Below are 84,792 nucleotides of genomic sequence, written 5' to 3' on the forward strand. Positions count from 1 at the left end.
GAAGCCGCCGCCGGAATGATCTCCGAGGAACCCGAGTACTCCCGGCTGGCCGCGCGGCTGCTCACCCTCGCCATCGCGGAGGAGGCGGCCGGCCAGGGCGCGGTGTCCTTCTCCGCCTCGGTCGAGACCGGCCACCGCGAGGGCCTGATCTCCGACGCCACCCTCGCCTTCGTCCGGGCGCACGCCGACCGCCTCGACACCCTGGTCGACAAGACCGTGGCCGACGGCGCCGACGACCGCTTCGGCTACTTCGGCCTGCGCACCCTGCACAGCCGCTACCTGCTGCGCCACCCCACGACCCGTCAGGTGATCGAGACCCCGCAGCACTTCCTGCTGCGGGTGGCCTGCGGCCTCGCCGAGAACCTCTCGGAGCGGGCCCTGGCGGAGGTGTCCGAGCTGTACCGGCTGACCAGCTCGCTGTCCTACCTGCCCAGCTCCCCCACCCTGTTCAACTCCGGCACCCGCCACCCGCAGATGTCGTCCTGCTACCTGCTGGACTCGCCGCTGGACGAGCTGGACTCGATCTACGACCGCTACCACCAGGTGGCCCGGCTGTCGAAGCACGCCGGCGGCATCGGCCTGTCCTACTCCCGTATCCGGGCCCGGGGTTCGCTGATCCGCGGCACCAACGGCCACTCCAACGGCATCGTGCCGTTCCTGCGCACCCTGGACGCCTCGGTCGCCGCCGTCAACCAGGGCGGTCGTCGCAAGGGGGCGGCCTGCGTCTACCTGGAGACCTGGCACGCGGACATCGAGGAGTTCCTGGAGCTGCGCGACAACACCGGTGAGGAGGCCCGCCGCACGCACAACCTCAACCTCGCGCACTGGATCCCGGACGAGTTCATGCGCCGGGTGGAGGCGGACGCCGAGTGGTCGCTGTTCTCCCCGTCCGACGTCCCGGAACTGGTCGACCTGTGGGGCGAGGAGTTCGACACCGCCTACCGGCGCGCCGAAGCGGCGGGCAAGGCGGTGCGGACCATCCCGGCCCGGGTGCTGTACGCGCGGATGATGCGCACCCTGGCGCAGACCGGCAACGGCTGGATGACCTTCAAGGACGCCGCCAACCGCACCGCCAACCAGACCGCCGAGCCGGGCAAGGTGGTGCACTCCTCCAACCTCTGCACGGAGATCCTGGAGGTCACCGACGACGGTGAGACGGCGGTGTGCAACCTGGGCTCGGTCAACCTCGCCGCGCATCTCGGCCCGGACACCGGGGACGGCGTCCCGGGCATGGACTGGGAGCGGCTGGACGCCACCGTCCGCACCGCCGTCACCTTCCTCGACCGCGTGGTGGACATCAACTTCTACCCGACCGAGCAGGCGGGCGCCTCCAACTCGCGCTGGCGGCCGGTGGGCCTGGGCCTGATGGGCCTGCAGGACGTCTTCTTCCGGCTGCGGCTGCCCTTCGACTCCCCCGAGGCCAAGGCGCTGTCCACCCGGATCTCCGAGCGGATCATGCTCGCCGCGTACGAGGCGTCCTGCGACCTCGCCGAGCGGCACGGCCCGCACCCGGGCTGGTCCGCCACCCGTACCGCGCGCGGCGTGCTCCACCCCGACCACTACGCCGGCGCCCAGGTGACCTGGCCGGAGCGGTGGACCGCGCTGCGCGAGCGGATGGCGGTCACCGGCATGCGCAACTCGCTGCTGCTGGCCATCGCGCCGACCGCGACCATCGCCTCCATCGCGGGCGTCTACGAGTGCATCGAGCCGCAGGTCTCCAACCTCTTCAAGCGCGAGACGCTCAGCGGGGAGTTCCTCCAGGTCAACTCCTACCTGGTGGAGGACCTCAAGCGGCTCGGGGTGTGGGACGCGCAGACCCGTGAGGCGCTGCGCGAGTCCAACGGCTCGGTGCAGGACTTCTCCTGGGTGCCGCGGGAGCTGCGGGACCTGTACCGCACGGCCTGGGAGGTCCCGCAGCGCGCGCTGATCGACATGGCCGCCGCCCGCACCCCGTACCTCGACCAGAGCCAGTCGCTCAACCTGTTCATGGCCTCGCCCACCATCGGCAAGCTCAGCTCGATGTACGCGTACGCCTGGAAGCAGGGCATCAAGACCACCTACTACCTGCGGTCGCGTCCGGCGACCCGGATCGCCCAGTCGGCCCGTGCGGCCGGCGCCGCGGCCACCGTCCCGGTGCCGCAGGCCGCCCCCGACGCCGAGGCGATCGCCTGCTCCCTGGAAAACCCCGAGTCCTGCGAGGCCTGCCAGTAATGCCCGACAACAGCCCCACCAGCACGGCGCTCTCCTCCGGCGCCGCCGCCCCGGCGGTGAAGAACCTGCTCGACCCGGGCTTCGAACTCACCCTGCGGCCGATGCGGTACCCGGCCTTCTACGAGCACTACCGCAACGCCATCAAGAACACCTGGACCGTGGAGGAGGTCGACCTCCACTCCGACGTGGCCGACCTCGCCAAGCTCTCCCCCGGCGAGCAGCACCTGATCGGGCGGCTGGTGGCGTTCTTCGCGACCGGCGACTCGATCGTGGCGAACAACCTGGTGCTCACCCTCTACAAGCACATCAACTCCCCCGAAGCGCGGCTGTATCTGTCGCGGCAGCTCTTCGAGGAGGCGGTGCACGTCCAGTTCTACCTGACGCTGCTGGACACCTACCTGCCCGATCCGGACGACCGTGCCGCCGCCTTCGACGCGGTGGAGAACATCCCGTCCATCCGCGAGAAGGCGCAGTTCTGCTTCCGGTGGATCAACGAGGTGGAGAAGCTGGACCGGTTGGAGTCCAGGGCCGACCGCCGCCGCTTCCTGCTCAACCTGATCTGCTTCGCCGCGTGCATCGAGGGCCTGTTCTTCTACGGTGCCTTCGCCTACGTGTACTGGTTCCGCTCCCGGGGCCTGCTGCACGGTCTGGCCACCGGGACCAACTGGGTGTTCCGCGACGAGTCCATGCACATGGACTTCGCCTTCCAGGTGGTGGACACCGTCCGCGAGGAGGAGCCTGATCTCTTCGACGAGGAGATGGGCAAGCAGGTCACCGCGATGCTGGAGGAGGCCGTGGAGGCGGAACTGCAGTTCGCCCGCGACCTGTGCGGCGACGGGCTGCCGGGGATGAACACCGCGTCGATGCGCGAGTACCTGCAGTGCGTGGCCGACCAGCGGCTGGTCCGGCTCGGTCTGCCGGCCCGGTACGGCTCGGAGAACCCGTTCTCCTTCATGGAGTTGCAGAACGTCCAGGAGCTCACCAACTTCTTCGAGCGCCGCGCCTCGGCGTACCAGGTGGCGGTGGAGGGGTCGGTCTCCTTCGACGACGACTTCTGACGGACGCCGGCCCGCCCCGGGCCCAAGTCCCTTCGGGGGCGCACCCGCTCACCCGCGGGTGCGCCCCCGTGGTGTCTCCCGGTGCACCGGTGTCCGCGCCAACCAGCGCAACCACACGCACAGAAGCGCCGCAACCGCAGCAGACCGCCCGGATGAGGAATCGCCCACTAAAGACGGATTACATCCGGAATGATGCGGTCAGCGCCATGATGAGGGACCGCCCTTGCTCCATCCACCCAGGGGTCCTCATGAGCTCTGACACCGCCACTGCCCGGAAAACCCTCTCCCTCGACCCCGATCCCGGACCCGAGGAGCAGGCGCGGGTGGAGGAGCCAGCCTTCGCCTTCCAGGGCTTCTCCTACCGCTGCCGCGTCGTCCGCCAGGACGCCCCGCACACGGAGCCGCTGCTGATCCTCGGCGGCTCCTCGCAGAACCGGCACGCGTGGATCCGCCACGAGAAGTGGCTGACCCCGTGGAGCACACTGGTCACCGTGGACCTCCCCGGCTACGGCGAGGCCGACTTCCTCCCCTCCCGCTACGGACTGGACTTCCTGGCCGGAGCCGTGGACCACCTGCTCACCACGCTGGGCATGGACCGGGTCAACCTGCTCGGCGCCTGCTTCGGCGGCGGCATCGCCCTGCGCTTCGCCCAGGCCCGCCCCGACCGGGTGGCCAGGCTGGCCTTCGCGGGGATGGCCGCGTCCGTACCGGACGAGTACGCCAGGTCGGTGCCCCGCTGGCTGGGGATGCTGGAGCGCGGCGAGCGGGCGGAGTTCGCCACCGAGCTGATCGAGCGCTTCATGTCCCCGCTGGGCTCCGGCCGGGTGCGCAAGCACTCGGTGGTCTCCCGCCTCCTCTACCAGCAGTTCATGGGGCAGTCGGCGCAGGCGGACCGGATGTCGGTGGAGCACATCGTGCGGCTGATGAACCACGAGTGGATGCGGCACTCGCCGGTGCCCGCGGTGCCCGCCCTGGTGATGACCGGCGAGCACGACTCGCTGTGCACGCCCGCCATGGGGCGCGAGTTCGCCGCCGCGCTGCCGGGGGCCTCCTTCTTCACCACCATCAAGGAGACCGACCACCTGGTCTCGGTGGAGCGGATGGCGGAGTTCTCCGACCTGCTGGCGCGCTTCTGCACCGACCGGCCGATCACCGGTCTGCCCTACTGCACGCCGGTGGAGCGCATGGGCCGCGCCACGGGACCACTCGCCGCTCCGCCGCGGCCCGCCCCGGGGCGGACCGGGGCGCAGGCACCGGCGCGGGCCGCCGCCTCCGGGTCCCTGGGCGCCCCCGCCGGACCGGGGTCCGCCCGCCTCTGACGGCCCGGCGGGCCCCGGTGCCCACCGGGGCCCGGAAACGACGGATGGCCGGGCTCCGGAGTCGTCCTCCGGAGCCCGGCCATCCGCCTGCCGAGGGTCGCGGGCCCCGCGCCCGGCGGGCGGTGGGCGAGCGTCAGCGGGCCCCGCCGGCGCTCGGCGCCACGTTGGAGCAGTTCATGTTGCCGGCAGCCGGCGACTGCTTCCGCCATTCCCCGAGGCGGTAGGTGTAGTTGTCGCTGACCGACGTGCACTCCCGCTTCTGCTGCACGTGGACGGTCCCGTCCTCGCTGGTGTACTCGGTCGTCTGGGCGCACGTGATCTGCCCACTGGCGTCCCGCGTACAACCGCCGTACCCGGCACTTCCCTCCGCGTGGGCGACCCCGAGGCCGGCCAGGGCGAGGCCGCCCAGGACTCCCGAGGCCATTGCGATCTTCTTCCAGTCGAACATCTGTCTCCCTGGTGTGCGGTCCCCGGACGCCGGGGCGGGACCGGCGGCGGAGGGCCGGGCCCGTCCGCGGCGTCCGGTTCGGTGACGGACATCGGCGATGGGCCCCGGTTCCGAGTTCGTGGCTCGGACACCGGGGCCCACCGTCACCTAACTACGCGACTGAACGGCTGCCGCGATCAGAAGGCGTGGTTGCTGCAGTCCTGGCGCGCACCGGCGTCCTGGTCCGTGCCGTGGTCGCCCTCACCGAAGATGGTGTTGGTCAGGATCTTGGTCAGGACCTCGACGTTCACGTTCAGGTTGAGGTCGTGCGACTTGCAGGACGAGTTCTGCGAGACGTTGACCTTCGGGCCGTCGTCCTTGCCACCGGCGGCCGCGGTGCCGGCGCCCATGAAGCCGATGCTGCCCAGCATGGCGGCGACCACTGCGGCCTTGTGAAGCTTGCGCATTTCTTCTCCGTTGGTTCGTCACGTGTGTGGTCCGTTATGGACTCACTTCGTACAGTTACGGAGATTAATCGATGCATGTCCGGTTTCGCTCGTGACGCGCCTGAGATGTCCCGATTTGGGCGTATAGCCCGGTTCGTCAACTCGTCCACCCCGCAGACGACTTGACTTCACCGAAGGCGCCCACCGGGCCGCCGGAATACACCCGTACGGCGGCTATCCGCATGGGTGCGGACCCCCGGAGAACGGGCGGGACGACGAACGGGTCCCCGGGGGAGAACCCCCCGGGGACCCGTGACATCGGCTGATGTGATCCAGCGGCCGATCAGAAGGCGTGGTTGCTGCAGTCCTGCTTCGCGCCGGCCTCCTGCTCGGTACCGTGGTCGCCCTCACCGAAGAGCAGGTTGGTGAGGAGCTTGGTCAGCACCTCGACGTTGACGTTCACGTTGAGGTCATGCGACTTGCAGACGGAGTTCTGCTTCACGTTGATGTCCGGGGAACCGCCCTTGCCGTGAGCGGCAGCGGTGCCCGCACCGACGAAGCCGACGCTGCCGAGCAGGGCAGCCACCACAGCGGCCTTCTGAAGCTTGCGCATTTCTTCTCCGATGTTTCGAACGAGACCGAAGTGATCCGAGATGGATCGACTTCCTTCGTTTTGGGACATTAGTAGAGGTATGTCCGGTTTGACGCGAAGACACACGGAGAACCCGCGGATCTCCACGACGTCACCCGGGCGCCACCGCCCCACCGTCCGACGCGAACTGACGAAGGGTCATCCGCGGTCGGCCGAGACGGCCCGAGTGGAGCCCCCGGAACCGCGGCGGATCCGCCCGGCGACACGGGAACGGGCCCCCGGGATCGCTCCCAGGGGCCCGCCATGAGCTCGGTCGAGAGGGTGAGCTCAGTCCTCGTACCGGTTGAACGCGACGTTCTCCTGGGCGCAGCTCACACCCTTGGTCTCGGCCTGCGACAGCACGCCGATCGGGGCGTTGAGCTGGACGACCGTCTGCGGGCTGCACTCCTGCTCGGGGTGGAAGACGTTGGTGTACTGGATGTTGGGCTCCGAGCCCTTCTCCTTCTGGTGGGCCGAGTGGTGCTGGCCCTTGCCACCGTGCTGGCCCTTGTCGCCGTGCTGACCCTTGTCACCGTGCTGGCCCTTGTCACCGTGCTGCGCACCCGACTGCGGGGCGGCCTGGGGCATGGCGGCCGGCTGGGCCTGCGGGGCGGCGGCCTGGGGAGCGGCAGCCTGCGGGGCCGCGGCCTGGGGGGCGGCGGCCTGCGGGGAGGCGGCCTGCGGCTGGGCGGCCGGCTGAGCCTGCGGGGCCGCGGTGTACGACGCGATGGCCTGCGGCTGGACGGCCGGCTGGGCCTGCGGGGCCGCCTGCGGCTGGGCGGCGGGCTGAGCCTGCGGCTGACCGGCGCCGGCGTACCCGGCGCTCGGGGCGTCGGCGGCGCTGACGCCGGCGCCGATGGTGACGAGGCTGCCGACTGCCGCGACGACGATCGCGACCTGCTGGAGCTTGCGCATGAAACCTTGGCCCTTCTTAACATTCAAGCGGATGGACGGTCACTCACTGCAAGTGAGCGCACACTAGCAGTAGCACGAAGTCCGGTTCATCCCGCTGTGCACCACGCATTGACACACCATTCCCGCCATATCTCCCACCTCATGGGCAGTTACCTGCGTCTGCCCCGATATAGCCCGGGCCCGCAGGGATCACCCGGTCGAGGTCGTCCCCCGGACCGGGATTGCCGGAACGCCGCGGAATGCCGCGGAACGCGGCGGAACGCCGGACAGCGCGGCGGGGCACCCCCGGGAGGGTGCCCCGCCGTACCGGCGCGTCCGCCGGGCGTTCACGTGCGCCCGGCGGGACCGTCAGATGCCGCAGCTCGGTGCCGACCAGTACCGGCTCGCCCGGTGGTCCACATGCGTGTGGTCGTCGTGGCCGGGGTAGCCGGGGCCGAGGATGCCCTGGAAGCCGTGGTTCCGGGCCTGCTTGGCGAGGGTGCACAGCGAGTGCGGACCCGCCCCGAGGTCCGCGGCGTCCCCGTACAGATGACGGCTGCCGGACGCCCCGCCGACCGCGTCGTTGCAGGCGTGGCTGCGGAACCCGCTGGTCACCACGATGGGCCGGTCGCCGAGCGCATGCCGCAGGGCCTCCAGCTTCCACATCGTCCGCCGGGCGTTCGCCTTGGCGGTCGCGGCGCTCACCGCGCCGCCCGACCAGTCACCGTTGCACCGGTTGAGTTCGGCGTAGTCGAAGTGGACCGGGGTGCAGTCCGGGTCCTGGAGCGCGTAGATCCTGGCGAACGTGGCCGGACCGGCCACACCGTCGGCGGACAGCCCGTAGGCCGACTGGAAGCGCTTCACCGCGGCGGCGGTGGCGGGACCGTACGCGCCGTCGACGGAGAGCACCGCGCCGGTACCCGGGTATCCGGCGACCCGGATCTGCAGCTGGGTGACGTCGGAGCCGGACATGCCCTGGGAGAGCGTGCGGTTCCAGGTGTAGCACTCGTCGGCGTGCGCGGGACCGGCGGTGGCCACCGCCCCGACGAACAAACCTGCCGTGAGCATGACAATACTGGTGAAGACACCGAGGACGCGCCGAAGCATGGGACCTCCGGGGATGGGAGCCAGGGAATCCGTCACCGCTGAGCGTGGCCCGGCGGTCAACGCGCGTCAACCCTGCTACGGCGGACGGGGCATGAACGCCCCGTCCGCCGCCGGTGAACGCCGGCTCAGTCGTTCGGCACCGTCTCGTAGCGCGGCGTGCCCTCGGCCATCTGCCGCAGCACGTCCTTCCGGTCCCGCTTGGAGAGCCGGTCGATGTACAGCCGCCCGTACAGGTGGTCCGTCTCGTGCTGCAGGCAGCGCGCGAAGTAGCCGGTGCCCCGGACCACGATCGGCTTGCCGGCCGCGTCCTGGCCGCGCACCACCGCGTAGTCCGGGCGGGCCAGCGGGGCGTAGGCGCCGGGCACCGACAGGCAGCCCTCGTTGGAGTCGTCCAGCAGACGCCGGTCGGCCGGCACCTCCTCCAGCACCGGGTTGCAGACCACACCGACGTGCCGGACACCCTCGTCGTCCATGCAGTCGTAGACGAAGACCTTCAGGTCCACGCCGATCTGATTGGCGGCCAGCCCCACGCCCTCGGCCGCCCGCTGGCTGGCGAACATGTCGTCGATCAGCGACGCGAGCGAGTCGTCGAAGTCGGTGACGTCCCGGCACTCCTGGTGGAGCACCGGGTTGCCGACGACGGTGATGGGCCGGGCGGTGCCGCGCTCCCGGTACGCCCGCTCACGCTCCTCCGTGTCCACCGTGTCGTCGATGAACTCGTCGTTCACCTGCTGATCCGTGTCCTGCTGCGCCATGGTCCGCCGCACGCCTTCCTGAAACCGTCGGTCGTCGCCCTACAGGGTACGGCGCCCGCCCCGGGGGCCTGCCCCGGCGGACCCCCGGCCCGGGACGGCGCGATCCGCCGCGTGCCTCAGCAGACCTCTTCCAGGTCCCGCCACTCCCGGGTGTCCGGACTGTCGGCCACCCAGCCGTCCAGCAGCCCGCGCACCAGACCGGCCGGCGCCGCGATCCCGCACTCCCGCTCGGGCACCCACAGCGAACCCGACCCGGCGGTCCGGTGCCCCAGCGGGCCGGGGTGGCCCGGCTCACTGTGATCGTGCGGATCCAGGTGCTCCCCGTCCCCCTCGTCGCTCGGCATCCGGCTCTCCGAGCAGGAACGGCAGAGCAGCCGCACCGACGACGACCAGTCCTCGGCGGCGAAACCGGCGTCCGCCGCCAGCTTCTCCAGCGCGTCGCGGTCCGCCTCGGTGGCCGCCTCCAGCAGCACCACCCAGGTCGGCACCGGGGACGGCGCCCACAGCTCGATCTCGTCGAAGACCGGGTACGCCCGGGTGGGGCCGTCGCCGGAGGAAATGGTGCGCTCACCGTGCGGCACGCCGTCGTGCAGCACCACCTCGCCCCAGCGCCGCCCGGACGACGGCAGCGGGATGCTCAGCACCTCGATCCGCGCCGGATCCAGCCTGCGGCCCCACACCACCTCGGCCTCGCCCTCCGGCGACAGCCGCACCGCGGCGCTGCCCAGTTCCATGCCCAGCGGCTCGCCGGACCCTCCGCCCGGCTGCCGGTCGCCGGGCACCTTGAGCCCGTACGCCTGCCAGGCGCGGCGGGCCAGCGGCCAGTCCTGCAGGGCGGTCGCGGCGATCCCGACGTTCCACCAGTCGGGGGCGCCGGTCGCCCGGTCCAGCAGCGCCACCGCGCGCAGCCCGGCGGCGCGCGCCTGCTCCCAGTCGTGCCGGAACTTGTGCAGCAACGCGAGGTTGAACCACGATTCCGACAGCCAGGGCTCCATGTCGGCGGCGCGGGTCAGAAGCGCGCCCGCGTCCTCGTACCGGCCGTCGCCGATGAGCGTGAACGCACGGTCGGTCGCCTGCCGCCACGAGGCGGAGGGCCGGTGCCGTACCTTGCCGAAGATCTTCACGATTCCCGCCTGCCGGTTTCTCCGTTGTCCCGCACCCGATGTCTGAGCGGACGGCGACGCCCTCCCCCGACGACAACCTGCCACACATTCGCCGACATCTCAGCCCGGCCTCCCGGATTCGCCCGGGGAACGGCGCCCACCACACTTCTTGCCGCTGGTGAGCAGCCCGACACCCCTCACTTCGCATCCAACCATGCCGCTTCGGGCGCCCGCTCCTTACCCATGGGTTCCGTCGGTACCGGCCCCCGGTACCCGGTGGCCGGGCCCGGGGCGCCAGGGCTCCGGCGGTCGCCCGGTCCGGCCGGGGCGCGGGCCGGGCGGCGGGGGCCGGGGCGGCCCGGCGGCGCGCGACCGGCGCGGTCAGCGGCCGCCGGCGGGGCCGGTGAGCACCCTGCTCAGGGCGGCCACCACGGCCGGATCGAGCTCGCGGGCCGTGGCCAGCCGGAGGCGTTCCAGAGCGCGCAGCATCCCGGCGGGCCCCGCCCCGGAGCCGAGGTCGGGACCGGGGCGGGAGCCCGGGCCGGAGCCCGGGCCTGGGCTGGAGTCGGAGCGGAGGTCGGGACCGGGACCGGGGCCGGAGCCTGACCCCGAGCCGGGACCCGAGCCCGACCCCGAGCCGGGACCCGAGCCCGACCCCGAGCCGGGACCCGAGCCCGACCCCGAGCCGGGGCCCGAGCCGGGACCCGAGCCCGGGCCGATCGGGGCCGCCGCCAGTTCCGCGTAGGCGTTGGCCACCCGTACGATCCGGGCGGCCAGCGGGGCCTCACGGTACGGCCGGGCCTGCCGCTCCACGATCACCGCCACCAGGGCGGGGGCCCCGGTCTGCCGCGCCACCGTCCCGCCGAGCCGCGCGATGCGGTACCGCTCGACGTCCGGCAGCCGCTCGGTGGCCCCGCCCGGCACCGGGTCGAGCAGCGACAACTGCCCGATGTCGTGCATCAGGGCGGCGTCCTCCAGCGCGGTCAGCTCGCGGGCGGTGAGTCCCAGTTCCCGGCCCACCGCGCCGCTCAGCGCGGCGACCCGGCGGGCGTGGCCGGCCGGCGTGTACCCGGCGATCTCGGTGGCCCGGGCCAGCGCGGCGACGGTCTGGCGGTAGGCGGCGCGGACCGCGGTGTGGCGGTGGCAGGAGTACTGGGCCAGCAGCGGCGGCACACAGACCGGCGGCAGCGCCCACAGGCCGGCCACCGTGACCGCGAGGGCGGTGGCCAGGGCGGTCGCACAGACCACCGCACCGGCGCAGGGCAGCGCGCGCACCTCTTCGCGCAGCAGCGGGGCGAACGGCCGGCCGGTGCGGGCGCGGGCCAGCGCGGCGGCGAGCACCGTGTCGAACAACGCGGTGACCGCCAGCAGGGCGAACAAACTCCCGACGTGGTACGCGCCGTGCTCCCCGGCACCTACCAAACCCCCTGGGAAGTAAAGGGGTTGGGCGCAGCTGACGGCGAAGGCGACGGTCAGCACCCGACGGGCGAGATGGTCAGCGGCCGCCGGGCGGCCCGGTCCCGCGGTCCGGGCGAGCAGCAGCCGGGGCACACCGCCGGCCAGCCCGGCCGCGGCCACCACCGCCACGGCCTGCGGACCCCCGGCGGTGAGCGTCGTCCCGTGCAGCCGCTCCAGCAGCACATAGGCGAGCGCCCCGGCGGCGGCCAGCGGTGCGGGATCCCGGCCGGCCGGTCCGGGAGCCGGCGCGGGGCCCGGTCCGGCGCCGCCCTTCCTCGCCCGGGGGACCTCCTGACGTACCGCCTCCCCGACCGCGATCAGCGCTCCGAAGGCGAGCGCCGCGCCGGGCCGGTGCAGTCCCTGCCAGCGGGTCCAGCCGAGGGCGAGCAGGGTGAGCGCGCCGGCGGCGCCGTAGACGACGCCCAGCGTGAGCGCGCCGGGGTACGCGGGGCGTGCGGCGCGCGGGTGGCGGCGGGCGCGGTGCGGTCCGTCGAGGCCGGTGCGGGGGCCGGGGGCCCGCGGACCTGCCCCGGCCGGCGTGCCGACGGCGTCCGCCCCGGTCCGGCCGCTGCTCACCGGGTTCCTCCGGGGCTCGCGCGCCGGGGCCGGCGGGGCAGTACCCGGAGGGCGCGGGCGGGGACCGGGAGGAACCCTGCCGCGAACCCGGCCGCCGCGCCCACCGAGCCGGGCAGCACACAGGTCCTGGCCATTCCGGGCACGCCGACCGGGCGGGCGGCGGCAGGTGGCGCGGCCGAACCGGCCGGCGCGGACGCGGACGGCTCACGGGTGGGGGCGGGCCCCGGCGGCCCGGCAGGCGCCGGAGCCGCCGGCGGTCCGGGGGCGCCCGGAGTTGGCGGGACGTTTCCGCTACCGTGCGTGGCGTTCTCGGCACCGCCGCGCCGCGGCGGGTCCGCGGGCGGCACGGCGGTGGGCCAGCCCTCCCGGTCCAGTGCGGCGGCCAGGGCCCGCACCATCTCCGGGTCGAACTGGGTGCCCGCGCACCGCCGCAGTTCCTCTACCGCCCGGGGCACCGGTTTGGCCCGGCGGTAGCTGCGGTCGGACGTCATCGCGTCGAACGCGTCCGCCACCGCCACCACCCGGGCGCACTCCGGGATCTCCCGCCCCGTGAGCCCGTAGGGATAGCCGCTGCCGTCCAGCCGCTCGTGGTGGTGGAGGATCGCCGCCCTGGCCTCGTCCAGGAAGCCGATGCCGCGCACCGTCTCGTGCCCGTACTCGGGGTGGAGCTGGATCACCCGGCGCTCGTCCGGGGTGAGCGGCCCGTCCTTCCGCAGCAGCCCGGTGGGCACACCGATCTTGCCGACGTCGTGCAGGGTGCCGGCGATCCGCAGCACCTCCTGCCGGTCGCCGCTCATGCCCAGTTGCCGGGCGATCATCATCGAGGCCCGGCCGACGCGCTCGCTGTGGCCCCGGGTGTAGCGGTCCTTGAGTTCGATCGCCTGGACCAGGGCCCGCACGGCCGCCCGGCGACCGGCCCGCTCGCGGTGGCAGAGCGCCAGCACCGAGGCCGAGACGGCCATCGGCACCAGCACCGGCACCGCCGCCGCCGGGCCGTACGGGCTGCGCCACAGCAGTGCCATGGTCAGCGCGGCCGGGGCGTACAGCAGGCACGGGGCCAGGCAGCGGGCCGCGCCGCCCGCGGCGCGCGGCGGGTACCGCTCCGCGGTGACCAGCACGCCGCCTTCCAGCGCCGTCCTGGTACCGCCGAAGGCGAGCGCGGCGGCAGCGGCGGGCAGCGCCGCGAACGGCAGGTCCGCGCAGGCGAGAGCGGTCCGTCCGCCGGCGGCGCCGAACACGGCGGAGGCCGCCGCGGTGGCGAGCGCGAGCTGGGCGGCGCGCCAGCAGCGGCGTGCCCCGGTCGGCGGACGCTCGGCCGGTGCGGCCAGGCCACCGGGCAGCGCGATCAGCGCGGCGGCGGGCGGGGGCAGCAGCATGGCTCCGGTCAGCAGCACCGGTCCGGCGCAGTCGGCCGCCGGTCCGGCGCACACCAGGGCGCACAGCGCGGCGAGCGGCACGACGGTGGACCAAGCGGTGTCCGCGCCGGGGGCCAGCGCGGGAGTGACACAGACCGCCGCGGCCAGTGAGGTGCCCAGGATGTAGACGCGCGCCCCGGGAGGCAGTGACCGCATGGCCCTCTCCTCCCGCCTGCTCGTTCACACCGTCAGGTTGGGGAGGATATTGCGGTGGGCGGGACAAGGCGGGCGCATCGGGGGTTTAGGCCGGATGAGCCCGCGCAATGCACACTTTCGGGTGAGTCGAGGCTCAATCCTGAGCGGCGGCCGGCAGATCGGCCTCCGCGCGCGCCGTCTCACCGCGCACCGCGGTCCCGCCGTGGAGGGGGGCGCCGAGGTCCACCTCGGGCGCCGCCTCGCCGGAGCGGATCAGCTCGATCCGGCCCATCACCTTGGACCGGAGGTCGCTGGGCACGTCGTCGTGCCCGCAGCAGCGCTTGACGAGCTTCTTCACGGCCTGCTCCAGGCCGTACTTCTCCAGGCAGGGAGAACACTCGTCGATGTGCACCTCGAACTTGGCGCAGTCACCCTCGGGCATCTCCTGGTCGAGGAACTCGTAGAGGTGGTCGAGAACCTCGGAGCAGTCCGTCTCGTGCGGCTCTCCGCAGCTCATGAGTCCGAGCCTTTCCGATCGTGCGACTCGTCGGCCGCGGCGCCCGCGCCCGCCGGGACGAGCCCGCGCCCACGGGCGTAGTCCTCCAGCAGACCGCGGAGCTGGCGGCGCCCACGGTGCAGACGGGACATCACGGTACCGATGGGTGTCCCCATGATGTCCGCGATCTCCTTGTACGCAAACCCCTCGACGTCCGCGAGATAGACCGCGATACGGAATTCCTCGGGGATGGCCTGAAGTGCTTCCTTGACGTCGGAGTCCGGCAGGTGGTCGAGCGCCTGCGACTCGGCGGACCGCAGACCGGTCGACATGTGCGACTCGGCTCGCGCCAGCTGCCAGTCCTCGATCTCCTCGGCGGCACTGCGCTGGGGCTCGCGCTGCTTCTTGCGGTACGAGTTGATGAAGGTGTTGGTCAGGATGCGGTACAGCCAGGCCTTGAGGTTGGTGCCCTCGCGGAACTGGTGGAAGGACGCGTACGCCTTGGCGTACGTCTCCTGCACCAGGTCCTCGGCGTCCGCCGGGTTACGCGTCATGCGCAGCGCGGCGGAGTACATCTGGTCGAGGAAGGTCAGGGCGTCCCGCTCGAAGCGCGCGTTGCGCTCGGTGGACGTCTCCTGCGCGTGCTCGTCCAGGCGCCCCACACCCGTGCTGTCGGCCCCCGCGTCGGTGCCAGCGACCTGACCCACCTCCTCCAAGACCGTGGTGGTTCCGGATCCGGAACCACTTGAATCGGAGAATAGACGACCATCCGGTCCGCTCGCCCCTTCTATCCGGGCGGCAGGCGCCACCTGCAGCTGCGCCCAGTCGAAGCCGGCGGACTGCGGGCGGGCCGGGCAGGCAAGCGAACCCATGCGGGGACTCCTCACTCCTCGTGTGGTGGCCTCTGCGTACTGCTGCATCTTCGTTCCGATGCCTGCACAACACCCGGGGCGGGCCGCGCATTCCCGGAGCCGGGAACGGATCCGATCAAGGGACGACCCGCTCCAGCCAGGCGGCGACCGCCGGCACCAGCCCGGCCGACACCTGCTGCTCGGTGAGGCCGGCGCTCCGGGGCACCGCGAAGCCGTGGTCGGCGTGGTCCACCGCCACCAGCTCGGTACCGGCCGGGAACTCCCCGGGCCGGCCGAACGGGTCCCGGCCGCCCTGGACGACCAGCACCGGCACCCCGGCCCCGGCCAGTTCCGCGGCCCGGGACTTCTCCGGCTTGCCCGGTGGGTGCAGCGGGAAGGCCAGCGCCAGCACGGCGGGCGCGCCCAGCCCGGCGGCCGTCCGGCAGGCGACCCGGGCGCCGGCGCTCCGGCCGCCCGCCACCACCGGCAGACCGGGCGCCGCCAGCGCGGGCCACAGGGCGGTCCAGGCGGCGTCCAGGGTCCGGGGCGCGGGGGCGACCTTCTTGCCCGCGACCCGCCAGGGCTGCTCGACCAGGGCGACGGTGATGCCGCGCGGCGGCAGCCCGGCGGCGAGTGCGCGCAGGTCGCGTGTATCGATGCCGCCGCCGGCGCCGTGGCCCAGCGCCAGTACGGCCCGGGCGGCGGGGGCCCGGTGCCAGGTGATCCGGGCGTCGCCCGAGGGGGTGGGGACGGTCTCGGTCGCGTTCTCGCTCATGACAGTGCCTCGCTCGGTTCGCTGCGTCGTCGTCGGGGCGCCGGCCGCCGCCGGGTCCGCCCCCGGCAGCCCGGCGCGCGCCGTCAGAAGAGGGTGCCCACCTCGGGCTCGTCCAGTTCGGCCGGCAGCTCCGGCCCGTTGTTCCGCACGTCGCTGACCGCGGTGCCGACCGGGAAGGCGCGCAGCAGGTCCGGCGGCGGCGGGGTCAGCAACTCCCGCAGGTCGGCCGGGTCGGTACGGGACGGATCCAGCCACGCCGCCCAGCGGTCGGGGGTGAGGACCAGCGGCATCCGCGGGTGGATGTCGGCCAGCGACCGCGGGCCCGGTCCGTCCCCGGCCCCGGCCAGCGGCTCCCGCTCGGCCTCGGTGGTTATCACGGTGCACGTCACCCACCAGGCGCGCGGGTGGTCGCCCGGCAGGGTCCGGTCCCGCCAGAACTCGTAGAGCCCGGCCAGCGCCATCACCGAGCCGTCGGCGGGGGTGACGAAGTACGGCTGCTTGCGGGCCCGCTTCCGCTTGCCCTGCTCCTCCAGCTGCCGCTCGCCCGCGCCGGTGACCCACTCGTAGTAGCCGTCGGCGGGCAGCAGGCAGCGGCGCTGTGCGAAGGGCCCGCGGTAGGAGGCCTTCTCGTGCACCGTCTCGGCCCGCGCGTTGATCATCTTCACCCCGACGTCCGGTGACGTGGCCCACGACGGCACCAGCCCCCAGGTCAGCGGGCGCAGCTGACGGACCGGGCCGGCGGGGTCGCCCGCCGGGCCGCCGGGTCCGGAGGCCCGGGCCGCGGCGCCCTTGAGGGGGCGTTCGAGGACCGCGTGCACCCGCTTCGTCGGAGCCACGTTCCAGTCCGGCGCCAGGGCCTCCTCCGGCTCCCACTTCCGCACACCGAAGAGCCCGACGAGTTCCTCGGGCCGCCGGCTCGCTGCGTATCGACCGCACATAGGTGCCACACTGCCACGACGCCCGGACCCCGTGACGCGGGGTCGCCGAAGACCGGGACCCGGAACCGAGGAGCCGTCCGCAGATGCACACAACGAACGCCGCCGAGCTGTGGGACCGGGTGGTCGGCACCCAGCCGGAACCGTCGCAGTGGCTGATCGCCGCCACCGGCCTGCTGGCGCTCTCCCTGGTCGTCTACCGGACCGCCTGGCTGGTGGCCCGGAACGCGATCACCATCGCGCACGAGGGGGGCCACGGTCTGGTGGCGCTGCTCAGCGGGCGGCGGCTGGACGGCATACGGCTGCACTCCGACACCTCGGGACTGACCGTTTCGCGCGGCAGGCCGACCGGTCCGGGCATGATCCTGACCGCGGCCGCGGGCTACACCGCCCCGTCCCTGCTGGGGCTGGGCGGTGCGTGGCTGCTGGCCGCGGACCACATCACGGCGCTGCTGTGGGGGGCCACCGGGCTGCTGCTGGCGATGCTGGTGATGATCCGCAACGCGTACGGCGTGCTGACCGTGGTGATCACCGGGGCGGCGTTCCTGCTCGTCTCCTGGCTCACCGACGCCGAGGTGCAGGCGGCCTTCGCCTACGGCGTGGTCTGGTTCCTTCTCCTGGGTGGCGTGCGTCCCCCCTTCGAGCTCCAGCGCAAGCGCCGCCACCGGCACGCCGGCGACTCCGACCCGGACCAGCTGGCCCGGCTCACCGGGGTCCCGGCCACCGTCTGGCTGCTGTTCTTCCACGTCGTCACGCTCACCTCGCTCATCGGCGGCGGGAGCTGGCTGCTCGGGGTCTGACCGCGGCCGGCTCCTTAGCAGTGCTGTGTTTCGACTGAGTTTCGCCGCTTTTGATCAGGATTCACTCGCTCGGCGAACCACTAAAGTGAAGGCCATGACCGGCACTGAGTCTTCCCCGGGCGCTGACAACGCCCTCTGGCCCGCTCCGCTCGCCCAGGGAGCGGTCGACGCGACCGTCACCGTGCCCGGCTCGAAGTCGGTCACCAACCGGGCACTGGTCCTGGCCTCCCTCGCCTCCGAGCCCGGCTGGGTGCGCCGGCCGCTGCGGTCCCGCGACACCCTGCTGATGGCCGACGCCCTCCGCGCGCTGGGCGTGGGCATCGAGGAGACGGTGTCCTCCGGCTCCGGCGCGGACGGCCCCGGCGAGGCCTGGCGGGTCATCCCGGCCGGACCGCACGGCCCGGCCACCGTCGACGTCGGCAACGCCGGCACCGTGATGCGGTTCCTGCCCCCGGTCGCGGCGCTCGCCGACGGACCGGTCCGCTTCGACGGCGACCCGCGCTCGCACGAGCGCCCGCTGCACGGGGTGATCGACGCGCTGCGCGCCCTGGGCGTCCGGATCGACGACGAGGGCCGCGGCTGCCTGCCGATGACCGTGCACGGCAGCGGCGCGGTGGCGGGCGGCCCGGTGCGGATCGACGCCTCCTCGTCCTCGCAGTTCGTGAGCGCGCTGCTGCTGTCCGCCCCGCGGTTCAACCAGGGCGTGGAGGTGCGCCACGTGGGCTCCACGCTGCCCTCGCTGCCGCACATCCGGATGACCGTGGACATGCTGCGGGCGGCCGGCGCCGCGGTGGACACCCCCGAGTCCGGTGGCGAGCCCGACGTCTGGCGGGTCGCGCCGAGCGCCCTGCTCGGCCGGGACCTGGTCGTGGAGCCCGACCTGTCGAACGCCGCGCCGTTCCTGGCCGCCGCGCTGGTCACCGGCGGCCGGGTGACCATCCCGGACTGGCCCGAGCGCACCACCCAGCCGGGTGACGAACTGCGCCGGATCTTCACCGACATGGGTGGCTCCTGCGAGCTGACCGACTCCGGGCTGGTCTTCACCGGCACCGGCCGGATCACCGGCATCGACGCCGATCTGCACGAGGTCGGCGAGCTGACCCCGGTGATCGCGGCCGTGGCCGCCCTCGCCGACTCCGAGTCCGTCCTGCGCGGCATCGCCCATCTGCGACTGCACGAGACCGACCGGCTGGCCGCCCTCGCCAAGGAGATCAACGAGCTCGGCGGGGACGTGACCGAGACCGAGGACGGGCTGCGCATCCGGCCGCGGGCCCTGCACGGCGGGGTCTTCCACACCTACGAGGACCACCGGCTGGCGACCGCCGCCGCGGTCCTGGGCCTGGTGGTGGACGGGATCCGGGTGGAGAACGTGGCCACCACCGGCAAGACCCTGCCGGACTTCCCCGGTCTGTGGACGTCGATGCTCGGCGCCGGGGAGACCCCGGCCGCCACGGCCACGGCGTCGAGAAGCTGAGAGCCGGTCGTCATCATGCGCCGCTACGGCAAGCACACCGACGAGGACGACGTACGGGTCCGTCCCGGCCGCCGCGGCAGCCGCCCGCGCACCAGCATCCGGCCCAAGCACGAGGACGCGGCCTCCGGTTTCGTCCTGACCGTCGACCGCGGGCGGCTGACCGTGCTGGTGGAGGACCGCACGGTCACCGCCATGAAGGCCCGTGAGCTGGGCCGCAAGGCCGTCGTGGTCGGCGACCGGGTCGCGGTGGTCGGCGATCTCTCCGGCGACAAGGACACCCTCGCGCGCATCGTGCGGGTGGAGGAGCGCTCCTCGGTGCTGCGCCGCACCGCCGACGACGACGACCCGTTCGAGCGGGTGGTGGTGGCCAACGCCGACCAGCTGGCCATCGTGACCGCGCTCGCCGACCCCGAGCCGCGGCCCCGGCTGATCGACCGGTGTCTGGTCGCCGCCTATGACGCGGGCCTCGAACCGCTGCTGGTCCTCACCAAGTCCGATCTCGCCCCGGCCGGCCCGGTCCTGGAGACCTACCGGCCGCTCGGCGTGCCGTACGTGGTGACCAGCCGCACCGAACTGGCCGACGGCGAGACCGCGGACCGGGTACGGGAGCGGCTGTCGGACCGGGTCACCGCGTTCGTCGGGCACTCCGGGGTGGGCAAGACCACCCTGGTCAACGCGCTGGTCCCGGACCGGAAGCGGGCCACCGGGCACGTCAACGCGGTGACCGGACGCGGTCGGCACACCACCACCTCGGCGCTGGCGCTGCCGCTGCCGGACCACACCGGATGGGTGATCGACACCCCCGGCGTGCGGTCCTTCGGGCTCAACCACATCGACCCCTCGCGGGTCATCCACGCCTTCCCCGACCTGGAGCCGGGGACCGTGGAGTGCCCGCGGGCCTGCAGCCACGACGAGCAGGACTGCGCGCTGGACCGGTGGGTGGCGGACGGGCACGCCGAACCGGCCCGGCTGTACTCGCTGCGCCGGCTGCTGGCCACCCGCGAGCGGCGCGAGGGCGACTGAGCCGGCGCGCTGGGCCCCGGAACCGGGCCCGGCGCCCGGGTGTCTCCCGCCGGGGCCGTTCGCGCGCGGCCCGGTGCGGCGGCGGTGCCCGGTGCGCCGCCCCGCGGACCGTCCACGTCCGCGTTCGGCCGATCGGCCACGTTTGCGACCGGTCAGGTGCGGTAAAGGCATAAGCGCACCGGCTCAGGCGGTCAGCCGGCGCACATCACCGAGCGGCACGGGAGGCGACCGGATGGCGATGGCCTGGCTGCTCGTCGTGGTCGCCGGACTGCTGGAGACCGGCTTCGCCGTCTGCCTCAAACTCTCGCACGGCTTCAGCAGGCTCTGGCCGACGATCGCGTTCTGCGCCTTCGCGCTCGGCAGCTTCGGGCTGCTGACCCTGTCGCTGAAGAAGCTCGACGTGGGCCCGGCGTACGCGGTGTGGACCGGCATCGGCGCGGCCGGCACCGCCCTCTACGGCATGGTGTTCCTGGGCGACGTGGTCTCCGCCCTCAAGATCGTCTCGATCTCGCTCGTCATCGTCGGCGTCATCGGTCTCCAGCTCTCCGGCTCCGCCCAGTGAGGGCGCGCGCCCTCCCGCGCCCCCGTGGTGCGGGGGACGGCAGCGCCTCCCGCACCAGATCCGCGACCCGGTCCGGACCGGCCGGCGCCACCACGCAGGACAGCGCCAGCCGGGTCACCGCCTCGCACGCGCGGCCCAGGTCCGCCGCGTCACCCTCCGGCCAGTCGTTCGCCAGCGCGCTCACCGCCCGGTCCCGGGCCTGACCGAGCAGTTCCCCGGGGGACGGCAGCGGCTCGGCACCGGCCCGGCGCCGGCGCGGTACCCGCCCGATCCGCCGCGGCGCCCGGGGCACCGGGAGCCGGTCGCTCCAGCAGCCGGTGAGCGCGGCGTGGACCAGCGGGTCGGCGGCCGCGACCGCCACCGTCCACTGCGCGGCGGCGGTCAGCCGCTCGCGGGGGTCGGCACCGTCCCGACCCGAGGTCAGGACATGTTCGACGCCGTCGAGATAGCGGTCCGCGGCCCGCCGGACGAGGGCGTGGGCGAGCCCGTCCTTGTCGCCGAACTCGTTGTAGAGGGTCTGCCGGGAGACCCCCGCGGCGGCGGCGACCTCGACCATGCGGACCACCGGCCACGGCCGGCGGGTGAGCTCCGTGCGGGCCGCGTCCAGCAGGGCTTCCCGAGCTGCGGGCATCATCGCCTCCGGGCCGTCGCCCCCGCGGTCTGGCTTCGCCCAGAATTGAGGGACCGGCAGCGGGTGTCAATAGTCCCCGCGGGCGACCGGCACACCGGCACCGGCGGTGGTCGGGTGGCTCCGGGGTATACCTGTCGATACTGTTCGCCCATGCCCGACTACCACGATGACCTGCGCCTCGCCCATGTGCTGGCCGACTCCGCCGACGCGACCACCATGGAGCGGTTCAAGGCGCTCGACCTCAAGGTGGAGACCAAACCCGACATGACGCCGGTGAGCGAGGCCGACAAGGCCGCCGAGGAGCTCATCCGCGCCTCGCTGCAGCGGGCCCGGCCCCGCGACGCGGTGCTCGGGGAGGAGTTCGGCAGCGAGGGCACCGGCCCCCGCCGCTGGGTCGTCGACCCGATCGACGGGACCAAGAACTACGTGCGCGGGGTGCCGGTGTGGGCCACGCTGATCGCCCTGATGGAGCGTGGTGAGGGCGGTGACCGGCCGGTCGTCGGCGTGGTGTCGGCCCCGGCGCTGGGACGCCGGTGGTGGGCGGCGGAGGGCCTCGGCGCGTACACCGGCCGCAGCCTGTCCTCGGCGAGCCGGCTCCAGGTGTCCCGGGTGGGCTCGCTGCGCGACGCCTCGTTCGCGTACTCCTCGCTGAGCGGCTGGGAGGAGCGGGGGAAGCTGGGCGGTTTCCTCGACCTGACGCGGGCCTGCTGGCGCACCCGCGGCTACGGCGACTTCTGGTCGTACATGATGGTCGCCGAGGGGTCGGTGGACATCTGCGCCGAACCGGAGCTGTCGCTGTGGGACATGGCGGCCTGCGCGGTCGTCGTCCAGGAGGCCGGCGGCCGGTTCACCGGGCTGGACGGGGTGCCCGGCCCGCACAGCGGGGACGCCGCCGCGTCCAACGGGCTGCTCCACGACGAGTTGCTCGAACACCTGCGCTGAGCCCGGCGGTTGCCGGCCGGCACCCGTCCGGGTCCGGCCGGCAACCGCGGTCCGCGCCGGGCGGGTGCGGCCCGGTGGCCCGTACTCGATTTCCGGTGGTGCGGGCATCGTGGGCCCGCGCACCCCCTTGTCGACCCGTCATACGCATGTGAACATGAGAAAACCCACGCTTGTGAAGTTGTGAATCCTTTCACGGGGTGTCTCCCCAGCGCGTCGGCCCCACCGACCGGGCACCCGGTGAAGGCTCACGAGGAGGTGGCTCCACTCCATGTCCATGCTTGTCAGCGACGCCATGAGCTCGGTGATCCTCACCATCGGCCCGGCCCACACACTCCGCCAGGCGGCCCGGTTGATGGCCGCCCGCCGGGTCGGCGCCGCCATCGTCTTCGACCCCGACACCAGCGTGCTCGGCATCCTCACCGAACGCGACATCCTCAACTCCGTGGGCGCGGGCCAGGACCCCGACCAGGAGACCGCGCACGCCCACACCACCACCGACGTGGTCTTCGCGGCCCCGGGATGGACGCTGGACAAGGCGGCCGCGGCGATGTCCCGCGGCGGCTTCCGCCATCTGGTCGTCATCGACGAGCGGGAGCCGGTGGGGGTGGTGTCCGTCCGGGACCTCATCCGCTGCTGGCTGCCCCTCCCCCGAACCGCGCAGCAGCCGGTCGGCGCGGGCGCGGGCTGATCCTTCGGATGCGCCGGCACACGCCCTCACCCCTGTGCCGGAGAACGGCCCGGGGCACGGGGACGACCGGGCCGGCGGGCGGGCACGCGAAGAGGCCGGAGCCCATTGGCGTCCGGCCTCTCCGGTGTTACGGCAAGCGGCGGGTGAGCGGCCCCCGCCGGCGCGCCCCGGACTCCTGTCGACCGGGACCCACCGACGGGGACGGGCTCAGCCGCGCAGGGCCTGGACCGCGGTCTCCAGCCGCTTGCCGTAGTCGGCGTCCGCCTTGCGGAAGTTGTCGATCGCCCGCTGCGCGATGTCGTCGCGGGAGACCTTCGCGATGAAGCCGGCCAGGTTGGCGACAAGGCGCTCCTTCTCCTCCTCCGACATCAGCCGGTAGAGGTTGCCGGCCTGGACGAAGTCGTCGTCCTCGGCGTGCGAGGGGGCGGCCTGGTCACCGGTGGCGCCGGTGACCGGGACCGGCTCCCACAGCGGCCGGCCGGTCTGCGCCGGACCGCCGAAGCTGTTGGGCTCGTAGTTCTTGGCGCCGCCGTGGCGACCGTCGTACAGGAAGCCGTCCCGGCCGTGGGTGCGGGCCTCGGTGGCGTGCGGCCGGTTCACCGGCAGGTGGTCGGCGTTGATGCCGACGCGGTAGCGGTGGGCGTCGCCGTACGCGAACAGCCGGCCCTGCAGCATCTTGTCCGGGGACGGGCCGATGCCCGGCACGAAGTGCGCCGGCGAGAACACCGACTGCTCCACCTCGGCGAAGATGTTGCGCGGGTTGCGGTTGAGCTCCAGCTTGCCGATCTCGATCCGCGGGTAGTCGGCGTGCGGCCACACCTTGGTGAGGTCGAACGGGTTGAAGCGGTAGTTCGCCGCCTCGGCGGCCGGCATCACCTGGACGTACACGGTCCAGCTGGGGAACTCGCCGCGCTCGATGGCCTCGCGCAGGTCGCGCTGGTGGCTGTCGGGGTCCTTGCCCGCCAGCGCCTCGGCCTCCTCGGCGGTAAGGTTCTCGATCCCCTGGTCGGTCTTGAAGTGGTACTTCACCCAGAAGACCTCGCCGGCCTCGTTGCTCCACTGGAAGGTGTGCGAGCCGAAGCCGTCCATGTGACGGTAGGACGCGGGGATGCCGCGGTCACCGAAGAGCCAGGTCACCTGGTGCGTGGACTCCGGCGACAGGCCCCAGAAGTCCCAGACGTTGTCCGCCTCCTGCGAGCCGGTGTACGGGTCGCGCTTCTGGGTGTGGATGAAGTCGGGGAACTTGATGGCGTCCTTGATGAAGAACACCGGGGTGTTGTTGCCGACGAGGTCGTAGTTGCCCTCCTCGGTGTAGAACTTCACCGCGAAGCCGCGCGGGTCGCGTACCGCGTCGGCCGAGCCCAGGTTGCCCGCCACCGTGGAGAAGCGCAGGAAGACCTCGGTCTGCTTGCCGATCTCGGACAGGAAGTCCGCCCGGGTGTAGCGGGTCAGGTCCGCGGTCACCGTGAAGGTGCCGTACGCGCCGGCGCCCCGGGCGTGCACGATCCGCTCCGGGATCCGCTCCCGGTTGAAGTGCGCCAGCTTCTCCAGCAGGTGCTGGTCCTGGACCAGCACCGGGCCGCCGGCGCCCGCGGTCTCGCTGTTCTGGTTGTCCGCGACCGGGGCCCCGGACTCCGTGGTGAGCGGGCCCTGGGTGCCGATCTCGTCCGTTGCGGTCACGTGCGCCTCCTGCGTGTCGTCCTGTCCCTTGGCGTGAGCCGTACTCGATCCTACATTGGACATTGTCTAAGTCAAGAAGCGATGAAACTCCGTACCCGATCCGGCCATGGACGGCGCACTGGTACGCTTGTCCTTATCTGACTGATAGGTGAATGGCATGAGTGACCTGCTGGAACGGCTCAGGGGACGCGGCTGGAGGCTGACGGCCCAGCGCCGCGTCGTCGCCGAGGTCCTCGACGGCGACCACGTGCACTACACCGCCGACGAGGTGCATGCGCGGGCGGCCGAACGGCTGCCCGAGATCTCGCGCGCCACCGTGTACAACACGCTGGGCGAGCTGGTCTCGCTCGGCGAGGTGATCGAGGTCAGCACGGACGGCCGCGCCAAGCGGTACGACCCCAACGCCCACCACTCCCACCAGCACCTGGTGTGCTCGCGCTGCGGCACCATCCGGGACGTGCACCCCGCCGGGGACCTGCTCGCCGAGCTTCCGGCCGAGGAGCGCTTCGGGTTCGTCGTCTCCGAGGTCGAGGTCACCTACCGCGGCATCTGCCCGGGCTGCGCGGCCTGACGCACCCCCGCCGCCCGGCCGGTCCGCCGGACCGGGCGGCGACCGCGGCCCCGCCCCGCCGCCGATCCGGCACGACCCGCGCGGCCGCGCCTGCCCGGGCACCCCATGGCAGCCCGGAGTCCGGGCCCGTGGCGGACCCCGCCGGGCCCCGCCACGGGTCCCGGCGGCCCCAGCCGGCCCCTCCCCCGGCGGCCCCCGGCTCGTCCGACGGCCCCGGAGCACCTGATCGCCGCGCACCGCGCCGCCCGCCCGGCGGCCCCGGACGCGCCATGGCCACCGGGCACCCGAACGGATCAGGCCACCCGGCACCCGAACGCGGCTCCCGGCACCCGGATCCGGACATGACGAAGGGCCCGGATCCTTGAGGATCCGGGCCCTTCGTTCTCGTAGCGGGGACAGGATTTGAACCTGCGACCTCTGGGTTATGAGCCCAGCGAGCTACCGAGCTGCTCCACCCCGCGTCGGTGAAGTAACTCTAACCCGCGGCCGGATACCTCCGCAAATCGTTTGCGGAGCCCGCCTCCGCCCGCGTCCGGCACCCGCCCACGCCCGGCACCCGCCCGCGTCCGGCACCGGCACCCGCCCAGGCCCGGCACCCGTCCTCGCCGGGTCTCAGGCGGAGAGCTCCTGCTGCAGGGCGTCGCGGAGCCGGGCCGCCCGCTCGGCGACCTCCGCCGGACCGAACTCGACCGCCCGGGCGCACCACCGCTGGCCCTCCGCCAGCCGCCCCCGCCGGGCCGAGAGCAGCGCGAGCCGCAGCGCCGCCCGCCCGTGCCCGGCCTCCGCGGCACGCGTCCACCACAGCGCCGCCTCCGGCTCACTGCCCTCCCGGGCCAGCAGCAGCCCGAGGTTGAACGCCCCGTTGCTGCTGCCCGCCTCGGCGGCGGTGCGGTACCAGCGGGCGGCCGCCACCACGTCCCCACGGGCCGCCGCCAGCATGCCCAGTCGCACCTGGGCGCGCCGGTGGCCCTGCCGGGCGGCCCGCTCGTACCACTCCTCGCACTCCGGGCGCTCCTCCTCGGCGGCGCCTTCCTCCTCCGCGGACGCCCGGTCGAGCAGCGTGCCCAGCCGGAAGGCGGCCTCCACGCTGCCGCCCTTCGCCGCGCAGCGCAGGTGCCGCTCGGCGTCCGGGCCCTCGGCACCGTCCCGCAGCAGCGCGGTGGCGACCTGGAGGGCCGCCTCGGCGTGCCCGGCGGTGGCGGCCCGCTCGTACCACTGGTGGGCGACGGCCTCCTCGCCCCGGCCCGCGTACAGGATGCCGAGGTTGAAGGCGGCGTCCACGCTCCCCGCCTCGGCGGCCTTGGAGAACCACGGCTCGGCGCCCGCCGCGTCGCCGCGCTGCAGCAGCAGCACGGCCAGCGCGTTGGCGGCCTCCCGGTGGCCGGAGTAGGCGGCCCGGCGGTACCACTGCTCGGCCTGGACGGCGCGGCCCTGCTCGGCGCAGAGCAGCCCGAGGTTGTAGGCGCCGTTGTGGTCCCCGGCGTCCAGCGCTGCCCGGTACCACCGCTCGGCGGTCTGGGTCTCCCCGCGGTCGGCGTGGAGCGCGCCCAGCGCGTTGGCGGCGTTGCCGTCACCGTCCTGGGCGGCCCGGTGCCACCACACGGCCGCGCTCTCGCTGTCGCCCGCGTCCCGCAGCAGGAAGCCGAGGGCGCAGGCGGCGCGCGCCTCGCCGTCCTTGGCGGACATCAGGTACCAGCGGCCCGCCTCCTGGGTGTCGCCCCGCTCCTCCAGCAGCGTGCCGAGGTGCAGCGCGGCACGCCGGTGGCCGCGCGCGGCCGCCTGCCGGTACCACTGCTCCGCCTCGCTCTCGCCGCCCCGGCCGGCACCGGTGCGCCCGGTGCCGGTCCGTGGGCCGGTGGGGTGGCCGGCGGACCCGCCGCGCTCGGCCTCGCCCTCGCGCTGGTCCAGGATGCGGGCCAGCCGGTACGCGGCCTCCCGGTGCCCGCGCTCGGCGGAGGCCCGGAACCAGCGCTCGGCACCGATGTCGCTGCGGTGTTCCAGCAGGTCGGCGAGGGCGTAGGCGCCCAGCGCATGGCCGGATTCGGCCGACTGGCGCAGCCAGTACTCGGCGGCGGTCTCGTCTCCGCTCTCGCGGTGGTGGCGGCCGAGGGCGTGTGCCGCCGCGGCCGATCCGGCGACGGCGGCGGTCCGCCACCAGTTCGCCGCCTCCTCGGTCGCTCCGCGCTGGTGCAGCAGAACGCCCAGGTTGTTGGCGGCGGCGCGGTCTCCGGCGGCGGTCGCGGCCCGCAGCTGGGGCTCGGCTCCGTCCAGGTCACCACGGCGCAGCAGCAGGGAGCCGAGGATGCTCAGCGCGGCGGGGTCCCCGGCCTCGGCGGCACGGCGGTACCGCGCCTCCTCCTCGGCCTCGTCGTGCGAGTGCACAAACCGCCCTGTCTCCAACAGACTTGCCCTGTCCCCCATGAATTCCATCGTCGCACCACCCGCAACGTGCGTACACCTGGTATACCGCAGCCAGTAAGGTCACTTCGGCGTTTTGTCGACATGCCCACAGAGAGATAAGTCAAACGTGTGAATCCCACATTCCGGCGGAAGACACACCCGGACACACGACAAAGGCCCGGATCCTTGAGGATCCGGGCCTCGCCGCTGAGTAGCGGGGACAGGATTTGAACCTGCGACCTCTGGGTTATGAGCCCAGCGAGCTACCGAGCTGCTCCACCCCGCGCCGTTGTGTTTTCACCGTATCACGGCGCGGGGTGGCCCCTGGTCAGCTGTCCTCTCTCCGCCCCTTCTCCGGCTCGTCGGCGGACTTGCCGTCCCCCGGTTTCTTCTCGGCGGCCTTCTGCTCCGCCTTGACCGCGCGTTCGAGGGCGTCCTTGAGGTCCTGCTGGGCCTCGTCGTACGCCTGCCAGTCCGGGCCGTCCTCGTTCTGCATGGCCTTGTCACCGGCCTCGATGGCGTCCTGGGCGTCCTTCAGCGCCTCCTGCACCGTCGGGTCGCTGCTCGCCGGTGGCTCCTCGGTGTCGCCGTCGCCGTCACCCGGTGGCTGCTCGGTGTCGTCGCTGGGCGGCTTCTGGCCGAACGCCACGTCGAGCGCCTGTTCCAGCGTGTCCTCGAAGGCGATCCGGTCGCCGCCGTCGGAGACCAGCACCTTCTTCAGCAGCGGGTAGTCGGTGTCGGCGCCTCTCACGTAGACCGGTTCGACGTACAGCAGCCCGCCGTCCAGCGGCACCGTGAGCAGGTTCCCGTACTCCACCGTGGAGTCGCCGCGTTTCAGGAGGCTGATGCTTTCGGCGATCTTCGGATTGGAGTTGAACTGGCTCTGCACCAGCTGTGGTCCGGAAACCGGTGTGTTGGGTGGCAGTTTGAGCAGTCTGATGGTGCCGTAACTCTTGCTCTTGGCATCCGCGTCCACCGCCATGAAGGCGCCGAGGGTCTTGCGTTCGTTCGGCGTGAAGGTGGTGGTCAGCGAGAAGGTCTGCTCGTCCTGGTCGGGCATCCGCATGCTCAGGTAGTACGGCGGCACCGAGTTGCCCTTGTTGGTCGGGTCGTCCGGCACCTCCCACACCTCACTGCCGCTGTAGAACTGCACCGGGTCGGTGACGTGGTAGCGGGTGAGCAGCTCGCGCTGGACCTTGAACAGGTCCTGCGGGTAGCGGAAGTGCTCCATCAGCTTGTTGCTGATCTCGCTCTTCGGCTTGACGGTGCCGGGGAACGCCTTCCGCCAGGTCTTCAGGACCGGGTCCTCGGTGTCCCATTCGTACAGGTCCACCGAGCCGTCGTAGGCGTCGACGGTGGCCTTCACCGAGTTGCGGATGTAGTTGACCTTGTTCTCCTGCGCGACCACCTCGCGCTCCCCGTCGGTGAGGGAGTCGGCGGTGGTGTCGCCCAGCGTGGTCCGCGAGGCGTACGGATAGCCGTTGATCGTGGTGTAGGCGTCCACGATCCACTGGATCCGGCCGTTGATCACCGCCGGATAGGCGTCACCGTCGATGGTCAGCCAGGGGGCGACCGCCTCGACGCGTTCCTTGGGCGTGCGGTTGTAGAGGATCTTCGAACCGTCGCCGATCGCCCCGGAGTAGAGGATCTGCGGCTCGCCGAAGGTCAGCGCGTACGCGGCGCGGGTCAGCGGGTTGGACAGGCTCACCCCGCTGTCGCCCTTGTAGGTGTACGTCTTCTCGTCGCCGTTGTCGCCCGAGTAGTCGAGCTCCTTCTGCGGGCCGCCGACGATCGAGTACTGGGTGGTGCGCTCGCCGTAGTAGACGCGCTGCTCGTAGTCCCCGAACTCACCGGCCGAGGGCAGGTTCTTCTCGGTGAACTCCGGGTGGCCGTTGTCGGTCACCGCGGTGCCCTTGGCCGCGACCGCCCCGTACCCGTGGGTGTACTTGAAGTGCTTGTTGATCCAGTTGGGCTCGGGGATGCCCTCGATGTCCAGCTCCCGCAGACCGATGACGGTGTCCTGCTCCTTGCCGTCCTTGCTCGGGTAGCGGTCGATGTCCAGCGTGCTGGGGAAGCCGTAGTAGCCGCGGACCTGCTGGCGCTGCTGGAAGGTCGGCGAGACCACGTTCGGGTCGAGCAGGCGCAGGCTCGCCGCGTCGGCCGCGTCGGCCCGCAGTTGCTTGTTGCCGGCGGTGCTCTCCCCCTTGTAGTCCCGCACGTCGGCCTGGTCGATGCCGTACGCCTTGCGGGTGGCCTCGATGTTCTTCTTGATGTACGGCGCTTCCTTGGCCTGCTCGTTCGGCTGGACCTGGAACTTCTGCACGATGGCCGGGTACAGGCCGCCGATCAGCACCGCGGACAGGACCATCAGGCCGAAGCCGATCACCGGCAGCTGCCAGGTGCGCCGCCACAGCGTGGCGAAGAACAGCACCGCGCAGATCAGCGCGATGCAGAACAGGATCGTTTTGGCCGGTAGATAGGCGTTGGCGTCCACATACCGCAGACCGGTCCAGTTGCCGGTGGCCTTGAAGTCGCTGGACTTGACCGCCAGACCGTACCGGTCGAGCCAGTACGCGACCGCCTTGAGCAGCACGAAGACGCCCAGCAGCACCGACAGGTGACCGGTGGCGGCCGAGGTGGCGCGGGCCCCGGGGCTGGTGATCCGCAGCCCGCCGTAGAGGTAGTGCACCAGCACGGCGGCGATCAGCGAGAGCACCACGGCCGCGAAGCCGAAGCTCAGCAGGAACCGGTACCAGGGCAGGTCGAACGCGTAGAACTTGACGTCCTTGTGGAACTGCGGGTCCTTCTGGCCGAACTCCACCCCGTTGACCCACAGCAGCCAGGTACGCCACTGGCCGGTGGCCGAGGCGCCCGCGACCAGCCCGACCAGCGCGGTGACCGCGACCAGGATCCAGGTCTTGTACGGCGCGATGCTCATCCGGTAGCGGTCCAGGCTCTGCTGCTCCAGCGACATCGCGGAGAGCGGTGGCCGCAGCCGGTGCGCCAGCCAGATGTTGAACCCGACGGCCAGCGCCATCAGGACGCCGAACACGGCGAACAGGCCGACCTTCGTCCACAGGGTGGTGGTGAAGACCGAACCGTAATGAACCGAGCGATACCACAACCAATCGGTCCAGAACCCGGCGAACATGACGAAGAGCATGGCCAGCGCCGCCAGCACACCCAGGGTCATGAGCAGGGTCCGGACCCGCCGCGACGGTCTGCCGACTCTGATCCGTGGCCCCGTGGGGCCTCCGCCGCGGTCCGGCATCTGGAAAGCCAAGGTGCGCACTCCGAAGTTCGCTGTCGAATGAGCGGGCCCCGTGATCCTAGGACCCACTGATGCAACTTACTCAGGCTTTACCCAGTTCCCGATTTCGGGGCCGATCAGGGCACGATATTGTCCATGCCCAACCTTCCCGACCCCAACGAGCCCGCCCGGTCCTCCCGGCCGGCCGATCCGATGGCCGCCGACCCGCTGACCCGGGCCGTGCTGGAGATCGACGAATACGCCTCCGGCCTCGGCTGGGACCAGCCCGCCCGGCTCTTCGCGCTCGTCGACACCGCCCGGCTGCGCGAGCAGGAGCCCGGGCTCGCCGCCCAGCTCGGCCTCGACCAGGCAGCCGGCCCGGCCGCCCCCTCCTACACCCCCATCGAGCAGGACGAGCTGCCCGCGGGCGCCGCGCTCGACGAGTTCCTCGGCACCATCGCGTGGCCGGACGCGGTCATCGGCTGCGCGATGACCGTGGAGCGCCTGATGCTGCCGCCCTCCGCCGAGGCCTCGGTCCCGCAGGACATGGACGAGAAGGGCCTGGCGAAGTGGGTGGCCCGCCACCCGGACCGGCAGGAGGTGCGGATGACGGTCGCGGTGCTGCGCGACGGGTCCCGGGACGCGGCACTGCGGCTGCGCGAGAAGGACTCGCCGACCGAGGTGCTGACCGGCCCCGACCTGGTACCGGGACTGGCCGAGGCGCTGCTGGCGACCTTCGCGGACTGACCCGCGGCAGGGCCCGGCGGCCCTGCCGGCCGCGCGGCCCGTGCGGCGCCCGCCCGGGTGCCGCACGGGCCGCGCGCGGCCGGTCCGGACGCGGCGCAGGGCCGGCCCCGGGCCGGTGGCGTGCCGGGGCCCGGCTCAGCTCTTGCCGCAGGAGGGCAGTTCCGAGGTCCGGCCCGCCCGGATGTCCTCCAGGGCGTCGACCGCGTCGTCCAGGGTGGACACCTTCACCAGGGTGAGACCGCCGGGCACGTGCTCGGAGGCGGTGGCGCAGTTGTCCTCGGGGGTGAGGAAGTACTCGGCGCCCTTCTCCCGCGCGCCGATGGTCTTCATCGCGATGCCGCCGATCGGGCCGACCTCGCCCTGCTCGTCGATGGTCCCGGTGCCCGCGATGAACTTGCCGCCGGTGAGGTTGCCGGGCGTCAGCCGGTCGATCAGGCCGAGGGTGAACATCAGCCCCGCGCTGGGCCCGCCGACGTCCGCCAGCTTGATGTCGATCTGGAACGGGAACGAGTAGTCGAGCGCCGTCTCGATCCCCACCACGGCCCGGTCCTCCCCCGGCTGCTTCCGGGTGGTGATGGTCACCGGGACGGTCTCCCCGGGCTCCTTGCCGGCCTTCTCGGCCTTCTCGGCCTGCTTGGCCGGGACGACCGAGAAGACGACGCGCTCGCCCGGCCGGTGCTCGGTGACCAGCTTCCGGACGTCCTCCGGGTCGTCCACCGGCTTGCCGTCCACCTGCTTGATCACGTCTCCCGCGTGCAGCTTGCCCTGCGCCGCGCCGTCCTTCCGGACGGCACCGACGACCACGTGCGAGCCGACCGGGATCTTCAGGTGGCGGAGCGCCGCGACCTTGGCGCTCTCCTGGGACAGGCTGAATTCCTCGGCGTTCTCCTGGCTGACCTCTTCGGCGGTCTTGTCGTCCGGGTAGAGGGTCTCGTGCGGGACGACGATGTCGTCGTCCGACAGCCAGCCGTGCACCGCCTCGAAGAGGTTCATCTTGTAGTCGGAGCCGGTGACCCGGACCGTGGTCATGTTGAGGTGTCCGTCGGCCTCGTAGGTCTTGCGGCCCTTGATCTGGAGCACCTCTTCGCCGCGGTGCTCACCGAGCGTGTTGTACGTGGGCCCGGGGGACATCTCCGCGTAGGGCACCGGGATCAGCAGCCCCGCGCAGAGCAGCGCGATCAGCGTCAACAGAGAGGCGAGCATCGTCGCGGTGCGGCGTGGCATGGAACGACAGTACGGGACGGGTCTGCCAGTACACCGTTCGGGCCGCCCGTCCGAGGCATCGGACGGGCGGCCCGTTGGCGACCGTGTACATCCCGGAATCCGCTAGGCGGCACCGCTACCGGAATGCGACCGTTCCATCGCTTCGCGGAATCGGGCGTAGCCCGCCAGCTCGGCGCCGTCGCCGGTCTTGCGGTTGCGTGTGGCCCAGCCCGCGTACAGCGCAGCGGCCAACGCGGCGATCACCGGAATGAGCAACCAGAGAAGCGCACCCACCGTGGCCTCCGACCCTTTGCACAAGAGCAACTGACAGATGAGCAGATTAATCGTCTGCCCGATCAACGCTCACGTCAGGGTGCCGGTTACGCAACCGCGGATCGGCCGTGCGGGTGCCCGGTCTGTCCGCCGGGCGGGAGCCGGTGCCTCCGGCCCGCCCCGGCGGGCCGCCGTCACGCGCCCACCCAGTCCCGGGTGCCGTCCGTGTAGGTCTGGTGCTTCCAGATGGGGACCTCGCGCTTGAGGTCGTCGATCAGCCGGCGGCACGCTTCGAACGCCTCCGCCCGGTGCGCGCAGGAGACGGCCACCACGACCGCGAGGTCGCCGATCGCCAGGTCGCCGACGCGGTGGACCGCGGCGAGCGCCCGCACCGGGTAGTCGGCCGCCACCTTCTCGGCGACCCGGCGCAGCTCGGCCTCGGCGGTCGGGTGCGCGGAGTAGCCGAGCTCGGCGACGCCGGCGCCGCCGTCGTGGTCGCGGACCGTGCCGACGAAGAGCGCGGTGCCGCCCGCCGCGTCGTCGCCCACCGCCTGGAACACCTCGTCGACGGAGAGCCGGGTGTCCCGGATGGCGAGCAGGCGGATGGGGTCCGCTGCGGCGAGCTCGCCGGGGTGCTCCCGGCCTGCCTCGGTGGGATGGGCGTCGGTACGTGCCATGGGCCCATCGTGCCCCACCCGCCCCGCCAACGGAATACCGCCATACGGAATCGTGATTCCGCCGGACGAGTGCCCTGATCAGCGGGCGGACCGGCGGGCGGACCGGCCGCGTCCGCGGCGCGGTGGAGCGGGGCGGGGCTCGGGGCACCCGCGCCGCGGCCGGAGACCGGACCGGCCTCGGCGGCCCGTGGCGCCGGGACCGGCGGCGCACCGCCCCCGCGGCCGGCGGAACGCCGCCGGCCCGGGGTCAGATCCGGCGCCGCGCCTTGCGGGCCCGGCGCACCAGGGCGGCGGTGCCGAGCAGCGCCACGGTGGCTCCGGCGGCGCCCGCCGCGGTGGCGTCCTTGCGGCCCAGCCGCCGCCCGGCGACCGTGCGCCGGCCCGCGACCTCCTCCAGCAGCTCGGCCAGGACCTCCTCGTTCGTCCACTGCGGCCGCCAGCCCGCGTGCTGCAGCCGGCTGCCGCTCACCGCCCAGGGGTGCATGGTGTAGGCGAGGTCGCCGGCCGGCGAGGGGGTCAGTCCCAGCCGGTGCAGCCGGGAGGCGGCGCCGAGCGCCACGGCGGACGGCAGCTCCATCCGCCGGATGCCCGACAGCTCCTCCACCTCCTCCTGCTCCAGCCAGCCGTCGCAGCCGACCGCCAGCTCGCCCTCCACCTTCTCCAGCACCGCGTACTCCAGGGCGCTGACCAGGTCGTCCACATGGCAGAACTGCCAGGTCGGGCGGGAGCCCGCCACCACCAGCAGGCGCGGCGACTCGAAGTAGCGGGTCAGGGCGGTGTCGGTACCGCCGACCAGCACGGCCGGGCGCAGCACGGTCACGTTCAGCCCCGGGTGCGCGCGGGGCGCCCGGCGGGCCAGGTGCTCGATCTCCAGCAGGTCGCCGACGCCGGTCGCCTCCGCGGTGGCGCGCAGCTCGGCGTCCTCGGCGAGCGGAACATCGTTGTCGGGCAGCGCCCCGTAGACCATGGCGGAGGTGCACAGGATCACCCGGCGCACGCCCGCCGCCGCGGCGGCGGTCAGCACGGTCTGGGTGCCGCGCACGTTGTAGGCGGTGCGCGCGGCGGCGTCCGTCTCCAGGTCGAGGTCGACGGCGAGGTGCACCACCACGTCCGCGCCGCGCAGCTTCTCCGCGATGGCGGGGTCGCGGACGTCGAGCACGTGCCAGTGCGCCTCGGGGATCTCTCCGCGCCGCTCGTCGAGGGCCACGACCTGCTTGATCTCGTCGGACTCGGCGAGTCGGCGGGTCAGCAGCTCACCCACTCCGGACGCGGCACCGGTGACCGCCACGACGGGGCGTCGTGCGGTGCGGGCCGCGTCGTTTCGCGCTGCGCGAACTTCTGGCTCTGGGGAACTCACCGGGCGTCTCCAGCGGTTGTCATCAGTACGCACGTGTTCGACGCGTACGTACGAGGTGACGTCCATCCTGCCGCAGGCCATGGATCGGCGGAGCACCGAGCCCGGAAACCGGTGAGGTGTCTACGCTGGGTGGTGATTGAAGGCATTCGCCGCCGGTACACAGCCGGCGGCCCTACGAGCCGAGGAAACCCGTGAGTGACACCCCATTCGGATTCGGCCTTCCGCCGGAGGAGCCGGAGGACGGCGACAACGGCAAGCAGAAGGGCGGCGGCCAGGGCCCGGCCAATCCGTTCGGCTTCGGCGGTGGGGCGGGCGGTGCGGACAATCCGTTCGCCGCGATGTTCGGGTCGCTGAACCCGGGCGACCTGGGCGCCGCCTTCCAGCAGCTCGGCCAGATGCTCTCCTACGAGGGCGGCCCGGTGAACTGGGACATGGCCAAGGACATCGCCCGGCAGACCGTGGCCCAGGGCACCAAGGGCGCCGCGGGCGTGACCAAGGACGCCAGCGTCGGCGCGGCGGAGCGGGCCGCGGTGCAGGAGGCCCTGCGGCTGGCGGACCTGTGGCTGGACGGCGCCACCTCGCTGCCGTCCGGCGCCGGCACCGCGGTGGCCTGGAGCCGCGCGGAGTGGGTGGAGGCCACGCTGCCGGTCTGGAAGGACCTGGTGGACCCGGTGGCCGAGCGGGTCGGCGCGGCCATGGGCGACGTGCTCCCCGAGGAGATGCAGGCCATGGCCGGCCCGCTGCTCGGCATGATGCGGTCCATGGGCGGCGCGATGTTCGGCACCCAGATCGGGCAGGCGCTCGGCGTGCTCGCCGGCGAGGTCGTCGGTTCGACCGACGTCGGGCTGCCGCTCGGCCCGGCGGGCAAGGCGGCGCTGCTGCCGCTGAACATCGCCTCGTTCGGTTCGGGACTGGGCGTGCCGGAGGAGGAGGTGCGGCTCTACCTGGCCCTGCGCGAGGCCGCCCACCAGCGGCTCTTCGCCCACGTGCCGTGGCTGCGCTCGCATCTGTTCGGTGCCGTCGAGGGGTACGCGCGGGGCATCAAGGTGGACACCGCCAAGCTGGAGGACGCCGTCGGCCAGCTGGATCCGACGCACCCCGAGCAGCTGCAGGAAGCGCTGCAGCAGGGCATGTTCCAGCCGGAGGACACTCCCGAGCAGAAGGCCGCGCTGGCCCGTCTGGAGACCGCGCTGGCGCTGGTCGAGGGCTGGGTGGACGCGGTGGTGCACGCGGCCGCCGCCCCGCACCTGCCGTCCGCCGGCGCGCTGCGCGAGACGCTGCGGCGGCGCCGGGCCACCGGCGGGCCCGCGGAGCAGACCTTCGCCACCCTGATCGGCCTGGAGCTGCGGCCCCGGCGGCTGCGGGACGCCTCGCGGCTGTGGGCCTCGCTCACCGACGCCCGCGGCCTGGACGGGCGGGACGCGCTCTGGGAGCACCCGGACATGCTGCCGACCGCGGCCGACCTGGACGATCCGGACGGGTTCGTCCACCGCGAGCACCTGGACTTCTCCGAACTGGACAAGATGCTCGGGGAGGCGGCGGGCGGCGCGCCCAGGACCGGGGGCGCCCAGGAGGGGCCCGCCGACCGGCCGGACCTCACCAAGCGGGACGACGACGGCGGCGAGGACGCCGACGGCGACCGGTGAGTCTGCACGACGACGCGGCGCGGGTGCTGGCCGACTGGCCGGCACCCGACGACGATCAGGAGCGGCTGCGCCTCGCCTACGGCGAGCACCTGACCAGGTACGCCGACGGCGTGTGGCGGGAGTGCGCGGACGGGCACATCACGGCCAGCGCGCTGGTGATCGACCCGGAGCGCGAGCGGGTGCTGCTCACGCTCCACCGCAAGCTGCGGATGTGGCTGCAGATGGGCGGCCACTGCGAGCCGGGTGACGCCCGGCTCGCCGACGCGGCGCTGCGCGAGGCGGCCGAGGAGTCCGGGGTACCGGGCCTGGCCCTGCTGCCCGGCGGTCCGGTGCGGCTGGACCGCCACCTGACGCCGTGCGCCTGGCACCTGGACGTGCAGTACGCGGCGGTGGCCCCGGCGGGCGCCACCGCGGCGATCAGCGACGAGTCGCTGGACCTGCGCTGGTTCGGGTACGACGAGGTGGCGGAGGTGGCCGACGAGTCGGTCCGCCGCCTGGTGACCGCCACCCGCGCCCTGCTCTGAGCGCCTCCCGCCGAAACCGCCGGCGGCGCCGCGCGGCGGCCGCGCGCGTCCCCGGGGACGCGCGCCCCCGGCGGGAACGCCCGGCACGCGCACCCGGGAGCCCGGGCCGCCCGGCGGGCTGCCGGACGACCCGGGCCCGCCGGGCAGACGGTCGGGTCAGCTGCCGAAGTGGTTGCCCTGGTTCTGGCCCCGGGCGCCCTGCTGCCCCACGCCGAACTGGGCGGCCGCGCCCTGACCGATCACCGCGTTCTGCGGCGGCAGCTGCTCGCTCGGCTGGACCAGCGCGTAGCCCTGGCCGAGGAAGCTCAGCTCCCAGCCCTCGCCGGTGTTGCCGCGCCGCCGCCACACCCCCGACGAGTGGGTCTGCGCCTGCATCTGGACACGCAGCGAGGTCGACCAGGCGACGATCGCGTCAGCGTCGGCGTTGACGTACTTGTCCGGGCTGACCTGCAGAATCAGCGGCTGGCCGGAGGTCATCAGCGCGACCTTGCCCTGCCCGGTGATGTTGAGGTTGTACTTGCCGGAGCCGGAGATGCCGAACTGGCTGTCCACCGCGATGGCCTCCCAGTGCAGCGAGGAGTCCAGCGCGAGGACGTAGGCGCTGTCGACGGTCAGCCCCTCGTGGTCCACGTCCACGATGTGGATGTACTGGGCAAGGTTGGCGAGATAGACACTCCCCTGGCCCGAGCAGCGCATCAGGTCCAGGCCCTCGCCGGTGTTGGCGCGCTGGCGCCGCTGCCCGGGCGTCTGGTACTCGCCGTCGAACTCGATGAGTCCCTGGTAGGCGACCATCGCCCCCTTGCGGGCGAGGACGTCCTCGTGGCCGCTGAGGCTGACCTTCAGCAGCTGCGGGTTCTGGATCGCGTAGCGGTCCTGGCTCTGCGTCTCGGTGAGGCCGAAAAGCGGGCTCTGCATGGTTCTTCGCTCCCCCTCAGCCCCGGGCCCGGAGCCGGTCAGTGCTGTCCTCGCTGGGCTGGACGACGACGAAGCCCTGCCCGGAGAAGGCGAGCTGGTAGGCCTCGCCGCTGCCCCGGCCGATCATCGACGACGCCTTGAAGCTGCGCTTGCCCTTCATCTTGAGGTTCGTGGACCAGGCGACGAGCGCGTCCGGATCCACGGAGGTCTCGTCCTCGCCGCGCCCGCACTCGACGACGATCGGGGTGCCCCGGGAGGTCAGGGCGACCCAGCCGGTGCCGGAGATCCCGACGTTGAACAGGCCCTGCCCGGCGAACTTGGCCATCCCCTTGACGCGCTGCACCCCCCAGGTGAGGTGCGCGTCGAAGGCGAGCAGGTTGGTGCCGTTGACCGACAGCGAGTCGTCGTTGAGGTTGACGCAGACGACGTCGGCGCCGTAGTCGGCGAGGTAGAGCAGGCCGTCGCCGCTGCACTTCATCAGCGGCGCGCCTTCGCCGGTGATCCACTGCGAGGCCATCTGGCGCACCGCGGGCGGGTTGGGCTCGTACTGCACGAAGCCCTCGTAGGCCACCATCGAACCGGTGCGGGCGAACAGGTCCTGCCCGCTGGTCATGGCGACCTTGAGCATGCTGCTGCCGTGGTTCTCCATACGGGCCGCGACGGGGGTCGGGGCATAGCCCGCGATCAGTTGCTGGTCCATGACGGGCTCCCTCAGACCTCGTAGGGCTGGACGACGATGAAGTTGCCGGGGGCACCGCGGAACTGGAGGTTCACGGTCTCCCCGCTGTGGCCGGGGTAGGCGTTGCGGCGCAGCCGCACCTGGCTGGAGATGATCACCTGCGAGGCGGCGGACCAGGCGACGATGGCGTTGCTGTCCGCGAAGGTGGTGGGGGTGACCGGCAGCACCACGGGGGTGCCCTGGGTCTTCACCACGACGGTGCCGGTGCCCTGGAACTGCATGGTGAACAGCGCGCCGCCGGGGATGCCGTGGCCCTCGATCCGGCGCACCTCGTGCTGCAGCGACTCGTCGAAGGCGAGCACGTTCTCGGCGGAGACGCAGATCGCGTCGCCCTGCAGCTCGATCGGGTGCAGCTCGGCGCCGTTCTCGGCGAGGAAGACCTGGCCGTAGCCGGTGCAGCGCATCAGCTGCATCTCCTGGCCGGTGGCGTTGCCGACGATCCGGCCGCGGAAGCCCGCGCCCTTGTAACCGAAGTCCACCTTGCCCTGGTACAGCACCATGCTGCCCTGGCGGGCGAGTACCGGCTGGCCGCCGATGCTCAGGTCCACCCGGATGAGCTTGGGGTTCTGCGGGGTCCAGCGCTGGCCGGTGGGCGTCTCGCGGTACTTGGCCAGAGCCGCCTGCACACCGGGGGCGGTGACGCCGTGCGGCGCCATGCCCTGCGGCTGCCCGTACGGGCCGGCCGGCGGCGCGGGCTGGCCGGGGTACTGGCCGGGCTGCCCGTACGGCTGCTGCCCGGGAACGCCGGGCGGCGCGGGCGGGGCGCCCGGCGGGGAGGGGTGCCCACCGAACTGCGGCTGCTGGCCGGGGTAGCCGCCGGGCGGCGGCGTGGGCTGGCCGGGCGGCATGATCGGCGCGGCGATGGTCTGGGCCGCGTGCACCGGCGGCGCGGCCGGGGCCGGCGGCTGCGGGGCGCCGAAGCCCTGAGCGGCGGGCTGCGGGGCCGGCGGCGGAGCGCTGGGGGCGGGTGCGGGGGGCGGGGTGGCACCCTGCGGGCCGCCGAAGCCGGGCGCGGGCTGCGCGGCGGCCGGGGTGCCCGGCGGGGCGAAGCCGGGAGCGGCGTTCTGCGCGGCGGGCGGCGCGGGCGCGGGGTCGTCCTCGGCGACCTCGCCGCCGAAGTTCCGCAGCAGCGCTTCCAGACCGCCGTCGAAGCCCTGGCCGACGGCGGCGAACCGCCACACGTCCTTGAGGTAGAAGTCACCGAGCATCACGGCCCGCTCGGTGCTGAACTCCGCGCCGGTGAAGGCGTAGCGGACCACTTCCTCACCACCCGCGACGACCCGTATGTACCCCGGGCCGACCTGCGACATCTGCCCGTCGCCGTCGAGGGTGGCGGTGAAGGACAGCTTGTGGATGTGGGCGGGGATGCTGTCGAGCGTGATCCGGAACGACTCGGTGTCGCCGGCCTGCGGGCCCAGCTGCTGGATCGCCTCCTCCGGCGACTTCGGCTGGTTGAAGAAGATGAAGTAGCGGTCGTCCGACAGCCGCTCGTCGGCGTCGAGCCCGAAGCAGCTGATGTCGAAGGACAGGCCAGGTCCGGCGATCTGCACGCCGACGTACAGGTCCCTCCCGGCTGTCAGGTCACTGATCTTGGCCTTGTGGCCGCGCTGGAATTCCCTGGCCATACGTAACGACCGTCCCCCATCCCGATACCGGTGAGTGCATTGCGCGCCAGGCTAACCGCTGCCGCCGACTTTGAGCGACGCCGGGGCGTGCCTGCCCGGTTCCTCGGCGCCCGCGGGTCCTCGGCCTCCGCGGGTCGTCGGCATCCGCGGGTCCTAGGCTTCGCGGGTCCTAGGCTTCGCGGGCGCGGCCGGTGGGAGCGGGCCGGGCGCCCGCCGGGCGGCGGGCGGCATGCCGCGGAGTGCGGGGGATGGCTTGCGGGGCGCCGGGAGATGACGTGCGGGGCGTGCGGGCCTGTTGGGGGGCGCCGGGGGATGGCGTGCCGGGCGTGCGGGCCTGTTCGCGGGGCGCCAGGGGGGACGTGCCGCGGCGCGAGGGCCTGTTCGCGGTGCGCGGGGAGCTGACGTGCCGGGGTTCGAGGGCCGGCGGGCGAGGCGCGGGCCCGCCGGAGCCGCCGCGGCGCCTCGCCCGGGGCGCCGAACGGACGTCATCCGGGGCCGCGGTGGGTGGTGCGCGGTACGGCAGGCCGACCCGGGCGGCCCGGTACGGGTGGCCGGGCGAGCCGAGACGGGCGGGTCGGGTTGGGTTGGGTTGGGCGGGCCGGTACCGGTGGGTGGTGCCGGGCGGGCCGGTACGGGTGGGTGGGATCGGGTCGGCAGGGCCGGATCGGGGGGCCGGGTCGGCAGGGTCTCCGGCGCGGCCGTCACTCGGTGCGCGCGGTGGGCAGGTGCGGCAGCCGGCCGGCGGCGGCGACCCCCTCCAGATAGCCTCGCGCCCGCTCGGTCCTGGGGTACTCCTCCAGCAGGGCCCAGAAGCGCGGGCCGTGCCCGGGCACCAGCAGGTGCGCCAGCTCGTGCAGCAGTACGTAGTCCACGACGTACTCGGGCATGCCCTGGAGCCGGTGCGAGAGGCGGATACTGCCCTCCGCGGGGGTGCACGACCCCCAGCGGGTGTTCTGGTTGGTCACCCAGCGCACGGTGGCAGGCCTGGCCCGGCCGCCGAGGTACTGCTCCGACAGCCACTCGGCGCGGGCGGCCAGCTCGGGGTCGCCGAGCATCCGCTTGCTCTCCTGCGCCGCCAGCTTGTCCAGCATCACCCCCACCCAGCGCCGCTCCTCCGCCTCCGACATCCGCGCCGGGATCAGCACGATGGTCCGGTCCCCCTCGCGGTACGCGGAGACCGTTCTGCGCCGTCTGCTGCTCCGCCGGACCTCGACGGCGTCCGCCCGGGGGCTTCCGCTCTGCGGGCTCGGTGCGCCGCGCTGGGGCTTCGCGGCACTCTGCAAGGGGTCGACGGGCACGCCCCGACGTTACCGGCTGGGGCCTCGGGAAGTCCCGCCCCGCACGCCGGGACGTGCGAACCACCGCACGGTCCGCACACCGCTGCGGACGAACCACCGCACCGCCCACACACCCGCCCGCTGCCGGGGATCCACCCCACGGTCGGTGCAGCGTTGCCGGCGAACCACCGCACGGTCCACGACACCCGTTGCCGAGGGCTCCACCGCCCGGTCCGCGCACCACCCCGACGGCCGGTATGACTAATGCGCGCGCCTGTGGACAACTCTCGGCGGCGAACCGGCGGCCGCCCCATCCTGAGGACGGATCACGGTCTTGCGGACGCCTCCCCCGCCGGGGGGCGGAGGCCGGGAGGGGAGGGCGGAGCGATGCACCCGATGCTCAAGCCCGCGCTGCGGCGCGGCTGGCGGAGCGGCGACACCCTGCAGTTCGGGGTCGCCCCGGCGCACGCCACGGTGGTCGCGCCGGTGGACCTGGCGACCGGTGGCTTCCTGGAGCTGCTCGACGGCACCCGCGGTATGCCGCTGCTGCGCGACGAGGCGCGGCGGGTGGGGCTGCCGGACGGGCTGGCGGACGCCCTGGTGGAGCGGCTGGCGGCGGCCGGACTGCTGGACGATCCGACGGCGGGCGGCGAGCCGGCCGCCGGGCTGCGGGAGAGCGGCGGGCTGGACCGGCTCCGCCCCGATGTGGCCTCGCTGTCGCTGCTCCATCCCACGCCCGGCGCCGGGCTGCGGATGATGGGGGCGCGGCGGGCGATACGGGTGCAGGTCCGGGGCGCGGGGCGGGTCGGCGCGGCGGTGGCGGCGGTCCTGTCGGCGTCCGGGGTCGGGCGGGTCGACGTGCTGGACGGTGGCTGTGTCGAGCCCGCCGACGTGCTGCCCGGCGGGTTGGCGGCGGAGCAGATCGGTGAGCGCCGGGACACCGCGGCCCGCCGGCTGGTGCGGCGCGCCGCGCCCTGCGCGGGGCCCCGGCGGTCGGCGGGCGGGCCCCGTCGCGGGGAGACGGACCGGGCGCCGGGGGGCGAGCCCGGGCTGGCCCTGGTGGTCCTCGCCCCGCGCGACGGACTCGCCGCGTACGTGCCGGATCCGGCCGGTGCCGAGCCGCTGCTCGCCTCCGGCACGCCGCATCTCTACGCCGGGGTCATCGAGGGCACCGGGGTGGTCGGGCCACTGGTGCTGCCGGGGGTCACCCCGTGCGCGGGATGCCTGGCGGCGCACCGGGCCGACCGGGAGCCCTACTGGGGGCGGCTGCTCGCCCAGTGGCGCTCCGGCCGCCGGCCCGGCCCGGCGGCCTGTGACACGGCGCTGGCCACTCTGGTCGCCGGGATGGCGGCCGCGCACGCCCTGACGTTCCTCGGCGGGCAGCTTCCTGCCAGCGCCGGGGCCCGGCTGGAACCGGCTCTCCCGGCCCTGACCTGCGAACCCCGCCGCATCGAGGCCCATCCGGAATGCGGCTGCGGGGCGGCCGGATCCGCTAATGAGGGATATCCCTCGGCCCCGGAGACGGCGCACGTAACAATGGCCCGGTGACCGGCGTCCGCTGGGTGGGCGACGGGGGTCCGGGGGATTCGCCTCCGGTGGACGGCTCAGCTGTAGGAAGTTGGAGGGGCGCATGTCTGATCTTCCGCGCAAGGCGATCACACGAACCGCCAAGTTGGCCACGCTGCCGCTGGGGTTCGCCGGGCGGGCCACCCTGGGCCTGGGGAAGCGGCTCGGCGGACGGCCGGCGGAAATCGTCGCCCGGGAGCTGCAACAGCGCACGGCCGAGCAGCTCTTCAAGGTGCTCGGCGAGCTCAAGGGCGGCGCGATGAAGCTCGGCCAGGCCATGTCCGTCTTCGAGTCCGCCCTGCCGGAGGAGATCGCCAAGCCCTACCGGACCGCCCTGACCAAGCTCCAGGAGGCCGCGCCTCCGATGCCGACCCGCACGGTCCACTCGGTGCTGGCCGAGCGGCTGGGCGCGGACTGGCGGGAGCTGTTCGCGGAGTTCGACGACAAGCCCGCGGCGGCGGCGTCCATCGGCCAGGTGCACCGTGCGGTGTGGCATGACGGGCGGGATGTCGCGGTCAAGCTGCAGTACCCCGGCGCGGGTGAGGCGCTGCTGTCGGACCTGAACCAGCTGAGCCGGTTCTCCAAGGTGCTGGCGCCGCTGGCTCCGGGCATCGAGCTGAAGCCGCTCATCGCCGAGCTGCGCGAGCGGCTCACCGAGGAGCTGGACTACGAGCTGGAGGCGGAGACCCAGCAGGCGCACGCCGAGGAGTTCGCGGACGACCCGGACGTACTGGTGCCGGCCGTGGTGCACCACAGCGATCAGGTGCTGATCACCGAGTGGATGGAGGGCACCCCGCTGTCGGAGGTGATAGCGAAGGGGACGCCCGAGCAGCGGGACCGGGCCGGACAGTTGCTGACCCGCTTCCTGTTCTCCGGCCCGTACCGGACCGGGCTGCTCCACGGCGACCCGCACCCGGGCAATTTCCGGCTGCTGACCGACGACGCCCCGGACGGGCCGCCGGAGAAGTGGCGGCTGGGCGTGCTGGACTTCGGCACGGTGGACCGGCTGCCCGACGGCTTCCCGGAGGAGATCGGCGTGGCGCTGCGGATGGCGCTGGAGGGGGACGCCGAGGGGCTCTACACCATGATCCGCCAGGAGGGGTTCGTCAAGCCGAGCATCGAGATAGACCCCGAGGCGCTGATCGACTACCTGCTGCCGATGATCGAGCCCGCCCGGGAGGAGGAGTTCGTCTTCACCCGGAGCTGGATGCGCGGCCAGGCGGCGCGGGTGGCCGACCGCAAGTCGCCGCTGTACGAGCTGGGCAACCAGATCAACCTGCCGCCGGCGTACCTGCTGATCCACCGGGTGTGCCTGAGCACCATCGGGGTGCTCTGCCAGCTGGGGGCGACGGTGGGGCTCCGCGGTGAGCTGGAGGACTGGGTGCCCGGCTTCCTGCCGGAGGAGGACCCGGCGGAGGAGCCGGAGGAGGAGACCGGTCCCGCCGGTGCGGAGGTGTTCGACACGGTGGCGGGCGACGAGGGCGAGGAGGAGGCCGGGGCGTCCGCGCGGGGCCGCGCCGGAGGCGTCGGGCCGGGCGGCACCGGGGCGGACGAGGCCGCGCCGGAGCAGACCTCGGCCTGACCGGCCGCTCGCGGGCCGCTCCGGCACCGGGCCCACGGGGGACCCCGGGGTCCGGTGTCACCACCAGGACGAGTCGAGGCGGCTCTCGATCGCCCTGAGGTTGCCTCGCGCGCAGCGGTCGCAGAAGTAGCGGCGGGCGCCGTTCTCCACGGAGCAGGTCCAGGTCAGCGGCAGGCCGTCGGCGACGGCGCCGCAGCGGGCACAGGTGACGCTCTCGGACTCCAAATCCACGGCGTCATGCGTGTTTCGGTCCACCCGGTGACGATAGCTCCGTCAGCGGCCGGCGGGCAGCAGACAGGCCGAAGGGCCGGTCGTGGGAACCGGCCCCTCGGGCGTGCGGTGTCTGCAGCGGCTGTGGTGTACGTGCCGCGCGCGCTGGACGTCGTGTACTCACCGTGCGCGGCTGGTGTGCCGGCTGGGCTGTCAGTGCATGACCGCCATGGCCAGCGCGCGGCGGGCGCGGAGCGAGGCACGCTCCGCCCGGCGCTGCATCCGGCGGGCGGCGACCACCCGGGCGGCCGTGCGTTGGGACTCGGCCACGCGCATTTGATCGCGCATATGGGCACGGGCCAGGGCTTCTGGGATGAGTTGCATCTCTCGGGTCCTGTTCTGGCGCGATTCGGTCGCGCCGGCAGTGGTACGGGCGGCGGTGCGGACGGTGGGCTCGTCGGCGGGCGGTGTCATGGTCGGGTCCTGCTTCATGGGATCGTGCGTCGCTGGGCGGTCGATGGTGCCGGCGGTGATCATGCCGCGACCGGGTTCTTGCGCGGACGGCCACGGGGCCGCTTCCGGGCTACGACGACCCCCTGGACGAACAGTTCGCCACCCCAGACACCCCACGGCTCACGGCGGTCCTTGGCGCCGGCCAGGCAGGCCTCGCGCAGCGGGCAGGTCTGGCACAGCGACTTGGCGTACTCCACGTCGGCCGGCGACTCGGCGAAGAAGACCTCCGGGTCGTAGGCGCGGCACGGTACGGCCGTTCCGAGGCTCTCGATGGCGTCGTCGAGGTCGGACAGGGCGAGGGGCGAAGTCAAGGAGTCCTCCGAGGAGTCAGGCGGGGGGTTCAGGTCGGTCGACACGGACGGGGTGTGCGTCTTGAGTTGCACGGTGTGTGTTCCTCGTCTCTCGTTCCGGCTCGTGGCCGGGTTTTCGCAAATCAAAAGGGCCGCGGATCCCGGTGTGGGTTCCGCGGCCCCTGAAGGTGCCGACCTGATCTGAGATCAGGCTGGATGACTCCAGGGTTCGAGCCCACGGAAGGCCCACATCTTGGGGTGCTGCTTCGGGGATCCGGCACCATTGGCCGCCGCCGCAAAGGCATAGGCGTTCGCCTGTGCCGCTGCCGCTACCGCAGGTGCCTGGGTCGGTCGCTCGCTGACACGCGTTTCCACGACATGCGTTTCCACGGAACCGGACAGACCGGTGCCCTGAAGACGCAGCGAAGAGCCGAGCGGGCAGGCGGAGGCGACCGGACGATCGGTCATTTTGATCGTGGTGGTGATGATGCTGTTCACGGGAATCCGCCTCCTCTCGGCGTCTCGGGGGAACTGGTCGAGACCAGTCCACGGGTGTTCAGTACAACACGGATCGAGCGGATCTCGGAAGGCCCGTTGTCTCCGTGCTGGGAAGGCTATGGGTATGCGCTCCGCGTGCGCAAACTATTTTCCCGACGAGTTTTCCGAACCGTATCCGGGCCGCTCACCGGCACAGAGCGCAAGGATCTCGGCACCGAACGTGTCGAGCTTCCGCCGTCCCACACCTGAGATGCACGACAGCTCCGATTCGGTTCCCGGTACGGCCTCCGCGATGGCGAGCAGTGTCTTGTCGGTGAACACACAGAAGGCGGGCTGGCCCAGTTCCCGGGCCCGCTCCGCACGCCAGCCGTGCAGCCGCTCGTAGAGCGCCTCGTCGAGCTGCGCGGGGCAGTCCTCGCAGCGCATCAGTTTGATCTCGCCCGCGTCGGTCAGGGTGCGGCCGCACACCCGGCAGCGCACCGGGGTACGCCGCCGGCGCTCCCGGGCCGCGCCCCGCTCGACGCCGCCGCCCGGACCGGGACCGGTGGCGGCGGCGCCGGTCCGGCCGCCGGCCGCCACGGTGCCCGGCCGCAGCCCGCTGAGGAAGCGGCTCGGACGGCGTCCGGCACGGCCGCCCGGCGCCCGGGACAGCGACCAGGAGAGGCCGAGGTGCAGCCGGGCCCGGGTGACCCCGACGTACAGCAGCCGCCGTTCCTCCTCGACCTGCTCGTCGGTCCTGGCGTAGGTGATCGGCATCATCCCCTCGGTGAGCCCCACCAGGAACACCGCGTCCCACTCGAGGCCCTTGGCCGCGTGCAGGGACGCCAGGGTGACGCCTTCGACGGTGGGCGCGTGCTGGGCGGCGGCCCGCTCGTCCAGCTCCGCCACGAAGTCGGCGAGGGTGGCGTCCGGCCGGGCCCGGGCGAAGTCCTCCGCGAGCCGGACCAGGGCCGCCAGGGACTCCCAGCGGTCGCGCACCGCGCCCGACCCGGCGGGCGGCTCGGTGGTCCAGCCGCGGCCGGCGAGCACCGCCCGCACCTGGGAGGGGACGCCGGCGTCGTCCGCGGCCGGGTGGCCGCCCGCCGCGGCGCCCCCGCCGCCCGGCTCGGTCCCCACCCGGCTCGCCAGCGCGGCACCGCGCAGCAGCAGACCGGCCTCCCGCACCTCCGGCCGCTCGAAGAACCGTTCGGCGCCGCGCAGCTGGTAGGGCACCCCGGCGTCGGCGAGCGCCTGCTCGTACAGCTCGGACTGGGCGTTGACCCGGTACAGGACGGCGATCTCGCCCGCCCGCACGCCGGAGGCGAGCAGGTCCCGGATCCGCCGCGCGGTGCCCTCGGCCTCGGCGGGCTCGTCCCCGTACTCGGTGTAGACCGGTTCGGGCCCGGCCGGGCGCTGGGACACCAGTTCCAGCCGGTGGTCGGCGGCCCGGCCGCGGGCCTGCGAGAGCAGCCCGTTGGCCAGGTGCACGACCTGGGGGGTGGAGCGGTAGTCGCGGACCAGCCGGACCACGGTGGCCCCGGGGTGGCGGCCGCGGAAGTCCAGCAGATGGTCGGGGGTGGCACCGGTGAAGGAGTAGATGGTCTGGCTGGCGTCGCCGACCACGCACAGGCTGTCCCGGTCGCCGAGCCACAGCTCCAGCAGCCGCTGCTGCAGCGGGCTGACGTCCTGGTACTCGTCGACGACGAAGTGCTGGTACTGGCCGCGTACCTGGTCGGCGATGTCGGCGCGGTCCTGGAGCACCCCGACCGTCAGCAGCAGTACGTCCTCGAAGTCGATCACGCCGCGGTCGCGCTTGAGCTGCTCGTACCCCGCGTAGATCCGGGCGATCTCGGCGGCGTCGCGCGGGGGCTGCCGGCCGGCCAGGGCGGCCGCGGCCGGGTAGTCCTCGGGCACGGTCTGGGTGACCTTGGCCCACTCGACCTCGCCGGTGACGTCCCGCAGCTCGTTCCGGTCCAGCCGGACCCGGCAGCGCGTGGCGGCCTCGGCGACCAGCTGGACCTTCCGCTCCACCAGCCGCGGCACCTCGCCGCCGATCGCCCGGGGCCAGAAGTAATGCAGCTGCCGCAGCGCGGCGGAGTGGAAGGTGCGGGCCTGGACGCCCCCGGCGCCCAGCTGCCGCAGCCGGCCGCGCATCTCGCCCGCGGCGCGGTTGGTGAAGGTGACGGCGAGGACGCTGGCGGGCTGGAGGATGCCCGCGCGCACCCCGTAGGCGATCCGGTGGGTGATGGCCCGGGTCTTGCCGGTGCCCGCCCCGGCCAGCACGCACACCGGCCCGTGCAGCGCCAGGGCGACCTCGCGCTGCTCCGGGTCGAGCCCGTCGAGCACCGCGTCCGCGTCACGCGGCGGGTCCGCGTACTCACTCGGCGCGGATACCCGTGGGAACAGGGTGGGTGGGGTCGCTGCTGTCACCCGACCATGCTGCCAGGTCCGCGGCGCGGACCGTCCGGGTTGTCCACAGGGGCCGGGTGGCGCGGCTCACCGGCACCACTCCGCCGGGAAGGCACCCCACGGGAATGGTGGGGAACGGATGGACGTTGCAGGACTGGAACCAAGCCGCGAGGCACGCCGGACCTGAAGGAGCCGAAGACCATGTCGGGCACCGTGACGATGTACAGCACCACCTGGTGCGGCTACTGCCGCCGTCTGAAGAGCCAGATGGACCGCGAGGGAATCGCGTACGTCGAGGTCAACATCGAGCAGGACCCCGAGTCGGCGGCCTTCGTGGAGAAGGCCAACGGCGGCAACCAGACGGTGCCCACCGTGCTCTTCGCGGACGGCTCGACGCTGACGAACCCGTCGCTGGCCCAGGTCAAGGCGAAGATCGGGGTGGCCGGGGTCTGAACCCGGCCTCGGGCCGCTGCCTCGTGGGAGGCGGCGGCCCGAACCGCACGGCGGCTCGGCCCTGGGGCCGGCGGCTCGGCCGTGCGGCCGGCGGCTCAGCCCTGCGGCAGCGGCTCGCCGTACCAGCGCTCGATCAACCGGGCCGCGATCGAGATTCCGGTGGGGGGCAGGACCTCCCCGGACGCGAACGCGGCCCGCAGGTCGTCGCGGGAGAACCAGCGCGCCTCGTGGATCTCCTCGCCGTCGACGTGGATCTCCGAGGAGCCGGCCCGCGCCATGAAGCCCAGCATCAGGCTGGACGGGAACGGCCACGGCTGGCTCGCCACGTACTCCACCTCGTCGACCACCACCCCGGCCTCCTCCGCCACCTCGCGGACCACGGCCTGCTCGATCGACTCGCCCGGCTCGACGAACCCCGCCAGCGTGGAGAAACGGCCCTCCGGCCAGTGCACCTGGCGGCCGAGCAGGGCGCGGTCCTGGTCGTCGGTGACCAGCATGATCACCGCGGGGTCGGTGCGCGGGTAGTGCTCGGCTCCGCAGGCCGGGCAGCGCCGGATGTGTCCGGCCGCCGCGATCACGGTGCGCTCGCCGCACCGGGAGCAGAAGCGGTGCATCCGCTGCCAGTTCTCCAGTGCCACGGCGTGCACCATCAGCCCGGCGTCCCGCTCGGAGAGCAGCGCTCCGGCCTCCCGCAGCCCGGCCGGGCGCGCCGACTGGTCGATCCGGCCCGGCAGCGCGTCCTTCTGGAGCGCGAAGTAGCGCACACCGTCGGCGTCCGTGCCGAGGAAGTAGCGGTGCGTCTCGGTCGGCGGCGCCTCGAACGCCGGGGTCATGACGAGCTCGGTGCGGCCGTCCGGGGTGTCGTCGACCAGCACCTGGCCACCGGAGACCACGAAGACCCGGGTGGTGGGGTGGCTCCAGGCCGCGGCGAGCCACGCCTCGTCCAGGCGGTGGTGGGCGGCCCGGTCGATACCGCTCGCGCCGCTGAGGGTGATCGGACGGGCGGTGGTGGTGGTGCGATCGGTCCAGGTGGTCACGGCTGTTTCCAACTCCCCCACGGCAATGGCTCGGTCTTCGGTGCGGCGCGCGGGGCCGGTCCGGCTGCCGGTCGCGCGCGTGGCTGTCGGTGCGCCGGCGGTCCGGCGCTGCGTGTCAGGCACCCGGGGCGGCATCCGACGCTGCCGGACGCCAGTGCCGCGCGAGGTCGTCCCACAGGTAGGCGGCCGTCTCGACGCCCTTCATCAGCAGGTCCAGTTCGACCTTCTCGTTCGGGGCGTGCCAGCCGTCGGACGGCACCGAGATGCCGAGGAACAGCACCGGCACCCCGAGCACGTCCTGGAGGTCGGCGGCCGGTCCGGAGCCGCCCTCGCGGGTGAAGCGGATCGGCTTGTCGAAGGCGCGGCCCATGGCCCGGACGACCGACCGCAGCGCCGGGTGGTCGAGCGGGGTGAGGCAGGGGCGGGTGGCGCCCCAGAAGGTGATCTCGTGGCGGATGCCGGCCGGCAGGCGCTCGGCGACCCAGTCGCGCACCGACCTCTGGACCGCTTCCGCGTCCTGCCCGGCCACCAGCCGGAAGGAGAGCTTCAGCTGGGCGGTGGACGGGACGATGGTCTTGCCGCCGGGCCCCTGGTAGCCGCCGCCGATGCCGTTGACCTCGGCCGTCGGCCGGGCCCAGATGCGCTCCAGGGTGGACTGGCCCGCCTCGCCGTGGGTGGCGTGCGAGTGGGCCGTGCGCAGCCAGCCGTCCTCGTCGAAGGGCAGCTCGGCGAGCAGTTCACGCTCCCGGGCGGTGAGCTCGATCACCCCGTCGTAGAAGCCGGGGATGGTGACCCGCAGGTCCTCGTCGTGCAGTGCGGCGGCCAGCCGGGCGGCCTCCATGGCGGGGTTGGGCACCGCGCCGCCGAAGGAACCGGAGTGGATGTCCTGGTCCGGGCCGTGGAGATCGATCTGGCAGTCGGTGAGCCCGCGCATGCCGGTGCACACGGTCGGGGTGTCCTCGGACCACATACCGGTGTCCGAGACGATCACCGCGTCGCAGGCCAGGCGCTCGGCCCGGGCACGGACCAGCGCGGGGAAGTGGGGCGAGCCGGACTCCTCCTCGCCCTCGATCAGCAGCTTGAGGTTGACCGCGGGGGCGGTGCGGCCGGTCGCCGCCAGGTGCGCCCGCACGCCGAGGGTGTGGAAGAACACCTGGCCCTTGTCGTCGGCGGCACCGCGCGCGTACATCCGGCCACCGGATATCACCGGCTCGAACGGGTCGGTGTGCCAGCCGTCCTCGCGGGCCGCGGGCTGCACGTCGTGGTGCCCGTAGACCAGGACGGTCGGCGCCTCGGGGTCGCCGGAGGGCCATTCCGCGAAGACCGCCGGAGCGCCCGGGGTGTCCCAGACCTCGACGGTGGGGAAGCCGGTTCCGGCCAGCGCGTCCGCCAGCCACCGGGCGCTGCGCCGCACGTCGTCGGCCCGGTCCGGATCGGCCGACACGGAAGGGATGCGCAGCCACTGGGCGAGGTCGTCGAGGAAGGCTTCGCGATGGTCCTCGACAAAGGCGCGGACGGCGGTGTCCGGGGCGGTGCTCATGCATATGAGCCTATCCGGCCGGGGGTGACCGGTGTGCCGGGGTCCCGCGGACGCGGCGCCCGCGGGGCGGACCGGGGGCGCCGCCGCCGGGCGTCCCCTCCACCGGCCGCGGCCCGCTCACCGGCCGCGGCCCACTGCCCCCGGCTCACCGGTCGCGGCCCCGGCCGGCGTCGGGTCCGGGGTGGTGGGCGCGGGCGGAGCCGGGGTGGTGGGCAGGGTCGGCGGGCGCCCGGGCGTGGTCCGTCTCGTCCGTCACATCCGTCTCGTCCGTCAGGATGCGCTCCAGCTCGGCGCGGCCGGGCAGCCCGGCGGGGCGGACCACCTCACCGTCCCGGACGTAGAGGAAGCCCGCGGTCACCGCGGACAGCGGCACCCCGTACCGCTCCGCCCAGGCCAGCCGGTAGATGGCCAGCTGAAGGGGGTCGGCGTCCCTCGACCGGCCGGTCTTCCAGTCGACGATCTCGTAGCGGTGGCCGCCGTCGGGTCCGCGCTCCCGGTACACCGCGTCGATCCGGCCGCGGATGGTGCGGCCGGCCAGCACCACCTGGACCGGCGCCTCGACCCGGTAGGGCGTGCGCCGGGCGTACTCGGTGCGGGCGAAAGCCTCCTTGAGTTCGGCGAGGTCCTGCTCGTCGGCGATCTCCGGTGCGTCGTCCGGGCCGCCCGGCAGCTCGTCCGGGCCGAGCAGGGGCAGCGGCAGGGCCTCGAAACGGGACTCCACCCAGGCGTGGAACCGGGTGCCGCGGCGCGCGGCGGGCTGCGGCGGCCGGGGCATGGGCCGGGCCAGCTCCTGGGCGAAGCCGTCGGGGTCGTCGGCGAGCCGCAGCAGCTGGGAGGCGCTGAGCACGGCCGGCAGCGGTACCTCCCGGACCGACGCCCGGGCACGCCGCAACTCACCGGCGAGTGCGTCCAGGTCACGGTCCCAGGAGGCGGCCAGCCTGGCCTCCTCCGGCACCAGTCCCTCGTCGGGCACCAATCCCTCGTCCGGTCTCGGTCCCTCGTCGGGGACCGGTCCCTCGTCCGATGTCGGTCCCTCGTCCGGCCCCGGGTGCCCCTCCGGTACGAGGGCGCCATCCCACCCCAGGCCCGCGTCCGGCAGCGGTGCCGCCGCCGGGGCGGGAACGCCGTCGCCGCCCGCCGGGGGGTACGCGCGGTCCGACCCCGGCTCCGGGTCACGGTGCCCGCGCGGCGGATCGCCGAGCGGCCGCCGGGGGCCCGGCACACCGCCTCCGCGCTCCGGCGCGTCCGGGCCCGCCACACCCCCCGCGCCGTCCGGCAGGTCCCGGCCGGACGGCCCGGCCCCCTCAGTCGGCTCGGCCCCCTCCGCGGGTCCATCCCATTCCGCTGGCTCGTCCCATTCCGCTGGTTCAGCCCACGCCGCCGGCTCGCCCCAGTCGATCGGTTCGTCCGGTTCCGGGGGCCATTCGGGGTCGTAGCCCGGATCGCCGACGGGTCCGGGGCGGCGGCCGGCCTCCGGACCACCGGTGGTCCGGCCGCCGGGATCGTCATGGCCCGGCCCCGCGGCACCATCGATCGCCACGGGGTCACCGCCACCCGGCCGGTCGTGGCCGGCCGCGGGATCGAGGCCGGCCAGATGGGAGAGCACCAGGTCGGCCGCGCGGCGCCGCCGGGCCAGCGCGTCCGCGTCCAGCGGCAGCGGCCACGCCAGGTCGGTGTGCGAGGGGGTCAGGGCGGGGTTCTCCTCGCCCTCGGCCGGGGGTTCCGCCCACGCCTCGACCTCTCCGTACCCGGCACCGGCCGCGCAGTGCGTGCGCAGGGCCCGCAGGAAGTCGGACGGGCCGCGCGGCTTCTTCTGGGTGGGGCCCCACCAGTGGCCGGAGGCGAGCAGCAGGGAGCGGGGCCGGGTGAAGGTCACATAGCCCAGCCGCAGCTCCTCGATGCGCTGGTGGTCCTTGAGCTGCTCCCGGAACGCGGTCATGCCCTTGCTGTCCCAGGACGCGACGTCCGGCAGGGTGTCGGCGTCACCGCGCAGCGCGTGCGGCAGCACCCTGGCGTTCGCCGTCCACGACTCGCGGGCCTGCTCGCTGGGGAACTGCTTGGCGACCAGGCCGGGCACCGCGACGACGTCCCACTCCAGCCCCTTGGACTTGTGGGCGGTGAGCACCTTGACGGTGTTCTCGCCGCCGGGCAGCGCGTTGTCCAGGCCCTTCTCGTACTGGGCCGCGGTGCGCAGGAAGCCGAGGAAGGCCAGCAGGGTGGCCTCGCCGTCCAGCGCCGCGAAGCGTGCCGCGACGTCCAGGAAGTTGCCGAGGGTCTCCCGGCGGCGGGCGGCCAGCGCCTGGGGGGAGGCGGACAGTTCCACCTCCAGCCCGGTGACCGCCAGCACCCGGTGGAGTACGTCCATCAGCGGGTCGCCCAGGCTGCGGCGCAGTTCGCGGAGTTCGGCGGCCAGCCGGGCGAAGCGCACCCGCGCCTCGGCGGAGAAGGGCAGCCCGTCGTCGGCCGCCCCGGTGCCGGCGCCGGTGCCGAGGAAGGTGTCCAGGGCGTCGGCGAGGGATATCACCTCGGCCGGGTCGACACCCTCGACGGCCTCGGCCAGCCTGCGGTCCGGGTCGGTGTCACCGTCGGAGTCGTGGCGCACCAGCAGCCGGGCGCGACGGCCCAGCAGGGCCAGGTCGCGGGGCCCGATGCGCCACCGCGGGCCGGTCAGCAGCCGGACCAGCGCGGCGTTGGCCGAGGGGTCCTGGAGCACCTCGCAGACCGCCACCAGGTCGGCGACCTCCGGCAGGTGGAGCAGTCCGGACAGGCCGACCACCTCCACCGGGACCGCACGCTCCACCAGGGCGGCCTGGATCTGGGCGAAGTCCGTGGCGGTACGGCAGAGCACCGCGATCTCACCGGGCGGGGTGCCGGTGCGCACCAGGTGGGCGATGGAGTCGGCGAGCCAGGTCAGCTCCTCGGCCTGGGTGCGCAGCAGCGCGCAGCGCACCAGGCCGTCCTGGTCCGCGCCGGGCGCCGGGCGCAGCGCCTCCACACCCTCGTGACGGGCGCGCAACGGCTCGGCGAGCGTGTTGGCGAGGGCCAGCAGCCGGCCGCCGCTGCGCCGGTTCTCGCTCAGCGCGAAGCGCCGCGCCGGACGGGTGCCGACTCCGGTGCCGCCGCCCGGCCGGGGGCTGCCGCCGTCGCCCGGCGAGCCGCCGTCCCCCGTGGCGGTGCCGTCCTCCAGGGCGGCGCCGTCCTCCAGGGCGGCGCCGTCCTCGGTGGAACCGCCCGCGGCGGGATCGACCTGCGGGAAGTGTTCGGGGAAGTCGTCGAGGTTGGCCACCGAGGCGCCTCGCCAGCCGTAGATCGCCTGGCAGGGGTCGCCGACCGCGGTGACCGGATGGCCGGCGCCGCCGCCGAGGGCCCGGTGCGGGGCACCGGGGCCCGGCCGGTGGCCGTCCGCCGCCGGGCCGTCCGCCGGGCCGGCGCCGCCGAAGAGCCCGGACAGCAGCAGCCGCTGCGCCACCGAGGTGTCCTGGTACTCGTCGAGCAGGACGACGGAGAACTCCGCGCGCAGCGCCCGGCCGACCTCCGGGCGGGTGCCCGCCAGGGTGGCGGACAGCGCGATCTGGTCACCGAAGTCGAGCAGGTCCCGGGCGCGCTTCTCGGCACGGTACGCCTCGACCAGCCGGAGCAGCTCCAGCCGGGCCCGGGCGGTCTCCGGGACCTTGCGCAGCGCCTCGTTGGTGAGCTTCACCCCGTCCAGCACCCGGAGCAGCTCGGTGTCGTGCGCCCGCAGCCGCTCCACCGGCACCAGGTGCTCGGACAGCTCTCCGTCGAGCGCGAGCAGATCGGTGACGAGGTCGGCGAAGGGGCGGGTGAGGGACGGGTAGCTGCCGGGAGCGGTACGCAGCACCCGGGCCGCCAGCTGGTAGCGGGTGGCGTCGGCGAGCAACCGGGCGGTCGGCTCCAGCCCCGCCCGGAGGCCGTGGTCCTTCAGCAGCTGCCCGGCGAACGCATGGTACGTGGAGATCCGCGGTTCCCCCGGCGCCCGGTCCGGGTCCACCGGGTCGGGGTCGGTGACACCGGCCGCCACCAGGGCCTTCCGCACCCGCTCGGCCAGCTCTCCGGCGGCCTTGTTGGTGAAGGTCAGGCCCAGCACCTGCTCCGGGGCCACCTGCCCGGTGCCGACCAGCCAGACCACCCGGGCCGCCATCACCGTGGTCTTTCCGGAGCCGGCACCGGCCACGATCACCTGCGGCGCGAGCGGCGCGGTGATGCACGCCAGCTGCTCCGGGGTGAACGGGATGCCGAGGAGCTGCTTGAGCTGCTCGGGGTCGGTGATACGCGGTGCCACCCGCACGAGGCTAGCGCCGGCCACCGACAGCGGCGGCCGCCGCCCGCGGACTGCGGGCCCGGAACCGGCCGGAGCGGCGGTCCATGGCGGCGGGGCCCACGGGGCACCGGCGGGCCGGGGCACCGGCCGACCCGCCGGTCCGCGACGTCGGGCCGGGGGCACCGGCAGATCCGGGCCGGACGGCGGGCCACGGCGACGGGCCTGGGCGGGACGGCGGGCCACGGCGACGGGCCCGGGCCGGACGGCGGCGGGCGCGGGCCGTGCGGTGGCGGGCGCGGGCCGTACGGCGGCGGACGCGGGCCGTGCGGTGGCGGGCGCGGGCCGTGCCGGGGGGCGGCAGATCCAGGCGGGGGCGGCGGGCTACGGCGACGGGTCCGGGCGGGGCACCGGCAGATCCGGCCGGAGCGGCGGGCCGCGGCGACGGGTCCGGATCGCGCACCCGGCAGATCCGGCCGGTGCGGCGGATCACGGCGACGGATCCGGGCCGCAGCGGCGGGTCTGGGCGGGTCGGCGGGCAGCGACGAAGGGTCCGGGAGCCGGGCGGCGGCGGATCCGGGCCGGGCGGCAGCCCACGTGGTCCGGGCCGGACCGCGGCGTCAGTCGACGACCTGGCGGCCTTCCGGCCGGGCGCTGCAGGAGGCGCGGAAGGCGCAGCGCCCGCAGTGCTCGCCGGTGCTCGGCGCGAACCGTTCGTCGAGGACCCGCGCCGCGGCCTCCGCCAGCAGCTCGCCTGCCGCGTCGGCCTCCGGCGGTCCCTGCCCCTGCACCTTGGGCACCGCGTCCCCGCCGTCCTTCCTGGCGGCGGCCTGCCGCAGCTGGACGAGTTCCGCGCCGCCCACCTCGGGCCGGGTGCCGCCGAACAGCTCGTCGACCGCGCCTTCCCGGACCGCGAGCTGGTACACCGCGAGCTGCGGGTGGCGGTCGACGGCCTCGCGCGAGACGGCCTGCTTGCCGGTCTTGAAATCCACGACGTAGGCGCGGCCGGCCGGGTCGGCCTCGACGCGGTCCATGCTGCCGCGGATCCGCACCGCGTAGCCGCCGGCCTCCAGGGTGACGTCGAACCCGTGCTCGGTCGCCACCGGGGCGCGTCCACCGCGTTCCATCACATGCCAGCGCAGGAAGCGCTCCAGCGCCGCCCGCGCGTTCTCCTTCTCCTGCCGGGACTTCCACGGCGCGTCGAAGGCGAGGGCGTCCCACACCGAGTCCAGCCGCTCCATGAGCACCGCGAGATCGGCGGGGGTACGCCCCGAGGCCACCTCGTCGGCGAGCACATGGACGACGTTGCCGAAGCCCTGGGCGGCGGTGGCGGGCTCGTCCGCCTTCACCTCACGTCCCAGGAACCACTGCAGGGAGCAGGTGTTCACCAGCTGGTCCAGGGCGCTGCCGGACAGCGCGACCGGCCGGTCGCGGTCGCGCAGCGGCGCCTCGCTGTGGGTCGGTTCGGCCAGGCCCCACCAGCGGTCCGGGTGCGCCGCCGGGACCAGCGGCTGGCCGTCGTCGTCGCGGAGCGCGGCGAGCCGGGCGAGCCGCCGCGCCGCCGCGTCCCGCAGCTCCGGCGACGCCTGCGGGTCGACCGTGGTGGCGCGCAGCTCGGCGACGAGCGCGGCGACCGCGAGCGGGCGCCGCGGGCGGTGGGCGACGTCGACCGGGTCGACGCCCAGTTCGGCGAGGAACCGGGAGGGCTGGTCGCCGTCGTCGGAGGGCGCCTTGACGGCGGTGACCACCAGACGCTCCCGGGCCCGGGTCGCCGCCACGTAGAACAGCCGCCGCTCCTCCGCGAGCAGCGCCCCCGGGGTGAGCGGCTCGGCGAGTCCGTCGCGCCCGATCCGGTCCGCCTCCAGCAGCGAGCCACGGCGCCGCAGATCGGGCCAGAGCCCCTCCTGGACGCCCGCCACGACCACCAGCCGCCACTCCAGGCCCTTGGACCGGTGAGCGGTCATCAGCCGGACCGCGTCGGGTCGGACGGCGCGGCGGGTGAGGGTGTCGGCGGCGATGTCCTGGGCGTCCAGTTCGGCGAGGAAGTTCAGCGCGCCGCGGCCGCCGGTGCGCTGTTCGGCGCGCGCGGCGGTCTCGAACAGCGCGCACACCGCGTCCAGGTCCCGGTCGGCGTTGCGGCCGGCCGCGCCGCCGCGCCGGGCGGCCCGCTCCAGGCGCTGCGGCCAGCCGGTGCCGTTCCACAGTTCCCACAGCGCCTGCTCCGCGGTGCCGCCCGCGGCCAGCAGTTCGCGCGCCGCGCTCAGAAGCCGCGCCAGCCGCAGCGCGCCCCGGACGCTGCCGCCGGCGCCGCCGGCGTGCCCGGGGGGTGGCTCGTGCGCCACCAAGCGCTCCGGCTCGGCGAGGGCCTCGGCGAGCAGGACGTCGGACGGGCGCGGCACGGCCCGACCCGCGGCGCGTTCCTCGTCCCGCAGGGCCCGGCCCAGACGGCGCAGGTCGGCGGCGTCCATGCCGCCGAGCGGGGAGGTGAGCAGGGTGATCGCGGTCTCCGGGTCCAGCTCCCGGGCCATGGCGGGCGCCGGGTGGTCCGGCGCGGGCGCCGGCCGGCCCGCTCCCGGCTCGTCACCAAGCGGGACGCGGGCACCCACGGCGTCTGCCGGCGGGGCGTCCGCCGGCGAAACGCCCGCCGGCCGCGCCGCCGCCTCCGGTCCGGGGGCGCCGTGGTCCCGCGCCCCCGTCCCCGGCTCCGGCTCCCCCGCTCCGTGGTCCTGTGCCCCTGCCCCCGCCCCCGGCTCCCCCGCTCCGTGGTCCTCGGCTGCGGCCTCCGGCTCCGGCTCCGGCTCCGGCGGGAGCGTGCCGGGCGCCGGGTGGTCCGCCGCGCCGTCCGGGCCGGGCTGCCGCAGCGCCGCCGTCGCGGCGACGCGCAGCGCGGTCAGCAGCGGTCCGACCGCCGGTTCGTGGCGCAGCGGGATGTCGTCGCCGTCGACCTCGACCGGCACGCCGGCCGCGGTGAGGGCGCGGCGCACCCCGGGGATGGACCGGCCGCCGGCGCGGACCAGCACGGCCATCCCGCGCCACGGCACGCCGTCCTCCAGGTGGGCCCGGCGCAGGATGTCGGCGATGTTGTCGAGTTCGGCCCCGGCCGTCGGATAGGTGTACACCTCGACGCGGCCACCGGGGCGGTCCGCGGAGAGTTCACGGTGGGCGCGGACGGCTTCCGAGGGCAGCCGGGTGAGCGGCATCCGGTGGGTGAGCAGCCGGGTGGCGGCGAGCAGGCCGGCTCCGGAGCGGCGCGAGGTGCCCAGCACGACCACCTTCGCGGGCCCGCCGTCGGCGTCGGGAAAGGTGTGCGGGAAGTCGAGGATGCCGTTGACGTCGGCGCCGCGGAAGGCGTAGATCGACTGGTCGGGGTCGCCGAAGGCGATCAGCGTGCGGCCCGGGCGCGGCCCGTCCGCCGGGGTCCCGGCGCCCGCGGGGTCACCCGTGTCCGGCGCCCCGGCCGGGGCCGTCCCGGCTGCCGCGCCGCCGGTGCCCGCCGCGGCGGCGCGCCGCGGCGCGGGCGGCCGGGGCGTCCGGTGCGGCGCCCGGTTCCCGGCGAGTGCGCGCACCAGCCGGACCTGCGCCGCGTCGGTGTCCTGGTACTCGTCGACGAACACCGCGTCGTACCGCCCGGCCAGCTCGGCGGCGACCTCGGGGCGTTCCGCGAGCAGGACGGCCCGGTGCACCAGTTCCGCGTAGTCCAGGGTGCCCTGGGCGTCGAGGACGTCGAGGTACTCGGCGAGGAAGGCCGCGGCGGCACCCCAGTCCGGTCGCCCGGTGCGGGCCGCGAACGCGCCGAGCGCGTCCGGGCCGAGGCCCAGTTCCCGGCTGCGGGCGAGCACCGCGCGCACCTCGTCGGCGAAGCCGCGGGTGGTGAGGCAGGCCCGGAGCTCGTCCGGCCAGCGGACCCGGGCGCGGCCGGCGCCCTCCAGCTCGGCCTGCCCGGCGAGCAGCTCGCGCACCACGACGTCCTGCTCGGGACCGGAGAGCAGCCGGACCGGGTCGGCGAACAGCTCCGCGTCCTGATGGGCCCGGACCAGCGCGTAACAGTACGAGTGGAAGGTGGTGGCCTGCGGGGCCCGGGCGCCGCCCAGGCGGAGCGCCATCCGGTCGCGCAGTTCGACCGCGGCCTTGCGGCTGAAGGTGAGCACCAGCAGCCGCTCCGGGTCGGCGCCGCGGCGTACCCGCGCGGCCACGGCCTCCACCAGGGTGGTGGTCTTCCCGGTGCCCGGACCGGCGAGGACCAGCAGCGGACCGTCCCGGTGGTCAACCACGGCGCGCTGTGCGGCGTCCAGGACAGGTGGGGTCACCGGCCCCGGGCGGGTGCGCACCAGCCGGTACGCGCCCGTGGACGGCCGCGGCGTCTGCCGTGTCCGTGTCGGGGTCGAAGAGGAGGAGCTCACGTGGTTCGCCGGTCCTGGGTGTGCTGGGTGTCGTACGGGCGGGTGCGCCGGTCGGTGGCCGGCCGGTGAGGGCGTCCGGACCGGCGCGCGCCGTCCCGCGGGATGCGTCCCGGACGACGCGCGGTGCGGCGCGGGGCGCGGCGGGTTCCCCCGACGCTACGCCAGTCGCGCCGCTCGCCGCAGTGGCCGGGGAGCGCGCCCCCGGCGCGTGCCGGGGCGCCTCCGGCGGGTGCGGGCGCGGCGCCACCGGGGGCGCGCCGGGCCGGGCCGTTCCGCCGACCGGTCGCCCGGAAGTGACCGAGGTCACAGGACGAATGCCCGGGCGAATGCCGGGGCGAATATCGGGGCGAACGCCGGGCCGGACGACGGGCCGGAGGCCGGCATGTCCCGCGACCGCCCGGAGCGGCGTGCCGTCCCGGGCGTCAGGCAGCGGCTCCGGCCGGCGTGGTGCGGCGGGCGCGGCACTGCCGCTCCCGGCCCGCCGGCGGGCCCGGGCCACGCGCCACCGGACCGGGCCGACGAGGCCGGCCGGTCAGCCGGGGCCGGCCAGGCCGCCGGGACCGGCCGGTCCGCCCGGCAGCGGCCGGCGGAAGCCGCCGGCGCACCGGGGGCCGTCAGCCGGCGGCGCCCGTCCCGTCCCAGCGGGCCGCCGCCAGGCGGACCCGCGGGAGGTGGCCCTCCGCGGAGCGTGCCGCCTCCCGCAGCGGGGTGCCCTCCTCGCGGTAGTGGGCGAGGGCGCGCAGCTCGTGGCCGGGCAGCAGCACGCCGTCCGCGCGCACCACCCGCCACCAGGGAACGGCTCCGCCGTACAGCGCCATGACCCGGCCGACCTGCCGCGGCCCGCCCTCCCCCAGCCATTCGGCGACGTCGCCGTAGGTCATCACCCGGCCCGGCGGGATCAGTTCGGCGACTTCCAGCACCCGCTCCGCGTACTCGGGCAGCTCCGCGGCGGCCCCTGGCTCCTCGCTCTGCCGACTCATCCGGCCCATACTGCCGCACCCCGCCGACAATGCTCATGGGGGCGCGGAACGCCGCTCCCACGCCGGAGCGGCCACCGGACCGATGGGCTCACGGGGTGTACGCGGGGCGGTCACAGTCCGTACGATCCGAACTTCACGCCCCCGAAATGCACCCTGATGCCCTCATCCTCTGTCCGGCCATGCCACCATCTTCCGGGCGGTGACTGGTGATACGAGATCAAGAAGAGACGGCCGAGCAGCAGGGTGCGCAGCCTCCGGACGAGGCCCGCGCCCCTGGCGCGCTGCCGCGCTCCGGTGCGTCCCGTGCCGCGAAGGATACGGACGGCCACGACGAGGACACCGCCGCCCCGGCCGGTGCCGGTCCACCCGGGAGCCCGGCCGGCGCCGGGGAGCCCGCAGGCCCGGCCGCACCGGAGGCCAGCACTCCGGAAGGAGTCGCCGACATCCCGGACACACATGACCCGGCGCCGGACGACACGCCGGAACCTCACGAGTCGCACCGGGCGCGGCAGGACGACACGCCCGACTGCGACGGGCCCCGGCTGCGCACCGGGCGGGTCTCGGGGGACGAACCGCTGCTCCCCGCCCGGGTCCACCGCCCGTCGGACCTGCTGCGCCTGCTGCTCGGCATCCTCGGCATCGCCACCGTGCTGGCGATCTCGGCGTTCGCCCACGGCACCACCGCGGGCCTGGAGCAGGACATCGGCGAGGGCACCGAGGAGGCGCCCGCGCTGCTCATCGACATCACCGGGCTGACCGCGAGTGTCGCGGTGCTCATCCTCCCGGTGGCGTTCGCCATCGAACGGCTGGTCAAACGCGACGGCCTGCGGATCGCCGACGGCGTGCTGGCCGCCGTCCTGGCCCACGGGGTCTCGCTCACCACCGACCTGTGGGTGGCCCGGGGCGCCCCGGACTCGATCCGCGAGGCCCTCACCCAGCAGTCACCGGGCGGCACCTTCAGCGATCCGGTGCACGGCTACCTGGCCCCGGTCATCGCCTACATGACCGCGGTCGGGATGGCCCGCCGGCCGCGCTGGCGGGTCGCCATGTGGTGCGTGCTGCTGCTGGACGCCTTCGCGGTGCTGGTCGGCGGCTACACCACACCGTTCGCCATCATCATCACCGTGCTGATCGGCTGGACCGTCGCCTACGGCACGCTCTACGCGGTCGGCTCGCCGAACGTCCGGGCCACCGGGCAGCATCTGCTCGCCGGTCTCCGCCGGGTCGGTTTCCACCCGGTCAACGCCCTGCGCTACGAGGACGGGGCGGTCGAGGAGGTCACCGGCGCCGCCGGGGGCGGGCCCGCGGGGAGCACCGCCGCGGGCGGCCAGGGCCCCCAGTCCGACCGGGGCCGCCGCTACCTGGTCACGCTGGAGGACGGCCCGCCGCTCGACGTCACCGTCGTCGACCGGGAGCAGCAGGCCCAGGGGTTCTTCTACCGGGTCTGGCAGCGGCTGGCGCTGCGCAGCATCACCCAGCCGCGCAATCTCCAGTCGCTGCGCCAGGCGCTGGAGCAGGAGGCGCTGCTGGCGTACGCGGCCATCGCCGCCGGGGCCAACGCGCCCAAGCTGATCGCCACCTCCGAGCTCGGGCCGGACGCGGTGATGCTGGTGTACGAGCACACCGGCGGCCGTTCGCTGAACTCCCTCCCGGACGAGGCCATCACCGACGAGCTGCTGGCCGGCGCCTGGCACCAGGTGGAGGCCCTGCAGTCCCGGCGGATCGCGCACCGCAGGCTGGACGGCGACGCGCTGCTGGTGGACCGCTCGGGCCAGGTGATCCTCACCGACCTGCGGGGCGGCGAGATCGCGGCGGGCGACCTGGTGCTGCGGATGGACATCGCGCAGCTGCTGACCACCCTGGCGCTGCGGGTCGGCCCGGAGCGGTCGGTGGCCGCGGCGGTCGAAGTGCTCGGGCCGGACGCGGTGGCCGACAGCCTGCCGCTGCTCCAGCCGCTGGCGCTGAACCGCGGTACCCGGGCGACCCTGCGCCAGCTGGCCCGGGAGCGCTCCGAGCGGCAGCGGGAGGCGGTGCTGGAGGCGTCCCGGGCCCGGAAGGAGGCCAAGGAGGCGGCGAAGGAGGCCGAGGAGGCCCGGCGGGCGGGCGTCCCGGCGGACCGTACCGGCCCGTCCGAGCGGGAGCAGCTCAGCGAGCGCAAGGCGCTGAAGGCGGAGAAGCAGGCCGAGAAGGCCGAGAAGCAGGCCGAGAAACGGGCGATCGACGAGGCCCTGGAGGGGGCGCGCGAGGAGGACCTGCTCTCCCAGATCCGCCGCCAGGTGCTGCTGATGCGGCCGCAGGCACCGATAGAGCCGGTCCGGCTGGAGCGCATCAAGCCGCGCACCCTGGTCAGCTTCTGCGCCGGCGCGTTCGCCGCGTACTTCCTGCTCTCCCAGTTCACCCACATCCAGCTGGGCACGGTCATCGGCGGCGCCAACTACGTGTGGGTCGTCGTCGCCCTGGTGTTCTCCGCGCTGACCTATGTGGCCGCGGCGGTCAGCCTGCTGGGCTTCGTCCCGGAGAAGGTGCCGTTCGGGCGCACCGTGCTGGCCCAGGTCGCGGCGTCCTTCGCCAAGCTGGTGGCCCCGGCGGCCATCGGCGGGGTGGCGCTCAACACCCGCTTCCTGCAACGGGCCGGGGTCCGGCCGGGGCTGGCGGTGGCGAGCGTCGGCGCCTCCCAGCTGTTCGGGCTGGCCAGCCATGTGATCCTGCTGCTGACCTTCGGGTACATCACCGGGACCGAGCGCACCCCGTCCGTCTCCCCGTCCCGCACGGTGATCGCCGGGCTGCTGACCGCCGCGGTGCTGGCGCTGATCGTGGCGGCGATCCCGGTTCTGCGGAAGTTCGTCTCGACCCGGGTGCGGTCGCTGTTCGCGGGGGTCGTGCCGCGCATGCTGGACGTGCTGCAGCGACCGCAGAAGCTGGTCGCGGGGATCGGCGGGATGCTGCTGCTGACGGCGACGTTCGTGATGTGTCTGGACGCCTCGATCCGGGCGTTCGGCGGCGAGCTGAGCTACGCGAGCATCGCGGTGGTCTTCCTCGCCGGCAACGCCCTCGGCTCGGCGGCTCCGACCCCCGGCGGTGTGGGCGCGGTGGAGGCCGCCCTGATCACCGGTCTGACCTTCGCGGGCCTGCCGTACGAGACCGCGACGCCGGCGGTGTTCCTGTTCCGGCTGATGACCTTCTGGCTGCCGGTGCTGCCCGGCTGGCTGTCCTTCACCCACCTCACCCGCAAGGAGCTGCTGTGAGCGGAGTGGCGGTGGTCACCGGATGTGACGAACGGGCAGCGCTGTACGCCGAGGTGTCCCCGACTTCACCATCGCTCGACGGTACGGTCACGGAACGGTTCGCCCGCCCGTCCGCCCGCTAGGATCACCGGCTATGTCACGTGCCATACGAACCAAGCGGACCAGGGCCCTGGTCGCCGCGACGCTGGTGCTCGCCCTCGGTGCGCTCACCGGCTGTAACGACGACGGCGGGAAGGACGAGGGCGCGTCCCGGCCGTCGGCCCCGGGCCCCGGCTCGTCGAGCGGGCTGCCCGCTTCGCTGACCGGGCAGAAGCTCGACTGGAAGGCGTGCCCGGCGCCGACCCCCGCGCAGGGCATGGGTGACGCCCCGGGCGACGAGTGGGAGTGCGGCACGCTGAAGGCACCGCTGGACTACGCCGAGCCGGAGGGCGAGACGATCGACCTCGCCCTGATCCGGGCGAAGGCCACCGGCGGGGACAAGCGCATCGGTTCGCTGGTGTTCAACTTCGGCGGCCCGGGCGCTTCCGGCGTCGCCACCCTGCCCGCGTTCACCGAGGACTACCGGACCCTGCGCTCCCGCTACGACCTGGTCAGCTTCGACCCGCGGGGCGTGGGCGAGAGCGCGGGCGTGCGGTGCCTGTCCGACAAGGACCTCGACGCCTACTACGCGACGGACAGCTCGCCCGACGACGACGCCGAGCTGAAGGCCGCGGCGGCGACCAACAAGAGGTTCGTGGACGCCTGCCGGAAGAACTCCGGCAAGGTGCTGCCGTACGTGGACACCGTCAGCGCCGCGCGGGACATGGACCTCATGCGTGCGGTCCTCGGCGACCGGAAGCTGTACTACTTCGGCATCTCCTACGGCACCGAACTGGGCGGCGTCTACGCCAACCTCTTCCCCAAAAACGTCGGACGGTCGGTGCTGGACGCCGTCGTGGACCCCACCGAGGATCCGCTGGAGGGGGCCATCGCCCAGGCCAAGGGCTTCCAGCTGGCGCTGGACAACTACATGAAGGACTGCGCCAAGTCCGGTCCGCTGTGCCCGACCGGCAAGGGCGGCGAGGAGGGCAACCGGAAGCTCACCGAGTTGCTGAAGAAGCTCGACGAGCAGCCGCTGGACGCCGGCGACCGCAAGCTCACCCAGGACCTCGCGCTCACCGGTATCGCCGCCGCGCTGTACGACCAGGAGGCCTGGGAGTACCTGACGATCGCGCTCAACGAGGCGATGCGGCTGAACAGGGGCACCACCCTGCTGATGATGGCCGACTCCTACCTCAGCCGTGACCCGCAGGGCCGCTACGGCAACATCCAGGCCGCCAACCGGGCCATCAACTGCGTGGACGACAAGCAGCGTTACACCAGCGACGACGTCGACGAGCAGATGGCCGCGTTCCGTGCGGCGTCGCCGGTCTTCGGCGAGTTCATGGCCTGGGGCATGACCGGCTGCACCGGCTGGCCGGCCGCCGGCAAGAGCGAGCACCCGCGGGTGGCGGCCGAGGGCGCGGCCCCGATCGTGGTGATCGGCAACACCGGCGACCCGGCCACCCCCTACGAGGGGGCGCGGAAGATGGCCAAGGCCCTGGGCAAGGGCGTGGGCATCGAGGTGACGCTCAAGGGCGAGGGCCACGGCGGCTACAACAGCGGCAACGCGTGCCTGAAGAAGGCCGTGGACGGCTACCTGCTGGACGGCAAGGTCCCGGCGGCCGGCACCACCTGCTCCTGACCCGCCCCCGGCGGGAACCCCGCCGGACGACGCAAGGGGGCCGGGCCGCCGTCCGGCGGCCCGGCCCCCTTGCGTTCGCCCCAACGGCACTCCGCACGGCCACCCCGGCAACGGCCCTCCCCGGCCGGCGACGACCGAAGCCCGCGGCTCCGACCAGGTCGGAGCCGCGGGCTTCGGTCAGTCCTGCAAGCGAGGCAGGCAGGCGATCAGTAGACCGGCTTCTCCGGCTCGATCTGGTTGACCCAGCCGATGACGCCGCCGCCGACGTGGACGGCGTCGGCGAAGCCCGCGGACTTCAGCACCGCGAGGACCTCCGCGGAGCGGACGCCCGTCTTGCAGTGCAGGACGATCTTCTTGTCCTGCGGCAGGTCCTGGAGGGCGGCGCCCATCAGGAACTCGTTCTTCGGGATCAGCCGGGCGCCGGGGATGGAGACGATCTCGTACTCGTTGGGCTCGCGGACATCGATGATGTCGATGCTCTCGCCCTCGTCGATCCACTCCTTGAGCTGCTTGGGGGTGATCGTCGAGCCGAGCGCCGCCTCCTGCGCCTCCTCCGAGACCACCCCGCAGAACGCCTCGTAGTCGATCAGCTCGGTGACGGTGGGGTTCTCGCCGCAGACCGCGCAGTCGGGGTCCTTGCGGACCTTGACCTGCCGGTAGCTCATCTCCAGGGCGTCGTAGATCATCAGTCGGCCGACCAGCGGCTCGCCGGTTCCGGTGAGTACCTTGATGGCCTCGGTGACCTGGATCGAGCCGATGGAGGCGCACAGCACGCCGAGCACGCCGCCCTCGGCGCAGGACGGGACCATGCCCGGCGGCGGGGGCTCCGGGTACAGGCAGCGGTAGCAGGGGCCGTGCTCGCTCCAGAAGACCGACGCCTGGCCGTCGAACCGGTAGATCGAGCCCCAGACGTACGGCTTGTTCAGCAGCACGCACGCGTCGTTGACCAGGTAGCGGGTGGCGAAGTTGTCCGTGCCGTCCACGATCAGGTCGTACTGGGAGAAGATCTCCATCACGTTGTCCGCCTCGAGGCGGCCCTCGTGCAGCACGACGTTGACGTACGGGTTGATGCCGAGGACGGAGTCCCGCGCGGACTCCGCCTTGGACCGGCCGATGTCCGCCTGGCTGTGGATGATCTGGCGCTGCAGGTTCGACTCGTCGACCTCGTCGAACTCCACGATGCCGAGGGTGCCGACGCCGGCGGCGGCGAGGTACATCAGGGCGGGCGAGCCGAGACCGCCCGCGCCCACACAGAGCACCTTGGCGTTCTTCAGACGCTTCTGCCCGTCCATCCCGACATCCGGGATGATCAGGTGGCGCGAGTACCTGCGGACCTCGTCGACGGTGAGCTCGGCGGCCGGCTCGACCAGGGGTGGCAGCGACACGGGGACTCCGTAAGAGGTGGGAGCATGGTTGTTCTTCCGTAACACTGCCACGCCTCATCTCATTCCGAGACACCTGGTCCGGGGTACGAGACGGTTCTGTCCCAGTGGCCGGGCAACGCGGCACGGACGGCTCCGCCCCGCTGTCCGGTTCGCGAAGGATCGCCCGTTCCGCGGCCGGGGTGTGCCAGGGGCGGTGGCCGCAGTGCGAGACACCGCCGGCCCCGGTCCGGCACCGCGCGCGGCGTCAGAGCCGGCACGCCGCCTCCATCCAGATGTCGGCCAGGGACTCCTCCAGCGCGATGCGGGGGCGCCAGCCGAGCCGGTCCCGGGCGGTGCGCACGTCCGCCTGCTGCCAGCCGCCGCACCCGTCGGGGTAGGGGTGGACGGCGACGGGGGCGGCCCCGGGGTGCTCGGCGCCCGCCGCCGCGCCCGGCGCCTGGAGCAGCGGCTGCCGGGCCGCCGGGATGTCGACCTCGTGCAGCGCGCCGCCGAAGCCGGCGACCCGGGCGAGCACGGCGGCCGCGTCCCGCAGCCGCACCGCCCGGCCGGTGCCGATGTTCACCACCCCCTGCGCGGCCGACAGCGAGGCGGCGTGCACCGCCCGCGCCACGTCCCGGACGTCGACGAAGTCGCGCTGTACGCCCAGGCCGCCCAGCCGGAGTTCGTTGTCCCCGGACTGCATGGCCCGGCGCATGGCGTCGGCGAGCCGGCCCAGCGGCGAACCGGCCGGGGTACCCGGCCCGACCGGCGAGAAGACGCGCAGCACGATGGCGTCCAGCCCGGAGCCGAGCACCAGTTCGGTGGCACCGAGTTTGCTGACCCCGTACGGGCCGCCGGGCCGCGGCACGGCGTCCTCGGCGGTGGACGAGCCGTGCTGCGAGGGCCCGTACTCCGAGGCGCAGCCGAGCTGCACCAGCCGCGCCGCACAGCGGCTGCGCCGCATCGCCTCGCACACCGTCGCCACGGCCACCGTGTTGTGCCGGATCAGTTCCCGGGCGCCGCCCCGGGTCGCCCCGGCGCAGTTGATCACCACGCCGGGGTGGACGGCGTCCAGGAAGCGGGTGAGCGCCCCGGGGCTGCCCGCCGACAGGTCGAACCGGACGTCGGCGTCGTCGCCGCGGCCGAGCGCGGTGAGCTGGACCGACGGGTCGGCGAGCAGATGGTCGGCGACGTAGCGGCCGAGGTATCCGCTGGAACCGAGCAGCAGGACCCTCATCGGTCACCCTCCCGCGGCAGTGCGGGCGCCTGAGGCGTTCCGGAGGGATGGTCGGTCATCTCGTGGCTCCTCGTGGGATTCGCGGTGGGACGGACAGCGCGGACGGGACGGACGGGACGGACAGCGTGGACGCACCGGAGGGGACGGCCGCGGACCTGCGGGCGCGGCGGGCGGGCCGGTCCGGCACCGGACCGGGTGGCGGCCCGGCGGGGCGGGGGCGGCGGCCGGGTCCGCCCGGCGGCGGGAACGGCCCGGGCGGTCGGGGACCCGCCGCGGCCCGGGCACCGGGGGCTGCCCGGGGACGGCGTCATACCGGCGCCCCGGGCCCGGTACCGGCGCGGACGCCGTGTGCGGAGGCCCGGGCCAGCGAGTCCAGCGCGTACCCGAGCAGCGCCAGCGCGGCCAGCGCGCAGGCCACGGCGGGGACCGCGGCGGCCCCTTGTTCGGTGACCACCCGGGCCACCGGCCGGGCCGGTCCCGCGCCGCCGGGCAGCCGGGAGGCCGCGGCGAGACCGAGGACTGCCGCCTCCAGGGCGCACGCCGTGGCGACCCCGGCCAGCGCGGCACGGGTGCGGCCGTGCACGGCGAGCAGCCGGGCGAGGAAGAGCAGGCCGCCCAGCGCGACCGCGGCGGCGGCCCGGGTCGCCCCCAGGCCGGGGGCCGTGCCCGGTCCGGGGGGCAGCAGCCCGCCGTCCGGGTGGCCGCCCGGGGCGCCGAGGAGGAGCCGGGCGGCGAGCACCAGCCAGGTCAGCGCACCCAGGAAGAGCAGCAGCGCCACCGGGAGCAACGGCCGTACCCCGGCGCTGAACTCGGCCAGCGCCCGGCTGCTGCGGAGTCGGTGCCGGGCGCGCCGGGCGAACCAGCGGGCGCAGTACGCGGCCGGTGCCACCGCGAGGGCCAGCGCGACCAGGGCCGTCGCCGCCCAGGAGTCGGGGGTGACGGCGGGCACCGCGGGCGGCCAGGCCGGGCCGGGGCCGCCGTGCAGCAGCCGGGTCAGCAGCCGGTCGCCGACGAGCAGGTACCCCAGGAGCCAGCCGATGCCCAGCAGCGCGGCGGCCGGTACCCGCGGCGGGCGCACGCCGCCGGTGGTGCTCGCCGCGCGCAGCGGTCCGCGGCGCAGGCACAGCAGCAGCGCCGCCGCGGTCAGCAGGCTGCCGGCGGCGACCACGCCCCAGGCCGCGCCGGGTACCCCGGTGGGCAGGGCGGGCACCGCGACGACGGTCCCGGCAGCGCACGCGCCGGGTGCGAGGTGGAGGGCGACGGCGCGCCCCTGGGCCCGGAGGCGGAGCGTGCGCCGGGCGCGGGCGCCCGGCGGGGCGGCTGCCGGACGGCGCCCGCGCGGCGGGCGGGACCGGGCGCGGGCGCCGTGCCGCGCCGCGTCCGCGAGGGGCCGGCCGCCGGGGTGTCCGGCCGGGGGTCGGGCCGGGCCGGGGGCCCGTTTCCCGTCCCGGCCCGGCTCCACCCGGCCGCCGGGCACCGCGCCGTCCGGGCCGTCCGCGTCTTCCGGCGGGCCCGGGTCGCGGCCCGGCGGCCGGTCGCGGACCGCTCGCGCGGCGGGCGGCGGCGCGGTGCCGGGCGGGGCCGCGCCACCGGGCCCGGCACCGGTCCGGCCGTCCGGGGCGGCCGGGGTGTCCCGGCCGGCCCCGGCGGCGACCGCCGGCGCCCATGCGTCGTCATCCGGCGCCCGCGCGTACAACTCCTCGGCGAGCGAGAACACGTCCCGGTGCCGGAAGCGCGCGGCCACCCGGTCGGTCACCCCGCGAGCCTCCAGCCCGGCGGCGATCTCCAGCGGGTCCACCGCCTGCGCGCACAGGTCCCGGTGCCGGGCCAGCAACGCCACCACCGGGTCGGCGGTACGGCGCACGTCCCGGACCGGCGAGGTACCGCCGGTCGCGCGGGCCCCGGCGACGGGCGACCCGGCGGCATCCCGGTCCTGTCCAGCAGCGTCCCGGCTTCGACCGGCCGCGTCCCGCTCCGGCCCAGCGGCATCCCGGACCTGACCGGCAGCATCCCGGAGCTGCCCGTCCTCGTCCGCGACCACCCCGGCCGCGTCCCGGACCTGCCCGGCAGCGTCCCGGCTTCGACCGGCCGCGTCCCGCTCCGGCCCGGCGGCATCCCGATCCTGCCCAGCCGCTCCCCTGACCCACCCGGCGGCGCCCCGATCCTGCCCGGCGACGCCCCGGCTTCGACCGGCCGCGTCCCGCTCGGATCCGGGGACGTCCCAGGCTTGCCCAGCAGCGCCCCAGTCCTGCTCGGCGACATCCTGGACGTGCCCAGCAGCGACCCGGTCCTGCCCAGCAGTGCCCCGCTCCTGACCGGCAGCATTTCGGACCTGACCGGCAGCGTCCCGGACCTGCCCAGCGGCATCCCGGATCTGACCGGCAGCGCCCCGCTCCGGCCCGGCGGCGCCCCGGCCCTGCCCGGCAGCGCCCCCGTCCTGCTCGGTGACGTCCCGGACCTGACCGGCAGCGCCCCGCTCCGGCCCCGCAGCGTCCCGCTCCTGACCGGCAGCGTCCTGGACCTGCCCAGCCGCATCCCGAATCTGACCCGCGGCGGGTAGGAGGACCAGGGCCCGGGACCGGGCGTCCCAGCCGCCGGGGCTGCTCGGGGCGCACGGCGCGTCCGCGGCCGGGTCCGGCGGGCCGGGCCGGGCCGCCGGACCGGGTAACCGGAAGGCGGGCAGCGCGGAGAGCTCCGGGGTCGGCCCGGATTCGGCACCGCGCGCCGCCGCCCGGCCCGTCCCGGGCGCGGTGTTCCCCGGGCCGGGGCACGGCGGCGGTCCGGGGCGCCGGTCCGGGCCGGTGCGGCCGGGGGCGGGTCGGGGTGAGGGGCTCGGCACCGTCATCGGTACTCCTCGAAGGGGAGTGGGCCGGGCGCCGGAACCGGGCCCGGCCCGTCGGCCCGCGGTCCCGGCGGGCGGCTTCCGGTGGCCCAGCCGGGCACCCGGGCGGGGACCGCGGAGCCCGGAGCCCGGGCGGGGCGGCGGCTCCCCGTCCAGCGACCCGGTACCCGCGACTCCGCGGGCCGGGCGAACGGCAGCGGCGCGCCCTCCGCGTACGGCTCGGCGTACCGCACCGGGGAGTGCGACACCAGGTCGAGGTAGATGTCGCGGAAGGCGGCGGTGCTCCGCTCGGTGGTGAACAGTTCCAGGGCCCGGGCGCGTGCCGCGGCGCCCAGCCGGGCCCGCCGGGCCGGGTCGCCCAGCAGCGCCAGACAGGCGTCGGCGAGCGCGTCCGGGTCACCCGGGGGGACGACCAGGCCGGTGCCGCCGATGATCTCGCGCACCGGGCCGGCGTCCGTGGAGACCGTGGCCCGGCCGCAGAGCATCGCCTCCACCAGGCCCTCCGGGAAGGTGTCGGCGTCGCCGGCCAGGACGACCACCCCGCTCGCCGCGTACAGCTCCGGCAGCCGGTCCTCGCCGTGGCGGTCGATCTCCTCGAAGGAGACGGGGGCGCCGGGGCCGGCCGTCCCATCGGGGAAGAGCCGGGCCGCCAGCCGCCGGTACCGGGCGCGCGGGTCGTCACCGGCCGGTGGCCGGGCCGGGCCGCCGACCGGTGCCGCCGCCCCCGCAGCCGGGCCCGCGGGCCCGTGACCGGCGGCCGGGCTTGCGGGCCCGTGACCGGCGGCCGGGCCCGCGGGCCCGTGACCCGCGGCCGGGGTTGCCGCGCCCGGCCCGGGCTCCCGCGGCACGACGATGCGCAGCCGCGCGGCGGGCTCGGCGCGGCGGATCGCGGCGAAGGCGTGCAGCATCCCGCACACGTCCCGCTCCGGTGCCGGCGGGCCGATCCACAGCAGCGTCCGCCCGGCGTCGTCACCGGCCCGGTCGGCCCGGTCGGCGGCGGCGCCCCGGGAACCCGCCGGGCGCCCCGGGCGACGGGCCTCGGCCGCCTCACCGACCGCCGCGAAGCGGTCCCCGGCCACCCCGGGGTAGACGGTGCGCACCCGGTCCCGGTCGGCGCCGCAGTGCTGCTGCCAGCGGCGGACGTGGGGGTCGCCGGCGGTGACGAGCGCGGCCTGCCGGTAGGTCTCGGCGGTCAGCAGCCGGTGGAAGGCGGCCAGCATGGCCCGCACCGGAACGGGGTACGGCGGGGAGCCGGACGGTCCGGCGGCCGGGTCCGCGGGGCGGGGGTCCGGGCCCGCCCCGGCGGCGGCCGGTGGCTGCCCGGCGCACTCCGCCGGCCGGGCCGGGGGCGTGCCGGGCGGGGCCGCGGAGTGCGCCAGGAAGTGCCCCCGGAGCCGGACGTCGTACTCGCTGACCAGCAGCGGGGTGCCGAAGAAGCGTTTGGCCAGCAGACCCGGCAGGGCCGCCGGGCCGGCCGAGAGGGCATGGCAGAGGTCGACTCCGGCCAGGCCGCGGTCGGTGGAGCTCCGATCGGTGGGGCTCCGGTCGGCGGAACCGTGGTCGAGCGCCGGCCGGCCGGCCGGGTCCGGGCCGGCGGACGTGTCAGCGGGCGTGCCGGCCCGGCGGCGCCGCGGTCGGCGGTCGGCACCGGCGCGCCCGCGTCCGCCCGCGGGCCGCCCGCCGGCGCCGTGGTACGGGCCGTACCAGTCCAGCGAGAGCGGTCGCAGCAGCCGTTCCAGCAGTTCGGTGACGAGCAGCAGATCGGTGACCCGGGCGCGGTGTGCCGTGCGGCCGGCGCCGGGGGTATGGCAGGCGCGCTCCAGGATGCGTAACGCCCGCTCGGAGCGGAGGGCCGCGGAGAGCCCGGCGGCGTCGCGGGCGAGTTCGGCGAGCCCGTAGAGACCACTGGCGAAACGGTCCGCCTGGCTGCCCGCGCTCGGAGCCCGGCCGGAGGCCGGGGGGCGGTCCCCGGCGGATGTGCCGGACCCGCAGAGCGCCGTGGCGAGGGCGGTGAAGTGCCGGGCGAACAGCGCGTGCTCCCGGCGCCCGTAGGCCGCGTACGCCTCCTGGGGGCCGCGCGTGTCGCCGCTCCAGCAGGCACCGTCCGAGTGGGCGCCCTTCGCGGCATGGGGGTCGTGCGGGTGACACCCCTCCGGCTCGGCGCGCCCGGCGCATCCCCCGCACGCCCCGCGTGCGCGGCCCGCGCCACGGTGTTCCGGTTCCGCCACCTCGCCCCACAGCGCCGCGGTCCGGATTCGCCGCAGCCGGGCGGGGAGCCCGTGCCATCCCGCGGCGCCCTCGGCATGCTGACCGGCGTCCCGGCTCAGCGCGTAGACCTCGAACTCATGGTGGTCCAGGGACCGTACGAGCCGGTCGCAGCTGAGCCAGCCGGCGCCGGACGCATAGGGGTAGCCGCCTTCCGTGAGCAGTCCCACGCGCATGTGCGCACCCCCGATCCTCCTGGCCGGCAGCCGCCGTCCGGCAGCGGAAGCACGGTATGCGCGCACCCCGGTGGTGCGACGGACGGTTGTCCGTCGCACCACCGGAAGGGGTGAAAGCCCGTGACTTTCCCGCGACTTGTGCGTTGTTTACGCGCGTGGTGTGCGGCGACCGCTCGCCCAGCCGCCGCGCGCCCGGTCCCGCGCGCCCCGCCCCGCGCGTCCCGTCCTGCGCGTCCCCGCCGCACGCGCCCCGGCCCGTCCGGTCCGCTCCGCGCGCCCCACCCGTCCTGCCCGGACCCACACCGCCTGCCCGGCCCACTCGTCCTGCCCGGACCCACACCCACACCGTCCCACCCGGCCCACTCCGCACGTCCGGCCCCGCTCGCCCCGACCCCCACCCGGCCCACTTCGCACGTCCGGCCCCGTCAGCCCCGGCCTCCGCCCGGCCCACTCCGCACGTCCGACCCCGCGCGCCCCGACCCCTGCCCGGTCCGCTCCGCGCGTCCCGTCCCGCGCGCCCCGATCCCTACGTCCCGCCCCCGTCCCGCGGCCGGTCCCCGCGTGCGGCCGTGGGCGGGACCCGATTGCACCCGGCCACCACGACGGCCCCATCGACGGGGTGGGGCGAGGGTCGGAAACCCGGCTTGACCCTCCCGCTGCGTGAGGCTGAAGGGTGGGGCACATGAGCGACTACTACAACGCCTTCGAGATGAGCCCCGTACCCACCCCCGGCCCGGACGCGGTTCCGCCGGAGCCGTTCCGCGGCATCTACGGGATGCCCGCGTTCGTGACGATCCCCACGAGCGATCTTGCGGCGTCGGTGGACTTCTGGGTCCGTGCGCTCGGGTTCTTCGAGCTGTTCGCCATCCCCGGCAGGCTCGTGCATCTGCGGCGGTGGGCGTTCCAGGACGTCCTTCTGGTCTCGGAGGGGAGTGTTCCGGAGCAGGCGCCGGCGATGAGCGTCAGTTTCGCGTGCGTGCTCAGCCAGGTCGACTCCCTGGTCGAGGCCTGTCGGGCGGTGCGCCCGGGCTCGGTCGACGGGCCGCGGGACACCCCCTGGACCACCCGCGACGTGACGGTGATCACTCCCGAGAACGCACGGATCGTCTTCACCGCGGCGAAGCCGTTCGACCCGGCCAGTGAGGAGGCGCGGAACCTTGCAGCCATGGGGATCACCCCACCGGGCGTGGGACGCGGCGAGAATGCGGGGCATGCGTGATGCCAATGACTCCGATGGGCTGACCGTCGGTCAGGTCTCGGCGCGTCTGGGGGTGACGGTCCGCGCGCTGCACCACTGGGACGAGATCGGCCTGGCGCGCCCGTCGCTGCGCACGGCGGCCGGGTACCGGCTCTACACCGCTGGTGATCTGGGACGCCTGCACCGCATCGTGGTCTACCGCGAGATCGGTCTCGGCCTGGACGGCATCCGGACCGTCCTGGACGACTCGACCGCGGACGTGACCGGCGCACTGCGCGCGCAGCGCGCCCAGGTCGCCGAACGGATCGACCGCCTCCGGCAGCTCGGGGCCGGACTGGATCGGATGATCGACGCCCACGAGCGCGGCCTGCTGCTGACCGTCGAACAGCAGGCGACGATCTTCGGTCCGCGGTGGAACCCGGACTGGCCCGCCGAAGCCCGTCAGCGCTACGGGGACACGACCCAATGGAGGCAGTACGCCGAACGCTCGGCCTCACGCGATCCGGCGGAGTGGCAGGCCGTCGCCGATGCCGTGGCCGGCCTCGACCGCGCTCTGGGAGACGCCATGGACGCCGGCGTCACCCCTGGCAGCCCGGAGGCGAATCAACTCGTCGAGAGGCACCGCGAGGTCTTCGCCTCGTACTTTCCCCTCACCCGGGAGATGCAGGTCTGTCTCGGCCGCATGTATGAGGCCGATCCGGGATTCGCTGCCCACTACGACGGCATCCGCCCCGGCCTCGCCACCTGGTTCCGCCGGATCGTCGACGCCGGCGCGCGTGCCCACGGCATCGACCCCGACACCGCGACCTGGCAGTAGCGCGCGGGGCCGGAGGCCCGCCCCACGGGGTCCGCACCCGTGCCCGCGGGGCGGGGCGCCCCGCCCCGTGGAACCCGCACCCCCGCCCCGGAGGGCCGGCTCCCGGCGCGTCGGCGCACCGGGACGGGAGGGAGCCCGGGCGCATCCCTGACGCGGGGCGGCCCGGCAGGGCACGACCGGGCGGTGGGACCGACCAGGGAACGCGCCGCTTCGGCCGGCGCCGACGCGGCCCGGCACCGGCACGGCCCGGGACCAGCACGGCCGGGGACCAGCACGGCCCGGGACCGGCACGGCCCGGCGCCGGCGCGGGCCGGGGCCGGACCGTCCGGATCCGTCGGGGGCGTCCCGGCGGCCTTCCCGGCCCTCCCGGCCGTCCCGCTCGCTCCCCGGGTCGTCCGGGGAGCGGGCCCGGTCAGCGCTTGGCCCTCGGGAAGGGCCAGGCGTTCGGCTTGCAGGTCGCACCGTCCGTGGTGAGGAACTTCGTCTGCTGCATCATCACCGGGGCGAGCGCGCCGTCCCGGGAGCAGAACTCGTGGTTGCGCCCCAGCCGGTGCCCCACCTCGTGGTTGATGAGCATCTGCCGGTAGGTGTGGAGCTCGTCGTCGCCGTAGGTGCTGGCGCCCTGCGCCCAGCGGTAGGCGTTGATCATGACGCGTTCGGTGAGGGCCGAGTCACAGGAGACGTTGTCCACCGTGACGTCCAGGTCGGACTTGGCACACCAGGCGGCGGTGGTACCCGGGCTCGCCAGGGTGATCACGAAGTCGGTGGGGCCGGAGGAGACCCGCTCGAAGGTGCGGGCGCCGCCGTGCCCCCAGCTCCGGTCGTCGTTCAGCGTCTTGTGCACCGCCTCGGCGAACAGCTTGCCGTCCAGCGGGAGTTCCTTCTCCACGTCCACCCGGTAGCGCACCGTCCGGCCGCTGCCGGGCGCCTTGTCGTGGCCGGTGACCGCGGCGAAGTCGCCCGTGCCGCTCAGCCGGGGGTCGAGCGGGTACTTCTGCGCCATCTTCGCCGCGTAGGTGACGGGCGTGGCGGGCCGCGGGGCGGCGGTTCGGGAGGGGGCGGGCCGGTCGTCGCCGCGGGACGCGGCGGCGTCGTCGTCGCGGTCCACCCCGTAGTGCGGCCGGCCGGCGGTGTTCTGCTCCGTACCGCCGTCGGCGACCTGGCCGGCGACCACGACCGCCAGCACGGTGGTGACCGCCGCGGCGGCCACCCCGGTGAACGCCCGGCCCCGGCCGGGCCGGGCCGCGCCGGGGGCCGCGGCCCGGCCGCCGCCTCCGGCGCCGCCGGAGCGGTTCACCGCCTCCGGCTCGGACGGCGGTACCGGGCCGTCCTGCCCGGCGGCGGCCGGGGCGGCCTCTCCGCGCAGCTCCGCGTCGAGGGCGTCGAACGCCTCCACGTACTCCTTGCGCGGGCCGGGCACCCGCACCCCGCCGCCGGGGTATCCGGCCGGCGGCCGGACCGCGGCGCCGGGCGCGGCCGGCTCCCGCGGTCCGGGCACCGACGCGGCACCGGGCTCGGGCCGGGGAGCGCCGGCGCGGTCGCTGCCGGCTCCGGCCGGTCGCGGCCCGTACGGCGCGGATCGGCCGACCGCGCCCGCGGCACCCGCCGCGGGGGAACCGCCGAGTGCGCCCCAGCCGCCGCCGGGCTCCCGCTGTTCCGGGTGTCCGCCGCGGGTGGCGGGTCCGGCCGGACCGGTGCCGGGAACGCCGCGCCGCCTGCGGCCGGTGCCCTGGGCGGGCGCCCGGCGGGCGGAGCCGGTGGGGTACGGCGCGGCCCCGGCGCCGGGGCCGGCGGCCGCGGCGGGCCGGGGCCCGGGGGCGCCGCCCGGGCCGGGGCCGGGCTCGTCGCGCAGCACCGGGTACTCCCCGGTGTCGTACCTGTCGTACGGGTCATACGGGCCGTACGGGTCGTAGACGTCGCCGGCGGCGTAGGGGCCGAGCCGGATCTCGCCGGTGTCCCGCGGATCGGCGTGGCGGTCGGCGCCGTACGGCCCGAGCCGCAGTTCCCCGGTGTCGTGCACGGCCGGGAACTGGCCGGTGTCGTAGGGGCCGAGCGTGAACTCGCCGGTGTCGAAGGGCGCCACCGGATGCTGTCCGGTGTCGTGCACCTGGTACCCGGGCTCGGGCTCCCGGGGGCGGACTATGGACGGCCGGGGCGCCCCGGCCGTCCCGGCCGGGCCGCGATCACCGGACGCGCCGCGCTGCTCGCGGCTCTCCCGGCTGCCTCGTGCGCTGTGTTTACCCACGCGCCGCACCGCTTCCGTCGTATCCGTCGTGTCCGTCGCGATCATCGTGATCGTCGTGATCGTCGTAATCGTCGTAATCGTCGAGGAGGCCGCCGAAGGCCCCTGCCACCATCTCCGGGAACTCCATCATCGCCACGTGCCCGGCGTCCACCAGGGTCAGCAGCCGGGAGTCCCGGAACGCCCGGCCGGCCCGCAGCCCCATCCGGTGGGAGACCAGCAGGTCCCGCATGCCGTAGACGAGCAGTGTCGGGGCCAGGACGCGTTCGGCCTGGCGCCACAGCGAGTGCTGGCCGCCGAGCGTGTAGGAGTCGACGATGCCGCGCGCCGAGCGGGCCATCGCGTCCCAGAAGTACGGCAGCTCCGCGCGCCGCTCCTGCTCGGCGACCGCGGCCGCCAGCGACTGCGGCGACACTCGCGCCGGGTCTCCGTAGTTGAGTGCCAGCACCTGCCGGGTGCGGTATTCGATCGTCCAGTCCCGGGTCATGCGCACGAAGAGCCGGGCGGCCCCGGGCAGGGCCAGCAGCCCGGTGGGGATCGCGGTGCGCTGCGGGCGGAGCTCCGGCAGCGCGGGCGAGATCAGGGTGAGGGTACGCACCAGGTCGGGGCGGACCGCGGCCACCCGGGTGGCGATCGAGCCGCCCATGGAGTTGCCGAGCAGGTGCACCGGGCCGCGGTCGCTCGCGTCCAGGAAGCGGATCACCGCCCGGGCGTGGCCGGTGATGGAGTAGTCGCCGTCGTCCGGCGGCGGGGAGTCGCCGAAACCGGGCAGGTCCAGTGCCTCGCTGTCCACCCGGTCGGTGAGCCGCTCCATCAGCTCGGACCAGTTCAGCGAGGAACCGCCGAGGCCGTGGAGGTAAAGCGCGGGCGGCAGGCCCTGGCGGGCCGCGGGCCGCGACCGCACGCTCAGGGTGAGTCCGGGGAGCCGCACGGTGCGCACCGCCTCGCCCGCTCCGACGCGCGCGGACCGGGCGGGTGGCACCACCGGGACGGCATGGGCGTCCGGCGACTCGGTCGAAGACATGCGGCAATGTTACGAGACGATCACGCACGCGATTGTGTGTTCGCCGTCACAGACCGCATAGCGTTCGGGCGTTCCCTCTCCTACGCTCGTACACATCAGGCATTCGGGGCACACGACGTTATGACGGGTGCCTACCCTTGGACATCCGGAAGCCCGGCAACCGGAAGGGCGGAGCCAGATGACTGCCGATCCTCAGGACCTCGACACCTTCCAGGACGACGCGGACACCGCCGAGATCGACGTCGAGGCGCCGGAGGCGGACGCCGCCGAGCAGCACGCCGACCTCAGTCCGGACCACGACGACCCGGCGACCACCATCGACCCCGGCCTCTCCGCGAACGAGGCCGATCGCATCGAGCAGGCGCGCGTGGTCGAGATCAATGAGGACGACTACCGATGACCTGCACCTTTTGTGAGCTTCCTACGGGGTCCGATCCATGAAATTCTCCGCACGGACCGCGCGCGCCGCTGTTACCCAAAAGTACGATGGCGTGCGCGGTGAACACCGTGCACGGAACAAGCCATGGGAGGCGGCGTGACAGCCATCGAGCAGACCGAGGTGCGCCCGCGAGGCACGCGCCTTCCGCGCCGAGCCCGACGCAATCAGCTGCTGGGCGCGGCCCAGGAGGTCTTCGTGGCCCAGGGCTACCACGCGGCGGCGATGGACGACATCGCCGAGCGCGCGGGCGTCAGCAAGCCCGTGCTCTACCAGCACTTCCCCGGGAAACTGGAGCTCTACCTGGCCCTGCTGGACCAGCACTGCGAGGCGCTGCTGCACGCGGTGCGTTCCGCGCTGGCGTCCACGACCGAGAACAAGCAGCGGGTCGCCGCGACGATGGACGCCTACTTCGCGTACGTGGAGGACGAGGGCGGCGCGTTCCGGCTGGTCTTCGAGTCCGATCTGACCAACGAGCCCGCGGTGCGCGAGCGCGTGGACCGGGTCTCGATGGAGTGCGCCGAGGCGATCAGCGAGGTCATCGCCGAGGACACCGGCCTGTCCAAGGACGAGTCGATGCTGCTCGCGGTCGGCCTGGGCGGGGTGTCCCAGATCGTGGCGCGCTACTGGCTCGCCAGCGGCAGCGCGGTGCCCCGCGACACCGCGGTCCAGCTGCTCACCTCGCTGGCCTGGCGGGGCATCGCCGGATTCCCGCTGCACGGCACCGAAGCCCACTGACCCGCGCGGCCGCCCACCGCGCGGCCGCCCACCGCGGGGCCGCGGAGCCCCCGGTGGACCGCCGCGGGCGGGCGGCGGCGGGCGGTCGCGGCCGGGTGCCGGGCGCCTGTTCGCTGCGGGCGTGCACCGGACCGGCTCGGCGGAGCCCCGCGCCGGGCTAATGTGTGCTGCGTACGGCGCGGCTGGCCGCGCACCCAACTGACCGTCGGAGGGACATAGCCGTGGAGGTCAAGATCGGCGTGCAGCACGCGCCCCGGGAGATCACCTTGGAGAGCGGGCAGTCTGCCGAGGAGGTCGAGCGCGCGGTGGCCGACGCGCTCGCGGGCACGGCGCAGCTGCTGAGCCTGGTGGACGACCGTGGTCGCAAGGTCCTGATCCCGGCGGACCGCCTCGCGTACGTCGAGATCGGCGAGCCGACCACGCGCAAGGTCGGTTTCAGCGCGCTGTAGGACAGCACCGGCCGCGGGCACGGCACCGACCGTGCCCGCGGTATCGCTCGAAGCGGCGGCGGGGCCCCGGAACGGATTCCGGGGCCCCGCCGCCGTCGTGCGTGCCGCCCCGCCGGGCCCGCGTCCCGGTGCCCGCCCCGCACCGGGTCCGTCCACCGCCGGACGGCCCCGCCGCGACGCGTCCGCTTACCGTTCCCCCGGCCGCCGGCAGGGTTGCCCGCACCGGGTCAGGGGTAGGACGGCCACGACCGACGCACCCAAGCACTTCGGTCCACTTGCGGGAGGGACGCACCATGATCCTGATCTGGGAAGCGCTCGGCTCGACAGTGATCGGCCTCCTCGTGGCCCTGTCGGCCGCACGCTGGCTGCCGCGGCGGCGCTTGCCCGCCACACCGCTCGTCCTCGGCACCGGCCCGGTGGCCGCGCTGCTCGGGACCCTGCTGGCGCACGCCGTGCTCGGCGACGGCCACGCCGCGGCGACCCTGCTGGTCGCGGCCGGGTTCGCGGTGGCGATGCTGTCCTTGCTGGTCCGCCCGGCGCCGCGGGTCCGCCGACGATCAGCCACCGCCTGACCCACGGAGCACACCCGCCCCGGCCACCCGGCCGGGGCGGCGCGCCGTCAGGCGGCCAGGCCCAGCGCGGCCATCCGCTTGGTGTGCGCCTCGGTGATCCGGGAGAACATCCGGCCGACCTCGGCCAGGTCGAAGCCGTCGGCCACCCCGCCCACCAGCATGGTGGAGAGCGCGTCCCGGTCCGCGACGACGCGCTGCGCCTGGGAGAGCGCCTCGCCCATCAGCCGCCGGGCCCACAGCGCCAGCCGTCCGCCGACCCGCGGCTCCGACTCGATCGCGGCCCGCACCTTCTCCACGGCGAAGGTCGCGTGCCCGGTGTCGTCGAGCACCTGGAGGACGAGCGCCCGGGTGTCGGAGTCCAGCCGGGCCGCCACCTCGCGGTAGAAGTCACTGGCGATCGAGTCGCCCACGTAGGCCTTGACCAGCCCTTCCAGCCAGTCCGAGGGCGCGGTCTGGCGGTGGAACTCGTCCAGCGCGGCGGCGAACGGCTGCATGGCCACGGTCGGCTCCTCGCCGATGGCCGCCAGCCGGTTCCGCAACTGCTCGAAGTGGTGGAACTCCGCGGACGCCATCTTCGCCAGTTCGGCCTTGTCGTCCAGGCTCGGGGCCAGCTTGGCGTCCTCGGCGAGCCGCTCGAAGGCGGCCAGCTCGCCGTAGGCCAGGGCACCGAGGAGGTCCACCACGGCGGCCCGGTACTGCGGATCGGCGGATGCCTGCGCCCAGTCCTGGGCGGCGATCCCGCTGTACTCACTCATCGGCACGGCACGACCTTTCCACATCGGCAGCCGAGCGTCGTATCGGCTGATCACTCCCCCGCCGGCATACGTCTCCGCGGCCGGCGGGGCCTGTCCGTCACGGGACCGACCGGCGGTGTCGCGCACACCCCTGACCGGTCCGGACCGACCCGGTCGGGCCTGGGTCCCGGAGCGACAATAGTCCGCGATCAGCGGCGCGGAGGACAGCGGGGAACACCCGGTCCGTCCCCCTCCGGCGGCGGACGTGACGGGTCCGGCACCCATGCCCCGGTCACACATGCGCCTATCCGGGGTACAGTGATAAAGCGCCCGCCGACTATCGGCGGGTTGTTCACGAATGCGGATGCCCGGTCGGTGGCCCGATCGGCTCCAACCCGACCGCCCTCCGAGCGGCGCGTGCGCGACTGCGATACGCACAGCAGGAGGGACCCGCTCGCGGCATGAGCGCAGAGCGAAGGCAGCGGTCCCGCGCCGTCCGGCCGAACCCTGACCGGCACACCATCCGGCGCGGTAAACGACCCCCTTCGCCACCTCGTGCCGCGTCTCACAGAAGAGGCAAGCATCCTGTCCACTTTCCGAGATCTGGGGATTCTCCCCGAGACCGCCGAAGCCCTCGAAGCCGTCGGCATCACGTCCCCCTTCCCCATCCAGGAGATGACGCTCCCGGTGGCCCTCGCGGGCACCGACGTCATCGGCCAGGCCAAGACCGGCACCGGCAAGACGCTCGGCTTCGGCCTTCCGCTGCTGGAGCGCGTCACCGTGCCCGCCGACGTCGAGGCCGGCCGGGCGAAGCCCGAGCAGCTGACCGACACCCCGCAGGCCCTGGTGGTCGTCCCCACCCGCGAGCTGTGCACGCAGGTCACCAACGACCTGCTCACCGCCGGCAAGGTGCGTAACGTCCGGGTGCTGTCCATCTACGGCGGCCGTGCCTACGAGCCGCAGGTCGAGGCCCTGAAGAAGGGCATCGACGTGGTCGTCGGCACCCCGGGCCGGCTGCTCGACCTGGCCGGCCAGAAGAAGCTGGACCTGTCGTCCGTCAAGGCACTCGTCCTCGACGAGGCCGACGAGATGCTCGACCTGGGCTTCCTGCCCGACGTCGAGAAGATCATCCAGCTGCTGCCGGCCAAGCGGCAGACCATGCTCTTCTCGGCGACCATGCCGGGGCAGGTCATCTCGCTGGCGCGGCGCTACATGTCGCAGCCCACGCACATCCGCGCCACCGCGCCGGACGACGAGGGCGCGACCGTGGCCAACATCACCCAGCACGTCTTCCGTGCGCACTCGCTCGACAAGCCCGAGATGGTCGCGCGCATCCTGCAGGCCGAGGGCCGCGGGCTGGCGATGATCTTCTGCCGTACGAAGCGCACCGCGGCCGACATCGCCGACCAGCTCGCCCGGCGCGGCTTCGCCTCCGGCGCGGTCCACGGCGACCTCGGCCAGGGCGCCCGTGAGCAGGCGCTGCGGGCCTTCCGCAACGGCAAGGTCGACGTGCTGGTGTGCACCGACGTCGCCGCCCGCGGCATCGACGTCGAGGGTGTGACGCACGTCATCAACTACCAGTCGCCCGAGGACGAGAAGACCTATCTGCACCGCATCGGCCGCACCGGCCGCGCGGGCGCGTCGGGTACCGCCGTCACGCTGGTCGACTGGGACGACATCCCGCGCTGGCAGCTGATCAACAAGGCGCTGGAGCTGGCGTTCCACGAGCCGGAGGAGACCTACTCCACCTCCCCGCACCTCTACGAGGTGCTGGGGATCCCGGAGGGCACCAAGGGCATCCTGCCGCGCGCCGAGCGCACCCGTGCCGGGCTCGCGGCCGAGGAGATCGAGGACCTCGGCGAGACCGGCGGGCGTGGCGCCCGGGGCCGGGGCGGCCGCTCCGGCGACGCGCCGGCCGAGGAGCGCCCCAAGCGCACCCGCACCCCGCGCCAGCGCCGCCGCACCCGCGGCGGGGTGGCGCTGGACGGCGCCGAGGCCCCCGCCGTGCCCGAGACGGGTACCGAGGCCGCGGCCCCCGCCGAGGTCACGGACTCCGCCGCGCCGGCCGGACCGCGGCAGCCGCGCCGCCGCCGCCGCACCCGCGCCGGGGCCGGGGCCACCACGGCCAAGGCCGCGGAGCAGCCGGCGGAGCAGGCGGTACGCACCGCCGAAGGCACCGAGCGGGTCCCGGCCCAGGCCGCGGAGGTCCTGCCGGAGGCCGCGGACGCACCGGCCGCGGAGGCCGCGGAGCCGGCCGAGGCCGCGGTGACCAAGCCGCGCCGCCGTCGGACCCGCACCGCCAAGGCCGAGGTGGCCGAGGTGGCCGAGGTGGCCGAGGTGGCCGAGGTGGCCGTGGACACCGCCGAGGGCACCGCCGACACGGCCGCGGAGGCCGAGGAGG

The 84,792-nt window shown here is 74.5% G+C and carries 67 protein-coding genes, 2 tRNA genes and 2 pseudogenes (1 of these 71 cut by a window edge); 27 read left to right on the forward strand and 44 right to left on the reverse strand.

Annotated elements, in window-relative coordinates:
* From ACH4B3_RS02200 to ACH4B3_RS02210, 3 genes are all read left to right on the forward strand, one after another.
* On the forward strand, nucleotides 1–2,211 hold the 3' portion of the coding sequence (locus tag ACH4B3_RS02200) for a ribonucleoside-diphosphate reductase subunit alpha (RefSeq protein ID WP_398460801.1). Its footprint begins 213 nt before the window's first position; the window shows 2,211 of its 2,424 coding nt (coding positions 214–2,424); the start codon falls outside the window, past its left edge; its stop codon occupies nucleotides 2,209–2,211.
* Nucleotides 2,211–3,269 (forward strand): ribonucleotide-diphosphate reductase subunit beta, encoded by a 1,059-nt coding sequence (locus ACH4B3_RS02205; RefSeq protein WP_398460802.1) that lies wholly within the window; start codon nucleotides 2,211–2,213, stop codon nucleotides 3,267–3,269. Before ACH4B3_RS02200 ends, ACH4B3_RS02205 begins: the two co-directional genes overlap by 1 nt.
* Nucleotides 3,270–3,517: 248 nt before the next feature.
* Nucleotides 3,518–4,588, forward strand: a complete 1,071-nt coding sequence (locus ACH4B3_RS02210) for an alpha/beta fold hydrolase (RefSeq protein ID WP_398460803.1) — start codon at nucleotides 3,518–3,520, stop codon at nucleotides 4,586–4,588.
* A gap of 133 nt (nucleotides 4,589–4,721) precedes the next feature.
* On the opposite strand, the gene ACH4B3_RS02215 is transcribed toward ACH4B3_RS02210, so the two are convergent.
* From ACH4B3_RS02215 to ACH4B3_RS02275, 13 genes and pseudogenes are all read right to left on the reverse strand, one after another.
* Entirely contained in the window at nucleotides 4,722–5,036 is a 315-nt protein-coding gene (locus ACH4B3_RS02215; RefSeq protein ID WP_398460804.1) for a hypothetical protein, read from the reverse strand.
* A 176-nt stretch (nucleotides 5,037–5,212) separates the two neighbouring features.
* Nucleotides 5,213–5,482: a hypothetical protein gene (locus tag ACH4B3_RS02220; protein ID WP_398460805.1), complete on the reverse strand. Its 270-nt coding sequence runs from the start codon at nucleotides 5,480–5,482 to the stop codon at nucleotides 5,213–5,215.
* A 322-nt stretch (nucleotides 5,483–5,804) separates the two neighbouring features.
* The gene (locus ACH4B3_RS02225; RefSeq protein WP_398460806.1) at nucleotides 5,805–6,074 is read right to left on the reverse strand and encodes a hypothetical protein; all 270 of its coding nucleotides are present in this window, start codon (nucleotides 6,072–6,074) and stop codon (nucleotides 5,805–5,807) included.
* A gap of 306 nt (nucleotides 6,075–6,380) precedes the next feature.
* Nucleotides 6,381–7,007 carry a hypothetical protein gene (locus tag ACH4B3_RS02230; protein ID WP_398460807.1) on the reverse strand — a complete coding sequence of 209 codons (627 nt, stop codon included), beginning with the start codon at nucleotides 7,005–7,007 and terminating at the stop codon, nucleotides 6,381–6,383.
* Nucleotides 7,008–7,355: 348 nt separating this feature from the next.
* Nucleotides 7,356–8,093, reverse strand: a complete 738-nt coding sequence (locus tag ACH4B3_RS02235) for a D-Ala-D-Ala carboxypeptidase family metallohydrolase (RefSeq protein ID WP_398460808.1) — start codon at nucleotides 8,091–8,093, stop codon at nucleotides 7,356–7,358.
* Between the two features lie 125 nt (nucleotides 8,094–8,218).
* Nucleotides 8,219–8,848 carry a peptide deformylase gene (gene def, locus ACH4B3_RS02240; protein ID WP_398460809.1) on the reverse strand — a complete coding sequence of 210 codons (630 nt, stop codon included), beginning with the start codon at nucleotides 8,846–8,848 and terminating at the stop codon, nucleotides 8,219–8,221.
* Between the two features lie 116 nt (nucleotides 8,849–8,964).
* Complete coding sequence (locus ACH4B3_RS02245) at nucleotides 8,965–9,972, reverse strand: tetratricopeptide repeat protein (RefSeq protein ID WP_398460810.1); 1,008 nt, start codon at nucleotides 9,970–9,972, stop codon at nucleotides 8,965–8,967.
* Between the two features lie 360 nt (nucleotides 9,973–10,332).
* Entirely contained in the window at nucleotides 10,333–11,985 is a 1,653-nt protein-coding gene (locus tag ACH4B3_RS02250; RefSeq protein WP_398460811.1) for an HD-GYP domain-containing protein, read from the reverse strand.
* 242 nt (nucleotides 11,986–12,227) lie between these two features.
* Nucleotides 12,228–13,556, reverse strand: a pseudogene (locus ACH4B3_RS02255) (HD-GYP domain-containing protein); the annotation flags it as partial.
* A gap of 133 nt (nucleotides 13,557–13,689) precedes the next feature.
* Nucleotides 13,690–14,052 carry a mycothiol system anti-sigma-R factor gene (rsrA, locus tag ACH4B3_RS02260; protein ID WP_398460812.1) on the reverse strand — a complete coding sequence of 121 codons (363 nt, stop codon included), beginning with the start codon at nucleotides 14,050–14,052 and terminating at the stop codon, nucleotides 13,690–13,692.
* Complete coding sequence (locus tag ACH4B3_RS02265; RefSeq protein ID WP_398460813.1) at nucleotides 14,049–14,738, reverse strand: sigma-70 family RNA polymerase sigma factor; 690 nt, start codon at nucleotides 14,736–14,738, stop codon at nucleotides 14,049–14,051. Before ACH4B3_RS02265 ends, rsrA begins: the two co-directional genes overlap by 4 nt.
* 280 nt (nucleotides 14,739–15,018) lie before the next feature.
* Nucleotides 15,019–15,657 (reverse strand): alpha/beta family hydrolase, encoded by a 639-nt coding sequence (locus ACH4B3_RS02270; protein WP_398460814.1) that lies wholly within the window; start codon nucleotides 15,655–15,657, stop codon nucleotides 15,019–15,021.
* An 83-nt stretch (nucleotides 15,658–15,740) separates the two neighbouring features.
* Nucleotides 15,741–16,595: an SOS response-associated peptidase gene (locus tag ACH4B3_RS02275; RefSeq protein ID WP_398460815.1), complete on the reverse strand. Its 855-nt coding sequence runs from the start codon at nucleotides 16,593–16,595 to the stop codon at nucleotides 15,741–15,743.
* Between the two features lie 83 nt (nucleotides 16,596–16,678).
* Here ACH4B3_RS02275 and ACH4B3_RS02280 point away from each other — a divergent pair, with 83 nt between their 5' ends.
* From ACH4B3_RS02280 to ACH4B3_RS02295, 4 genes are all read left to right on the forward strand, one after another.
* Nucleotides 16,679–17,392: a M50 family metallopeptidase gene (locus ACH4B3_RS02280; RefSeq protein ID WP_398460816.1), complete on the forward strand. Its 714-nt coding sequence runs from the start codon at nucleotides 16,679–16,681 to the stop codon at nucleotides 17,390–17,392.
* Between the two features lie 94 nt (nucleotides 17,393–17,486).
* On the forward strand, nucleotides 17,487–18,866 hold the full coding sequence (gene aroA / locus ACH4B3_RS02285; RefSeq protein ID WP_398460817.1) for a 3-phosphoshikimate 1-carboxyvinyltransferase: 1,380 nt from the start codon (nucleotides 17,487–17,489) through the stop codon (nucleotides 18,864–18,866).
* Nucleotides 18,867–18,881: 15 nt separating this feature from the next.
* A complete protein-coding gene (gene rsgA, locus ACH4B3_RS02290) occupies nucleotides 18,882–19,889 on the forward strand; it encodes a ribosome small subunit-dependent GTPase A (RefSeq protein ID WP_398460818.1) in 1,008 nt (335 codons plus the stop codon).
* A 238-nt stretch (nucleotides 19,890–20,127) separates the two neighbouring features.
* Nucleotides 20,128–20,451: a DMT family transporter gene (locus tag ACH4B3_RS02295; protein ID WP_398461555.1), complete on the forward strand. Its 324-nt coding sequence runs from the start codon at nucleotides 20,128–20,130 to the stop codon at nucleotides 20,449–20,451.
* Here the strand turns inward: ACH4B3_RS02295 and ACH4B3_RS02300 are convergent.
* A complete protein-coding gene (locus ACH4B3_RS02300; RefSeq protein ID WP_398460819.1) occupies nucleotides 20,417–21,082 on the reverse strand; it encodes a TetR family transcriptional regulator in 666 nt (221 codons plus the stop codon). The genes ACH4B3_RS02295 and ACH4B3_RS02300 overlap by 35 nt on opposite strands.
* Nucleotides 21,083–21,232: 150 nt before the next feature.
* Here ACH4B3_RS02300 and hisN point away from each other — a divergent pair, with 150 nt between their 5' ends.
* Both hisN and ACH4B3_RS02310 read left to right on the forward strand, forming a co-directional pair.
* On the forward strand, nucleotides 21,233–22,024 hold the full coding sequence (gene hisN / locus ACH4B3_RS02305) for a histidinol-phosphatase (RefSeq protein WP_398460820.1): 792 nt from the start codon (nucleotides 21,233–21,235) through the stop codon (nucleotides 22,022–22,024).
* A 274-nt stretch (nucleotides 22,025–22,298) separates the two neighbouring features.
* Nucleotides 22,299–22,712: a cyclic nucleotide-binding/CBS domain-containing protein gene (locus ACH4B3_RS02310; protein WP_398461556.1), complete on the forward strand. Its 414-nt coding sequence runs from the start codon at nucleotides 22,299–22,301 to the stop codon at nucleotides 22,710–22,712.
* A gap of 207 nt (nucleotides 22,713–22,919) precedes the next feature.
* Here ACH4B3_RS02310 and ACH4B3_RS02315 read toward each other — a convergent pair whose 3' ends face one another.
* The gene (locus ACH4B3_RS02315; RefSeq protein ID WP_398460821.1) at nucleotides 22,920–24,392 is read right to left on the reverse strand and encodes a catalase; all 1,473 of its coding nucleotides are present in this window, start codon (nucleotides 24,390–24,392) and stop codon (nucleotides 22,920–22,922) included.
* Between the two features lie 157 nt (nucleotides 24,393–24,549).
* Between ACH4B3_RS02315 and ACH4B3_RS02320 the strand changes: the two genes are divergently transcribed.
* On the forward strand, nucleotides 24,550–24,963 hold the full coding sequence (locus tag ACH4B3_RS02320) for a Fur family transcriptional regulator (protein ID WP_398460822.1): 414 nt from the start codon (nucleotides 24,550–24,552) through the stop codon (nucleotides 24,961–24,963).
* Nucleotides 24,964–25,350: 387 nt separating this feature from the next.
* On the opposite strand, the gene ACH4B3_RS02325 is transcribed toward ACH4B3_RS02320, so the two are convergent.
* From ACH4B3_RS02325 to ACH4B3_RS02340, 4 genes are all read right to left on the reverse strand, one after another.
* Nucleotides 25,351–25,424 (reverse strand) — tRNA-Met (locus ACH4B3_RS02325).
* Nucleotides 25,425–25,575: 151 nt separating this feature from the next.
* On the reverse strand, nucleotides 25,576–27,393 hold the full coding sequence (locus tag ACH4B3_RS02330; protein ID WP_398460823.1) for a tetratricopeptide repeat protein: 1,818 nt from the start codon (nucleotides 27,391–27,393) through the stop codon (nucleotides 25,576–25,578).
* A gap of 182 nt (nucleotides 27,394–27,575) precedes the next feature.
* Nucleotides 27,576–27,649, reverse strand: a tRNA-Met gene (locus ACH4B3_RS02335).
* A 42-nt stretch (nucleotides 27,650–27,691) separates the two neighbouring features.
* Nucleotides 27,692–30,634: a UPF0182 family protein gene (locus tag ACH4B3_RS02340; protein ID WP_398461557.1), complete on the reverse strand. Its 2,943-nt coding sequence runs from the start codon at nucleotides 30,632–30,634 to the stop codon at nucleotides 27,692–27,694.
* Nucleotides 30,635–30,769: 135 nt separating this feature from the next.
* Here ACH4B3_RS02340 and ACH4B3_RS02345 point away from each other — a divergent pair, with 135 nt between their 5' ends.
* Nucleotides 30,770–31,360 carry a PPA1309 family protein gene (locus ACH4B3_RS02345; RefSeq protein WP_398460824.1) on the forward strand — a complete coding sequence of 197 codons (591 nt, stop codon included), beginning with the start codon at nucleotides 30,770–30,772 and terminating at the stop codon, nucleotides 31,358–31,360.
* 135 nt (nucleotides 31,361–31,495) lie between these two features.
* Here the strand turns inward: ACH4B3_RS02345 and ACH4B3_RS02350 are convergent, their stop codons facing one another.
* The 4 genes from ACH4B3_RS02350 to ACH4B3_RS02365 all read right to left on the reverse strand — a co-directional run bounded on the left by ACH4B3_RS02350 (nucleotide 31,496) and on the right by ACH4B3_RS02365 (nucleotide 34,870).
* Nucleotides 31,496–32,584, reverse strand: coding sequence for a PDZ domain-containing protein (locus ACH4B3_RS02350; RefSeq protein WP_398460825.1), 1,089 nt, complete (start codon nucleotides 32,582–32,584; stop codon nucleotides 31,496–31,498).
* Nucleotides 32,585–32,686: 102 nt separating this feature from the next.
* Complete coding sequence (locus ACH4B3_RS02355) at nucleotides 32,687–32,923, reverse strand: hypothetical protein (protein WP_398461603.1); 237 nt, start codon at nucleotides 32,921–32,923, stop codon at nucleotides 32,687–32,689.
* 107 nt (nucleotides 32,924–33,030) lie between these two features.
* Nucleotides 33,031–33,513 carry a molybdenum cofactor biosynthesis protein MoaE gene (locus ACH4B3_RS02360; protein WP_398460826.1) on the reverse strand — a complete coding sequence of 161 codons (483 nt, stop codon included), beginning with the start codon at nucleotides 33,511–33,513 and terminating at the stop codon, nucleotides 33,031–33,033.
* A 247-nt stretch (nucleotides 33,514–33,760) separates the two neighbouring features.
* On the reverse strand, nucleotides 33,761–34,870 hold the full coding sequence (locus tag ACH4B3_RS02365; protein ID WP_398460827.1) for an SDR family oxidoreductase: 1,110 nt from the start codon (nucleotides 34,868–34,870) through the stop codon (nucleotides 33,761–33,763).
* Between the two features lie 191 nt (nucleotides 34,871–35,061).
* Here ACH4B3_RS02365 and ACH4B3_RS02370 point away from each other — a divergent pair, with 191 nt between their 5' ends.
* Nucleotides 35,062–36,516 (forward strand): zinc-dependent metalloprotease, encoded by a 1,455-nt coding sequence (locus ACH4B3_RS02370; protein WP_398460828.1) that lies wholly within the window; start codon nucleotides 35,062–35,064, stop codon nucleotides 36,514–36,516.
* On the forward strand, nucleotides 36,513–37,040 hold the full coding sequence (locus tag ACH4B3_RS02375; protein ID WP_398460829.1) for an NUDIX hydrolase: 528 nt from the start codon (nucleotides 36,513–36,515) through the stop codon (nucleotides 37,038–37,040). Before ACH4B3_RS02370 ends, ACH4B3_RS02375 begins: the two co-directional genes overlap by 4 nt.
* 156 nt (nucleotides 37,041–37,196) lie before the next feature.
* Here ACH4B3_RS02375 and ACH4B3_RS02380 read toward each other — a convergent pair whose 3' ends face one another.
* From ACH4B3_RS02380 to ACH4B3_RS02395, 4 genes are all read right to left on the reverse strand, one after another.
* On the reverse strand, nucleotides 37,197–37,955 hold the full coding sequence (locus ACH4B3_RS02380) for an AIM24 family protein (protein WP_398460830.1): 759 nt from the start codon (nucleotides 37,953–37,955) through the stop codon (nucleotides 37,197–37,199).
* Between the two features lie 16 nt (nucleotides 37,956–37,971).
* Nucleotides 37,972–38,655, reverse strand: coding sequence for an AIM24 family protein (locus ACH4B3_RS02385; RefSeq protein WP_398460831.1), 684 nt, complete (start codon nucleotides 38,653–38,655; stop codon nucleotides 37,972–37,974).
* 11 nt (nucleotides 38,656–38,666) lie between these two features.
* Nucleotides 38,667–40,319: a TerD family protein gene (locus ACH4B3_RS02390; RefSeq protein ID WP_398460832.1), complete on the reverse strand. Its 1,653-nt coding sequence runs from the start codon at nucleotides 40,317–40,319 to the stop codon at nucleotides 38,667–38,669.
* 701 nt (nucleotides 40,320–41,020) lie between these two features.
* The gene (locus tag ACH4B3_RS02395) at nucleotides 41,021–41,617 is read right to left on the reverse strand and encodes a M48 family metallopeptidase (protein WP_398460833.1); all 597 of its coding nucleotides are present in this window, start codon (nucleotides 41,615–41,617) and stop codon (nucleotides 41,021–41,023) included.
* 366 nt (nucleotides 41,618–41,983) lie between these two features.
* Between ACH4B3_RS02395 and ACH4B3_RS02400 the strand changes: the two genes are divergently transcribed.
* Complete coding sequence (locus tag ACH4B3_RS02400) at nucleotides 41,984–43,144, forward strand: ThiF family adenylyltransferase (protein WP_398460834.1); 1,161 nt, start codon at nucleotides 41,984–41,986, stop codon at nucleotides 43,142–43,144.
* Nucleotides 43,145–43,226: 82 nt separating this feature from the next.
* Nucleotides 43,227–44,744: an ABC1 kinase family protein gene (locus tag ACH4B3_RS02405; protein WP_398460835.1), complete on the forward strand. Its 1,518-nt coding sequence runs from the start codon at nucleotides 43,227–43,229 to the stop codon at nucleotides 44,742–44,744.
* 57 nt (nucleotides 44,745–44,801) lie between these two features.
* Here the strand turns inward: ACH4B3_RS02405 and ACH4B3_RS02410 are convergent, their stop codons facing one another.
* From ACH4B3_RS02410 to ACH4B3_RS02430, 5 genes are all read right to left on the reverse strand, one after another.
* Nucleotides 44,802–44,999: a hypothetical protein gene (locus tag ACH4B3_RS02410; protein ID WP_398460836.1), complete on the reverse strand. Its 198-nt coding sequence runs from the start codon at nucleotides 44,997–44,999 to the stop codon at nucleotides 44,802–44,804.
* Between the two features lie 168 nt (nucleotides 45,000–45,167).
* Nucleotides 45,168–45,491, reverse strand: coding sequence for a hypothetical protein (locus ACH4B3_RS02415; RefSeq protein WP_398460837.1), 324 nt, complete (start codon nucleotides 45,489–45,491; stop codon nucleotides 45,168–45,170).
* A complete protein-coding gene (locus ACH4B3_RS02420; protein ID WP_398460838.1) occupies nucleotides 45,488–45,850 on the reverse strand; it encodes a WhiB family transcriptional regulator in 363 nt (120 codons plus the stop codon). Before ACH4B3_RS02420 ends, ACH4B3_RS02415 begins: the two co-directional genes overlap by 4 nt.
* Before the next feature lie 114 nt (nucleotides 45,851–45,964).
* A complete protein-coding gene (locus tag ACH4B3_RS02425; RefSeq protein ID WP_398460839.1) occupies nucleotides 45,965–46,255 on the reverse strand; it encodes a hypothetical protein in 291 nt (96 codons plus the stop codon).
* A 144-nt stretch (nucleotides 46,256–46,399) separates the two neighbouring features.
* A complete protein-coding gene (locus ACH4B3_RS02430; RefSeq protein WP_398460840.1) occupies nucleotides 46,400–48,664 on the reverse strand; it encodes an ATP-dependent DNA helicase UvrD2 in 2,265 nt (754 codons plus the stop codon).
* Nucleotides 48,665–48,844: 180 nt separating this feature from the next.
* Here ACH4B3_RS02430 and ACH4B3_RS02435 point away from each other — a divergent pair, with 180 nt between their 5' ends.
* Nucleotides 48,845–49,096 (forward strand): mycoredoxin, encoded by a 252-nt coding sequence (locus tag ACH4B3_RS02435; RefSeq protein WP_398460841.1) that lies wholly within the window; start codon nucleotides 48,845–48,847, stop codon nucleotides 49,094–49,096.
* 95 nt (nucleotides 49,097–49,191) lie between these two features.
* Here the strand turns inward: ACH4B3_RS02435 and nudC are convergent, their stop codons facing one another.
* The 5 genes from nudC to ACH4B3_RS02460 form a co-directional block, all read right to left on the reverse strand.
* A complete protein-coding gene (gene nudC, locus ACH4B3_RS02440) occupies nucleotides 49,192–50,133 on the reverse strand; it encodes an NAD(+) diphosphatase (protein WP_398460842.1) in 942 nt (313 codons plus the stop codon).
* 115 nt (nucleotides 50,134–50,248) lie between these two features.
* The gene (locus ACH4B3_RS02445; protein WP_398460843.1) at nucleotides 50,249–51,673 is read right to left on the reverse strand and encodes a dipeptidase; all 1,425 of its coding nucleotides are present in this window, start codon (nucleotides 51,671–51,673) and stop codon (nucleotides 50,249–50,251) included.
* A gap of 145 nt (nucleotides 51,674–51,818) precedes the next feature.
* Nucleotides 51,819–55,973, reverse strand: a complete 4,155-nt coding sequence (locus ACH4B3_RS02450; protein WP_398460844.1) for a UvrD-helicase domain-containing protein — start codon at nucleotides 55,971–55,973, stop codon at nucleotides 51,819–51,821.
* 596 nt (nucleotides 55,974–56,569) lie between these two features.
* Entirely contained in the window at nucleotides 56,570–60,349 is a 3,780-nt protein-coding gene (locus ACH4B3_RS02455; protein WP_398460845.1) for an ATP-dependent helicase, read from the reverse strand.
* A gap of 614 nt (nucleotides 60,350–60,963) precedes the next feature.
* Nucleotides 60,964–61,338: an MGMT family protein gene (locus ACH4B3_RS02460; RefSeq protein WP_398460846.1), complete on the reverse strand. Its 375-nt coding sequence runs from the start codon at nucleotides 61,336–61,338 to the stop codon at nucleotides 60,964–60,966.
* Nucleotides 61,339–61,535: 197 nt separating this feature from the next.
* On the opposite strand from ACH4B3_RS02460, the gene ACH4B3_RS02465 reads away from it, so the two are divergent.
* From ACH4B3_RS02465 to ACH4B3_RS02475, 3 genes are read left to right on the forward strand one after another with little or no spacing between them, the layout of a single operon-like run.
* A complete protein-coding gene (locus ACH4B3_RS02465; RefSeq protein WP_398460847.1) occupies nucleotides 61,536–64,574 on the forward strand; it encodes a lysylphosphatidylglycerol synthase domain-containing protein in 3,039 nt (1,012 codons plus the stop codon).
* Entirely contained in the window at nucleotides 64,571–64,696 is a 126-nt protein-coding gene (locus ACH4B3_RS02470) for a hypothetical protein (RefSeq protein ID WP_398460848.1), read from the forward strand. Before ACH4B3_RS02465 ends, ACH4B3_RS02470 begins: the two co-directional genes overlap by 4 nt.
* Before the next feature lie 11 nt (nucleotides 64,697–64,707).
* Nucleotides 64,708–66,297 carry an alpha/beta hydrolase gene (locus tag ACH4B3_RS02475; RefSeq protein ID WP_398460849.1) on the forward strand — a complete coding sequence of 530 codons (1,590 nt, stop codon included), beginning with the start codon at nucleotides 64,708–64,710 and terminating at the stop codon, nucleotides 66,295–66,297.
* 206 nt (nucleotides 66,298–66,503) lie between these two features.
* Here the strand turns inward: ACH4B3_RS02475 and moeZ are convergent, their stop codons facing one another.
* From moeZ to ACH4B3_RS02490, 3 genes are all read right to left on the reverse strand, one after another.
* Entirely contained in the window at nucleotides 66,504–67,682 is a 1,179-nt protein-coding gene (gene moeZ / locus ACH4B3_RS02480; RefSeq protein WP_398460850.1) for an adenylyltransferase/sulfurtransferase MoeZ, read from the reverse strand.
* A gap of 244 nt (nucleotides 67,683–67,926) precedes the next feature.
* Complete coding sequence (locus tag ACH4B3_RS02485) at nucleotides 67,927–68,898, reverse strand: NAD-dependent epimerase/dehydratase family protein (protein WP_398460851.1); 972 nt, start codon at nucleotides 68,896–68,898, stop codon at nucleotides 67,927–67,929.
* Between the two features lie 307 nt (nucleotides 68,899–69,205).
* Nucleotides 69,206–70,762: a hypothetical protein gene (locus tag ACH4B3_RS02490; RefSeq protein WP_398460852.1), complete on the reverse strand. Its 1,557-nt coding sequence runs from the start codon at nucleotides 70,760–70,762 to the stop codon at nucleotides 69,206–69,208.
* Between the two features lie 363 nt (nucleotides 70,763–71,125).
* On the opposite strand from ACH4B3_RS02490, the gene ACH4B3_RS02495 reads away from it, so the two are divergent.
* On the forward strand, nucleotides 71,126–71,458 hold the full coding sequence (locus ACH4B3_RS02495; protein WP_398460853.1) for a hypothetical protein: 333 nt from the start codon (nucleotides 71,126–71,128) through the stop codon (nucleotides 71,456–71,458).
* A gap of 281 nt (nucleotides 71,459–71,739) precedes the next feature.
* Here ACH4B3_RS02495 and ACH4B3_RS02500 read toward each other — a convergent pair whose 3' ends face one another.
* Entirely contained in the window at nucleotides 71,740–74,181 is a 2,442-nt protein-coding gene (locus ACH4B3_RS02500) for a glycosyltransferase (protein WP_398460854.1), read from the reverse strand.
* A gap of 682 nt (nucleotides 74,182–74,863) precedes the next feature.
* Here ACH4B3_RS02500 and ACH4B3_RS02505 point away from each other — a divergent pair.
* Together ACH4B3_RS02505 and ACH4B3_RS02510 are read left to right on the forward strand one after the other, a co-directional pair.
* A complete protein-coding gene (locus tag ACH4B3_RS02505) occupies nucleotides 74,864–75,400 on the forward strand; it encodes a VOC family protein (protein WP_398460855.1) in 537 nt (178 codons plus the stop codon).
* Complete coding sequence (locus ACH4B3_RS02510) at nucleotides 75,393–76,196, forward strand: MerR family transcriptional regulator (RefSeq protein ID WP_398460856.1); 804 nt, start codon at nucleotides 75,393–75,395, stop codon at nucleotides 76,194–76,196. The genes ACH4B3_RS02505 and ACH4B3_RS02510 overlap by 8 nt, the downstream gene beginning before the upstream one ends.
* Before the next feature lie 412 nt (nucleotides 76,197–76,608).
* Here the strand turns inward: ACH4B3_RS02510 and ACH4B3_RS02515 are convergent, their stop codons facing one another.
* Both ACH4B3_RS02515 and ACH4B3_RS02520 read right to left on the reverse strand, forming a co-directional pair.
* Nucleotides 76,609–78,051: a DUF3152 domain-containing protein gene (locus tag ACH4B3_RS02515; RefSeq protein WP_398461558.1), complete on the reverse strand. Its 1,443-nt coding sequence runs from the start codon at nucleotides 78,049–78,051 to the stop codon at nucleotides 76,609–76,611.
* A gap of 382 nt (nucleotides 78,052–78,433) precedes the next feature.
* Entirely contained in the window at nucleotides 78,434–79,462 is a 1,029-nt protein-coding gene (locus ACH4B3_RS02520; RefSeq protein ID WP_398460857.1) for an alpha/beta fold hydrolase, read from the reverse strand.
* Nucleotides 79,463–79,640: 178 nt separating this feature from the next.
* Between ACH4B3_RS02520 and ACH4B3_RS02525 the strand changes: the two genes are divergently transcribed.
* The 4 genes from ACH4B3_RS02525 to ACH4B3_RS02540 all read left to right on the forward strand — a co-directional run bounded on the left by ACH4B3_RS02525 (nucleotide 79,641) and on the right by ACH4B3_RS02540 (nucleotide 81,657).
* On the forward strand, nucleotides 79,641–79,862 hold the full coding sequence (locus ACH4B3_RS02525) for a hypothetical protein (RefSeq protein ID WP_398460858.1): 222 nt from the start codon (nucleotides 79,641–79,643) through the stop codon (nucleotides 79,860–79,862).
* A 135-nt stretch (nucleotides 79,863–79,997) separates the two neighbouring features.
* Nucleotides 79,998–80,636 carry a TetR/AcrR family transcriptional regulator gene (locus tag ACH4B3_RS02530; RefSeq protein ID WP_398460859.1) on the forward strand — a complete coding sequence of 213 codons (639 nt, stop codon included), beginning with the start codon at nucleotides 79,998–80,000 and terminating at the stop codon, nucleotides 80,634–80,636.
* A gap of 221 nt (nucleotides 80,637–80,857) precedes the next feature.
* Nucleotides 80,858–81,085: a DUF3107 domain-containing protein gene (locus ACH4B3_RS02535; RefSeq protein WP_398460860.1), complete on the forward strand. Its 228-nt coding sequence runs from the start codon at nucleotides 80,858–80,860 to the stop codon at nucleotides 81,083–81,085.
* Nucleotides 81,086–81,378: 293 nt separating this feature from the next.
* On the forward strand, nucleotides 81,379–81,657 hold the full coding sequence (locus tag ACH4B3_RS02540; RefSeq protein ID WP_398460861.1) for a hypothetical protein: 279 nt from the start codon (nucleotides 81,379–81,381) through the stop codon (nucleotides 81,655–81,657).
* A gap of 47 nt (nucleotides 81,658–81,704) precedes the next feature.
* On the opposite strand, the gene ACH4B3_RS02545 is transcribed toward ACH4B3_RS02540, so the two are convergent.
* On the reverse strand, nucleotides 81,705–82,436 hold the full coding sequence (locus ACH4B3_RS02545) for a ferritin-like fold-containing protein (protein ID WP_398460862.1): 732 nt from the start codon (nucleotides 82,434–82,436) through the stop codon (nucleotides 81,705–81,707).
* 630 nt (nucleotides 82,437–83,066) lie between these two features.
* Here ACH4B3_RS02545 and ACH4B3_RS02550 point away from each other — a divergent pair.
* Nucleotides 83,067–84,792: pseudogene (locus ACH4B3_RS02550) on the forward strand (DEAD/DEAH box helicase); the annotation flags it as partial.

The sequence above is a fragment of the Streptomyces sp. NPDC018031 genome (assembly GCF_044327625.1).
Classification (GTDB): domain Bacteria; phylum Actinomycetota; class Actinomycetes; order Streptomycetales; family Streptomycetaceae; genus Streptomyces.

Excerpts from the sequence above, each read along its gene's own strand:
- ACH4B3_RS02205 (WP_398460802.1), top strand. The coding sequence starts at position 2,211 with ATGCCCGACAACAGCCCCACCAGCACGGCGCTCTCCTCCGGCGCCGCC.
- ACH4B3_RS02210 (WP_398460803.1), top strand. The coding sequence starts at position 3,518 with ATGAGCTCTGACACCGCCACTGCCCGGAAAACCCTCTCCCTCGACCCC.
- ACH4B3_RS02215 (WP_398460804.1), bottom strand. The coding sequence starts at position 5,036 with ATGTTCGACTGGAAGAAGATCGCAATGGCCTCGGGAGTCCTGGGCGGC.
- ACH4B3_RS02220 (WP_398460805.1), bottom strand. The coding sequence starts at position 5,482 with ATGCGCAAGCTTCACAAGGCCGCAGTGGTCGCCGCCATGCTGGGCAGC.
- ACH4B3_RS02225 (WP_398460806.1), bottom strand. The coding sequence starts at position 6,074 with ATGCGCAAGCTTCAGAAGGCCGCTGTGGTGGCTGCCCTGCTCGGCAGC.
- ACH4B3_RS02230 (WP_398460807.1), bottom strand. The coding sequence starts at position 7,007 with ATGCGCAAGCTCCAGCAGGTCGCGATCGTCGTCGCGGCAGTCGGCAGC.
- ACH4B3_RS02235 (WP_398460808.1), bottom strand. The coding sequence starts at position 8,093 with ATGCTTCGGCGCGTCCTCGGTGTCTTCACCAGTATTGTCATGCTCACG.
- def (WP_398460809.1), bottom strand. The coding sequence starts at position 8,848 with ATGGCGCAGCAGGACACGGATCAGCAGGTGAACGACGAGTTCATCGAC.
- rsrA (WP_398460812.1), bottom strand. The coding sequence starts at position 14,052 with ATGAGCTGCGGAGAGCCGCACGAGACGGACTGCTCCGAGGTTCTCGAC.
- ACH4B3_RS02270 (WP_398460814.1), bottom strand. The coding sequence starts at position 15,657 with ATGAGCGAGAACGCGACCGAGACCGTCCCCACCCCCTCGGGCGACGCC.
- ACH4B3_RS02275 (WP_398460815.1), bottom strand. The coding sequence starts at position 16,595 with ATGTGCGGTCGATACGCAGCGAGCCGGCGGCCCGAGGAACTCGTCGGG.
- ACH4B3_RS02280 (WP_398460816.1), top strand. The coding sequence starts at position 16,679 with ATGCACACAACGAACGCCGCCGAGCTGTGGGACCGGGTGGTCGGCACC.
- aroA (WP_398460817.1), top strand. The coding sequence starts at position 17,487 with ATGACCGGCACTGAGTCTTCCCCGGGCGCTGACAACGCCCTCTGGCCC.
- rsgA (WP_398460818.1), top strand. The coding sequence starts at position 18,882 with ATGCGCCGCTACGGCAAGCACACCGACGAGGACGACGTACGGGTCCGT.
- ACH4B3_RS02295 (WP_398461555.1), top strand. The coding sequence starts at position 20,128 with ATGGCCTGGCTGCTCGTCGTGGTCGCCGGACTGCTGGAGACCGGCTTC.
- ACH4B3_RS02300 (WP_398460819.1), bottom strand. The coding sequence starts at position 21,082 with ATGCCCGCAGCTCGGGAAGCCCTGCTGGACGCGGCCCGCACGGAGCTC.
- hisN (WP_398460820.1), top strand. The coding sequence starts at position 21,233 with ATGCCCGACTACCACGATGACCTGCGCCTCGCCCATGTGCTGGCCGAC.
- ACH4B3_RS02310 (WP_398461556.1), top strand. The coding sequence starts at position 22,299 with ATGCTTGTCAGCGACGCCATGAGCTCGGTGATCCTCACCATCGGCCCG.
- ACH4B3_RS02320 (WP_398460822.1), top strand. The coding sequence starts at position 24,550 with ATGAGTGACCTGCTGGAACGGCTCAGGGGACGCGGCTGGAGGCTGACG.
- ACH4B3_RS02330 (WP_398460823.1), bottom strand. The coding sequence starts at position 27,393 with ATGGAATTCATGGGGGACAGGGCAAGTCTGTTGGAGACAGGGCGGTTT.
- ACH4B3_RS02340 (WP_398461557.1), bottom strand. The coding sequence starts at position 30,634 with ATGCCGGACCGCGGCGGAGGCCCCACGGGGCCACGGATCAGAGTCGGC.
- ACH4B3_RS02345 (WP_398460824.1), top strand. The coding sequence starts at position 30,770 with ATGCCCAACCTTCCCGACCCCAACGAGCCCGCCCGGTCCTCCCGGCCG.
- ACH4B3_RS02350 (WP_398460825.1), bottom strand. The coding sequence starts at position 32,584 with ATGCCACGCCGCACCGCGACGATGCTCGCCTCTCTGTTGACGCTGATC.
- ACH4B3_RS02360 (WP_398460826.1), bottom strand. The coding sequence starts at position 33,513 with ATGGCACGTACCGACGCCCATCCCACCGAGGCAGGCCGGGAGCACCCC.
- ACH4B3_RS02380 (WP_398460830.1), bottom strand. The coding sequence starts at position 37,955 with ATGCAGAGCCCGCTTTTCGGCCTCACCGAGACGCAGAGCCAGGACCGC.
- ACH4B3_RS02385 (WP_398460831.1), bottom strand. The coding sequence starts at position 38,655 with ATGGACCAGCAACTGATCGCGGGCTATGCCCCGACCCCCGTCGCGGCC.
- ACH4B3_RS02390 (WP_398460832.1), bottom strand. The coding sequence starts at position 40,319 with ATGGCCAGGGAATTCCAGCGCGGCCACAAGGCCAAGATCAGTGACCTG.
- ACH4B3_RS02400 (WP_398460834.1), top strand. The coding sequence starts at position 41,984 with ATGCACCCGATGCTCAAGCCCGCGCTGCGGCGCGGCTGGCGGAGCGGC.
- ACH4B3_RS02405 (WP_398460835.1), top strand. The coding sequence starts at position 43,227 with ATGTCTGATCTTCCGCGCAAGGCGATCACACGAACCGCCAAGTTGGCC.
- ACH4B3_RS02415 (WP_398460837.1), bottom strand. The coding sequence starts at position 45,491 with ATGATCACCGCCGGCACCATCGACCGCCCAGCGACGCACGATCCCATG.
- ACH4B3_RS02435 (WP_398460841.1), top strand. The coding sequence starts at position 48,845 with ATGTCGGGCACCGTGACGATGTACAGCACCACCTGGTGCGGCTACTGC.
- ACH4B3_RS02445 (WP_398460843.1), bottom strand. The coding sequence starts at position 51,673 with ATGAGCACCGCCCCGGACACCGCCGTCCGCGCCTTTGTCGAGGACCAT.
- ACH4B3_RS02460 (WP_398460846.1), bottom strand. The coding sequence starts at position 61,338 with ATGGGCCGGATGAGTCGGCAGAGCGAGGAGCCAGGGGCCGCCGCGGAG.
- ACH4B3_RS02475 (WP_398460849.1), top strand. The coding sequence starts at position 64,708 with ATGTCACGTGCCATACGAACCAAGCGGACCAGGGCCCTGGTCGCCGCG.
- ACH4B3_RS02485 (WP_398460851.1), bottom strand. The coding sequence starts at position 68,898 with ATGAGGGTCCTGCTGCTCGGTTCCAGCGGATACCTCGGCCGCTACGTC.
- ACH4B3_RS02500 (WP_398460854.1), bottom strand. The coding sequence starts at position 74,181 with ATGCGCGTGGGACTGCTCACGGAAGGCGGCTACCCCTATGCGTCCGGC.
- ACH4B3_RS02505 (WP_398460855.1), top strand. The coding sequence starts at position 74,864 with ATGAGCGACTACTACAACGCCTTCGAGATGAGCCCCGTACCCACCCCC.
- ACH4B3_RS02510 (WP_398460856.1), top strand. The coding sequence starts at position 75,393 with ATGCGTGATGCCAATGACTCCGATGGGCTGACCGTCGGTCAGGTCTCG.
- ACH4B3_RS02520 (WP_398460857.1), bottom strand. The coding sequence starts at position 79,462 with ATGTCTTCGACCGAGTCGCCGGACGCCCATGCCGTCCCGGTGGTGCCA.
- ACH4B3_RS02525 (WP_398460858.1), top strand. The coding sequence starts at position 79,641 with ATGACTGCCGATCCTCAGGACCTCGACACCTTCCAGGACGACGCGGAC.
- ACH4B3_RS02540 (WP_398460861.1), top strand. The coding sequence starts at position 81,379 with ATGATCCTGATCTGGGAAGCGCTCGGCTCGACAGTGATCGGCCTCCTC.
- ACH4B3_RS02545 (WP_398460862.1), bottom strand. The coding sequence starts at position 82,436 with ATGTGGAAAGGTCGTGCCGTGCCGATGAGTGAGTACAGCGGGATCGCC.